At 53.1% G+C, this 115,343-nt stretch carries 94 protein-coding genes, 1 CRISPR repeat array and 1 riboswitch (1 of these 96 running past the window's edge); of the genes, 61 read left to right on the top strand and 33 right to left on the bottom strand.

Annotated features, from left to right (window positions below; genetic code table 11):
* Positions 1–1,896 carry the 5' portion of a methionine--tRNA ligase gene (gene metG, locus FE839_RS06160; RefSeq protein WP_138359962.1) on the bottom strand. The gene continues 138 nt to the left of window position 1, outside the view, so 1,896 of the gene's 2,034 nt are visible here — the first part of the coding sequence; it begins with the start codon at positions 1,894–1,896; its stop codon lies off the left edge, out of view.
* A gap of 152 nt (positions 1,897–2,048) precedes the next feature.
* On the opposite strand from metG, the gene apbC reads away from it, so the two are divergent.
* The gene (apbC, locus tag FE839_RS06155; protein WP_138359961.1) at positions 2,049–3,158 is read left to right on the top strand and encodes an iron-sulfur cluster carrier protein ApbC; all 1,110 of its coding nucleotides are present in this window, start codon (positions 2,049–2,051) and stop codon (positions 3,156–3,158) included.
* Between the two features lie 220 nt (positions 3,159–3,378).
* Here the strand turns inward: apbC and FE839_RS06150 are convergent, their stop codons facing one another.
* Positions 3,379–3,696: an RcnB family protein gene (locus FE839_RS06150; protein ID WP_138359960.1), complete on the bottom strand. Its 318-nt coding sequence runs from the start codon at positions 3,694–3,696 to the stop codon at positions 3,379–3,381.
* 170 nt (positions 3,697–3,866) lie between these two features.
* Here FE839_RS06150 and FE839_RS06145 point away from each other — a divergent pair, with 170 nt between their 5' ends.
* The gene (locus FE839_RS06145) at positions 3,867–4,781 is read left to right on the top strand and encodes a LysR family transcriptional regulator (RefSeq protein WP_138359959.1); all 915 of its coding nucleotides are present in this window, start codon (positions 3,867–3,869) and stop codon (positions 4,779–4,781) included.
* Between the two features lie 63 nt (positions 4,782–4,844).
* Here the strand turns inward: FE839_RS06145 and FE839_RS06140 are convergent, their stop codons facing one another.
* Together FE839_RS06140 and FE839_RS06135 are read right to left on the bottom strand one after the other, a co-directional pair.
* Positions 4,845–6,188 (bottom strand): NCS2 family permease, encoded by a 1,344-nt coding sequence (locus tag FE839_RS06140; RefSeq protein ID WP_138359958.1) that lies wholly within the window; start codon positions 6,186–6,188, stop codon positions 4,845–4,847.
* A 2-nt stretch (positions 6,189–6,190) separates the two neighbouring features.
* On the bottom strand, positions 6,191–8,002 hold the full coding sequence (locus FE839_RS06135) for an adenine deaminase (RefSeq protein WP_138359957.1): 1,812 nt from the start codon (positions 8,000–8,002) through the stop codon (positions 6,191–6,193).
* Positions 8,003–8,132: 130 nt separating this feature from the next.
* Between FE839_RS06135 and FE839_RS06130 the strand changes: the two genes are divergently transcribed.
* Complete coding sequence (locus FE839_RS06130) at positions 8,133–9,056, top strand: LysR family transcriptional regulator (protein ID WP_138359956.1); 924 nt, start codon at positions 8,133–8,135, stop codon at positions 9,054–9,056.
* A 188-nt stretch (positions 9,057–9,244) separates the two neighbouring features.
* Positions 9,245–9,884: direct repeats of the CRISPR family, unit length 29 nt; unit sequence ATGTTCCCCGCGCAAGCGGGGATAAACCG.
* Between the two features lie 249 nt (positions 9,885–10,133).
* Here FE839_RS06130 and FE839_RS06125 read toward each other — a convergent pair.
* Positions 10,134–10,556 (bottom strand): universal stress protein, encoded by a 423-nt coding sequence (locus FE839_RS06125; RefSeq protein ID WP_138359955.1) that lies wholly within the window; start codon positions 10,554–10,556, stop codon positions 10,134–10,136.
* A 173-nt stretch (positions 10,557–10,729) separates the two neighbouring features.
* Positions 10,730–10,826: riboswitch (TPP riboswitch) on the top strand.
* 34 nt (positions 10,827–10,860) lie between these two features.
* Between FE839_RS06125 and thiM the strand changes: the two genes are divergently transcribed.
* The 3 genes from thiM to fbaB all read left to right on the top strand — a co-directional run bounded on the left by thiM (position 10,861) and on the right by fbaB (position 13,776).
* The gene (gene thiM, locus FE839_RS06120; RefSeq protein ID WP_138359954.1) at positions 10,861–11,634 is read left to right on the top strand and encodes a hydroxyethylthiazole kinase; all 774 of its coding nucleotides are present in this window, start codon (positions 10,861–10,863) and stop codon (positions 11,632–11,634) included.
* Positions 11,631–12,431: a bifunctional hydroxymethylpyrimidine kinase/phosphomethylpyrimidine kinase gene (gene thiD / locus FE839_RS06115; protein WP_138359953.1), complete on the top strand. Its 801-nt coding sequence runs from the start codon at positions 11,631–11,633 to the stop codon at positions 12,429–12,431. The genes thiM and thiD overlap by 4 nt, the downstream gene beginning before the upstream one ends.
* 292 nt (positions 12,432–12,723) lie before the next feature.
* Complete coding sequence (gene fbaB / locus FE839_RS06110; protein WP_138359952.1) at positions 12,724–13,776, top strand: class I fructose-bisphosphate aldolase; 1,053 nt, start codon at positions 12,724–12,726, stop codon at positions 13,774–13,776.
* A 129-nt stretch (positions 13,777–13,905) separates the two neighbouring features.
* On the opposite strand, the gene FE839_RS06105 is transcribed toward fbaB, so the two are convergent.
* Positions 13,906–14,847, bottom strand: a complete 942-nt coding sequence (locus FE839_RS06105; RefSeq protein WP_138359951.1) for a sugar-binding transcriptional regulator — start codon at positions 14,845–14,847, stop codon at positions 13,906–13,908.
* 206 nt (positions 14,848–15,053) lie between these two features.
* Between FE839_RS06105 and dalD the strand changes: the two genes are divergently transcribed.
* The 7 genes from dalD (at position 15,054) to FE839_RS06070 (ending at position 23,390) form a co-directional block, all read left to right on the top strand.
* Positions 15,054–16,421: a D-arabinitol 4-dehydrogenase gene (dalD, locus tag FE839_RS06100; RefSeq protein WP_138359950.1), complete on the top strand. Its 1,368-nt coding sequence runs from the start codon at positions 15,054–15,056 to the stop codon at positions 16,419–16,421.
* A 9-nt stretch (positions 16,422–16,430) separates the two neighbouring features.
* The gene (gene xylB, locus FE839_RS06095) at positions 16,431–17,900 is read left to right on the top strand and encodes a xylulokinase (RefSeq protein WP_138359949.1); all 1,470 of its coding nucleotides are present in this window, start codon (positions 16,431–16,433) and stop codon (positions 17,898–17,900) included.
* Positions 17,901–18,083: 183 nt separating this feature from the next.
* Positions 18,084–19,361 (top strand): D-arabinitol transporter, encoded by a 1,278-nt coding sequence (gene dalT / locus FE839_RS06090; RefSeq protein WP_138359948.1) that lies wholly within the window; start codon positions 18,084–18,086, stop codon positions 19,359–19,361.
* 56 nt (positions 19,362–19,417) lie between these two features.
* Entirely contained in the window at positions 19,418–20,080 is a 663-nt protein-coding gene (locus tag FE839_RS06085; RefSeq protein WP_138360045.1) for an HAD family hydrolase, read from the top strand.
* Positions 20,081–20,377: 297 nt separating this feature from the next.
* Entirely contained in the window at positions 20,378–21,532 is a 1,155-nt protein-coding gene (locus FE839_RS06080) for a mandelate racemase family protein (protein ID WP_138359947.1), read from the top strand.
* Between the two features lie 609 nt (positions 21,533–22,141).
* Positions 22,142–22,906 (top strand): winged helix-turn-helix domain-containing protein, encoded by a 765-nt coding sequence (locus FE839_RS06075; protein WP_138359946.1) that lies wholly within the window; start codon positions 22,142–22,144, stop codon positions 22,904–22,906.
* Positions 22,907–23,063: 157 nt separating this feature from the next.
* A complete protein-coding gene (locus tag FE839_RS06070; RefSeq protein WP_241675612.1) occupies positions 23,064–23,390 on the top strand; it encodes a hypothetical protein in 327 nt (108 codons plus the stop codon).
* 155 nt (positions 23,391–23,545) lie between these two features.
* Here FE839_RS06070 and yegS read toward each other — a convergent pair whose 3' ends face one another.
* From yegS to FE839_RS06030, 8 genes are all read right to left on the bottom strand, one after another.
* Entirely contained in the window at positions 23,546–24,439 is an 894-nt protein-coding gene (yegS, locus tag FE839_RS06065; RefSeq protein WP_138359944.1) for a lipid kinase YegS, read from the bottom strand.
* A gap of 234 nt (positions 24,440–24,673) precedes the next feature.
* On the bottom strand, positions 24,674–26,044 hold the full coding sequence (trhP, locus tag FE839_RS06060) for a prephenate-dependent tRNA uridine(34) hydroxylase TrhP (protein WP_138359943.1): 1,371 nt from the start codon (positions 26,042–26,044) through the stop codon (positions 24,674–24,676).
* 274 nt (positions 26,045–26,318) lie between these two features.
* A complete protein-coding gene (baeR, locus tag FE839_RS06055; protein WP_138359942.1) occupies positions 26,319–27,041 on the bottom strand; it encodes an envelope stress response regulator BaeR in 723 nt (240 codons plus the stop codon).
* Positions 27,038–28,549 (bottom strand): envelope stress sensor histidine kinase BaeS, encoded by a 1,512-nt coding sequence (baeS, locus tag FE839_RS06050; RefSeq protein ID WP_138359941.1) that lies wholly within the window; start codon positions 28,547–28,549, stop codon positions 27,038–27,040. Before baeS ends, baeR begins: the two co-directional genes overlap by 4 nt.
* Positions 28,546–29,961, bottom strand: coding sequence for an MFS transporter (gene mdtD / locus FE839_RS06045; RefSeq protein WP_138359940.1), 1,416 nt, complete (start codon positions 29,959–29,961; stop codon positions 28,546–28,548). The genes baeS and mdtD overlap by 4 nt, the downstream gene beginning before the upstream one ends.
* Position 29,962: 1 nt before the next feature.
* Positions 29,963–33,040 (bottom strand): multidrug efflux RND transporter permease subunit MdtC, encoded by a 3,078-nt coding sequence (gene mdtC / locus FE839_RS06040; RefSeq protein WP_138359939.1) that lies wholly within the window; start codon positions 33,038–33,040, stop codon positions 29,963–29,965.
* Positions 33,041–36,163, bottom strand: coding sequence for an MdtB/MuxB family multidrug efflux RND transporter permease subunit (locus FE839_RS06035; protein ID WP_138359938.1), 3,123 nt, complete (start codon positions 36,161–36,163; stop codon positions 33,041–33,043).
* Positions 36,163–37,413 (bottom strand): MdtA/MuxA family multidrug efflux RND transporter periplasmic adaptor subunit, encoded by a 1,251-nt coding sequence (locus tag FE839_RS06030; protein ID WP_138359937.1) that lies wholly within the window; start codon positions 37,411–37,413, stop codon positions 36,163–36,165. The genes FE839_RS06035 and FE839_RS06030 overlap by 1 nt, the downstream gene beginning before the upstream one ends.
* A 376-nt stretch (positions 37,414–37,789) precedes the next feature.
* Between FE839_RS06030 and FE839_RS06025 the strand changes: the two genes are divergently transcribed.
* The 5 genes from FE839_RS06025 (at position 37,790) to FE839_RS06005 (ending at position 42,943) form a co-directional block, all read left to right on the top strand.
* Positions 37,790–39,313 carry an EAL domain-containing protein gene (locus FE839_RS06025; RefSeq protein ID WP_138359936.1) on the top strand — a complete coding sequence of 508 codons (1,524 nt, stop codon included), beginning with the start codon at positions 37,790–37,792 and terminating at the stop codon, positions 39,311–39,313.
* Between the two features lie 586 nt (positions 39,314–39,899).
* A complete protein-coding gene (locus tag FE839_RS06020; protein WP_138359935.1) occupies positions 39,900–40,661 on the top strand; it encodes a dimethylarginine dimethylaminohydrolase family protein in 762 nt (253 codons plus the stop codon).
* Positions 40,662–40,690: 29 nt separating this feature from the next.
* The gene (locus FE839_RS06015) at positions 40,691–41,464 is read left to right on the top strand and encodes an ABC transporter substrate-binding protein (RefSeq protein ID WP_138359934.1); all 774 of its coding nucleotides are present in this window, start codon (positions 40,691–40,693) and stop codon (positions 41,462–41,464) included.
* Positions 41,465–41,528: 64 nt separating this feature from the next.
* Positions 41,529–42,221 (top strand): ABC transporter permease, encoded by a 693-nt coding sequence (locus FE839_RS06010; RefSeq protein ID WP_138359933.1) that lies wholly within the window; start codon positions 41,529–41,531, stop codon positions 42,219–42,221.
* Positions 42,218–42,943 carry an ABC transporter permease gene (locus FE839_RS06005; protein WP_138359932.1) on the top strand — a complete coding sequence of 242 codons (726 nt, stop codon included), beginning with the start codon at positions 42,218–42,220 and terminating at the stop codon, positions 42,941–42,943. Before FE839_RS06010 ends, FE839_RS06005 begins: the two co-directional genes overlap by 4 nt.
* Here FE839_RS06005 and FE839_RS06000 read toward each other — a convergent pair whose 3' ends face one another.
* Positions 42,944–43,399 carry an Lrp/AsnC family transcriptional regulator gene (locus FE839_RS06000; RefSeq protein WP_138359931.1) on the bottom strand — a complete coding sequence of 152 codons (456 nt, stop codon included), beginning with the start codon at positions 43,397–43,399 and terminating at the stop codon, positions 42,944–42,946. It lies immediately after the preceding gene.
* 14 nt (positions 43,400–43,413) lie between these two features.
* Between FE839_RS06000 and FE839_RS05995 the strand changes: the two genes are divergently transcribed.
* The 9 genes from FE839_RS05995 (at position 43,414) to FE839_RS05955 (ending at position 52,424) form a co-directional block, all read left to right on the top strand.
* Positions 43,414–44,532, top strand: coding sequence for a succinylglutamate desuccinylase/aspartoacylase family protein (locus FE839_RS05995; RefSeq protein WP_138359930.1), 1,119 nt, complete (start codon positions 43,414–43,416; stop codon positions 44,530–44,532).
* Positions 44,533–44,893: 361 nt separating this feature from the next.
* Entirely contained in the window at positions 44,894–47,011 is a 2,118-nt protein-coding gene (locus tag FE839_RS05990; protein WP_138359929.1) for a BglG family transcription antiterminator, read from the top strand.
* Positions 47,008–47,265, top strand: a complete 258-nt coding sequence (locus tag FE839_RS05985) for an HPr family phosphocarrier protein (protein ID WP_138359928.1) — start codon at positions 47,008–47,010, stop codon at positions 47,263–47,265. Before FE839_RS05990 ends, FE839_RS05985 begins: the two co-directional genes overlap by 4 nt.
* Before the next feature lie 39 nt (positions 47,266–47,304).
* On the top strand, positions 47,305–47,751 hold the full coding sequence (locus tag FE839_RS05980) for a PTS sugar transporter subunit IIA (protein WP_138359927.1): 447 nt from the start codon (positions 47,305–47,307) through the stop codon (positions 47,749–47,751).
* Between the two features lie 13 nt (positions 47,752–47,764).
* Positions 47,765–48,076 carry a PTS fructose transporter subunit IIB gene (locus tag FE839_RS05975; protein WP_138360044.1) on the top strand — a complete coding sequence of 104 codons (312 nt, stop codon included), beginning with the start codon at positions 47,765–47,767 and terminating at the stop codon, positions 48,074–48,076.
* A gap of 26 nt (positions 48,077–48,102) precedes the next feature.
* Positions 48,103–49,176, top strand: coding sequence for a PTS fructose transporter subunit IIC (locus FE839_RS05970; RefSeq protein WP_138359926.1), 1,074 nt, complete (start codon positions 48,103–48,105; stop codon positions 49,174–49,176).
* 42 nt (positions 49,177–49,218) lie between these two features.
* Positions 49,219–50,937: a phosphoenolpyruvate--protein phosphotransferase gene (gene ptsP, locus FE839_RS05965; RefSeq protein ID WP_138359925.1), complete on the top strand. Its 1,719-nt coding sequence runs from the start codon at positions 49,219–49,221 to the stop codon at positions 50,935–50,937.
* A 114-nt stretch (positions 50,938–51,051) separates the two neighbouring features.
* Positions 51,052–51,903, top strand: coding sequence for a class II fructose-bisphosphate aldolase (locus FE839_RS05960; protein ID WP_206665968.1), 852 nt, complete (start codon positions 51,052–51,054; stop codon positions 51,901–51,903).
* Positions 51,904–52,004: 101 nt separating this feature from the next.
* On the top strand, positions 52,005–52,424 hold the full coding sequence (locus tag FE839_RS05955) for a cupin domain-containing protein (protein WP_138359923.1): 420 nt from the start codon (positions 52,005–52,007) through the stop codon (positions 52,422–52,424).
* Positions 52,425–52,428: 4 nt separating this feature from the next.
* On the opposite strand, the gene FE839_RS05950 is transcribed toward FE839_RS05955, so the two are convergent.
* From FE839_RS05950 to FE839_RS05940, 3 genes are all read right to left on the bottom strand, one after another.
* The gene (locus FE839_RS05950; protein ID WP_138359922.1) at positions 52,429–53,637 is read right to left on the bottom strand and encodes a pyridoxal phosphate-dependent aminotransferase; all 1,209 of its coding nucleotides are present in this window, start codon (positions 53,635–53,637) and stop codon (positions 52,429–52,431) included.
* 61 nt (positions 53,638–53,698) lie between these two features.
* On the bottom strand, positions 53,699–54,622 hold the full coding sequence (locus FE839_RS05945) for a dihydrodipicolinate synthase family protein (RefSeq protein WP_138359921.1): 924 nt from the start codon (positions 54,620–54,622) through the stop codon (positions 53,699–53,701).
* A gap of 131 nt (positions 54,623–54,753) precedes the next feature.
* A complete protein-coding gene (locus FE839_RS05940) occupies positions 54,754–55,530 on the bottom strand; it encodes a LamB/YcsF family protein (protein ID WP_138359920.1) in 777 nt (258 codons plus the stop codon).
* A gap of 110 nt (positions 55,531–55,640) precedes the next feature.
* Here FE839_RS05940 and FE839_RS05935 point away from each other — a divergent pair, with 110 nt between their 5' ends.
* The 9 genes from FE839_RS05935 to FE839_RS05895 all read left to right on the top strand — a co-directional run bounded on the left by FE839_RS05935 (position 55,641) and on the right by FE839_RS05895 (position 65,159).
* Positions 55,641–56,690 (top strand): ABC transporter substrate-binding protein, encoded by a 1,050-nt coding sequence (locus tag FE839_RS05935; RefSeq protein ID WP_138359919.1) that lies wholly within the window; start codon positions 55,641–55,643, stop codon positions 56,688–56,690.
* A gap of 83 nt (positions 56,691–56,773) precedes the next feature.
* Positions 56,774–58,483, top strand: a complete 1,710-nt coding sequence (locus FE839_RS05930) for an ABC transporter permease subunit (RefSeq protein WP_138359918.1) — start codon at positions 56,774–56,776, stop codon at positions 58,481–58,483.
* Positions 58,464–59,465: an ABC transporter ATP-binding protein gene (locus FE839_RS05925; RefSeq protein ID WP_138359917.1), complete on the top strand. Its 1,002-nt coding sequence runs from the start codon at positions 58,464–58,466 to the stop codon at positions 59,463–59,465. The genes FE839_RS05930 and FE839_RS05925 overlap by 20 nt, the downstream gene beginning before the upstream one ends.
* A complete protein-coding gene (gene pxpB, locus FE839_RS05920) occupies positions 59,462–60,178 on the top strand; it encodes a 5-oxoprolinase subunit PxpB (protein ID WP_138359916.1) in 717 nt (238 codons plus the stop codon). The genes FE839_RS05925 and pxpB overlap by 4 nt, the downstream gene beginning before the upstream one ends.
* Positions 60,178–61,137 (top strand): 5-oxoprolinase subunit C family protein, encoded by a 960-nt coding sequence (locus tag FE839_RS05915; protein ID WP_241675614.1) that lies wholly within the window; start codon positions 60,178–60,180, stop codon positions 61,135–61,137. The genes pxpB and FE839_RS05915 overlap by 1 nt, the downstream gene beginning before the upstream one ends.
* Complete coding sequence (locus FE839_RS05910; RefSeq protein WP_138359914.1) at positions 61,134–61,811, top strand: GntR family transcriptional regulator; 678 nt, start codon at positions 61,134–61,136, stop codon at positions 61,809–61,811. The genes FE839_RS05915 and FE839_RS05910 overlap by 4 nt, the downstream gene beginning before the upstream one ends.
* A 16-nt stretch (positions 61,812–61,827) precedes the next feature.
* Entirely contained in the window at positions 61,828–62,766 is a 939-nt protein-coding gene (locus FE839_RS05905; protein WP_138359913.1) for a dihydrodipicolinate synthase family protein, read from the top strand.
* Positions 62,766–63,551 (top strand): SDR family oxidoreductase, encoded by a 786-nt coding sequence (locus tag FE839_RS05900; RefSeq protein ID WP_138359912.1) that lies wholly within the window; start codon positions 62,766–62,768, stop codon positions 63,549–63,551. Before FE839_RS05905 ends, FE839_RS05900 begins: the two co-directional genes overlap by 1 nt.
* Before the next feature lie 162 nt (positions 63,552–63,713).
* Positions 63,714–65,159, top strand: coding sequence for an N-acyl-D-amino-acid deacylase family protein (locus tag FE839_RS05895; protein WP_206665967.1), 1,446 nt, complete (start codon positions 63,714–63,716; stop codon positions 65,157–65,159).
* Positions 65,160–65,222: 63 nt separating this feature from the next.
* On the opposite strand, the gene FE839_RS05890 is transcribed toward FE839_RS05895, so the two are convergent.
* Both FE839_RS05890 and FE839_RS05885 read right to left on the bottom strand, forming a co-directional pair.
* On the bottom strand, positions 65,223–66,125 hold the full coding sequence (locus FE839_RS05890) for a proline iminopeptidase-family hydrolase (RefSeq protein WP_138359911.1): 903 nt from the start codon (positions 66,123–66,125) through the stop codon (positions 65,223–65,225).
* 84 nt (positions 66,126–66,209) lie between these two features.
* Positions 66,210–66,962 carry a helix-turn-helix transcriptional regulator gene (locus tag FE839_RS05885; protein ID WP_138359910.1) on the bottom strand — a complete coding sequence of 251 codons (753 nt, stop codon included), beginning with the start codon at positions 66,960–66,962 and terminating at the stop codon, positions 66,210–66,212.
* 204 nt (positions 66,963–67,166) lie between these two features.
* On the opposite strand from FE839_RS05885, the gene FE839_RS05880 reads away from it, so the two are divergent.
* The 7 genes from FE839_RS05880 to FE839_RS05850 all read left to right on the top strand — a co-directional run bounded on the left by FE839_RS05880 (position 67,167) and on the right by FE839_RS05850 (position 74,854).
* A complete protein-coding gene (locus FE839_RS05880; RefSeq protein WP_138359909.1) occupies positions 67,167–68,066 on the top strand; it encodes a proline iminopeptidase-family hydrolase in 900 nt (299 codons plus the stop codon).
* The gene (locus FE839_RS05875; protein ID WP_138359908.1) at positions 68,066–69,004 is read left to right on the top strand and encodes an ABC transporter permease; all 939 of its coding nucleotides are present in this window, start codon (positions 68,066–68,068) and stop codon (positions 69,002–69,004) included. Before FE839_RS05880 ends, FE839_RS05875 begins: the two co-directional genes overlap by 1 nt.
* On the top strand, positions 69,001–69,846 hold the full coding sequence (locus FE839_RS05870; RefSeq protein ID WP_138359907.1) for an ABC transporter permease: 846 nt from the start codon (positions 69,001–69,003) through the stop codon (positions 69,844–69,846). The genes FE839_RS05875 and FE839_RS05870 overlap by 4 nt, the downstream gene beginning before the upstream one ends.
* Positions 69,843–70,823: an ABC transporter ATP-binding protein gene (locus FE839_RS05865; RefSeq protein ID WP_138359906.1), complete on the top strand. Its 981-nt coding sequence runs from the start codon at positions 69,843–69,845 to the stop codon at positions 70,821–70,823. Before FE839_RS05870 ends, FE839_RS05865 begins: the two co-directional genes overlap by 4 nt.
* Entirely contained in the window at positions 70,823–71,854 is a 1,032-nt protein-coding gene (locus FE839_RS05860; protein ID WP_171034830.1) for an ABC transporter ATP-binding protein, read from the top strand. Before FE839_RS05865 ends, FE839_RS05860 begins: the two co-directional genes overlap by 1 nt.
* A complete protein-coding gene (locus tag FE839_RS05855) occupies positions 71,835–73,349 on the top strand; it encodes an ABC transporter substrate-binding protein (protein ID WP_138359905.1) in 1,515 nt (504 codons plus the stop codon). The genes FE839_RS05860 and FE839_RS05855 overlap by 20 nt, the downstream gene beginning before the upstream one ends.
* A gap of 230 nt (positions 73,350–73,579) precedes the next feature.
* On the top strand, positions 73,580–74,854 hold the full coding sequence (locus FE839_RS05850; protein WP_138359904.1) for a dicarboxylate/amino acid:cation symporter: 1,275 nt from the start codon (positions 73,580–73,582) through the stop codon (positions 74,852–74,854).
* Positions 74,855–75,189: 335 nt separating this feature from the next.
* On the opposite strand, the gene FE839_RS05845 is transcribed toward FE839_RS05850, so the two are convergent.
* The 7 genes from FE839_RS05845 to FE839_RS05815 all read right to left on the bottom strand — a co-directional run bounded on the left by FE839_RS05845 (position 75,190) and on the right by FE839_RS05815 (position 82,100).
* A complete protein-coding gene (locus FE839_RS05845) occupies positions 75,190–75,807 on the bottom strand; it encodes a helix-turn-helix transcriptional regulator (protein ID WP_138359903.1) in 618 nt (205 codons plus the stop codon).
* Positions 75,808–75,913: 106 nt separating this feature from the next.
* Positions 75,914–76,054: a small membrane protein gene (locus FE839_RS05840; RefSeq protein WP_138359902.1), complete on the bottom strand. Its 141-nt coding sequence runs from the start codon at positions 76,052–76,054 to the stop codon at positions 75,914–75,916.
* A 366-nt stretch (positions 76,055–76,420) separates the two neighbouring features.
* Positions 76,421–77,119 (bottom strand): response regulator transcription factor, encoded by a 699-nt coding sequence (locus FE839_RS05835; protein WP_138359901.1) that lies wholly within the window; start codon positions 77,117–77,119, stop codon positions 76,421–76,423.
* The gene (locus tag FE839_RS05830) at positions 77,116–79,050 is read right to left on the bottom strand and encodes a sensor histidine kinase (protein WP_138360041.1); all 1,935 of its coding nucleotides are present in this window, start codon (positions 79,048–79,050) and stop codon (positions 77,116–77,118) included. Before FE839_RS05830 ends, FE839_RS05835 begins: the two co-directional genes overlap by 4 nt.
* Positions 79,051–79,715: 665 nt before the next feature.
* On the bottom strand, positions 79,716–80,672 hold the full coding sequence (locus tag FE839_RS05825) for a glutathione S-transferase family protein (protein ID WP_138359900.1): 957 nt from the start codon (positions 80,670–80,672) through the stop codon (positions 79,716–79,718).
* A 10-nt stretch (positions 80,673–80,682) separates the two neighbouring features.
* Positions 80,683–81,090: a DoxX family protein gene (locus FE839_RS05820; RefSeq protein ID WP_138359899.1), complete on the bottom strand. Its 408-nt coding sequence runs from the start codon at positions 81,088–81,090 to the stop codon at positions 80,683–80,685.
* A gap of 104 nt (positions 81,091–81,194) precedes the next feature.
* Positions 81,195–82,100, bottom strand: a complete 906-nt coding sequence (locus FE839_RS05815) for a LysR family transcriptional regulator (protein ID WP_138359898.1) — start codon at positions 82,098–82,100, stop codon at positions 81,195–81,197.
* 248 nt (positions 82,101–82,348) lie between these two features.
* Between FE839_RS05815 and FE839_RS05810 the strand changes: the two genes are divergently transcribed.
* Positions 82,349–83,632 carry a citrate synthase gene (locus tag FE839_RS05810; RefSeq protein ID WP_138359897.1) on the top strand — a complete coding sequence of 428 codons (1,284 nt, stop codon included), beginning with the start codon at positions 82,349–82,351 and terminating at the stop codon, positions 83,630–83,632.
* 2,039 nt (positions 83,633–85,671) lie between these two features.
* Here FE839_RS05810 and yegD read toward each other — a convergent pair.
* Complete coding sequence (gene yegD / locus FE839_RS05805; RefSeq protein ID WP_138359896.1) at positions 85,672–87,027, bottom strand: molecular chaperone; 1,356 nt, start codon at positions 87,025–87,027, stop codon at positions 85,672–85,674.
* Positions 87,028–87,163: 136 nt separating this feature from the next.
* Between yegD and alkA the strand changes: the two genes are divergently transcribed.
* The 4 genes from alkA to asmA all read left to right on the top strand — a co-directional run bounded on the left by alkA (position 87,164) and on the right by asmA (position 91,535).
* On the top strand, positions 87,164–88,012 hold the full coding sequence (gene alkA / locus FE839_RS05800) for a DNA-3-methyladenine glycosylase 2 (protein WP_138360040.1): 849 nt from the start codon (positions 87,164–87,166) through the stop codon (positions 88,010–88,012).
* Between the two features lie 331 nt (positions 88,013–88,343).
* Positions 88,344–88,985 carry a uridine kinase gene (gene udk, locus FE839_RS05795; protein WP_138359895.1) on the top strand — a complete coding sequence of 214 codons (642 nt, stop codon included), beginning with the start codon at positions 88,344–88,346 and terminating at the stop codon, positions 88,983–88,985.
* Between the two features lie 90 nt (positions 88,986–89,075).
* Complete coding sequence (gene dcd / locus FE839_RS05790; protein ID WP_138359894.1) at positions 89,076–89,657, top strand: dCTP deaminase; 582 nt, start codon at positions 89,076–89,078, stop codon at positions 89,655–89,657.
* Positions 89,658–89,684: 27 nt separating this feature from the next.
* Entirely contained in the window at positions 89,685–91,535 is a 1,851-nt protein-coding gene (gene asmA, locus FE839_RS05785; protein ID WP_138359893.1) for an outer membrane assembly protein AsmA, read from the top strand.
* A 218-nt stretch (positions 91,536–91,753) separates the two neighbouring features.
* Here the strand turns inward: asmA and FE839_RS05780 are convergent, their stop codons facing one another.
* From FE839_RS05780 to FE839_RS05765, 4 genes are all read right to left on the bottom strand, one after another.
* Positions 91,754–92,407 (bottom strand): RES family NAD+ phosphorylase, encoded by a 654-nt coding sequence (locus FE839_RS05780; protein ID WP_138359892.1) that lies wholly within the window; start codon positions 92,405–92,407, stop codon positions 91,754–91,756.
* Complete coding sequence (locus tag FE839_RS05775; protein WP_138359891.1) at positions 92,400–93,110, bottom strand: DUF2384 domain-containing protein; 711 nt, start codon at positions 93,108–93,110, stop codon at positions 92,400–92,402. The genes FE839_RS05780 and FE839_RS05775 overlap by 8 nt, the downstream gene beginning before the upstream one ends.
* A 430-nt stretch (positions 93,111–93,540) precedes the next feature.
* A complete protein-coding gene (locus tag FE839_RS05770) occupies positions 93,541–95,127 on the bottom strand; it encodes a TerC family protein (RefSeq protein WP_138359890.1) in 1,587 nt (528 codons plus the stop codon).
* A 2-nt stretch (positions 95,128–95,129) separates the two neighbouring features.
* On the bottom strand, positions 95,130–95,309 hold the full coding sequence (locus FE839_RS05765) for a hypothetical protein (protein ID WP_138359889.1): 180 nt from the start codon (positions 95,307–95,309) through the stop codon (positions 95,130–95,132).
* A gap of 2,309 nt (positions 95,310–97,618) precedes the next feature.
* On the opposite strand from FE839_RS05765, the gene galF reads away from it, so the two are divergent.
* The 13 genes from galF (at position 97,619) to FE839_RS05700 (ending at position 114,008) form a co-directional block, all read left to right on the top strand.
* Entirely contained in the window at positions 97,619–98,515 is an 897-nt protein-coding gene (gene galF, locus FE839_RS05760) for a UTP--glucose-1-phosphate uridylyltransferase GalF (protein WP_171034829.1), read from the top strand.
* A gap of 606 nt (positions 98,516–99,121) precedes the next feature.
* The gene (locus FE839_RS05755; protein WP_138359887.1) at positions 99,122–99,751 is read left to right on the top strand and encodes a phosphatase PAP2 family protein; all 630 of its coding nucleotides are present in this window, start codon (positions 99,122–99,124) and stop codon (positions 99,749–99,751) included.
* Between the two features lie 1,004 nt (positions 99,752–100,755).
* Positions 100,756–102,189 carry a capsule assembly Wzi family protein gene (locus FE839_RS05750; RefSeq protein WP_138359886.1) on the top strand — a complete coding sequence of 478 codons (1,434 nt, stop codon included), beginning with the start codon at positions 100,756–100,758 and terminating at the stop codon, positions 102,187–102,189.
* 74 nt (positions 102,190–102,263) lie between these two features.
* Positions 102,264–103,403: a polysaccharide export protein gene (locus FE839_RS05745; protein ID WP_138359885.1), complete on the top strand. Its 1,140-nt coding sequence runs from the start codon at positions 102,264–102,266 to the stop codon at positions 103,401–103,403.
* Complete coding sequence (locus tag FE839_RS05740) at positions 103,403–103,837, top strand: arsenate reductase/protein-tyrosine-phosphatase family protein (protein ID WP_277753106.1); 435 nt, start codon at positions 103,403–103,405, stop codon at positions 103,835–103,837. The genes FE839_RS05745 and FE839_RS05740 overlap by 1 nt, the downstream gene beginning before the upstream one ends.
* A 17-nt stretch (positions 103,838–103,854) precedes the next feature.
* Positions 103,855–106,026 (top strand): polysaccharide biosynthesis tyrosine autokinase, encoded by a 2,172-nt coding sequence (locus FE839_RS05735; protein ID WP_138359883.1) that lies wholly within the window; start codon positions 103,855–103,857, stop codon positions 106,024–106,026.
* Positions 106,027–106,097: 71 nt separating this feature from the next.
* A complete protein-coding gene (locus tag FE839_RS05730) occupies positions 106,098–107,213 on the top strand; it encodes a glycosyltransferase (RefSeq protein ID WP_138359882.1) in 1,116 nt (371 codons plus the stop codon).
* 14 nt (positions 107,214–107,227) lie between these two features.
* Positions 107,228–108,400 carry a glycosyltransferase gene (locus FE839_RS05725; protein ID WP_138359881.1) on the top strand — a complete coding sequence of 391 codons (1,173 nt, stop codon included), beginning with the start codon at positions 107,228–107,230 and terminating at the stop codon, positions 108,398–108,400.
* A gap of 16 nt (positions 108,401–108,416) precedes the next feature.
* Positions 108,417–109,679 carry a hypothetical protein gene (locus tag FE839_RS05720; RefSeq protein WP_138359880.1) on the top strand — a complete coding sequence of 421 codons (1,263 nt, stop codon included), beginning with the start codon at positions 108,417–108,419 and terminating at the stop codon, positions 109,677–109,679.
* Positions 109,669–110,841, top strand: a complete 1,173-nt coding sequence (locus FE839_RS05715; RefSeq protein ID WP_138359879.1) for a glycosyltransferase family 4 protein — start codon at positions 109,669–109,671, stop codon at positions 110,839–110,841. Before FE839_RS05720 ends, FE839_RS05715 begins: the two co-directional genes overlap by 11 nt.
* Positions 110,842–110,844: 3 nt before the next feature.
* On the top strand, positions 110,845–112,359 hold the full coding sequence (murJ, locus tag FE839_RS05710; RefSeq protein WP_138360039.1) for a murein biosynthesis integral membrane protein MurJ: 1,515 nt from the start codon (positions 110,845–110,847) through the stop codon (positions 112,357–112,359).
* 66 nt (positions 112,360–112,425) lie between these two features.
* Positions 112,426–112,977: an acyltransferase gene (locus tag FE839_RS05705; RefSeq protein ID WP_171034828.1), complete on the top strand. Its 552-nt coding sequence runs from the start codon at positions 112,426–112,428 to the stop codon at positions 112,975–112,977.
* The gene (locus tag FE839_RS05700; protein WP_138359877.1) at positions 112,974–114,008 is read left to right on the top strand and encodes a cellulase family glycosylhydrolase; all 1,035 of its coding nucleotides are present in this window, start codon (positions 112,974–112,976) and stop codon (positions 114,006–114,008) included. The genes FE839_RS05705 and FE839_RS05700 overlap by 4 nt, the downstream gene beginning before the upstream one ends.
* A gap of 218 nt (positions 114,009–114,226) precedes the next feature.
* Here the strand turns inward: FE839_RS05700 and FE839_RS05695 are convergent, their stop codons facing one another.
* Positions 114,227–115,258, bottom strand: a complete 1,032-nt coding sequence (locus FE839_RS05695; RefSeq protein WP_138359876.1) for an IS630 family transposase — start codon at positions 115,256–115,258, stop codon at positions 114,227–114,229.
* Positions 115,259–115,343 lie beyond the last annotated feature (85 nt).

The following is a 115,343-nucleotide window of genomic DNA, read 5'->3' as shown; positions in this document are numbered from 1 at the left end:
CACCGTCAGACGGCCAATCAGAACCTGCGGGTCCGGGTAGGCGGAGCGGATACCGGAGAAGACGTTACGCTTCTCGCCGCCGAGATCCAGCGTCAGGCGCAGCAGCTTGTCGGAACCGTCTACAAACTCAGCGTTTTCAATCAGCGCGATACGCATATCCACTTTGGCGAAATCGTCAAAACTGATGGTTTCCTGAATCGGATCTTCCGCCAGCGGGCCGCTTACCGGCGCTGACAGCGCTTTCACTTCCTCTTTCGACGCGTCAACCAGCGCCTCAACCTGCTTCATCTCAATGCGGTTATACAGCGCCTTGAAAGTATTGATCTTATGGCCGAGCAGCGGCTGCTGGATAGCATCCCAGCTTAGTTCGCTATTGAGGAACGCTTCGGCGCGCGCCGCCAGCTGCGGGAGAACCGGCTTCAGCCAGGTCATCAGCACGCGGAACATGTTCAGGCCCATGGTGCAGATGGCCTGCAGGTCGGCATCGCGGCCTTCCTGTTTGGCGACAACCCACGGGGCCTGCTCATCAACGTAGCGGTTCGCGACGTCGGCCAGCGCCATGATCTCGCGGATGGCTTTACCGAACTCACGGCTCTCCCAGGCTTCGCCAATGGTGGCCGCCGCGTCGGTGAAGGTCTTGTACAACGCCGGATCGGCCAGCTCAGCGGACAGCACGCCGTCGAAACGTTTATTGATAAAACCGGCGTTACGCGATGCCAGGTTAACCACTTTATTGACGATGTCGGCGTTCACACGCTGGACGAAATCTTCCAGATTCAGGTCGATGTCATCAATACGCGAGGAGAGCTTGGCGGTGTAGTAGTAGCGCAGGCTATCGGCGTCAAAATGGTTTAGCCAGGTACTGGCCTTAATAAAGGTACCGCGTGACTTGGACATCTTCGCGCCGTTGACCGTCACGTAGCCGTGCACGAACAGGTTGGTCGGCTTGCGGAAATTGCTGCCTTCCAGCATGGCTGGCCAGAACAGGCTGTGGAAGTAGACGATATCTTTGCCGATAAAGTGATACAGCTCGGTGCTGGAGTCTTTTTTCCAGTATTCATCGAAGCGGGTGGTATCGCCGCGCTTATCGCACAGGTTCTTGAAGGAACCCATATAGCCAATCGGCGCGTCCAGCCAGACGTAGAAATATTTGCCCGGCGCGTTGGGGATTTCGAAGCCGAAGTACGGCGCGTCGCGGGAGATATCCCACTGCTGCAGGCCGGATTCGAACCACTCCTGCATTTTATTCGCCACCTGCTCCTGCAGCGCGCCGCTGCGGGTCCACGCCTGCAGCATGTCGCTGAATGATGGCAGATCGAAGAAGAAGTGCTCGGAGTCGCGCATCACCGGCGTGGCGCCGGAAACCACCGATTTCGGCTCGATAAGCTCGGTCGGGCTGTAGGTCGCGCCGCACACCTCGCAGTTGTCGCCGTACTGATCCGGAGATTTACATTTCGGGCAGGTGCCTTTGACGAAACGGTCCGGCAGGAACATGCCTTTTTCCGGATCGTAGAGCTGAGAGATGGTGCGATTCTTGATGAAACCATTCTCTTTCAGGCGCGTGTAGATAAGCTCCGACAGCTCGCGGTTTTCCTCGCTGTGCGTGGAGTGATAGTTATCGTAGCTGATGTCGAAGCCAGCAAAGTCGGTCTGATGCTCCTGACTCATTTCGCCAATCATCTGCTCCGGCGTGATGCCGAGCTGTTGCGCTTTCAGCATGATCGGCGTGCCGTGAGCGTCGTCGGCGCAGATGAAGTTGACTTCGTGGCCGCGCATTCGCTGGTAACGGACCCAGACATCAGCCTGGATGTGCTCCAGCATGTGGCCGAGGTGGATTGAGCCGTTTGCGTACGGCAGCGCGCACGTTACCAGAATTTTCTTCGCGACTTGAGTCATAGTGGGGATTACATCTTCTATTGTAAAAAGGGGGTTTGATGTTACCGCAAAGGCAATAATTTGGTAAGCCCAAAGCTTATTGTGGGGGAATTATTCCCTTTGGGGTAAACTTAAGCGGCAAGATTCAACTCACAATAACAAAAGGAGTCGGGATGAGTTCGCAAATCCTGGGCAAATCCCCCGAACGTCTACGCGCGATGGTCGCCGGGACCCTGGCCAATTTCCAGCACCCAACCCTGAAACATAACCTCACCACCTTGAAGGCGCTGCATCACGTCGCCTGGCTGGATGAAACCGTACATATCGAAATTCAGATGCCGTTTGTCTGGCATAGCGCATTTGAAACGTTAAAAGAGCAGTGCAGCGCGGAGCTACTGCGTATTACCGGGGCGAAAGCCATCGACTGGAAGCTGACGCACAGTATCGCGACCCTTCAGCGGGTGAAAAACCAGCCCGGTATCAACGGTGTGAAAAATATCATCGCCATCAGTTCGGGCAAAGGCGGGGTGGGCAAATCGTCCACGGCGGTCAACCTGGCGCTGGCGCTGGCGGCGGAAGGGGCGAAAGTCGGACTGCTGGATGCCGATATTTACGGCCCCTCGATCCCGACCATGCTTGGCGCGGAAGACCAGCGTCCGACCTCGCCGGACGGCACCCATATGGCGCCGATTATGAAATTTGGTCTCGCCACCAACTCCATCGGTTATCTGGTGACCGACGACAACGCCATGGTGTGGCGCGGCCCGATGGCCAGTAAAGCACTGATGCAGATGTTGCAGGAAACATTATGGCCGGATCTTGATTATCTGGTGCTGGATATGCCGCCAGGCACCGGCGACATTCAGCTGACGCTGGCGCAGAACATTCCGGTAACCGGCGCGGTCGTGGTCACCACGCCGCAGGATATCGCGCTGATTGACGCCAAAAAAGGCATCGTGATGTTTGAAAAAGTCGACGTGCCGGTGCTGGGTATCGTGGAAAACATGAGCGTGCATATTTGCAGCAACTGCGGCCACCACGAACCTATCTTCGGTACCGGCGGCGCGCAAAAGCTGGCGGAAAAATACCACACTCAGCTGCTGGGCCAGTTGCCGCTGCATATCACTCTGCGTGAAGATCTCGACAAAGGCACGCCGACGGTGGTGGCGCGTCCGGAAAGCGAGTTTACCGAAATTTATCGCCAACTGGCAGACCGCGTCGCGGCGCAGTTGTACTGGCAAGGGGAAGTGATCCCCGGCGAGATCGCCTTCCGCGCGGTGTAATTCTCTTATCATGCTGAACCGTGCGGTGTTTTGCAGCGCACGGTTTTTTTATACGCATCGCAAGAAAGTTATGCCGATCGGCCAGGTCAGTACCGGGATGTTAATGTTATTGCAGGGCGCGGATAATAATGACGCTTATCGTTGCTATAGCGTGATGTTTTATCCGCTGAAAAAAGCCGCAGCACGCCAGCGGCAGAGATGGCGCGCTGGCGAGTGGATGTTAACGATGGTAGAAAATCTCGCCATCATAGATTTTGAGGATTTTTCCCCCGGTATCGGTAATCAGTACGTAGCTCCCGCCCATATAAGTCCAGTGAGTACCGGCATCAGGCGCCGGAAGATTGCGCAACTGCCACTGCTTTATATTATATTCTGGCGTGAGGTACAGCGGCGGTACGGTATCGCCGATGCGGAATTGTTTGAAGTCTGCGGTAACGCCATCCAGCGCATATTTCTGTATCGCGCTGTCGGTAGCAGCCCATGCTCCGCTGGTGCAGGCCAAGAGTACGCCCAGAAGCATCATTTTTGTTTTACGCATAATATCCTCATTATTATCCTGGACACAAAATCGCAGCCCCGTATCATTCCCGATGCATGAAGCAAATGGCAAGTGTTTGAGTGCTTAAAAGTGTAAGTAAACGGCGATGCACTGACGATTTTTGGGCGAATTACGCCTGTTTTGAGAATAATCCAGGTTTGGGGGTTCCTATGTTCAGGCTGGAAGATCTGGCATTGTTTGTCCGCGCAGCGGCATTGAACAGTTTCAGCGATGCGGCGCGGGAAGCGGGGCTGCAGCCCGCGCAGGTCAGCGCGGCGATCAAGCGTCTGGAAACGATGCTGAATATTCGTCTCTTTGCCCGTTCAACACGGAGTTTACGCCTGACGCCGGAAGGGGCGATCTGGCTACCCTACGCGACGCAAATGCTCGATACTTTGCATGCTGGTTTGCAAAAAATTCACCCTCAGGATGATGAGGTTCACGGCACGTTACAAATTGCCGTACCGTCGGATCTTGGGCGTAATCTGCTTCTGCGTGTGTTTCGTGCTTTTCGCCAGCGCCATCCTGCGCTGCATTTACGGATTCTGTTTTCTGACCATCTGACCGATGTGTTTAAAGATCCGGTAGATGTTGCGTTTCGCTACGGTGATAATGGCAGCGCCTCGTTTATTTCTTTGCCGGTTGCGCCGGAAAACCGCCGGGTGCTGGTGGCCTCACCGGGCTGGATTGCCGAACATGGCGAACCGCAGACGCTGGCGGATCTGGCGCGACACAATGCGCTGACTTACGTGCTGCGAGGCAGAGCGTTCGACCGCTGGCCGCTCAGTCTGGATGGTCAGGTACACCACGTTCAGGTTTCCGGCACTATTGTGAGTGATGATGCGGAGGTGATTCGTCGCCTGGCCATTGCCGGGGAGGGCATAGCGTTTAAATCTCAACTGGACGTCGGCGATGATATCCGTGAAGGGCGGCTGCAGGTTCTGCTGCCGCACTATCAGGGAGATCGGGTGCCGCTGAATATGATTTGTCCACACCGCAAGCAGCTCTCTGCCGCGGTGCGCTTGTTGTATCAGGAGGTGAAAGCATACTGTGAAGCCATCAATTCCCCGATAGCGCTGCGCTGACAGGGCGACGTGGTTCATGCCGCGCGCGTTCGGGCCAGGGCAACGCCTCGCTTGCGGGATAAGTTAATGTTTCACCAGCGTTGTAAAGTAGTACACCAGGGGAACAGAGAGGATCCACAGGCCAATCGGGATTTCCCGCCATTTTCCGGCAATGGTCTTAATCACCACGTAAAACAGCAGCCCACCGGCAATCCCGGTCCCGAAGCTATTGGCAATCAGGGTGATCATCACCATCATCAGCACCGGCAGCCCGTCGGTGAAATTCGCCAGATCCACTTTGCGCAGACCGCTGAACATATTCAAACCGATCAGAATCAGCGCAGGGGCGGTAGCCTCTTTTGGGATCATGAGCGCGACAGGTGTAAACAGCAGCATCAGCAGGAACATCACCGCCGCCGACAGCGCGGTTAATCCGGTTTTGCCGCCAGCTTCCGCGGCCGCCGAAGACTCAATCAGCGCGGTAGCCGCCGGAATACCGAGCCAGGGGCCAATGGCGGCGGCGATCGAGTCGACCATAAACGGGCGATTAATATGCGGCATATTGCCTTCTTCATCCAGCAACCCTGCTTCGCCGCCCACCGCCAGGGTGGTGCCCATCGTGGAAAAGAATTCCGAAGCGAAAAAGACGAACAGGAACGGCAGAAAGGCGATATTTAGCGCGCCGAACATGTCGATTTGCCCAAGCACCGGCGTCAGCGAGTGGGGCAGATCAATAAAGCTCTGCGGTAGTCTGGCCACGCCCATTGGAATACCGATGAGGGTGGCGAAGAGGATTGCCCACAAAATCGAACCGGGGATTTTTCTTGCCTGCAGGGCAATTGCCAGAAACAGTCCGCAAAGCGCCACCAGCGCTCCCGGAGAGAGAAAATCGCCAAGCATCAGGGCATGGGTTTTGGCGTTGGCCAGCACCAGCCCGGCGTTGCGAAACCCCAGCACGGCGACGAACAGCCCGATGGAGGCCGTCAGACCGAGCTTAATGGACTGCGGCACCGAACGGGTGACCACTTCGCGCAGGCCGAATTTGGTTAGCAGGAAAAACAGAATCCCCGACCAGCAGGCGATACCGAGACCGACCTGCCAGCCAATTCCCTCGCTGCCCGCGAGCGTCACGCCGACCAGTACCGAGCCGCCGATCCCCGGCCCGACGATAAACGGCAGGTTGGCGTAAAACGCCATCAGTAGCGTGCCGCCGATAAATACCAGAATCGTACCGGTGGTCGCCGCGCCTTTATCCATTCCGCCCACCGCCAGCAGACCGGGGATAACCACCAGCAGATAGGCGGCGGCGAGAAAACCGGTAATACCGGCGAGGCACTCGGTGCGCAGCGTGCTGCCGCGGGAATACAAAGCAAAACGGCGCTCCAGCCAGCTTGCTTGCGTAGAGGTATGAAGGGTATTGTCGGCCATGCTCAGGCTCCCTGAAGATTATTGTTGTGATGCGTGTGTTCCGGGATTTCCCGGCAGTCTATCAGCGGTTCGACTATCTGGCGGGTGCTGCCGTCGGTCAAACCTAAATCAGTCAAATGCGGACCGGCATTACAGGCGAGGCAGGTGCCTTCAATTGCCTTAAACACGCGGTACGGTGGTTGCCAGTCCGCAATCTCGGCGCTCAGATCGCGAAGCTGGCGGAACTGCCGGGCCAGTTCCGGAGCCGGTAAGTCGGAGAGCATTCCGGCAATCGGCATCGCCACGTGAGCGAGAATGTTGCCCCGCTGCGACAGCGCCATGCCGCCGCCGGATGCGATCAGTCGGTTTGCCGCCAGCGCCATATCGTCGGCATCGCGGCCCAGTACCACCAGGTTATGCGAGTCGTGTGAGTAGCTGGTGGCGATAGCGCCGCGCAGCTCCCCCCAGCCCTCTAACAGGGCGATTTGCGGCGTCGCCCGGTGGCGACCGTGGCGATGCTTAACCCAAATCAGGCTAAAGCCGTCCGGGAGTTGCACTTTGCCATCGCGAACCTGTACCTCAACTTCACCCCACTGGGTAAAACGCGCGCCGCGAATATGCCGCAGGCGGGCGACGCCGTGGCGAATATCGCCGACGCGGAGGACAAAATCGTCAGGGCTTAGCGGCGCAATCCGCAGCGTGTCGCGCGGCGGCGTTACGCCGCTCGCCGCCGGAACCGGCTGGAGCAGGGCGCCGTTTTGCGCAATCAGCTTACCGGCGACGTAGACTTGCCGCGCGTTAAGCTTTTCTAATGAATCGAAAGCGACCAGATCGGCGCGACGCCCGGCGGCAATTAGCCCCAGATCGTGACGCTGCAGACGGATCGCCGCGTTGAGGGTCGCGAAGCGCAAGACGTCGGTTACCGGCAGGCCCTGTTCAATCAGTAGATTGAGCAGGGCAATGATCCCACCTTTTTCCAGTAGCATATCCGGCGGGACATCATCGGTGCAGACGGTGATTTGCGAGGAGAGATGCGGCAGCGTTTTCAATGCTTTAACGATCTCCGGCAGCAGGTAAGGGTGCGAACCTCGAATTTCGATAGTCAGCCCGGCGCGCAGTTTTTCCAGTGCATCTTCCGCTGAGGTCAGTTCGTGATCGGACGTGACGCCGGCGGCAAGATAGGCCTGGAGATCCGCGCCGCTCAAACCGCGGGCGTGGCCTTCAATCAGCTTACCGCTGTCCAGACCGGCCTGAACGATCTCCTGCATCCGCTCGCTGCCGTGCAGTACGCCATGCATATCCATCACTTCCGCGACGCCGCGTACTTCCGGCCATGCCAGCATGGTTTGCATCTCCGCGCCAGCAAAATCGGCGCCAGACATCTCCAGCCCCGGCGTTGACGGCACGCTGGAGGGCGCGGCCACCATTACCTGCAAGGGGAGATGGCGACTGGCGGCGACGGCATAGCGCACACCGTCCACGCCCAGTACGTTGGCCAGTTCATGGGGATCCCAGAACACCGCCGTGGTGCCCTGGGCCAGGACGATTTCAGCATAACGTTCCGGCGGCAGGTGAGAGCTTTCAAGGTGGACATGAGTATCCATCAGCCCTGGCGACAAAAAACATCCCGCCAGGGAGCGATGTTCGCGGGCATCGGAACGGCTGCCGCGTGGATGTACGCTGGCGATGGTTTCACCGACGATGCCAACATCGGCCTCGCGGATTTCGCCGGTCGCCATATCGACAATCTGCGCGTCGGTCAATAAGAGATCGAACGGGGATTCTCCGCGAGCGGCCTGAACGGCGCGACGGCGGATTTCAGCACTGCTGGACATAACATCTCCGGCACAAGGATAATGCGGATACTCTAGGGGCAGTGCAAACGTTTGCCCAGATGAATAAATTTATCGCCCGATAACTTCGGGTTATTCTGCAGAATAATCGTTAGTGAAGACGAAGAATCCTATGACCGAACCCTGGCAGCGTCTGCCTGCGCTCTCCCTTAAGCAGATCCAGTATTTTGTGACCCTGGCTGAGCTACGCCATTTCACCGATACCGCTAATCGCCTGGCGATCAGCCAACCGGCGCTAAGCAGCGCGCTGCGGCAAATTGAGACGGTACTGGGCGGGAAGCTGGTCAATCGCACGGCTTCTGCGGTTACTTTGACCGATCTGGGGGCGGCGATTTTGCCGCATGCCCGGCGGGTATTGAGCGTGGCGCAACTGGCGTTTCAGGATATGCGGCAGATTGTCGAAGCGGGTGGCGACGGTACGGTACGTATTGGCCTGGTGCCCTCGGTTAGCTCGCTGCTGTTTCCGTTGTTGCCTCAGACGCTGGCGCAGGCTTTTCCGCGCCTTAGGGTGGAGTTTCACGATCAGACTAACGATGCTCTGTTTTGCGAGCTTTTGTCGGGGAAGATAGATTTTGCCGTAGGCGCCATTGATCGTTCGTTGCCGCCTGAACTGCAGGTTTATCCTTTGCGTGAAGATCCGTTCGTTGCGGTACTGCATCGTGACGATCCGCTGGCCGGGCAGCCGCATTTACCGTGGAAGCTGCTGGCGGGGCGCGATATTGCGGTATTCTCAAAAGGTAATATTCAGCGTCTGGTCGGGGCGCTGGTGGAGAGCCATCGGCTGACGTTAAATACCCGTTATCAGGTGGACTATATTGAAACGCTATATGGTCTGGTGCGCTCCCGGCTGGCGGTGGCGATTTTGCCTGAGCTCTATACCACCCACCTTCAGGACCCTGCGTTGAAGATTGCTCAGCTTCAGCAGCCAGCGCTGACGCGGACCGTGGCGCTTATGCGCGGGCCACAGCCCCTGCCGCCGTTAATTGAAGCGTGTTTTTGTTTACTGCAGAGTTCGCTGCGGGAAGTGGATTTGTAGAGGCATTCTGTAGAGGTATAGCTATCGCCGCTTGTTTTGGTGAAATACGAGAGAGGCAATGGAATACAGTATCGTGTCTTTTAAAATCAAAGCGTTATAGCTCTTTAATAAAATCATGTTGTTGCAAAAATGTCGGTAGAATGTTTTGTGTCGATAAATTTATTATAAAACAATAAGATATATTTAGTATGTTCCCCGCGCAAGCGGGGATAAACCGGCAACGCCGAGCCGTTGACCACGCCGGATGGTATGTTCCCCGCGCAAGCGGGGATAAACCAGGTAAGCTCATCACTAAGATGAGGAGAATACCATGTTCCCCGCGCAAGCGGGGATAAACCGGACCGGGCGTGAATAAACGCTATTTATATGGCATGTTCCCCGCGCAAGCGGGGATAAACCGCTTATCTGGCGCGGGATGCATGTTATCTGGAGATGTTCCCCGCGCAAGCGGGGATAAACCGCCCGCGCGGACGTTCTTGCGGAACAGCACACAATGTTCCCCGCGCAAGCGGGGATAAACCGGCCTATCTGAGCAATAAACATCGCGATATCAGCATGTTCCCCGCGCAAGCGGGGATAAACCGCGCGAGCACGGCAACACGACTCTGCACGACTGATGTTCCCCGCGCAAGCGGGGATAAACCGTATCGGCAATCTGGCAGAAACTATTGCCTTCAATGTTCCCCGCGCAAGCGGGGATAAACCGCGGAAATGGTCGCAGCTCTTGAGGCCTGGACAATGTTCCCCGCGCAAGCGGGGATAAACCGCAGGGAGTATAGTTTTATGCTCAGAAAAGTTCATGTTCCCCGCGCAAGCGGGGATAAACCGCGCAATGTGCTAACCGAGCTAATGAAGGCTCGTGGTCTGGCTACAGTCTTCCACACTGATCTGGATGCCCTGAACGCCGAACGGGTAAGGATTCAAACTGACGACCAGTAAGAGGCTGATGACAAACCTGTATCAAACATTGTGCTCGCATTTCTACCGGATGGCGGCAAAAGCCTGACCTGTCTCATTGGCAACAGCGCTGCGCCGGTATGGTGGCCCGGACAGGCTCAGCGCCTCCGGGAAAGGATGCTAAGGCAGATGCTTGATCAGCACGTCGGTGGCCAGGTGATTAATGTATTCCATAGAGTGCGAGGAGAGCACGCCCAGCAGCCGGTTATGATGCCCGGCGATAATCAAATCGATATTTCGCTGGCGCACGCACTCTTCAACATCGGCAAAACGACGAGTGGTGACCAACGAGAGCGTCTGCACAGGGATAGAGACCGTCGCCGCCAGTTCGCTCAGCAAGGCTTTAGCCTGAATGACCTCCTGAGAAACGTCATCGTCCAGCAGACTATCGGAGACATAATTCAGCGCCCGGTAGTCGGTACTGATATGAGCAATGGTAATACGCAGGGCGTTCTCTTCCGCCATTTTGGCGGCGTGCTGGAGCAACGGAACACCATCAAGGCTGTTGTTGATCAGCACCAGAGCATGGTGATAAACGGGCATAGCGACACCTCAAAGTAAGGTTGCACTTTTTATCATAGTGTATCCGTCGTGAGGGGAAAGCAAATCCAACAATGTGCTGTACCGCTAAATATTCTTACATTATTTCTCTTATCAGCAGTCGCTTGCGTTGTGTAGAGACATACCGTAACCTGCCTGCTGAGAACGTTTTATCTCTCAATGACTCGGGGTGCCCTTCCTTGTGAAGGCTGAGAAATACCCGTACCACCTGATCTGGATAATGCCAGCGTAGGGAAGTCAGAGACCGCAGGGTCGTCGCTTCTTCATCGCCTGGCGGGAGCAAACGATGCCTGACCTGCTAAACCCCGCGCAAATTGCCCGTCTGCGGCACCTTTTACGCAGCCATTCCCCCCTTATTCACTGCATGACGAATGACGTGGTGCAGACATTTACCGCCAACGTGCTTTTAGCGACAGGCGCTTCGCCCGCGATGGTTATCGACCCGGACGAAGCCAGCCAGTTTTCTGCGATTGCCGATGCGCTGCTGATTAATGTCGGCACCCTGACGGTAGAACGCGCCGCGGCGATGCGCGCGGCGGCGCACAGTGCGCGGCAGGCGGGAAAACCGTGGGTGCTGGATCCAGTAGCGGTTGGCGCACTAACGCTGCGCACTGAATTTTGTCGGCAACTGCTGGCGCTACAGCCTGCCGCGATACGCGGCAATGCTTCGGAAGTGTTGGCCCTTGCCGGAATGAGCGGCGGCGGGCGCGGCGTCGATACCACCGATAGCGCCGCTGCTGCGCTGCCCGCCGCCGAAGCGTTGGCTCGCCAGTTAAATACCGTGGTCGCGGTAACCGGCGAGGTTGATTACATCACCGATGGCCAGCGCACGCTGATGGTCTCCGGAGGCGATCCGCTGATGACCCGGGTGGTCGGTACCGGCTGCGCGCTGTCGGCAGTGGTTGCCGCCAGCACAGCGATGCCCGGCGACCGTCTGGAGAACGTCGCCGCGGCCTGCGGCCTGATGAAACTCGCCGGTGGAAAAGCGGCGCAGCAGGGTGGGCCTGGCAGCTTCACTCCCGCTTTTCTTGATGCGCTGTACGCGGAGGGCGGCCAATGAAACGAATCAATGCCTTAACGATCGCCGGCACCGACCCAAGCGGCGGCGCGGGGATCCAGGCGGATCTCAAAACCTTCTCAGCGTTGGGCGCTTATGGCTGCTCGGTCATTACCGCGCTGGTGGCGCAAAATACCCGCGGCGTGCAGTCGGTGTACCGCATTGAACCCGATTTTGTCGCCGCGCAGTTGGATTCGGTGTTTAGCGATGTACGAATCGACACCACCAAAATCGGTATGCTGGCGGAAGCCGATATTGTGGAAGCGGTGGCGGAGCGGCTGGCGCGTTATCAGATTAAAAATGTGGTGCTGGATACGGTGATGCTGGCGAAAAGCGGCGATCCGCTGCTCTCCGACAGCGCGGTGCAAACGCTGCGCCAGCGCCTGCTGCCGCAGGTGGCGCTGATCACCCCGAATCTGCCGGAAGCGGCGGCGCTGCTGGATGCGCCGCACGCGCGCAGTGAACAGGAGATGCTGGAGCAAGGGAGAGCCCTACTGGCATCAGGCTGCGGCGCGGTATTAATGAAGGGCGGCCATCTGGATGACGCCGAGAGCCCGGACTGGCTGTTTACCCGCGAAGGGGAGCAACGCTTTACCGCGCCAAGAGTACAGACCAAAAATACTCACGGCACGGGCTGTACATTATCGGCGGCGCTGGCGGCGCTACATCCTCGTTATGACTCCTGGCAACAGACCGTAACGGAAGCGAAAAGCTGGCTCTCTGCGGCGCTGGCGCAGGCGGATTCATTGGAAGTGGGGCACGGGATTGGCCCGGTCCACCATTTCCACGCCTGGTGGTAAACGCCATGACAACGTGCCAGTGGGTAAGGCTGAAAAATTGCGCGCCCGGCTGGAAAATCTGCTGAGTTGGTACCAGGCTTACTCTGCCCATACCCGGCAGACTTCAGGCTGCATATGCGTTGGTTGTGTGACTCGGTTCATTCATCTTTCGCCCGCTTTTGGCTGGTCAGGTGCGTTTCTGACGACGCTGTCGTTCACTGGCCGCCGTCCTGCAACGTGAATGCTCCAGGGTCTAAACAATTGGGCGGGGAAAATGCTTGCCGGTTTCGACCGGCACTTACGGGAGATAGCTATGACTGATATTACGCAGTTGCTTGGCAAAGATGCCGACACACTCTTACAGCACCGTTGTATGACTATTCCAGCCGACCAGCTCTATTTACCGGGCGCGGACTACGTTGACCGGGTGATGATTGATAATAATCGCCCGCCGGCGGTGCTGCGTAATATGCAAACGCTGTATAACACCGGGCGTCTGGCGGGAAGCGGATATCTGTCCATCCTGCCGGTGGACCAGGGCGTAGAACACTCTGCTGGCGCCTCCTTTGCCGCCAACCCGCTGTACTTTGATCCGAAAAATATCGTTGAACTGGCGATTGAAGCCGGGTGTAACTGCGTGGCTTCCACCTATGGCGTGCTGGCCTCGGTGTCCCGCCGCTATGCGCACCGTATCCCTTTCCTGGTCAAACTGAACCATAACGAAACGCTAAGCTATCCGACGGAGTATGACCAGACGCTGTACGCCAGCGTCGAGCAGGCGTTCAATATGGGGGCCGTGGCGGTAGGGGCGACGATTTATTTCGGTTCTGAACAGTCTCGTCGCCAGATTGAGGAGATTTCCGCGGCCTTTGAACGGGCGCATGAACTTGGGCTGGTCACCGTACTCTGGGCTTATCTGCGTAACCCGGCGTTTAAGAAAGATGGCGTCGACTATCACGTTTCCGCTGACTTAACCGGTCAGGCTAACCATCTGGCGGCGACGATCGGCGCGGATATTGTGAAGCAGAAAATGGCGGAAAATAACGGCGGCTATAAAGCGGTGAATTTCGGCTATACCGATGACCGGGTTTACAGCAAATTAACCACCGACAACCCGATTGACCTGGTGCGTTATCAACTGGCGAACTGCTATATGGGCCGTGCCGGGCTGATTAACTCCGGCGGTGCGGCGGGTGGCGAGACTGACCTCTCCGATGCGGTGCGTACGGCGGTAATCAATAAGCGCGCGGGCGGGATGGGACTGATTCTGGGCCGCAAAGCGTTTAAAAAATCGATGGCCGACGGCGTGAAATTGATTAATGCCGTGCAGGATGTCTATCTCGATAGCAAAGTCACCATTGCTTAACGCGGCGTAGCCCTGACAGATATCGGCGTCCTCTTGCGGCGCGGTGTTGACTGACGCTATGGGGGCGCCGGGAGCTATGGCTGGGGCCGCTGCCTGTGAGCGGCCGCTGTTCCTTTCCGGTTGTTGGCGTCAGCGCGTCAGCAGCCAGCGGGCGGTGTGTTCATCGGTTACCAGACCGTTGATCCAGTCGCCTTTCAGCGCTGCCAGAATAGCCAGACGCTTATACTCCCCGCACGCCACCGCGATACGCGGGCACTGGTTCTGGCGAATATCGTAGCTGGTGATCATTCTGTTGATTTCGCTGTCAACCACGCTGCCTTCGGCATCAATAAAGCGCCCCATGATCTCGCCGATTCCGCCGTGCGCCGTTAGCTCATCCATCTGCGCCTGATTGATAAAGCCGTCTTTAAATATCGGGCTTTGGCTACCCAATGGCCCAATCCCCACAAAGATGACGTCCGCCTGCCGTGCGACGGCAGAAACGCTGCGGAAAAGCCGGCTGGTACACCACATATCATGCTCTTCCTGGGTTTGTGCGTAGCGTGGCGCGGGCCACTGATAGTACTTCGCCTTAATTTTACTGGTCAGCAGTAGCGGGACGTCATCGTAGTAGTTGCACTGACCGTCGGCATCCATGGCGCTGATTAGCGCCACGCAGCGGGTATTCAGGCTATCGAAATCGATGCGTTGCAGCGCTTTCTTCAGGGTCAGGCCAGAACCAAGGCCGATGATTTTCTCTTTGTCGTCCTGCAGATAGCGCGCCATCAGTTGATAGCAGCCAAACGACACGCTATCCAGGGTACTTTCTTCACTAAAGGCGGGGACGATATTGCACTCGATAAGCTGGTATTTTTCCTGCAACAACTGCGCATAATCGAGGCAGTTCGCCACGGGATGATGCAAGCTAATCGATACGATCCCTTCTTCTTTTGCAGCGGCGATCAGCCGCTGTACTACCGGTCGCGAGGTGCCAAGCTGGCTGGCGATCTCGCTCTGATTCTGCCCGGCGATGTAGTACATCCATGCGGCGCGGACCTTTTGATCCAGCCGGATATCATCTTCTTTACTCATGGTTTCCTGCCCCTAAGTGTCTGGCCACGGCAATAAATTCTCCTGGCAATAACCGCATTCTCGCCGTGGCTGGCATAACTGGCAAGCTTTTGCTCAATTTTGATCATTTGAAATTTTATTGGTCAATTGCTCTTTTGTGATCTATAGCTCTTAAATAGGTCAAATGATCAATTACAGTGACGCCATCAACTCAAGGAGAGCAGAACATGAACAATCAATTCACATGGCTTCACATTGGTCTGGGTTCTTTTCACCGCGCTCATCAGGCGTGGTATCTGCACCGGCTGATTGCTTCCGGAGATAAACGCTGGCATATCGCGGCGGGAAATATTCGCAACGACGCCGAGCAGGTTGTTCAGGCACTGACTGCGCAGGATGGACGCTACGTGCTGGAGACCGTCAGCCCGGAAGGGGAACGCGAATATGAAGAAATCACTTCCATTCAAAAACTGCTGCCGTGGCAGGCCGGACTGCAGCCGCTGATTAACGAGGGGGCGAACCCGCAGACGAAAGTTATCGCCTTTACCGTGACGGAAGGGGGGTACTACCTGAATACCGGTCACAAACTGGAAACCAGCAACGCTGATTTAATGGCTGATTTGCAAGGGGGTTGCCAGACGATTTACGGCACCATCGCGCGGATTCTGGAAAAACGCATGGCGGACAACGCCGGGCCGCTCACCCTGCTGAACTGCGATAACGTGCGTCACAACGGTGAACGTTTCCACGACGGTATGGTTGAGTTCCTGCAGTTAACCGGCAAACAGGCGGTGATTGACTGGATGGCTGCCAACACCACCTGCCCGAATACCATGGTGGATCGCATTACTCCGCGCCCGGCGGCTGACCTGCCCGCACGCATCAAAGCGCAAACCGGGATTGATGACAAGGCGCCGGTGATGGGCGAAACCTTTATTCAGTGGGTGGTGGAAAACAACTTCCGCGCTGAGCGCCCGAATCTGGACGCGGTTGGCGTGGAAATGGTGGCGTCGGTGATCCCTTATGAAGAGGCGAAAATCCGTATTCTTAACGCGTCACACAGCTGTATCGCCTGGGCGGGAACGTTAATCGGCCAGCAATATATTCATGAAAGCACCTTAACTGATTTTATCTATGCCATAGCTGACCGCTACGTCACGGAAGATGTCATTCCGTGCCTCGGTGATAACGGCATCGATCTGCCAGCCTATCGCGATGTAGTGCTCAAGCGCTTTACCAACCCGTATATTCAGGATACCAACCAGCGCGTTGCCGCCGATGGTTTCTCGAAAATTCCGGCGATGATCACGCCAACCTTACAGGAGTGCTACCGCCGGGGCGTTCGCCCGGAAGCGACCGCCATGCTGCCCGCGCTGTTCTTTGTCTTTATGGAACAGTGGCATAAGGGAACGCTGCCGTATCAGTACCAGGATGGGATCCTCGACGAACAGGCGGTGCATGAAATGTTTGAAGCTCACGATCCGGTCGCGCTCTATGCCCGCGATAAAGCGCTGTTTGGCGAACTGGCCGGCAATAGCGATTTCCTGACGCTGATGCGCGAGAAGATCGCTTCCGTTTATATGCTGATTAACTAAGAGGTGGCTATGTATCTCGGTATCGATCTGGGCACATCGGAAGTCAAAGCGCTGGTCATTGATGAAAACAATGAGGTGATCGCCAGCCATAGCGCGCCATTGAGTATTCAACGGCCCCATCCGCACTGGTCAGAACAGTCGCCGCAAGCCTGGTGGGAGGCGACAGAGTACCTGATCACCACACTGCGGGAGAAATGCGCTCAGCACTGGCCGGCGATTAAGGCTATTGGCCTTTCCGGGCAGATGCACGGCGCGGTGCTGCTGGATGCCGATGGCGAGGTGATTCGCCCGGCAATTCTGTGGAACGACACCCGCTGCGCGCAGGAGTGTGCGGAACTGGAAGAGATAGCGCCGGAACTGCACCAGGTCGCGGGAAACCTGGCGATGCCGGGCTTTACCGCCCCGAAACTGCTGTGGGTACGTCGCCATGAGCCGCAAAATTTTAAACGTACTGCCACGGTTCTGCTGCCAAAAGATTATCTGCGCTACCGGATGACGGGGAAAAAAGTGTCCGATATGTCGGATGCTGCCGGCACGTTGTGGCTGGATGTGGCAAAACGCGACTGGTCTGATTCTCTGCTGAATAAATGCGGCCTGTCGCGTCGCCATATGCCGACGCTGGTGGAAGGTTGCGAGGTTTCCGCCACGCTTGATCCGCAGGTTGCCGGGCGCTGGGGGCTGAACGCTTCGGTCGTGGTGGCAGGAGGCGGCGGCGATAACGCGGTCAGCGCCATTGGCGTCGGGGCGGTCTCACCGGGGGATGCGTTTATTTCGCTTGGCACATCCGGGGTGCTGTTTGTGGTGACCGACGCTTACCGCCCGGCCCCGCAGTCGGCGGTTCATGCGTTTTGTCACGTGCTGCCGAATCTGTGGCATCAGATGAGCGTGATGCTCAGCGCCGCAAGCTGTCTGCAATGGTTCTGTCGCCTGACCAGTACGACAGAAATCGCGTTGCTGGAGGAGATTGCCGAGCTTAGCGAGGAACAGAAAGCCAGTGCGCCGTTCTTCTTACCTTATCTCTCCGGCGAACGCACGCCGCATAACGATCCCGAAGCGCGCGGCATGTTCTGGGGAATGAGCCACTCCAGCCAGCGCGCCCAGCTTGGCTACGCGGTGCTGGAGGGCGTGAGTTTCGGCATCAACGACGGTCTGCGGGTGCTGAAAGAGAGCGGTACGCAGATCGATCGCTGTTCGCTGGTTGGCGGTGGCGCCCGCAGTCCGTTCTGGGCGCAATTGCTGGCCGATATCCTCAATATACCGGTGGTGACCCACAAAGGCGGGGAGACCGGCGGCGCATTGGGCGCGGCGCGGCTGGCTTGTCTGGCAGCAGGCAAACCGCTCGCCAGCGTTTGCGAAAAACCGGAAGTCTGGCAGACCTGGTACGCAGACCCGGTTCGCCATCAAACCCTGATGCAGCGCTACGCACAGTTCAATGCGTTGTATGTCAACGACCTGAACTTTCGTCAGCATGCATTTTAATCACCTACCCTAAATAATCCGAATTGCAGCAAGGCGGCGCAGTGAATCGCCAGGCGCTGACATAAGTCAGTGACTGGCGTGAGCAAGGAAGGCAACGCAACTGCGGTTTGAATTATGGCGGGCAGAACAGCCCTCCGGTGAATTCACCGGAGCGGTTTCCTGTATCCTGAAAACGAGGTCATTATGTCCGTAAATAATAAACAATGGCTCGGTTTACCCCTGAATCTGTTCTGGGGATATGTCGCCATTGCCGTGTTTATGACCGGCGACGGTTTCGAACTGGCATTTCTGTCGCACTATATCAAAGAGCTCGGCTTCACCCCGGCAGAGGCTTCATTTGCGTTTACACTGTACGGACTGGCCGCCGCGCTGTCGGCGTGGATTTCCGGCGTTGTGGCGGAAATCATTACCCCGCTTAAGACCATGATGATTGGCTTCGTAATGTGGTGCGTGTTCCATGTGCTGTTTCTGGTGTTCGGGCTCGGCCATGCGAATTATGCGTTGATCCTGGTCTTCTACGGCATCCGCGGCTTCGCGTATCCGCTGTTCCTCTACTCGTTTATCGTGGCCATTATCCATAATGTGAAAAGTGATAATGCCAGTTCGGCGATCGGCTGGTTCTGGGCGGTTTACTCCATCGGCATCGGCGTGTTCGGCAGCTATATTCCGAGCTTTACCATTCCGCATATCGGCGAGTTAGGGACGTTGTGGCTGGCGCTGGCCTTCTGCGTGACTGGCGGCGTCATCGCATTGGCCTCTCTGCGCCATATCCAGACGCCGCGCCATATGCAGAATCTGACCACCCGTGAGAAGTTTTCCGAGCTGGGACGGGCGGCGACGCTGCTCTATACCAACCGTAATATTCTGCTGTCGAGCATGGTGAGGATTATTAACACTCTGTCGCTGTTCGGCTTTGCGGTCATCATGCCGATGATGTTTGTCGATGAACTGGGCTTTACCACGTCTGAATGGCTACAGGTATGGGCGGTCTTCTTCTTTACCACCATTTTTTCTAACGTCCTGTGGGGGATTTTGGGCGAGAAACTGGGCTGGATGAAAGTGGTGCGCTGGTTTGGCTGCATCGGTATGGCGCTCTCCAGCCTGGCGTTTTACTTCATTCCTCAGCATTTTGGTCATAGTTTTGCGATGGCCCTGATTCCCGCCATCGCGCTGGGGATCTTTGTCGCCGCGTTTGTTCCGCTGGCCGCCGTTTTCCCGGCGCTGGAGCCGCAGCACAAAGGGGCGGCGATTTCGGTTTACAACTTGTCTGCGGGGATGTCGAACTTTCTCGCGCCGGCTATTGCGGTGATATTGCTACCGTTCTTCAGCACCATCGGGGTGGTGATCGCCTATACCGTACTGTATGTGGTGGCCTTTTTCCTCTGCGCATTTATTCGCGTTGAGCAGCCGGGGTTTTGCCACAAGGAAACGTCCGCCAGTGAGCAGGTTGAATTCTCTTAATGGTGTCATGTTGTGCGGCTGGCAGGGTATTTATGCCAGCCTTATTGAGGTAGATGATGAGTATTAAAGCGGTTATTTTTGACATGGATGGCGTAATCATTGATTCCGAATATTTATGGCGACAGGCGCAAATCGAAACCCTTGCGAAGTGGGGGGCGACGGTGAGCGTCGATGAATGTGAAACCCTGACCAAAGGAAAACGCCTTGACGATATTGCCCGCATCTGGTGCCAGCACTGCCAGCTTGATGTTGCGCCAGAACGGATTGAAGAGGCTATACTGCTGCGTATCACCAATCTGATTGCCGCCGAAGGTGAACCGATGAACGGCGTGCGCGAGGCGTTACGCTATTTTCGCCAGCAGGGGTATCAAATTGCGCTCGCCACCTCATCGTCCCGGCAGGTTATCTCCGCAGTGCTGAATAAACTCGCTCTTTGGCGCTATTTTGACGTGGTTTCCAGCGCGGATGATGAAGTTCGCGGTAAGCCGCATCCGGCGGTCTATCTGACGACGCTGCGCAAGCTAAATCTCAGCGCCAGCCAGTGCCTGGTGATTGAAGATAGTTTTAACGGATTTTGCGCGGCGCGGGCGGCAGGTATTCCAACGATTATTATTGCCGGGGATTGCCTGGATGGCCGTTTTCAGGCCGCTGCCGGCCGCTATCAGGCTTTGCCTGAACTGCTGGATGCTCTCTCCGCTGAACCGGAAGCGGTCGGATAAATTCGTCATTTGTGGGTGCAGGAGATTTCGGGGTGTACACGGTCTGTTAATCCTTTTTCTGCGCCCACGCTCCTCTCGTTCATCTTGCCGATCGTCCTCGCGTTTCGCTCCCCTTTTGTGAAAACAATCACGTCCTGTTGTGCTAATGCCCAAATTTAATCTCCTGCTTAGCGGTAATTGTCCGAGGAACTGTTGCATAATTGTGCTTAGATTATAAATGAAACATGTTTTTAATAATTAAAAACCGCCTTGCTGATTTTTTCTGTGAATCGGATTAGGCTGTGATAAGGACTGAGCATGAAAATTGAATCTGTAAATGTCACCATTTTCCAGTATCCCACTCGTCGGGTTTCCGACAGTGCCGGGCACTCCCATCCGGGGGCTGAAGGGATGGCGAAAATGGCGATGCTGACCATCACCGCCGATGACGGCGCCCAGGGCTATTCGTTCGCGCCGCCGGAAGTGGTACGCCCGTATGTGGTGAATACTTTTTTCCGTAAAGTGCTGGTGGGGCAGGACCCGTTTAATCGCGAGCGCATCTGGCAGGATCTTAACCACTGGCAGCGCGGCAGCGCTCATCAACTGACCGAGCGCGCGCTGTCGTTTGTCGAGCAGGCGCTGTGGGATCTGATTGGCCGCAAGCTTAACCTGCCGGTTTACAAACTGCTCGGCGGCTACCGTGACACGGTTCCGGCCTACGGCAGCACGATGTGCGGGGATGATTTACCGGGTGGTCTGTCGACCCCGGAAGAGTATGCGGCCTTCGCTGAAAAGCTGGTCGCCCGCGGTTATAAGGCCATCAAGCTGCACACCTGGATGCCGCCGATCGCCTTTGCGCCGGATCCGAAAATGGATATCAAAGCCTGCGCGGCGGTGCGTGAAGCGGTGGGACCGGATATCGCGTTGATGATTGACGGCTATCACTGGTACAGCCGCGCTGACGCGTTGTGGATTGGTAAGGCGCTGGAAAAGCTGAATTTCGCGTGGTTTGAAGAGCCGATGGCAGAGGATTCGATGTCTTCCTACGCCTGGCTGGCGGAAAACCTGTCGATTCCTGTCGTCGGGCCGGAGAGCTTCGGCGGTAAGCACCATATGCGCGCCGAATGGGTGAAAGCCGGGGCCTGCGACATTCTGCGCGCGGGGGCCAACGGCGTCGGCGGGATCGCGCCGACCATGAAGGTGGCGGCGCTGGCGGAGTCGTTCGGCATGGACTGTGAAGTCCACGGCAATGGGGCGGCAAGCCTGGCGGTGGTCGGCGCGATCCGCAACTGCCGCTGGTACGAGCGTGGCCTGCTGCATCCGTTCCTTGATTACGATGAGCCCGCCGCGTACCTCAACAGCATTGTCGACCCGATGGATGACCAGGGATTGGTGCATTTGTCACAGCGTCCGGGCCTCGGCGAAGACATTAATTTTAGCTATATCGAAGCCAATACCGTTAGCCACGACTGATTAAATATCACCTGCTCGCTAATCCTTGCGCAATTTACAGTCAGCCAGGCGAGCCATGCCCCGGTAAATCACCGTTCTGATACGCTTTACCGGGCTATTTACTCGTGGGGGAGAACTGGCAGAGACCACGCAGACGCTGGTCACTGCCAGCCGGCAATATACGCGAGAAATGGCGCGAGAGGTGGCCACGTACTCGTTCATGTGGCGCATTGTCTGTTGCGAAATGCGCCATTTTTAGATAAAGAATTCCTATAAAGTGTATTTATAGTTATATGTATCGTATAATAGTGTAAAAGTGGTGTTTAGGTCTAAAACGAGAGTATATTCTTATTATATTGTTATTTGTGGAATCATAATTCATTTTTATTGGTTTTTCTGGAATGGATATCCAGTTTTTTCCTCGGTTCTGACATGTTTTGTGTTGTAAATGCACTTAAACTTTGCTTGTAATAGCGAAAACCTGCATAAGGCATCTCCAGTTCCTCACCGTAATAGAGTAAAATCGCTTACGAATAATCCTAAAGCGTTTCTGCGTATTAAGAATTATCTCATTTGCACTCTGGCATTATGCCGCCTTCATCCAAACGATTACTATTCTCAGGGAACAGGATGGAAAAAACATATACGATTAATGGAAGAATTGCTTTTATTCCTCAGAGAAGCACTCTAATACTTATTCCAGATAATTCGAAGCGTGTTTTATTGAATATCCCGGCCTGCCGTTGTTTATTGTTGCTAATTCAACAAGATGGCGAAATAGTCGCGCGTGACGCTTTTTTTCAGGAAGTGTGGATAAAGCATGGCTTGCAGGTAACCAACAACTGTTTTTACCAGAATATTTCTTTACTCCGTCGTGCTTTTAAGCAACTGGGCGTCGGGCAAGAGATAATTGTGACGGTACCCAGAGTCGGCGTCAGGCTGGATGCGCAGCTGGCGGTTATTGAATCCCCGTCGGACACACAGGAAACGGTACCGCTTATCCCGGTGGCTACTGCGGAGGTTGCGACGGCAAGTCCCCCGGAAAAAAAGCGGTTGAGGCCGCAATTCCCTCTCATATGGGCGGTTGCGGCGTTGCTAAGTTGCCTGATAATGGGGTTTATTGCCTGGCAAACCGAATTCGATTCTTATCTGCAACGGTATTTACCGGTTAATGTGAAAACGTCACAACAATGTTATTTTTTTGCCAATAATGATGTTGTCGATCATTATCCACATGAGAAATTTAGCGATCTTAACCATTTTGAATGTAAAACCTATCCGTGGATTTATTTAACCCTGTATCCGGGGCAGGCCCGCGTTTCGGTGATAAGCTGCCGTCAGCCATTTAGTCTATGGCGTGATAATCAATGCCTCACCAGTTATTATATTAAGTAGGTACAGAATGCGCTTGCATAGCATTAAATGGTTAATGGCTATCATTTTTATCAGTTTGTTAACCGCTTTAGTAATAAAATCCTGGCAATATTGGCAGCAAAATCATTTCCAGTGCAGCGGGGAAATGCGATTATTTAACACAGATTTCCAGGGGGATGTGTCAGTACGTTACATATTTGATAGTAACCGCGGGCTGGTGATTGTGCGAGGGGAAATTACGCCCCTGGAGGGACGTCCATTTACTATCAATCAGAGCGTCTGGTTTAGCTTTACCCGTGACGGTGAGCACTATTTCATGCGTTCGGAAAATATCTCCGCGGGCACAGGCAAGGCGGAAGAGGAGGTGCAGGGGCAGATAAAACGTATCCTGCCGCCTTTTTTCCTCAAGCCGCAGGTACCGTTTTACCTTAATATCCAACGGATAAATGAACGAACCCGATTGTTTTACACCAGCCGGGCGCCAGTACTGTTTTGCGAGACCTGAAGCCGGTTATGTCCCGTCGCCGGTCGGGGTGACGTCGTCGCGTTCATAACCCGTCATCAAGTCAGAGGGCGCAGGGCATATTGTGCCTGTCCGGCTGCACGGCTCGCGCCTTGATGTGCAGCCCACGGCACTGACGCACTTTTGTGGGAGACGGCCTAACGTAAGAGTGCGCAATCTGGCGGCAGCCTGCAGCGCAGTGCGGCCGGTAAGAGTTCCATACGGAAGTGTTTTCCCGTTAGCGGCTCGCCATCAAGGTTAAACGTCATTTCGTGCGGGGCGGTTATCTCAAACCATGAGGAGACGCCGTCAATCAGATTCGGGGAGTTATCCGGGTTGGCAAGGGTGTTGAATAGCGCGGGAATCAGCTCTTCACCGGTAAAAATACGCAGATGCAGCAGACCATCGTTGATTAACGCCTCCGGACATAACGGCTGACCCCCTCCGGCCTGGCGACCGTTGCCGATACCGATGACCAGCGCATCGCCCTGCCAGTGAAAATTTTCGCCGCGGATTTCACAGCGATCCGGCTTCAGGGTATCCATTCGCATCAGACCGTGAATCAAATACGAGACACCGCCAAGCGCGGCCTTTAATTTTTCCGGGGTTTCAGTGGTAATTCGCGTGCCGAAACCGCCGGTGGCCATATTGATAAAACCGGTCTTGCCATTAACTCGCGCAATATCAATCGCCACATCGCGGCCAACGATAGCCAGTTTTAACGCGCTGGCGAGATCCTGCGGGATACCGACGCTGGTGGCGAAGTCATTCGCCGTGCCCAGCGGCAAAATCCCCAGCGCCATTTCGCTGCCGCGCGCGACCAGCGCGGTGGCAACCTCGTTGATCGTACCGTCGCCACCGCCGGCAATTACCGTTTCGACCTTCAGCGTCAGGGCTTCATCGACAAACCGCGCCGCATCGCCTTTTTCCCAGGTGACGCGGACGTGGATATCGACACCTTCATCGCGTAACAGTGCGACCGCTTCGCGTAGCTGCGGTTCATTGGCGCCTTTGCCGTTCAGAATCAGTAAGCTGGCTGGAAACGTAGACATTATCGGGGGAACCTTTATTGCACAGAGATGCATAAAGTGTACCGCATGAACAACGTGAAGACCTGAATGATGATAAAAAATAAGCCCGCGTAAGGGAGATTACGCAGGCTAAGGAGGTGGTTCCTGGTACAGCTAGCATTTATGGGTTATGTTTTTCAGCGAAATGGATAATATCTTTTTTGACGGAAAGGGTATGTGATCCGTTTCTAATATCCTCACATTGAGAAAAATAACCTAAATTAACGAGTTACTGTGCGGGTTTCTGGTTGTCTGACCAGAAAAATTGCGCATCAGTAACGCGTACTGTAGCGTCATATCCTGCGGAACAGGCAGCCATACGGTGTGGCCATCGCCCGGCGCGACCGGCGTCATTTCGCCTTTACCGTTTTCCATATGTTCGAGGGTAAAGTTGACGTTGCCTTGCGGCGTCATCAGTTCAAGACTGTCGCCGAGGGAGAATTTGTTCCTCACCGCAACCGCCGCCAGGTCCCCACGGCGCTCGCCGGTGAATTCGCCGACAAACTGCTGGCGCCCGGAAACGGAGTAGCCGTACTCGTAATTCTGGTAATCGTCATGGGTATGGCGGCGCAGAAAACCTTCGGTGTAGCCGCGATGAGCCAGGCCTTCCAGCGTTTCCAGCAGGCTGGTATCGAAAGGTTTGCCTGCGGCTGCGTCGTCAATGGCTTTGCGGTAGACCTGAGCGGTACGCGCGCAGTAGTAGTAGGATTTGGTACGACCTTCGATTTTCAGCGAATGGACGCCCATTTGAGTCAGGCGCTCAACGTGCGCAACGGCGCGCAGATCTTTTGAGTTCATGATGTAGGTGCCGTGTTCGTCTTCAAACGCGGTCATGTATTCGCCCGGACGTTTGGCTTCTTCAATCATAAATACCTGGTCGGTCGGCGCGCCGATACCCAGCGTCGGCTCGACGTTCTGTACCGGAATCGGCTCGTATTTATGCACGATGTTGCCGACGTCGTCTTCTTTGCCTTCCTGAACGTTATATTCCCAGCGGCAGGCGTTAGTGCAGGTCCCCTGATTCGGGTCACGCTTATTGATGTAGCCGGAGAGCAGGCAGCGACCGGAATAGGCCATGCACAGCGCGCCGTGAACGAAAATTTCAATTTCCATATCCGGCACCTGGCTGCGAATTTCGGCGATTTCATCCAGCGACAGTTCACGCGACAGAATGACCCGGCTCAACCCCATTTGCTGCCAGAACTTGACCGTCGCCCAGTTAACGGCATTGGCCTGCACCGAAAGATGAATCGGCATCGCCGGGAAATTTTCCCGTACCAGCATGATTAACCCCGGATCGGACATAATCAGCGCATCCGGCCCCATTTCCACCACCGGCTTCAGGTCACGAATAAAGGTTTTCAGCTTGGCGTTATGCGGCGCGATGTTGACTACCACATAGAATTTTTTACCCAACGCGTGGGCTTCATTGATACCGAGCTGAAGATTTTCATGGTTGAATTCGTTATTGCGCACGCGCAGGGAGTAACGCGGCTGGCCCGCGTAGACGGCATCGGCGCCGTAAGCGAAAGCGTAACGCATATTTTTCAGCGTTCCCGCCGGGGAAAGGAGTTCCGGTTTAAACATGATTTTCTCGTTCTGATGACAGGTCAGATCCGCCGCACCAGGTACGGCGAGTTGGGGAGTGTCCCCACATTAAGGGCGGGCATTGTAGCGCTGCGGGAAGGGGGAGTAAATATCAGGGGCTATCTTTAGCGGATAGCGAACCGGGGCGCGACACAATAGGGGAATTAAAGTCTGCCGCCGGGGATGCGGCCGCGGGTTATCCGTTTCTCAGACGGCGGTGACCCCGTATCCCCGGTAAGCGCCACCGGGGAGATAACCAGAAGCGGCAATGTGATTACGCCAGCCGACAGGCATCGGCTTCCCAACGGTATCCGACCCCATAGACGGCGCGGATAAACGACTGATCGGCATCCAGCGACTCCAGCTTGCGCCGCAGGTTCTTGATATGGCTGTCGATAGTCCGGTCGGTCACGACCCGGTAATCATCGTACAGATGGTTGAGCAGTTGCTCGCGGGAAAAGACCTTCCCCGGCTCCTGAGAGAGGGTCTTCAACAGGCGGAACTCCGCAGGCGTCAGATCCAGCAACTTGCCGCGCCAGGAGGCCTGAAAGCGGCCTTCGTCGACAATCAGCGGGCTTTTCGCATCCAGTTCCTGCAGGTCGCGCCGCGGTTTACAGCGGCGAAGAATGGTCTTTACGCGGGCCACAACTTCACGCGGGCTGTAGGGCTTACAGATATAGTCGTCAGCACCGATCTCTAACCCCAGCAGACGGTCGATCTCTTCAATTTTGGCCGTCACCATCACCACCGGCACTTCAGAGAAGCGGCGGATTTCCCGGCACAGGGTGAGCCCGTCGGTGCCGGGCAGCATCAGATCCAGCAGGATCATATGCGGCGGCGTCTGGCGGACGTACGGTAAAACCTGATCGCCGTGATTAATGAGCGTCGGCGCATAGCCTGCCGCCTGTAGATAATCGATCAGCAGTTGACCCAGCTTGGGCTCATCTTCCACGATAAGAATGCGTGGCGTGTTTTCATCAACAGGTAATTCAGTCATACGTCCCTCGATAAATGACGTTCCAGAGGTAACTCTACTTTAATGCTAACTCCGCCTAAAGGCGAATGGCCGGCACGTAAAGTGCCGCCGTGGGCCGTCACAATGTTAAGGCAAATCGCCAGCCCTAAACCAGAGCCGCCGCTGGCACGATTGCGCGATCCTTCGGTACGGTAGAAGCGCTCCACCAGCCGCTCCAGCTGTTCATCGGTAACGCCCGGAGCGCTATCGGCAAAGTCGATAACCAGCGTGTGTCCGCTTTGACTGACGTCGATCTGCAGGCGACCGCCGCGATCGGTATAGCGCAGGCTGTTTTCCAGCAGGTTATTGAATAACTGCATCAGGCGATCCCGATCGCCAAAAACCGTCGCGCTTTCCGGCAGCGACACGCCGATCGACAGTCCGCGGCTGGCGAAGCGTTCGCGGAATGCTCCGGCGGCGATTTCCAGCAGGTTGATGATATCCACTGAGGTTTTCTGATAGGCCAGCGCCCCTTCGTCAGACATCGAAAGCTGATGTAAATCATCGACCAGTTTGGTGAGCGTCGCGACCTCCGCCTGCAGGGAGGTGATGGAGTCCGGCGTGAATTTTCGTACGCCATCCTGGATAGCCTCCAGCTCGCCGCGCAGTACCGCCAGCGGAGTACGAAGCTCATGGGATATATCGGCCATCAGATCCCGGCGCATCCGCTGATTGCGCTCAAGAGTGCTGGCCAACTGGTTAAAGTCTTTTGCCAGCCGCCCCAGCTCATCGCTGCTGGTGGCCGCTACGCGCGTAGAGAAATCCCCGGCGGCCAGACGGTGGGTACCTTCAACCAGCCTTTTTACCGGGGCGAGCAGGCCGCGTGCCAGCGGGAAGGTGGCGAGCGCCGTAAGCAGGGTGGCGAGGGCGACAATCAGCCAACTGGTGCGTTTCTGCTGGCGGTCGAAGTTGATGTCGGTGTTACGCGTCAGGCGCTCAACCGGCGAGGCGATCACTGCGCCAACCTGCACGCCGTTGACCATAATGTTGCGTCGGCTACCCTCCTCCGGGACCGGTTCGCGCGGCCCTACCAGTACACGCCCTTTTTGATCGACCACCCAAAACATGGTGCGCCAGATATGCGGAGGAAGTTCCGGGGGCCCACGGCCATCAGGCGGCGGGCCTGGAACGATATCCGGCGGCATATTTTGTGGGCCGGAGTTCGGTACTGGCCCGTCCATCGGGTCTGGCGGCATACCGCGCCCCGGCAGAGGACGATCGTCGTTGTCGCGATCGAAGGTTTTCAGTAGCTGAAAAATAAAGCGATCGTTATTACGCAGGAATTTCCAGTTACCGTGCTGAGCATACTGTTCGCTCAGGGCATCCCCCAGCATGGTCAGACGCTGTTCATTTCCGCGCTTAATATAGTCGATAAAACCGCGTTCAAAGCTGATACGCACCGCCCAGTGCATGCTGATTAACAGCACGATACAGGTTGCGAGGATCGCAATAAACAGCTTGCCGGTAATACCGGGACGCCAGAACCTCAAGATTCACTCCTTTTACGACGACGAATCACGCTATTGACGGTGGTATCGTTCGGTACGTGGGAAAAAATCAGCGCGGGCAGCGCGATACACACCGCCATGCTTAGGTAGGTATAAAGAAAGACCTGATGTGTGGTAGCCACATCGGCGCTGATATGCTGGTGGCCGTAGAGGCCCAGCAGCATCCCGGCGATGGTGACGCCGATACTCATCGACAGCTGCATCACCATCGACAGCATGCTGTTACCGCTGCTGGCCAGATCGGAGGGCAGGTCCTTCAGGGTCAGGGTATTCATTGATGAGAAGCGGCTGGAGTTAATCATCCCTTGCAGGAACAGCACCAGAGGCAACAGCCAGTACCAGCCCGCAAGCGCGACGCTCATAAACAGCAGGCTCACCAGCGCCAGACCCAGCGTCGAAGCCACCAGCACCCGACGATAGCCAAAGCGATTGACCACCTGCACCACGATGCGTTTCATACTCATACTGCCAAGCACCATCGGGATCATCATCAGACCGGCATGGAACGGCGTAAAGCCGAGGCCAATCTGCAAAAATACCGGGGTCATAAACGGCAGCATACCGCTGCCGATACGCCCGGCGAAGCTGCCGCCGAGTCCGAGGGCGAAAGTGCGATTACCAAACAGCTTCAGGCTGAATAGCGCGTTGAGATTGCCGCGGGCGTGCCACAGATAGAGCAGAATCGCCGCAATGCCGAGCGTCACCAGAACGGCCAGCCATAGTGGGGAGATACCGAGCCCTTTTTGACCGTCGAGCGCCAGGGTCAGGGTCGCCATTCCCATCGCCAGCAGAATAAAGCCAAAAATATCAAAGCGCTGAGTTTGCATGGTGTAGTTGGGCATCAGGAAGAGCGTGGCGATGGCGCCGACAATGCCGACCGGAATGTTAATCAGGAAGATCCAGTGCCAGGAAGCGTACTCCACCAGAATGCCGCCGAGCGCCGGGCCGAGCAGAGGGCCGATCTGCCCGGGCAAGGTTACGAAGGTCATCGCCGCCATATACTGCTCGCGCGGGACGATTTTCAACACCGTCAGACGGCCAACGGGGACCATCATTGCACCGCCGACGCCCTGCAACACGCGGGACAGTATCAGTTGATCGAGCGTGGCGGCCTGAGCGCAGAACAGCGAACCGATGGTAAACAGGATGATGGCGCTGAAAAAGGTATTACGCACGCCAACCCGGTCCGCCAGCCAGCCGCTGGCGGGCAGCATCACCGCCACCGTCAGGACATAGGAAACAATAACCATATGCATATGCAGTGGACTCTCCCCAAGGCTCTTCGCCATTGAGGGGAGGGCGGTATTAACGATAGTAGTATCCAGAGACTGCATAAAGAAGCCGAATGCCACTATCCATAATTGCCAGCGTACGTTGGGCGGTAAATCGATCATTTTATTCACTTACCGGTTGCGGACGTTTGCGTGCAAAACGCCGCTGTAGACGGTCGAAGAACAGATAGACCACCGGCGTGGTGTACAGGGTCAATAGCTGGCTCATCACCAGACCGCCGACAATAGTAATCCCGAGCGGTTGGCGTAGTTCGGCACCATCGCCGCCTGATAATACCAGCGGCAGAGCGCCAAACAACGCCGCCAGGGTCGTCATCATAATTGGCCGAAAGCGCAGCAGACAGGCCTGGAAGATAGCCTCTTCTGGCGGCAGGTCGCCGTTACGCTGCGCTTCGAGCGCAAAATCGACCATCATAATGGCATTTTTCTTCACAATGCCAATTAATAGCATGATACCGATTAGCGCGATGAGGCTGAATGGCGCATTGAAAAGCTCCAGCGCCAGCAGCGCGCCGACGCCGGCGGAAGGAATGGTCGAGAGAATGGTCAACGGATGAACGTAGCTCTCATAGAGGATCCCCAGCACGATGTAGACCGTGGCGATGGCGGCGAGGATCAGGATCACCTGCGAGTTCATCGTTTGCTGGAATATCTGCGCGGTACCGGCGAACGATCCGCGCACGCTGGATGGCACGCCAAGCTGGGTCATCGCCAGGTTAATGGCGTCGCTGGCTTCTGACAGCGATTTACCGGTCGGCAGGTTAAAGGAGATGGTCGACGCCGCCGACAGACCCTGATGATTCACCGATAGCGGGGCGTTGGCCGGTTGCCATCTGGCGAACGCAGAGAGCGGGATCGGTTGACCTTCGCTGTTGATGACGAACATTTTATCCAGCGCGCTGACATCCTGGGTGTAAATCGGGTCGACTTCCATCACCACCTTGTACTGGTTCAACGGCTGGTAGATGGTCGAGATCTGCCGTTGGCCAAAGGCGTTATTTAGCAGGTTATTGGCATCCTGCACGCTGATGCCCAGCCGCGACATGGTATCGCGGTCATAGAGCAGCGCCATCTCCGCACCGTTATTTTGGCTGTCCGAGTTCACATCGGCCAGCTCCGGCAGCGCCGCCAGCGCTTTACGGATTTTGGGCTCCCACTCCCGCAGCGCCGCAAGGTCATCCGACAGCAGGGTGTACTGGTAGCTGGCGTTAGCCTGACGCCCGCCGACGCGAATATCCTGTACCGCCATCAGGAACAGGTTAGCGCCAGGCTCCCTGGCCAGTTTTTTACGCAGTCGGTCGATAATCTGCTGCGCCGTTTCATGGCGTTTATCGCGGGGCTTAAGGGTGATAAACATCATCCCGCTGTTCACCCGCGAACCGCCGGTAAAACCGGTAACGTTATCGACGGCCGGATCTTCACGAATAATCTTCATAAAGTCCTGCAGCTTGCCGCGCATCGCCTGGAACGAAATGCTTTGATCGGCCTGAATACCGCCCATCAGCACCCCGGTATCCTGCTCCGGGAAGAACGTTTTTGGAATAGAGATATAGAGCCAGACGCTTAGCGCGATGGTAGCCAGCAGCACCAGGCCAGTCAGACGATGATGTTGCAGAACCCACTTCAGCGATTTACCGTATTCGCCCTGTATCGCCACCAGCAGGCGGCCAAAGCCACGCTTACGCGTCGGCTCATTGGGTTTGTGGCTCTTCAGCAGCCAGCCGCACATCATCGGCGTCAGGGTCAGCGACATCGCCAGCGAAATCCCGATCGCCACCGACAGGGTGACGGCAAATTCGCGCAGCAACCTCCCCGGCAGACCGCCCATTAGCAGCAGCGGCAGGAACACGGCGACCAGCGACAGGCTCATCGACAGCACGGTAAAACCGACTTCCCGGCTCCCCTGTAGCGCCGCCTGTAGCGGTTTCATGCCCGCTTCAAGATGACGGGAGATGTTTTCCAGCACGACGATGGCGTCATCGACCACGAAACCGGTGGCGATGGTCAGCGCCATCAGCGACAGGTTATTGAGGCTGAAGCCGCACAGGTACATCGCTGCAAAGGTGCCGATCAGCGATACCGGAACGGCCACCGCCGGGATCAGCGTCGCCCGTCCCGAACGCAGGAACAGGAATACCACGAGGATCACCAGCGCCACCGAGATCACCAGGGTTTGTTCGACTTCTTCCAGCGAAGCGCGGATGGTCGGCGAGCGGTCCTGGGCGATTTGCAGGTCGATAGATGCCGGGATCGTCCGCTGTAGTTCGGGCAGACGGGCGCGAATACTGTCCACGGTTGCAATAATGTTGGCTTCAGGCAGCTTGCGGATCATCAGCAAAATCGCCGGTTTGGCGTTGGTCATCCCGGCGTTGCGCACGTCCTGCACCGAATCGGTGACGTTGGCTACGTCGCCCAGCCGCACCGGCGAGCCATTGCTGTAATGCACGATCAGCGGCCGATATTCGGCGGCGGTTTTTAGTTCGTCATTGGTTTCCACCTGCCAGCGCTGGGTACCGTCTTCCAGCGCGCCCTGCGGTTTACGCACGTTGGCGCTGCTGATGGCGGTACGTACCGCATCCAGCGACACACCCTGGTTAAACAGCGCCTGCGGGTTAAGGTCAACGCGCACTGCCGGCAGCGAACTGCCGCCGACGTCAACGTCGCCGACGCCTGCAATCTGGGAAATGGTTTGCGCCAGCTGGGTGGAGGCGAAATCATATAGCTCACCCTGGGAGTAAGTATCCGAGGTGAGGGTGAGGATCATGATCGGCGCGTCGGATGGGTTGGCCTTGCGCCAGGTTGGACGGCCCGGCATGCCGCTCGGCAGCAGGCTTTGCGCGGCGTTAATCGCCGCCTGTACGTCGCGCGAGGCACCGTTGATATCGCGGTCAAAGTTGAACTGCAGAATGATCCGCGTACTGCCGAGCGAACTGGTGGAGGTCATCTCATTGACTCCGGCAATCCGCCCCAGCGAACGCTCCAGCGGCGTCGCCACCGAAGAGGCCATGGTTTCCGGCGACGCGCCGGGCAGCGATGCGCTGATCATAATTACCGGGAAATCCACCTGCGGCAGCGGCGCGACCGGCAGCAGACGGAAACCGAGCACTCCGCACAGGGTGATGGCGAGCGAAATCAGAATCGTCGCTACCGGGCGATAAATGAAGAGAGCGAAAAACTTCACTTACGCCTCCTCCTCACGCCGCGGGAAACGGCTCTTCATATACAGCGACAGGCGGTCGAACAGCAGATAGATAACCGGCGTGGTGAACAGGGTCAGCACCTGGCTAAGCATCAGACCACCAACCATACCGATCCCCAGCGGACGACGCAGCTCCGCGCCAACGCCAGTGCTGAGCATCAGCGGCAGCGCGCCGAGCAGGGCGGCAAGCGTGGTCATCAGGATCGGGCGAAAACGCAGAAGGCAGGCCTGATAGATAGCCTCGTGCGGCGGCATGCCCTGTTCGCGTTCGGCGGCCAGGGCAAAGTCGATCATCATGATGGCGTTTTTCTTGACGATGCCGATAAGCAGGATGATGCCGATAATGGCGATAACGTCCAGCTCGCTCCCGGCCAGCCACAGCGCCAGCAGCGCGCCGACGCCGGCCGTCGGCAGGGTGGAGAGAATGGTGATCGGGTGAATAAAGCTCTCATACAGCACGCCGAGCACGATATACATCGCCACCACTGCGGCAATCACCAGCCAGACGGTGCTGCTGAGCGCCGTCTGAAAGGCGAGGCTGCTGCCCTGGAACTGGGTGCGAATATCGCTCGGGAAGTCCAGCGCCTGTTCCGCGCCAAGAATCGCCTCTACCGCATCGCCCAGCGAATAGTTATCCGGCACGTTAAACGAGATTGTGGTTACCGGGAACTGATCGAGGTGGTTAATCGACAGCGGAGTAAAACGCTGTTCGACGCTGGCGATGGATTTCAGCGGCACAATCCCGCCATCGCTGCTGGTCAGGCGGATATTATCCAGAGCCGCCAGTCCCGGCGTGGCGCGGGTATCATGCTCCAGTACCACGCGATACTGGTTCGCCTGGGTATATATAGTGGAGATCAGGCGCTGGCCGAAAGCGTTGTACAGGGCGTTATCAACATCGGCCATGCTGATACCGAGACGGCTGGCGCTATCGCGATCAACGTTGATATACGCCGCCAGGCCCTTATCCTGCCAGTCGCTGCTGACGTCGGAAATCTGCGGCAATGCCTGCAGGCGGCTCATCAACTGCGGGACCCAGTTGCTGAGCGCATCGAGCGAGTTGGCCTGCAGGGTGAACTGGTACTGGGTGCGGCTGACGGTGGTATCAATGGTCAGATCCTGGACCGGCTGGAGATAGAGTTCGACGCCGGGAAGGCCGTCCACCGCGTTTTGCAGACGGGCAATCACCGTTTGCACGCGATCGTCACGTTCATCCAGCGGCTTGAGGTTGATTTGCAGGCGAGCGCTGTTCAGCGCCGGGTTGGTACCGTCCACCCCGACATATGACGTCAGGCTCTCTACCGCCGGATCCTTAAGAAGGATTGCCGAGACCTGCTGTTGACGCTCGGCCATGTTGGCAAATGACGCCGACTGCGGCGCCTGCAGCGTACCCTGAATAATGCCGTTGTCCTGAATCGGGAAGAAGCCTTTTGGAATAAAGACCCACAGCATAATAGACAACATCAGGGTGCCGAGCGTCACGCTCAGGGTCAGCCAGGGATGATTCAGCACCCGACCCAGCCAGCGGCCATAAACGGCGATAACCTGCTCAAAAAAGCGTTCGCTGGCGCGGGAAAAGCGGTTTTGCTTGCGCAGCGAGTCATGGCTCAGCATGCGGGCGCACATCATTGGCGTCAGGGTCAGCGACACCACTGCCGAAATCAGGATCGCCACCGCCAGGGTAATGGCGAACTCGCGGAACAGGCGGCCAACGATATCGCCCATAAACAGCAGCGGGATCAGCACCGCGATCAGGGAGAAGGTGAGGGAGATAATGGTAAAACCGATCTCCCCGGCCCCTTTCAGCGCGGCGGCCAGCGGTTTTTCGCCTTTCTCGATATAGCGCGAAATGTTTTCGATAACCACGATGGCGTCATCGACGACAAACCCGGTGGCGATGGTCAGGGCCATCAGCGTCAGGTTGTTTATTGAGAAATCGAGGAACACCATCACCGCGAAGGTGCCGACCAGCGAGAGCGGCACGGCGATGCCGGGAATAATGGTCGCCGGAACGTTGCGCAGGAACAGATAGATAATCATGACCACCAGGGCGATAGCCAGCATCAGCTCAAACTGCGTGTCGCTGACCGAAGCGCGAATATTGGTGGTGCGGTCGGAAAGCACCTGCACTTTAACGGATTTAGGCAGGCTTTCGGTCAGTTGCGGCAGCATCTGACGGATGCTGTCGGCGGTGGAGATAATATTTGCCCCCGGCTGGCGCTGGACGTTCATGACGATCGCCCGCTGATTGTTAGCCCATGCGCCGAGCCAGCTGTTTTCCGCGCCCTGTTCGACGGTGGCGACGTCGCCGAGGCGAATCGGCGCGCCGTTCTGATACGCGATAATCAGGCGACGGTAATCTTCCGCCGTCTGCATCTGATCGTTGGCGGAAAGCGTCACCGCGCGGGACGGGCCGTCAAGGCTCCCCTTCGCCGAATTGACGTTGGCGCTGGTAATTGCGGTACGGATTGTTTCACTGGTCAGGCCGAGGGCGGCAATGGCCTGGGCGTTAAGTTTTACGCGTACCGCCGGGCGCTGACCGCCCGCGAGAGTCACCAGACCGACGCCGGATACCTGAGAGATTTTCTGCGCCACGCGGGTTTCCACCATATCCTCGACCTGGGTCATTGGAATAGCGGAGGAGGTGACCGAAAGCGTCATAATCGGCGGGTCGGCGGGGTTAACTTTGCTGTAGACAGGCGGGTCGGGGAGGTCTGACGGCAGCAGGTTAGTGGCGGCGTTGATCGCCGCCTGCACTTCCTGCTCGGCGACATCCAGCGGCAGCGTCAACTGGAACTGAAGCGTGACCACGGAAGCGCCGCCGGAACTCTGGGACGACATTTGCTTAAGACCGGACATCTGGCCAAACTGGCGTTCAAGCGGGGCGGTGATCGACGAGGTGACCACGTCCGGGCTGGCGCCAGGGTAGAGCGTTACCACCTGAATTGTCGGGTAATCCACTTCCGGCAGCGCCGAAACCGGTAAAAAACGGTAGCCGATAATCCCGGCCAGCATAATGGCCACCATTAACAGCGTTGTCGCTACCGGGCGTAGGATAAACAGACGGGAAGGGCCACCCGTACTGCTCGGCGGTAACACTTGCATCAGGAGCGCGCTCCTTTTTTACCGTGTTCGCCGCGGGGGGCTTCCGCCGGTTCGGCGGCGCCGGTGGCCTTGAGGGCGTCCACCACTTCAACCTTCGCGCCTTCCGTCAGACGGTCAATACCGTCCGTCACGACGCGATCTCCGGCAGAAAGACCGGCGTTAATGACCACCTTCAGGCTGTCCTGGATACCTGGCGTCACGTTGTGTTTGCTGACTTGATTTTCGTCGTTCAGCACCCAGACGAAATGCCCTTCATTGCCCATTTGCAGCGCAGCGGCTGGGATCACCACTGCGTTTTGTTCGGTATCAACCAGCATGCGGGCGTTCACGAATTGATTGGGAAACAGGGCGTCATCCTGGTTATTAAAGCGCGCTTTAAGTTTGATGGTGCCGGTGGTGGCGTCAATCTGGTTATCAAGACTTAGCAGATAACCTTCGCTAATTTTCTGTTTGTTGGTGCGATCCCAGGCTTCGACGACCAGTTTTTTGCCCGCTTTTTGCGCCTGAACGACCGTGGCAATTTGGTTTTCCGGCAGCGTAAAGACCAGGTCGATAGGGTGGGTTTGCGTCAGAACCACAATCCCGGTGCTGTCACTACTGGAAATCTGGTTGCCGATATCAACCTGCTTTAGCCCGACCCGGCCATCAATCGGCGCGGTGATGCGGCTCCAGTTCAACTGCAGCTGGGCGCTGGCGACGGTCGCTTCATCGGCCTTGATAGTCGCCTGAGTTTCAGCCACCAGCGATTGCTGGGTATCAAGCTCCTGACGTGAAACCAGATTGGTTTTGACCAGCTGTTGATAGCGAGCCAGATCGCGGCGGGCGTTAGCCAGGGTGGCCTGATCTTTTGCCAGCTCAGCCTGCGCCTGGGCGAGGTTAACCTTAAACTGGCTGGGGTCGATTTCCGCCAGCAGATCGCCGGCCTTCACCTGCTGACCTTCGGTAAAATGGATAGCCAGAAGCTGGCCGTCGACGCGGCTGCGCACGGTGACGGTATTCGCCGCCGTCACCGTACCGAGGCCGGAAAGATAGCGAGGTACCGATTCGCGGGTAGCCGTTGCCGCCTGCACCGGCGCCAGGGTCGCGCCAAAACGACCATGGCGTCCGCCGCCTTGCCGCGGATTCTGATCGGCAGTCGCCGAAGACGGCGTTTTTGCCGCTTCGCGATCCTGCCAAAACCAGTACGCGCCACCTGCGGCAATTGCGACCACCAGTACGGCTATCCAACGGTTTTTATTGCTATCTTTCATTATGTTGCTATCTCATCCTGAAATGTTTCACGGAATGATACTAGTTTAGTCAGCGAACGCAGCTTAAAAATGGAGGAATTATGAAAAGACTGTTGGATATATCTGGATAATGTGCTTTTTTATGAGCAAGTTAGGTGAATATTCCTAAAACCATTCAAGAGGCATCGCGACGACAAGCGAGCGCAGGGCAAAACGGTTAACCATTTTGCCCTGCAACTCGAATGATTTCGGCGATACGAGTGGTTATCGAGACACAGGCCTGGTATAACAGCTTTAATTTAACGCCATTTATTATCAATCTGACGTATCTGAACAGTTTTTGGTTTAAATATTTAACAAGACGTTATCGGTACCCATTAAGGGTTGCGGAGAGACGATGAAATTTATCAATAAAAAGAAATGGTTGCTGGTGGGTGGCGGTGTTACAGTGTTCCTTAGTGTTTTCCTGACAAATTCCATTATGCTGAACCATCAGCGCGGTCGTTTATCTGACCAGGGCCATGATTTACTTAGCCGCGCCGAAAATGTGACCACGCAAATAGTCTCTGCCATCAATCATGTTCAGTCATCGCGGATTGATAGCTGCGATAAGCAGGCTATCGCGGCCTTGCGAGAGGTCATCTGGCGGTACGTAAAAGTCAACGATTTAGGTATTGTCGAGCATGGAAAGCTTGCCTGCACCGCAAATTGGGGGATGCTCGATAAGCCGTTACCGCTGCCTGATAATAAATACGTCGTGTCGAACGGTTATAGTATCTACAAAGGGATAAAAAATTATCTTCCGTATGGCGTCGTTATGGATATGAGCCAATATAATAATATTATCTCCTTTACCTCTCCGTTCGCCTTTCGTCCGTTTTTACGACGGAATATGGATCTTGATTTTTCATTGGTCAGTTTAAATGGGCGTCACGTTTTCCTGGCCGAGAATAAAATAAAAGGTAATTCAGCATCCTTAGTGAAAATCAGGTTGTGCAGCAGTCAATATGATTTTTGCGCCAATGTGGCTGAGAAAAAACAAGGTTTTTTCTCTCTTTCTCTGGCTTTAATGGCGTTAATCATGATCGCCGCTTTTATCATTGGCATGGCGTTTGTCTACTCCGTTCTCAGCTATCTTAGCGAACGACGATCGCTGGAAGCTCACCTGAAAAAAGCCATCGCCAATAAGAAAATTTACATGGAATATCAGCCGTTAGTCTGTGCAAAAAATGAAAGCATTGTCGGCGTAGAAGCGCTGGTACGCTGGCATGATAAGATCTTCGGACAGGTATCGCCCGAACTGTTTATTTCGATGGCGGAGCAGATGAATGTTTATAACGAGATCTCTAAGCTGGTTATCGAAACATCGATCAAAGAGTTAAAAACAATTCTACAGGCAAATAAAAATTTTACGCTGGCCATTAATATTGGCAAATACGAAATAACAGATCCTCACTTCCTCGATAACCTTTTATTGCTTTTACAAAATAACAACGTCCGTCCTCAGCAGATTAAGATTGAAATCACTGAACGAAGCAACGAGTACTATAAAAACATTACTGCTTTCTCACTGGCGGCGATGAAGCGTGGTTTAAGGATCGCCCTTGATGATTTCGGTACCGGCTCATCAAACTTATTATGGTTAACCGAAGTCTTTTATGATGAGATCAAACTGGATAAATTTTTCGTGAGCGGGCTTAAGAATGAGTATAAACGAAATATCCTGATGTCGGTTCTTAATGTTGTCTATAAACTGAATAAAAAAATTGTTTTTGAAGGTGTGGAAAGCAAAATGGATTTTGAATTTGTTAAATCCTTCGATGAAAATGCCTTGATTCAGGGATGGTATTTTTACAAGGCGATGCCGATTAAAAAACTTACCGGGCTGGTACTGCCGGATAACAGCCCCATCCGCGAATAACGCGTCCGGTAAAGCGAATAGCGGTTGGTTTTATTGCTGGCCGGAGGCCTTTAGTTAAAAGGTGGTTTTGGCTAAAGCCAGATGGTGTCTATTCCCTTGCTGTCCTGATGCCGTTCACAGGCCGCCAGACCAGACCAGGCGAAAACAAAAACGAGACTGATGATAAACCTGCATCAGACATTGTACTGTTTTCTTGTCGGGTGGCGACTCTCGCCTTACCCGACCTATACGACCTTCAGCATTCGGCGACGTAGGCCCGCGCAAGCGAATGCGCCGCCGGGCAATTCTCAAAGAGCGCACTTTGTCAGCAATCTGAAACAAAAACACCCCTTTTCGGCAAAACTTCCCTGAAAAACATTCACGCTGATAAACAACGGAATAAAACCCCGATAACCCGCTTAGCTGACCAGCCTTATCCAGATAAGGCGCACTTCCCTTACAACGGAATGCGTCGTCCCCACGGGCGTATACAGCGCAAATTGAGGGTAACGGCGGACGATTCAGCCAGACTGGCGGCTACATCTGTTTAATAATCAATTAACCCGTTCCGGGAATGATACAAACCAATGCCATCAGAGGGTTATCAATGCATTTTACCCAAGCTATCGCTCGTTTACCGGCCGCTACCTGCGGCGCCGGGCAAACAACCGCCCGGTTAGGCGCACCGGATGTTGCCAATACCACCCGTCAGTTTCTTGCCTATATAGAAACCTTGTTACGGCTTGGCCTCAAGGTCACCGTACTGCCTGCCGCAGAGGATTATCCGGACGCGCACTTTGTTGAAGATACCGCCGTAGTGATGCCGGAACTGGCGGTGATTACCCATCCGGGCGCGCCGAGTCGTCGGGGGGAAGTGGATACCATCGCTCCGCTTCTGGCGGGTTTTCGCCCGCTGGTGCAGATGAGCGAGCAGGGACATATGGACGGCGGCGACGTGCTGCTGGTGGATAAACAGTTTTTTATCGGCCTGACGGCGCGCACTGACGAGCAGGGGATCCGCGAGTTTGCCGCTGCCGTTGAGCCGCACGGCTATCGCGTGACGGCGATTGAGGTCAGCGCCGGCCTGCATCTGAAATCAATCGTCAACTATGTTGGCCGCAATACGCTGTTGCTGACGGAAGGCTATGTTAATCACCCGGCGTTTAGCGGTTTTAACCGCACCGTTATCCCGGAGGAAGAGTCCTACGCCGGAAATACGCTGTGGATCAACGATACCTTAATTACGCCGCAGGGGTACCCCTATACCCTGAGTGAAATCAGTAAGCTGGGCATGCCGATCGTGCAACTTGATACCAGCGAATTTAAGAAGATGGATGGCGGGCTGACCTGCCTCTCACTGCGTTTTTAATCATCGCGCCAACTCCGGGGAATCCGAAAATGAAAATACGCCTTGCCGCTTTACTGGCTTGTATGGCGCTTAGCGCGCCGTTGGCCGCTCAGCAGTTTGACACCATCAGCTTTGGCGTTGATGGCGGCTACCCGCCCTTCGATGTTCTGGCGCCCAGCGGGGAAATTACCGGCTTTGATATTGATATCGCCAACGCGCTTTGCACGCAGCTGAAAGCGAAATGCGTTTTTGTGAAGCAGCCGTTTGAAAGTATGATCGCCGCCCTCAACGCGCATAAATACGATGCCATTATTGCTTCGCTCAATATTACCGATGAGCGCAAAAAAGAAGTGGACTTTACCGACCGCTACTATCGCAGCGCGGCGCAACTGGTGGCGCGTAAGGGTAGCCCGCTACTGCCGGATGTCGCCAGCCTGAAAGGCAAGACCGTTGGCGTGCAGACGGGCTCCACTCATGAAGCGTTTGCTAAGGCAAACTGGGCCAGTCATGGCGTGAAGATTGTCAGTTACGCCAACCAGGACAATGTCTATCTCGACCTGCTCTCCGGGCGTATCGACGCCTCTTTGCAGGATAATATCCAGGCGGCGACCGGCTTTATTGATACTCCCCGTGGGCAGAAATTTGCTTTTGCCGGCCCGGTTATCCAGGATGGCGGCATCTCTTCCGACGTTGGGATCGCGGTCAATAAAGACAATCCGGCGCTGCGCGATGCGTTGAATGGCGCCATTAAGGCAATCCGTGCCGACGGTACCTACGATGCCATCCAGAAAAAATACTTTAGCTTTGATATCTATGGCAAATAAGTCGTAAAGGCGAGGGCGCAGCCATTGACTGGCGCCCGTTTACGACACCCGTGGAAGGCTGAACATGGTCGCAGACTATTTACCATTGCTGTTACGCGGCGCGGCGCTTTCGCTGTGCGTGATGTTCTCTTCATTACTGGTGGCTCTGCTGCTGGGGCTGATTAACGCGCTGATTAAACTTTTTGGCCCGCCGTGGCTGCGCGTGTTTTCTACTGGCTATACCACGCTGGTGCGCGGTATCCCTGAACTGGTGATTATGCTGCTGCTGTTTTTTGGCGGCGAAATGCTGGTGAACCAGCTGCTGGGGCTGGTCGGTCTGGGGCCCGTTCGTTTCAATACCTTTATTTCCGGCGTGCTGGCGATTGGCTTTGTGTTCGGGGCTTACTACACCGAGACGTTTCGCGGCGCGTTTCTTACCGTTGATAGCGGGCAAACCGAAGCGGCGCAGGCATACGGTATGCGTCCGTGGACGGTATTCCGCCGGGTGATGTTGCCGCAGATGCTGAGCTTTGCTATTCCAGGGATCAACAATAACTGGCTGGGACTGATGAAAGCGTCGGCGCTGGTCTCAATCCTCGGTCTGGAGGATATGGTATGGCTGGCCGAACAGGCCGGTCGCGCCACGCAAAAACCGTTTTTGTTCTACTTCCTGGTGTCGCTGATTTATATGGTTATCACCGCGCTTTCCAGCTGGCTGTTTAGCCGTCTGGCGAAGCGTTATGCCCTGCGTTCTTCGACGGCGGGGGCGGCGCTATGAATCTGCAAACCTTTATCGCTGCGATTCCCGGCTATTTATGGAGCGACGGCAACGGCGCCGCGAGCGGTCTGGCGGTGACCGCGGAGCTGTTTTTGCTCGCCATCGTTCCCGGCATGGCGCTGGCGATATTGATGGCGGTAGGGCAGGTTTACGGCCCGCGCGTGCTGTCGGTACCCATCCGCGCATTTACCTGGTTTTTCCGCAGCACGCCGCTTTATCTGCAGTTGATGCTGATTTATTACGGGCTGTCGCAGTTCGATATCGTGCAGACCGGCTGGCAGAACGACCAGCCATTCTGGCTGCTGTTTCGCGATGCCACCTTCTGCGCCACCCTGGCGCTGGTGCTGAATACTTCGGCCTACGTCGCGGAACTGCTGGCGGGGATGATGCTGACCTTTCCGCGCCAGGAGTGGATCACCGGAGAGGCCTATGGTATGGGAAAATGGCAAATCGTCCGCCGTCTTGTCCTGCCCGCCACCCTCAGACGGGGGATCCCGGCGCTGAATAATGAAATGGTCTTTTTACTGCACGCCACGTCGCTGGCCAGCACCGTGACTTTGCTGGATATTACCGGCGTGGCGCGCGCTTTCTACGCCATGACCTATTCGCCGTTTATTCCGTTTCTGATGGCCGCCGCGCTGTATCTGCTCTGCACCTTTATGCTGATTTTCGCCTTTTCACGCGCCGAGCGACGCTGGCTGGCCTTTATTCGTCGCGGCTGATCAGGTGCGCTTAATGGACTGCAGCTCCGTCAGGGTGACGATTTTATCGACGTGGAATTTTTTACTGGTTAGCCATCTATCCGCCAGTTGGCAGTAGTGCGCCATGCTGTGACAGCCGATGCGCAGCAGAAAGTCGAAGCTGCCGCTGACCAGCCAGCAGTCCAGCACTTCGGGCGTCTGGCGCATTTCCTGTTCAAACATCGGCTGCGAGCGGCCATGGTCGGCCAGCGCGATTTGCGCCTGTACGATAAAAGCATGCTCCGGCTCGGGCAGTTCAATGATGGCGCTGTAGCCGCGAATAATGCCATCGCGCTCAAGGCTACGCACGCGTTCCAGACAGGGACGAGCGGTGAGATTTACCTGCTCCGAGAGCTTCTGATAAGAAATGCGGCCATCCCGGCGCAGAATTTCAAGGATCTTATGATCGATACGGTCAAGCCGGGCTTTCTTTATCACAACCAGGACGTCCAATGAGAATTAAACACTATACATTACCTGAGCATGTCCTTAGTGGGCAGCGGCAATTAAGCCATTTTCATTTCGGCGAGCCCGGAACAGGAGAAAAAGTCTATCTGCAGGCAGGGCTGCACGCCGATGAAATTCCGGGCATGCTGGTTCTGCATTATCTTAAAAGATTATTGAACCAGGCGGAACGGCGCGGTGAGCTGCGCGGCGAAATCATTCTGGTGCCGGTGGCGAACCCGCCGGGACTGGCTCAGGTGCTGCTCAATAGCGGCATTGGCCGCTTCGACCTCGGAAGCGGGCGCAATTTTAACCGCGACTTCCCCGATCTGGCGGCACTGGCGTGCCAGCACTTAAACGTGGAATCGCCGGTGTCGCGAGCCGGGTATCTGCAACGGGTGCGCGCCGCAATGCAGAGCGCGTTAGCGGCCGCTCCCGTCGGCAATGAAGTTCAGGCCCTGCGTCATCATTTGTTGAGCCTCGCCTGCGATGCCGACCTTGTGTTGGATCTGCACTGCGACGATCGGGCGATTTTACATCTGTATGCCGATCCTGCCTGGCAGAGCGAAGCCGGTGTGCTGGCGGCGTTTCTGGGGATCGGCGCCGTGCTGCTGTCGCAGGAGAGCGGCGGCAACTCGTTTGATGAGGCCTGCGGCTTGCCGTGGCATCGTCTGGCCGCCCGCTATCCATCGTGGCGACAGCAGCGGCCCGGCTGCATGGCGGTCACCGTCGAGCTGCGTGGTCAGCAGGATGTTAATCACGCCACCGCCTGCGATGATGCTGAACGGCTGTACCGCTACCTGCAATACCGTGGCGTGCTGGCGGGCGTTAAGCCTGCGGTTCCAGCGCAGGAAACGCTGATGCTGCCGTTTTCCGCCGGGGAGATTGTTACCGCTCCGGCAACCGGCATTTTAGTCCAGTTGAAACAGCCCGGCGAATGGGTTAACCGCGACGATGTGGTCGCCGAAATCATCGATCCGCTCACCGATATGGTCAAAGCGGTACGTCCAAAATCTGGCGGCCTGATCTATGCCAGCCGCCGGGCGCCGTTTGTGACCCTGGGGGCGGAAGTCATGAAAATTGCCGGGGAGCAGCCGTTCAGCGGCGGAGGCGGGCTGGCGATGTAAGCGGCAGCATTATCTGGCCTAATTGGCGGTTGTTGATTACCATGAATTAACCGCCATTAGCGTATTCCCTCCTGATACCATATTGGTATCTGCCTTATTGATTCCTGAACAATGTTTTTCCCTCAATCAAAAAGAGACTGACAGTGAAATGTGATGGCTCATGCTAAAATCTTCATTCTCAGTGAATAAAGTGTGATGTATTTCGCAGTAATTGTGTTTGTGTGCCAACATTGATAAATGTGATCTTGATCCACCGAATATGGAAAAAAAAGAATAATGACCAAAGGATTGTGTCATTAATTGACTTTGCTTAAAAAATTGTCACTGCTACTATCGATGATAGTAAGAATGAAGCGGGTTGATGCTGGATCATAATATTGTTGCAATAATTATTTCTGATGGGGTAATTGCCGTGATGTTATTTACTGTGAGACAACGTAAAATTTTTGAACTACTTTGGATGATCAGAGATTATGTCACAGTAAAAGATATTGCTGATGAGGTGTCTTACTCAGAAAAAACAGTGAGGAGCGATCTTGATGTTATCAGAAATGAGGTTGTTAATCATAATATAGGTCGACTGGTAGCTAAAACTAATAAAGGTTTTTTCCTCGAAATGGAAAAAACAGCCTACGAAAAAATAGCCACGACGTTTGTTGAAAATAAAATTGATGAACGTATAAAAAACCGCATGTGTCGTATGCTAATGATGCTGTTGGTACAGCCTGAGGTGTCGGCTCAAGAGTTGGCTGATTGCGTTTATTTAGATAAAGGAGCGATAAAAAAATACCTACTCGAAGTTGAGTCCTGGCTGTTGCCTTTCGGTATTGAACTATTCAAATCTAGTGCAGTCTACAGCTTATCCTGCACTGAAGTCATTCGACGTAAATTATTCTGGTACTTATTTATTGAACTGAAACTCTGTCAGAAAAAAGAGTCTGCAAAGCATCTTTATTCATCCGCGCATATTCCCAATAAAAAATATTTTGATGATGCTGATTATTTCACTCTCAAGATTATGTTTGCCAAAGAAATGCACTATTTTGAATTGATTATGAAAGCGATTGAGGAATTAGAGAAAAAATATAATATCTCTTATACCTATGATTCTTGCGTATGGCTGATATTTTCCTTAGTGCTTGTTATACATCGTCGGAAGATGGTTGGTGATCGCTTGGTTGCGGCTGCATCAGAAGCTATGGAAACCTGCCCGGAGCGGGAAATGGCGCATTATCTCTGTCTACAATTACATGCGTCAACTGGGCTTATTTTTTCAGATGATGACGTACAATATACAACTCTTGTTTTACTAACCAGTGAGTTAAACGATGTTAACGATGAGAGCATCAGGGGCCAGCTTTGCGCTTCACCACTGCATTTGGGGGAAACTATTCAGGAATTTATTTTATCATTGAGTCATGTAGTCAGTCATGGGTTGCTGAGGGATAAACAATTATTATGGCGTTTGATTTTACTCATTCGCCCGATGATCTATCGCAATCTCTTCGGTATGAATCGAGCTGAAACCGGTGCTTCTCAATCATTGATTCGGCAGGTCAAATTTTCTTATCTTGATTTATATCTTGAAGTGGAACTTTGTAGTTTACTATATGAACAGCGTTATTCTCTGACGTTGAACGAACAAGAAATTAGTCTGATTACCCTATGTATTAAAAATGCACAAAGCTTAGCGCTTAAGAAAATTAGAGTTGCGATTGTCTGTAATTATGGTATTGGCATCTCCCAGTTTGTTGCACAAAAAATACAGCGGGCAATCACTCAGGTTGAAATAGTGGGCATTTTTTCGCTGAGAGAGCTGGATCAGCTGGATAATAATTACTGTGACCTGGTTGTGAGTACAGTGCCGCTACAGCGTAGTAAAGAGACTGTTATTCAGGTTAATGATGTACTGCTGCCTTACGATCTCTCTCTGATTAAAGAAACCGTCAAGAAGATGCAAAAGAATAAGATGTTGCAAACGCTACAGAAAAAAACGGATGGTAGGATAAAAAGCTATCATCAGTATATATTTCCTGAGATGATATTCGTTATTTCAAAAGTTAAAAATAGTAATGCTGTACTGGAATTTATTTGCCACCAGGCGACGACTTCTGGCTGCTGTGATGAAAAATATCTATCCTCAGTATTAGAGCGAGAAAAGGCCTCCTCGACAGAAATTGCCTCTGGCGTTGTTCTGACGCACGGAGATCCCAGTCTGGTGAAGGCAAATTTTATATCACTAGCTATACTCCGCGAACCTATCGATTGGGGAGGAGAGCAGAATGTCGATGTCGTCTTTATGGTCGGTTTTAAAAGAGCGCCAGATGGTAAAATTGATGGCAACATTGCTGGGTTTTACACCATGTTGGCGGGCATGGTGGAAAACGATGAGATAATGAAATATCTACGCGACTGTATCTCTGAGCAAGAGTTATATAGATTTTTAATAGATGAGAGCAAGTATGAGGATGTGATATGAAAATGTGCGAATTTATTATTAAAAGTGATGAGGGGTTGCACGCCAGACCTGCTGCAGACTTTGTTGATAAATCTATTTCTTATCTGAGTAAAATTACCTTTGAAAAAGATGGTGAGATTTTTAATGCCAAAAGTTTTACCTCTGTGTTGAGTATGGGGGCATGCAAAAATGACAAAATTATTATTAAGATAGAGGGGGAAGATGAAGAGCAGGCGATCGATGAACTTACTTCGTTTTTTTATACACTAGATTAGTACACTGACACTACGCAGATACCAGGATGAATAAGTTTTATGATACTCTCAGATGTTATCAATAAAAATGCCCTGCAAATTAATATGCCAGCGACGGATAAACGGCAGGCGCTCGAATTATTAATTGATCTGTTATATAAGGATGGCGCTGTTAACGATCCTGCTGCTTTTATTCAGGATGTTTACCAGCGTGAAAATGAGGGTAAGACGGGAATTGGTGGCTTTATTGCAATTCCTCACGGCAAATCGGATTTTGTTAACAATACCTGCATTGCTATTGGTTTATTAAAAAAACCAATTGAATGGGAATCATTAGATGGCAATAGAGTGAAGGTTATTATTCTTTTTGCCGTAAACAAAAAAGATAAAAATGATTATTTCGTCAAAATGATGTCACAAGTGGCTCGCATGTTAGGAAAAGAGGAAACTTGCGAGAAATTACTCTCAGCAGAGTCGACGGATGAGCTCGTCTCTGCCTTTGAATAACCTGGAGTGTATGATGAATATTGTTGGAATTACCGCCTGTACTGCCGGAATTGCTCATACCTATATTGCCAAAGAAAAACTGATCCAGGCCGCCTTGAGCCTGGGGCATAGCATTAAAGTTGAAACTCAGGGATCTATTGGGGTAGACGATAAGCTCAGCCCGGAAGACATCGCTAATGCGGATATTGTTATTTTTGCAACTGATATTGGTATCGGCGGTTTAGAACGTTTTAAAGATAAAAACGTGGTCGAAGTCCCTATTTCTACCGTAGTCAAGTCACCTAAGTCTTTGATTCAAAAAATACAAGAAAAAATGCAAAAATAGTTAACCCTAAATATGAGGGCGATAGTATGTCTTACAGTATCGGTTTCAAGAAGCATATGTTGACCGGCGTTTCCTACATGATTCCTGTCGTTGTCGCCGCGGGTCTTTGCATGGCGATTGCAAAAATATTTGGCGGTGCATTTGTTGCCAATGCGACGCAAACGTTGCCCTGGTTTATCAATCAGCTTGGCGTTGTTGCAATGGGGTTGGTTGTCCCGGTTCTTACTGCTGGCATTGCCTATTCCATTGCCGATCGTCCGGGTATTACCCCCGGACTGATTCTGGGGTTTGTGGCCATTGAAATTAAAGCCGGGTTCCTTGGAGGCATGTTGGCTGGATTCCTGGTGGGCTACGTTATACTGGCTATCCGTCGTTACTTAAAGCTCCCTTCCAGTATGCAGGGGCTGATGCCGGTGCTATTTATCCCCTTGCTTTCAACCCTGATTATTGGCCTGGCTTTCTATCTATTTCTGGGACGTCCGGTTGCCATCGCCCAGGCAGCGGTCATTGACTGGATGGGGGGACTTATGGGTGGGTCGAGGATGGTACTCGGGGGTATTATTGGCGCGATGATGGGTTTTGACCTTGGCGGGCCGGTAAATAAATCCGCGTCTCTTTTTTCGAACGCCATGCTGGCTCAGGGGATTTATGGCCCGGAAGCGGCAAAAATTGTTGCAGGCATGGTTCCCCCCATTGGTGTCGCGATTTCCGTGTTTATTTCCCGGCGTAAACGCTATTCGCAGGGAGAAATTGAAGCAGCGAAGGCCGCGTTTCCTCTCGGATTATGCTTTATCACTGAAGGAGTCCTGCCGTTTGCCGCTGCCGATCCGCTGCGGGTCATCCCTGCCTGTATGGTCGGTTCCGCCACAGCCGCCTCGCTAACGATGCTGTGGAACGTTACCAGTACTGTTCCTCACGGCGGGATCTTTGTTATTCCCATCATGGGACACCCATGGGGATTTGTCGCCGCGTTAATCATCGGCAGCCTGATTACTGCCGCAGTATTAACCATCCTCAAACCAGTATTAAAAGCATCCGATCAGCAAGATGGCACTGAAGAGGAGCCTGAAGTTGACGATTTTGAGATTAGCATTAAATAGTGAATCGCTTACTCAAGATTATTCGAATAGTTGAGGTCTGATATGTATATTTTGAACGGCATTGCGGCGTCACCAGGAGTTGCTTTTTGTCAGATTCAGGTGGTGCGTAATAATCACAGGCATGCTGAATATCATGGCGCCAGAGAGCCCTCATGTGAGTGGGAACGTTTTTTAACTGCATTACAGAACTGTATTGTAAGCATGGCTAAATTTCATCAGCAAGCATTACAGCAGTACACCGATGAAATGGCTAAGGTTTATAAATCTTATCTGCTAATGTTGCAGGATGAAGATTATATTCAAAATATCCGTGAGAATATTTTCTCTACACTATGCGCTGAGCAGGCGGTTATCAAAGAAACGGAGAGGCTGGTTGGGTGTTTATTAAAGGCGAAGTCGGCTTATTTGAATCAGCGCGTTGAGGACGTTCGTGCGATAGAAAAAATGCTGCTAGACTGCCTGGCGAATAAAACCATCGTTGAGCTATCCGATTGCCTGCAAAAAATGATTATCGTTGCGGATGAACTGACGCCAGCAGATACCATCGTCTATAATCCTGACCAGCTGCAGGGGTTTATCACTTGTCGTGGTGGGGTGACTTCTCACTCGGTGATTCTGGCTAAAGAGTTGGGGATCCCGGCCATTGTTGGTGTCTCGGTGGATCTCGACAGCTTGATAGACGGTCAGTCAGCGATCGTTGATGGCGACAGTGGGATTATCTACCTTGATCCTGATGAGCAATGTATCGCGCGGTACCAACAGCTAATTACACAATTAGCACAGCGTAAAGAAGCAATAAGACGTTTTGTTATAGATGCTGCGCTTACGCCTGAGAGGATCACCGTATGCGCCAATATTACGGCGCTCAACGAAGTTCAGAAAGCCCTCGAACAATATGCTGATGGTATTGGCCTGGTCAGGACCGAGTTTTTGTATATGAACCGGGATCGGTTTCCCGATGAGGAGGAGCAGTTTCATTTTTATCAATCACTGGCTTTGCTTATGGCAGAAAAGGAGATTGTTATCCGTACCCTGGATATCGGCGGGGATAAGCAAGTGGATTACATTGGCATTCCTGCGGAGGAGAACCCATTTCTTGGCTATCGAGCCGTTCGCTACTGTCTTGATAATAAAGATATTTTCAGACAGCAGCTGCGGGCGATTATCCGCGCCTCGGCGTTTGGCCGGATTAAAATATTAATTCCGATGATTGCCACGCTGGAAGAACTCTGGGAAACAAAGGCGCTGATAGCTGATATTAAGCAGTCATTAAGTGCGCAGCAGATTGCGTATGACGGGAATATTCCCGTCGGTATTATGGTTGAAACACCTGCCGCCGCCATGCTTGCTGATATTTTTGCCAGCTACTGTGACTTTTTCAGTATCGGGAGTAACGATCTCACGCAGTATATTACCGCCAGCGATCGAAATAATAATAAAGTCCAATACTTATATCAGCCGCATCATCCGGCAGTGTTACGTGCGATTAAGCAGGTTATCGATGCCGCAAAAAAAAATCTTATTCCCGTTCACGTTTGTGGTGAAATAGCTTCGAATGAAAAGATGCTACCTTTCCTGATTGCTGCCGGTGTTGATGAACTTAGCGTTACGCCATTAAGCGTGCCGCAAGTTAAATATACGGTAGCGAAAATGGCGACGGTTAAATGTGAGTCATGGCTGAAATCAGTCTTATCAACTTATGAAATGGAGAAGATAGATTTATTGCTCACCGGAATGGCAAAAGAAATAGACGCACTATAAATTTATCCATTAGTTAAAGAGTTCATCTATTATTCCGGATATTTAAAAATCTGGAAAGGATGAGTGCTGTATAAAATCACTTTCTATGCAGAGGTATAAAATATGTATGTCACAATGAAAACTATTTTAGATGATGCTAACCAACATTACTATGGTGTTATTTCCGCCAGTGTTATTAATCTTGAGTTAGTCCGTGGGGCGATTCGGGCGGCACAAGAAGAGAATGCACCTATCATTATTAATATAGGGCAAGGGCAAATGAGTAAGCACGGTGATGGTGAAATTATCTCTAAGATTGTGCGGACTCTGGCGGCGCGTGCAACCGTACCGGTAGCGCTGAATCTCGATCACGGCAAAGACTATGAGCGTATTACTCACGCTTTTCGCCACCAGTTTTCATCCATCATGATCGATGCGTCCGAATACCCGCTGGAAGAGAATATTCGGCGTACCAAAGATGTAGTGACTTTATGCCACTCACAAAATGTGACCGTCGAAGGAGAGATCGGTTTTATTGGTCAGGCCGCCAACGCGGATGATGAAAAATTTGATCTATATACTCGTGTTGAAGACGCTGTCCATTTTTTTGAGGCTACAGGCGTTGATGCGCTGGCGATAGCCGTGGGGACCGCGCATGGTAAATACCCTACCAATCGTGCACCTAAAATTGATTTTGACCGTATCAGCCAAATTAAACAGGCTACTCAGAAACCGCTAGTGCTTCACGGGGGGTCTGACTCCGGGGAAGAAAATATTCGTCAGGCCGTTATTTGCGGTATTAATAAAATTAACGTTTGCACCGACACGTTTGTCAACTGCAAAGAGGGATTGAGAACGATGCTGCAAGAGACGCCAGATATTGATTTCATGTCTATGATGATAAATATGGAAAATAAGGCCAAAGAAACGCTGCAAGACTATATTCGTATTTCTGGATCCAGCGGTAAAGCGAAGAACTTTAGATAATTTATCACGATTTTAATCACTAGATTTTATCGCGAACGATTTAACTAGCGCGCAGGTACCAGGGGATTCGTACGCCCGCGCGCGGCTCTGAGGAAAAAGTAATGCAATGCTCGGTAAAAATTGGACAATATGACGGTACTGGCCTGCAGTGTATGGTTGAAAGCGCTGACTGGTTTGTCGGAATAAAAAACTGGAAGCCCGAAAATGATATCCAGCATATCGATACGCTTGAACGCCATTTATTGACAGACGAAGTTTTTATTCTGTTAGATGGGAAATGTACGCTATTGGTTATTGATGAGAATGATACCGCGAAATTTCATTTTCAATATATTCCAATGGAACCTTATAAGGTGTACAGCATCCCAAAAGGTACCTGGCACAATACGATTACCTGGCCAGGCGTCAAACTGGCATTAATCGAAAACCGCAACACCAGCGCGGAGAACAGCGAGTTTATGCTATTAAGCAACTCGCTGCGTGAGCAGATTACCTCTGCGCTGGCGTCAACTGTCGACTAAAGCATCAGCGCAGTTCCCCGCAGGCGCGGGCGATGCTCTGACAGGCTAATTCCAACTGGGCATCATCCAGCGCGTAGGCCAGCCGCAGATATCCTGGCATCCCAAATGCGGTTCCCGGGAGGGTGGCGACATGGGCTGCGGTTAACAGGTAATCGGCAACCGCGACGTCATCATGGAGCCGATCGCCCGCCGGGGTCGATTGACCGATCAGGCCGGAGCAATTCGCGAAGACATAAAATGCGGCCTGCGGCGTCGCCGCGCTGACTCCGTTGACCTCATCAATCAGCGCCATTACCCGATTGCGGCGTTGAGTGAGGATAGCCAGCCACTGGGGCAGGAAATCGGCGGGTTGGTTGAGGGCGGCGACCCCCGCCGCCTGCGCCAGCGAACATGGGTTGGAGGTGCTCTGCGACTGCAAAATGGTCATCGCGGAAATTAACCACGCGGGCCCGGCCGCGTAGCCCAGGCGCCAGCCGGTCATGGAAAAGCCCTTTGAGAGCCCATTCACCGTCAGAATGCGATCGCGTAGTCCGGGCGCAATCTGCGCCAGCGTGCAGAATGGTGCGCCGTCGTAGCGCAGCGCCTCATAGATATCATCTGCCAGAATCAGCACCTGCGGTGCGGCCAGCAGCACCTCCGCCAGCGCCAGCAATTCCGCGCGGCTGTACAGCGCTCCCGTGGGATTGGAGGGCGAGTTGAGGATCAGCCAGCGGGTATGCGGGGTAATGGCGGCGGCCAGAGATTGCGGCGTGAGTTTCCAGCCGTCTTGCTCGCTGGTCGGAACGATGACGGGTTCGCCATCCGCCAGCGCGACCATATCGGGATAGGAGACCCAGTACGGCGCGGGGATAATGGCCTGCAAACCACTGCTTAGCGTCGCCTGCAGCGCATTGAAAATCAGCTGCTTAGCCCCCGTTCCGGCAATGATCTCCTGGGGGGTAAAGCGCAGGTCGTTGTCGCGGGCGAATTTATCCATGATGGCGGCTTTCAGGGCGACGGTACCGCCGACGGCGGTGTATTTTGTTTCACCCTGGTGGATAGCGTTGATACCGGCCTGGCCGATCGCCGCCGGTGTGGCAAAATCCAGTTCACCGAGGCCAAGGCTAATAATGTCGATCCCCTGCTGCTGGAGAGCGCGTACCCGATCGGCAATGGCCGCTGTCGGCGATGGGCGAACTCGCCGCATGCGCGGCGCGAGAAATGGTGCTGACATAGTGTTCTCTTTGGTTAAACGCCGCGTTAAATCGGGCGGCGTATTCATCTTTTCAGGAATCTCAGGCCGTTAGCGTGACGCCGCTGCGCGTGTCGGCGGCAAGGCGCAGAAGCTCCGCCCGGGTTTCGGCAATCACTTCCGGGCTGACATCGATCAGCGGCGAACGCACATGTCCGCCGTTGAAGCCGCGCAGATTCATGGCGGCTTTCACCAGTTGCGGCTGGCCGTGGCGACGGGCCAGGGCGCGGAAGCCGTACCATAAGCGGTGTAATTCTCTGGCGGTGGCGGCATCGCCTTGCTCCAGCGCCCGGAAGCTGGCTAACACCAGCTCCGGCAGGGCGCCGCTGTTGGTGGTACTGATCCCGTCGAAGCCGCACATCATGGGGCCTAAAAACGCCAGATCGGAGGCACAGAACAGACGCACACGGCCGGATAAGCGGTTGGCGATTTGATCGATGACGGTCGGATTGAGATCGCCCTGTTTGATACCCACCACCTGCGGGATATCCGCCAGTTGCTCCAGAAGAGCAGGGGATAAGGTGATGCCGATGCCCGGCGCGTTGTAGACCAGAATCCCGGTTCTGGATAACGGCGCCATTTGCTGGAAAAAGCTTACGATTTGCGCATCGGTGACTTCGGAAACAAAAGGCGGCGTGACCATCGGCAGGCCGCCGAGGTCGCCTGCCAGCGTGGTCAGTTCGCGAACCACCCGGGCGTCGGAACCCGCGCTGCACAGCATAACCGGAACGCGATCGCCCACGACTTGCATAACGTGGCGGAAAATCGCGGCGCGCTCCTCAACGCTGAGCGTCGGGAATTCGCCATAGGTTCCGCCGATCAGGATACCGTCGTAGCCGAGGCCGATGACGCGCTCAATATTGGCGGCCAGCCCCGCGAAATCAATATCGCCTTGCGCGGTAAACGGTGTCACGGTGATATTGAAAATTCCGCGCAGTCTTTCACGGCATTCAATCCTGTCTTTCATCTCTCTCTCCTTTACAGGTCATGCCCCTGCGGCATGACGATGGTGTGGTGGTCAGTAACCGGCGTTTGCCTGTCGATGGTGCAATTGCGCACTGTTATTGCGCGTCATTTGTTCATTTATGTCGCAGCGACTTATAGGTGACTCAACTGGCTGAGTGGCCGAATAACGACGCCAGCGGCGGTCAGGCGTTCACGTAAGGTACGGGCGATAGCGACGCCCTGCGGGTTATCACCGTGAACGCAGATGGTGTGTACGGGCATCGGGATCCTGGCGCCGCTGATGGTACGAATCGCTTGTTCTTCAATCATTTGCAGCGCACGGCTGGCGGCACGCTCGGGATCGTGAATGATGGCATCCGGAAGGTGCCGAGGGAGGGTAAGTCCGTTCTCACCGTAGCTGCGGTCCGCGAACACTTCGCAGGCGACGCGCAGTCCGGCCTTGCGCGCCGCCCGTTCTGTCGCATTGTGTGGGGTGGTGACCAGCATCAACTGACGGTCGACGGCCAGAATTGCGCTGACAATGGCTGCCGATAATGCGTCGTCGGTGAATGCCTGGGTGGCCATTGCGCCGTGCAGCTTGACGTGCGTCATCGCATGGCCGCAGGCCCGCGCCACCGCCTGCATGGCCCCTAGCTGATACACCACCATTTTGCCGACATCCGCCGGGCTATCGCCGGTAATGGTGCGCCGGCCAAAGCCCCACAGGTCAAGAAAGCCCGGATGCGCGCCGACATCCAGCCCGCGCGCTTTGGCGTGGGTGACGGTGCGGTGCATCACTACCGCATCGCCAGCGTGAAAACCGCAGGCGACGTTGGCTGAAGTCACCAGATCCAGCATGGCTTCATCGTCGCCCACGCTGAATTGACCAAAACTTTCACCCAGATCTGAATTCAGGTCCACTTCTTGCATAATTACTCCTCGAAACACTTGGTATACCAAATGCATGCAATGAGAATGCCAAAGGGTAAAAACCAAAATTACGCCGCTGAACGAATGTTTAACCAGGAGAGAGTGAGCAGATGAAACCATTGATAAAAGCAGGCTGTCTGACATTAGGCCTGTTGACCATGAGCTATAGCCTGTCCGCCAGTGCGGATGAGCTCTACTTTGCCAGCTGGGGCGGAGCCTACCAGGACGCTATTCGCGAAGCCTGGTTAAAGCCCTTTAATAAAGAAACCGGTATTGATGTCGTCGAAGATACCGACCCGCAGGTCAGTAAACTGAAAGCCATGCAGGATACCAATACCGTCTCATGGGACGTGGTGACGGAAAATAGCTCGCGCCTGGCCCGCGGCATCAAACTGGGCGTATTTGAAAAAATCACCCCAGAAATGGTCAATCAGCAGCATGTTATCCCCGGCGCGCGCAACGATTACGGCGTGCCGTCTGAAATTTTCTCCACCCTGATTGGTTTCTCCAGTAAAGCCTTCCCGGATGGTAAACCGCAGCCGAAAACCTTCGCCGATTTTTGGGACGTGAAGAAATTCCCCGGTAAACGCACCTTACAGGATGAACCGGCCACGGTTATCGAAGCGGCGCTAATCGCCGACGGCGTCAAGCCGGAAGACGTCTATAAAACGCTGAGTACCCCGGAAGGGGTCGATCGGGCGATGAATCAGATTAAGAAAATCAAACCCTACGTAGCGAAATGGTGGAAGAGCGGCGCTGAACCGGTGCAGGCGCTCGCCAGCGGCGAAGTGGTGATGGCGCTGGGCTGGAATGGTCGCTTCCAGTCGGGCATCGACTCCGGCGTACCGATCAAAATGTCCTGGGACGATTCCATCGCTCAGGTTGGCTATTTCGCGCTGGTTAAAGGGGCGCACAACCGTGAGGCCGCGCTGAAACTGCTCAACTACATTATTGCGCCGAAGCATCAGGCGGAATTCAGCAAGTACATCGCCTATGGCCCGACCACTAAAGAAGCGATGCAGTATATCGACAAAGCGCGCCAGGAACGTTTGCCGTCCACGCCGGAACGGCTGCAGCACACCCTGTTTATGGATGCGGGATGGTGGGACAAAAATGGTCCGGCGATCATTGAGCGCTACAACCAGGTGCGTGCGCAGTAACGGCGTGCGAAGCATATGTTGATTTAGTGAATGACTGGGCGGACGGGACTGCAGGTCGGGTCCCGTCCAGAACGGAGTGAGTTATGGTGGCAACGATATTGACTGATAACCTTACCCCATCCCGGCGGATCCGTTGGCCCGGGCTGGCTCTCGTGGCGACGCTACCGTTGCTGCTTTTTTTACTGCTGTTTTTTGTCTGGCCGATTGCCGGGCTGCTAAAGCAAGGGTTTCTGGTGCAGGGGCACTTCAGCCTCGAAAACTATCTCCACCTGTGGGATACCCCGATTTATCGCATCGTTCTGGAAAATACTTTTGTTATCGCGGTGGCGGTTACCATTGGCTGCATTGTGATGAGCTACCCGCTGGCCTGGCTGATGGCTTCGGTGCGCCCGGCGATGGCGAAGCTGCTGTTTTTTGCCGTGCTGCTGCCGTTCTGGTCCAGCGCGCTGGTGCGGACCTCGGCGTGGATCGCGCTGCTGCAGCAAAACGGCCCCCTTAACCATCTATTGATGACCCTGCAGATTACTTCGCAGCCGGTGGCCTTCCTGTATAACTTTACCGGCGTGCTGATCGGCATGGTGCACGTGCTGATGCCCTTCGTGGTGCTGCCGCTCTATGCATCATTCCGCTCGCTGGATAGTTCGCTGCTGCAGGCGGCGCAGAGTTTAGGCGCGGATTCGCTCAGCGTCTTCACCCGTATTATTTTGCCGCTGACGCGTCCTGGCGTTGTTGCCGGCGCGGTTATCGTCTTTATGAACGCGGTCGGTTACTACATTACGCCATCGCTGATGGGCGGACCGGCGCAGCGGATGGTCGCGGAGCTTATTTCACACAATATTACCGATGAACTGAACTGGGGGATCGCCGCCGCGCTGGCCTGCGTATTGCTGATCACCACCTTGCTCGCGCTGTGGTTGTTTAATCGCCTGTTTGGCCTCGATAAGCTGATGGGCGGCTCCAGCGGCAAGGGCAGCCAGTCGGTGGTGGTGACGCAACGCAGCGGCGGCGGGCGTATCAGCGCAGGCGCGGGCGTGCTGGTGGCGCTGTTTCTTATCCTGCCGATTGTTATCGTTATTCCGATGAGTTTCGGTACCGCCAGCTTCCCGACTTTTCCGCCGGCGGAATATGGCGTGCGCTGGTACGTCAACTTTTTCACCGACCCTAAATGGATGCTGGCGCTGGGCGAGAGCGTGCGGATTGGGCTGATTGTCACCATTCTGTCGATGGTGCTGGGCGCGACCGCCGCGATGGGGATCCATAAGCTACGCTCGCCGCGCAAAAGCTGGCTGGAGACGCTGTTTATCGTTCCCATGTCGGTGCCGGCCATCATTACCGCGGTCTCGCTGTATTATCTGTGCGGGCCTTTAGGGTTGATCAACAACTCGGTGGCGCTGATCCTCGGCCATACCGTTCTGGCCACGCCCTATACCTTCATTACGCTACGCGCCGCGCTCAAAGGATTCGATCCCAGCCTGGAGCTGGCGGCCTACAGTCTTGGGGCCAGGCCGTGGCAGATGTTCCGCCGGGTCATGCTGCCGATCCTGCTCCCCGGTATGATCGGCGGCGCGGTGTTTGCCTTCGTGACCTCATTTGATGATGTGGTGATGTCGCTATTTTTGACCACTATCCGTAATCGAACCCTGCCGAAACTGATGTATGAAGGGCTGGCGTTCGATTTTGATCCGACGGTGATTTCGGCCTCCTGCGTACTGATCGCGGCGACGGCGGGGATCCTGATAATTCAGAGCCTGGTAAAACGTAATGGAGGCAAACATGCGTCAAATGCAGGGTAAAGATGTCACTCTCAACGCCATTCGCAAAACCTACGCTGCGACGGTGGCGCTGCCGCATATCGACCTGCAGGTCGCGCGCGGTGAATTCTGTACGCTGCTGGGCGCTTCCGGTTCCGGTAAAACCACGTTGCTAAAAGTGATTGCCGGATTTGAACGCCCCGATGGCGGCAACGTACTGATCGCCGGTAAGGATGTGACCCGCGCGCCGATTGCCGATCGCAATATTGGTATGGTGTTCCAGAACTATGCGCTCTTTCCGCATATGTCGGTCTTTGAGAACGTCGCTTTTCCGCTGCGCATGCGTCGTCTGGCGAAAGTCGATATTGAGCGCCGGGTCGGCGAGGCGCTGGCGCTGGTCAGCCTGGAAGAGTACCGCAAACGCCTGCCTGGAGAGCTCTCTGGCGGTCAGCAGCAGCGCGCCGCGCTGGCGCGCGCGCTGGTATTTAATCCGGACATCCTGCTGATGGATGAACCGCTTGGGGCGCTGGATAAAAATCTGCGCCAGTCGATTCAGATCCAGATTAAACAGCTGCATCAGGAGCTGGGGCTGACGGTGGTGTTTGTCACCCACGATCAGGAAGAAGCGATGAATCTCTCCGATCGGATCATCATAATGGATAAAGGCGAAATCGTCGGCGATGGCTCTCCGCAGAGCCTTTATCGCCAGCCGGATAGTCGCTTTGTCGCCGGTTTTCTCGGCGAATGCAATTTTATCCCCGGCGAGCGCAGCGGGACGCTGGGCATTCGGCCCGAGCATATGCTGGTTGGGCGCGCCAGCGAGAGGGCGAGCTGGCGCTATCAGGGCAATATCGTGATGGCGACCTTCTGCGGCCTGCACTGGAAGTTATTAATTGAGTATCAGGAGCAGATGTTGGTGGCCTATGCGCCGGTGGACCTCCCGGCCGAGGAGCGTACCGCAGGTCAGACCATCAGTTTTGGCTTTCAGCCGGAACAGGCGATGACTTTCAGGGAGTCTGCGTGAACGGCTATCCACGTTTTATTGCGGTGGGCGAACAGGCGCTGCTAGTTGAATTCGGCGACAGCATCGACGCGCGGCTTAATGCCCGGGTGCTGGCGCTGGCGGCGGCGCTAAACGGGGTGAACGGGGTGAGCGAAATCATTCCCACCTATCGCTCTCTGACGATAACCTTTGATCCGTTAACGGTGACCTGTAGCGAACTATGCGAACGGGTTGCGCTGTCTATCGAACGTCCCCCGGCGAGCCGCTCATTGCGCCGTCGCTGGCGGGTGCCGGTGTGCTATGGCGGTGAATATGGCGAAGATCTGCCCGCCCTGGCGCAGGCGCACGGTTTGAGTCCGCAGCAGGTGATTGAGTTACACAGCACGGCGCGCTATCGGGTTTATATGGTCGGATTTATGCCGGGGTTCGCCTATCTCGGCGGGCTGCCTGCAACGCTGCATACCCCGCGGCGGGCGTCGCCGCGCGCGATGACCCCAGCGTCCAGCATCAATATTGGCGGCCAGCAGACGGCAATCAGCTCGGTGGCGGGCCCCAGCGGCTGGCATCTTATTGGCCGCACGCCGTGGCGTTCATTTGATCCGCAGCGGCAAAGGCCATTTTTGTTTCAGGCCGGGGATGAAATCGTCTTTGCGCCTGTTAGCCCGGCGGAGTTCATCCGCCTGAGCGACGAGTGCCGCGCGGCGGATTGGTCCCCTGAACCGGAGGTGGCGTGATGCGTTGGCTGGAAGTCATCTCTCCGGGATTATTAACCACCGTGCAGGATGAAGGGCGTCGCGGTTTCGCGCATTCGGGCGTACCGGCCTCGGGGCCGATGGACATGATCGCTTTTCGCTTAGCCAATGCCGTTGTCGGCAACGGGCCGGATTGCGCGGCGCTGGAATTAACCGCGCTCGGCGGGCGATATCGGGTGATGGGGGGCGAGTGCATCCTCTGTCTCGGCGGCGCGGTTGAGGCGCAGGTGGATGGCCGGGCGCTGGAACCCTGGGTCAGCCACCGACTGGCGGAGGGCAGCGAACTGGTTATCGGACGAATAGCGCGCGGGCTACGCGCCTACCTGGCGCTGGCTGGCGGCGTGAATGTGCCGCTGGTGTTAGGCAGTCGCGCTACGCTGACCCGCGCGGCGCTGGGTGGTCTGGAAGGGCGGGCGCTGGCAAAAGGCGACCGTTTGCCGCTGGCGGAACAGGCCGATATCGGGCGTCGCCGCTGCGCGCACGCGCATCTGACATCGTTGTACAGCAGCGGCCCGCTCGCGGTGGTGATGGGACCGCAGCAGGAGGCATTCACCGCCGCTTCGTTGCTCACCTTTTTACATGGACGCTATCGGGTTAGCGCCCATGCGGACCGGATGGGCTACCGAATGGCGGGCCCGGCACTGGCCCATTTGCACGGGGCTGATATGGTTTCCGATGCGGTAGTGCCGGGAAGTATTCAGGTGCCCGGTAATGGTCAGCCGATTATTGCGCTGCACGATCGTCAGACTACCGGCGGATACCCGAAAATCGCCACCTTAATTGGCGCGGATCTGCCGCGAGTCGGGCAACTGCGGCCGGGGCAGAGTGTGGCGTTTCGTGCGGTCACCGTACAGGAAGGCGTCGCGCGCTGGCGGCGTTTGCAAACGGGTATCGCCGCCTGTTTACAACATATTCAATCAACGGAAGTGAGCTGGCTATGAGTGAAACACAGAGTGATGTAGACAATATTTTCCTCAATCCTGGCAGCGAAGATCTGACAGAAGCGACCTATCGGCAGCTACTGGAAATGATCCAGCTGGGACGGATCCCGACCAATGTACCACTGCAGGAGCGGACGCTGGCGGCGGCGCTGGGGGTATCGCGTACGCCGTTGCGTGAAGCCTTCAGCCGTCTGGTCGGCGGCGGCTTCGCAACCCGGGTCGGACGCGGACAGCTTATCGTGAAAGAGCCCACGCTCCGCGAGTATCTGGAGATCCTGCAACTGCGAATTCTCCTTGAAGGGGAAGCGGCGTTTGCCGCCGCGACGCGTATGCCGACGGCGCAGGCGCAAGCGGTAATTAGCGCGCTGAGCGACCACCGCCAGGCGCGAGACTTTTCCGCCTCTGAGAACCATCGTATCGATAACCTGGTTCACCAGACGATAGCCGCCCACTGCGGTAACGCCATGCTTGAACGCATGATTTTTGATTTACGCATTAAGGCGCGCACTTTTGACCAGAACGGTACCGTCGCTCGCTTCGAGCCCGGCTGCCAGGAGCATATTGCGCTAATGGAACGTATTCACGACGGTGACGCGCAGGGGGCCAGAGACGCGATGGTCTTTCATCTGACCCAGGCGCGGGCCGGCATTGTGGCTCGATTTACTGCAATCTGAGTAGGAAACCAGGGTAATGAACAAACTGAATGAACAGGCGAATGGCGTCTACATTATTTCCGCCACGCCATTTACCGACAGCGGAGAACTGGATTTAGCCAGCGCGGACAGCCTGACCGACTTCTACCTCGAAAAGGGCGTCAGCGGTATCACTATTCTCGGCATGATGGGGGAGGCGCATAAGCTCACCGAAGAAGAAGCGCTGATCTTTATGCAGCGGGTGCTGGCGCGGGTGAACGGGCGCGTGCCGGTCGTGGTCGGCGTCAGCCATGCTTCCCATCGCCACGTTGAACGTCTGGCGAAAACGGCGATGGATAAAGGGGCGGCAGGGGTCATGCTGGCGCCGGGCCCTAATTTGGTCACCGATCCGCAGGTGGAAAATTACTTTCTTAGCGTCGCGCATCTGCTTGGCGGCGAGGTGCCTGTTTGTCTGCAGGACTTCCCGCAATCGACCAAAGTTCACACTTCAGTCCCGGTGATGCTGCGCCTGATTGAAGCGCTGCCGCAAATCGTGATGCTTAAGCATGAAGACCTGCCGGGGATGCGCAAACTCAGCCAGCTCCGCAGCCAGAGCGAGACGCTGGGACTGCGTCGTGTCAGCGTGCTGGTGGGTAACGGCGGCCTCTTTTTGCCGCAGGAGCTGGCGCGCGGGGCCGATGGCGCGATGACCGGCTTTGCCTGGCCGGAAATGCTGGTACAAGTATGTCAGGCCTATGCCGCGGGCGATCCGGCGCGGGGCGAGGATATTTTCGACTGCTACCTGCCGCTGCTGCGTCATGAGTTTCAGTATGGCATTGGCCTGGGACTGCGCAAAGAGGCGCTGCGTCGGCGCGGGGCGATAAAAAGCGCTGCGGTTCGCCAGCCGGGGCCGGTTCTTGACAGTATCGACCAGCAGGAACTGAGCGGACTGATGGCTCGCCTGGAACGTAAACTCGCCGAAAAAGGACTGAACTGATGGATTTTATGATTGCGGGAAAAACGGCGCTGGTTTGCGGCGCGGGAAGCGGCTTAGGGCGCGCTATCGCTCAGTCTCTGGCCGCCGAAGGCGTCAAGGTCGCGGTGACCGGACGCAATGAAGAGAAGCTGGCCGAGACGGTAGCGTTGATTACTCAGGCCGGAGGCGAAGCCCAGGCCTGGCGGCTGGATCTGGCGGACCCGCAAACCTTTGATGCGGTCCTCGGCGAGATCCGTCAGCGCTTCGGCGCGATCGCCATTCTGGTGAATAACTCCGGCGGTCCGGCGCCTTCTACCGCCGCTGGCGTTGACCCGGACATCTGGCAACGGCAGTTCAGCGCGATGGTCAGCTCGCTTATTCAGTTGACCGATAAGGTGCTGCCCGACATGCGTGCGGAGGGCTGGGGACGCATTATTACCAGCACCTCTTCCGGGGTGGTCGCGCCGATTGCTAATCTGGGCGTGTCGAATACCCTGCGTATGGCGCTGATGGGCTGGTCGAAAACGTTGGCCGCGGAAGTCGCCGCCAGCGGCATCACGGTGAACGTGCTGGTGCCGGGACGCATTGCCACGGAGCGCGTGGGTCAGCTTGACGCCGCTCGCGCCGGGCGGGAAGGGGTGAGCGTCGAGACGGTGCGCAGTAAAAGCCAGCAGACGATCCCGGTCGGGCGCTACGGTCGCCCGGAGGAGTATGGCGCGGCGGCGGCGTTCCTTGCCAGCCAGCAGGCGTCGTTCATCACCGGTAGCGTGTTGCGGGTTGATGGCGGGATGCTCCCCTCTCTTTAGAGCCTGGCCCATTAGGGCTATTTTGCTTGTCATTTTGAACCCGGGCAGTGCTCAGAATCCTCACGTACTACGTGTAGGCTCCGGTTCTTCCGCGCTGGCCGTGTTCAAACTGTCTGCGCCAATAACGTCTACCTGGATAGGCTCTTAGTATGGAGAATGGCGATGAATAAGGTGATGCACGGTGCGACCCTGGTGTTGCGGGACGTGTTGCTCTTTGATGGCGGCGGCGAGCCGCCGGTGTCTGCGGATGTGGCGATTGCCGGTGAATATATTACCGCCATCGGCGCGCCCGGCTCGCTTACCGGCAAGCATATCATTGAGGCGCAAGGGCTGGCGCTGGCTCCGGGGTTTATTGATGTCCATACCCATGATGACCGGGCGCTGCTCATGCCGGGAATGATGAGCGCCAAATTATCGCAGGGCGTCACTACGGTGATTACCGGCAACTGCGGTCTGAGCCTGGCGCCGGCGCAGATGGCGAGCGTTCCCGCGCCGTTGGATTTGATAGCCACTCCCGAGTGGCTGCGCTTTCCCCGTTTCGCCGACTATCTGGCGGCATTAACCAACGACGGGATTGCCGTCAACGCCGCCTGCATGGTGGGACATACCACGCTGCGCGCCAGCGTGATGGGCGATTCGCTGACGCGTAGCGCCAGTGAAGATGAGTGCGCCCGAATGCGCGAACGGCTTGAGGAGTCTCTTGCCGCTGGCGCTTTTGGCTTCTCTACCGGCACCTTTTATCCTCCCGCGCGGGAGGCGACTATCGATGAGATTGTCGCGGTGGCCGAGCCGCTGGCGCGCTACGGGGCGTTGTACGCGACGCATATGCGTAACGAAGCGGAAGCGGTGCTGGACTCGCTGGAAGAAACCTATGAGATTGGCCGTCGGTTAGGGGTGCGGGTGTTGATATCCCACCATAAATTAGCCGGGGTGAAAAACCATGGCCGTTCGCGGGAAACGCTGGCCAGTATTCAGGCTGCCCGCGCGCGCCAGCCGGTGTCGCTGGATTGCTACCCCTATAACGCCTCATCAACCACCTTAAACCCGGCCTTTATCGCCAGAGCGGCAAAAGTGCTGGTGAGCTGGTCGACGCCGCATCCGCAGCATGCCGGACGGCTGCTGGCCGATATCGCCGCCGACTGGGGCGTCAGCGATGAAGAGGCGGCGCGGCGGCTGATGCCCGCCGGAGCGATCTATTTCATGATGGATGAGGACGATGTCCAGCGTATTCTGTCGTTCCCGCCGACGATGATCGGCTCTGACGGCATGCCGCACGATGAGCATCCGCATCCGCGTTTATGGAGTACCTTTCCCCGGGTGCTGGGGCATTACAGCCGCGAGCTGGGGCTGTTCCCTCTGCACACGGCGGTGAATAAGATGAGCGGCTTGCCCGCCGCGGAGCTGGGCATCGCCCGTCGCGGGCGGATCGCCGCCGGATATTATGCCGACCTGGTGCTGTTTAACCCGCGGACGGTGCAGGATAGCGCCACTTTTGCGCAGCCGTGTCTCCGGGCTGAAGGGATCGAAAAGGTCTGGGTAAATGGCCAGTTGGCCTGGGCCGACGGCGAAATCCGCCATCAGACGGCGGGGCAGGTAATTCGCCGGTAAATATGCGCGCCGTTCACCGGTACCGTTCAGCCTTAACGGCTGGCTTCCGGCGAACGGCGGGGATTATGCCGCCGGGATCGCGCCGTGCAAAAAGTCGTTCACCGTCTTCATGCACAGGTCGCGTTCTTCCACGTGCGGCATATGGCTTGAGGCGTCGAAAATTGTCCACCGCGCGTCGGGAATATGGTCCATAAAGGGCTGCACCACCTCCGGCGTTGCTTCATCGTAACGCCCGGAAATCAGCAGTACCGGCACCGTAATCCGCGCGAGGCGGTCGATAATGGTCCACGCTTTCATGCTGCCGATCACGTGGAATTCGGTGGGGCCGTTCATCGCGTGATAGACCGTCGGGTCGGCATCCATGGCATCAAAGGTGCGCCGGACTTCCGGCGGCCAGGGGTCAAGCCGACAGACATGGCGTTGGTAAAACACCTGGCTTGCCGCCTTATATTCCGCGCTGTCCAGCGTGCCCGCCGCCTCATGGGCCAGTAGCGTTTGCTGGACTTCGACAGGCAACTGCGCGCGGAGCTTTGCCGCGCCCTGTAACCACAGCGCCATCGAGGCCGGAGAGTTGGCGATAACCAGCGCTTTTAAGCCTTCAGGCTGCCTTACCGCGTGCTCTGCGCCGAGCATGCCTCCCCATGACTGGCCGAGCAGCGCGTAATTATCGGCAATATTGAGATGCAGCAGCAGGTTATCCAGTTCGTCGAGAAACAGCGCCGGTTGCCAGAAGTCGGCGGGCTGCTGCGGAAGATGGGTTGAGCGCCCGTTGCCTAACTGATCGTAGTGGATCACCGCGCGCCCGCTGAGGGCGATATCGCGGAACGCATCGACATAATCATGCGTACACCCCGGCCCGCCGTGGGCAATGACCAGCGGCGTCAGCCCGCTATTGAGATCGCCGCAAATACGAAACCAGGTTTGATAGCGCCGAAACGGGGCGTAGCCTTCGCTGATGGTATACATGAATCATCTTTACCCTGCTAAGTGGACTGGCTTTCAGGGTAAAGGGTGGCGACCGGCGCTGAACACTAGCAAAAATGCTAGATCTTAGCTGTCGAGCAGGCGGTAGTGCAGGGCGCGGACCACCGCCTGCACGCGGTTGCTGGCGCCCAGCTTTTTCGCGGCGGTATTCAGGTGCAGCGTCACCGTCGCCACCGAACGATGCAGCTTGCGGGCTATCTCTTTGGCGGTCAGCCCTTCGGCGGACCACGCCAGGCATTCGCGCTCGCGGTTGCTCAACTTCACGTGGCGGCAGGTGAGCATGGTGCTGTCGAACAGCGGAAAGGCCGACTCCTGGAACTGGTGGGCGAGCAGCATCAGTTGCGCCAGGGTTGCGCTGATTTCCCGCTCCTGACGCTGGCCGGTGTGGATACCGGTGAGGGTGACGAAGCCGCCATTAGGCAGATGCAGGGGAACCGTTGCGCCGCAGGGCATATTGTGTTCGCGCATATAGTCGGTGACGGCGGTCACCTGATTGCCCAGTCTGCCGCGCAGCATGCTGCTGTCCGGCCGCTGATAGGACCAGACAAAGGGCGCGCAGCTCTCCAGCGCGCAGTGCTGCACCGGGTCAACCTGATAATATCCGTGTTCGCACCACAGCTGGCGCATATCCTCCGGCACATTAAATGTTTTCAGCAGCGACGGCGTAATCAGCTCTCCCTCCAGCGAGCGCGGGACCGGCGTGTAGTCGTAAATGACCGCGTCAAATCCCAGCGTCCTGGTTTGCTGAAAAAGTCCGCCGAATGCCTCATCCAGACTGCTCGCCCGGGCGCTGCCGGGGCGTTCAAACTCCAGTCGCATATAACCCCCTTCACGTTAAAACGAGACCTGCGACGGGCACGATTTGTGCAGATCCGCCGGTAGCTCACTCTGAGGTATGCAATTCCGGTGCCGCCCTGGCGCGGCGCAAAACTAGTATTTTTGCTAACTGTTCAGTTCCCGGCGTTGCCGTTAGCGTTAAAGCACCCCCTACAGACGGGTACCATCGACGATGAGGAACACAGCATGTGGAGCGAAATAGCGGCCGACTGGCGCCATAACATTACGGTGGACGGTTATAACGTCGTGGCCTATCAATTTGGCGACGGCGAGGAGACCGTTCTCTGCCTCAACGGCGGGCCGGGATTGCCTTGCGATTATCTGCGCGAGGCCCACTCCTGCCTGAAACAGCACGGCTACCGGGTGATCGCTTTTGACCAGTTGGGTACCGGAAAATCCGACCGACCCGATGACGCCAGCCTATGGACTATGGCGCGCTACGTGCGTGAAGTGGAAACCGTCCGCCAGGCGCTGGGGACTGGCCCGGTGCACCTGCTTGGTCATTCGTGGGGCGGGTGGCTGGCGATTGAAGTGGCATTGCACCATCCAGGCGCAATTCGCTCGCTGATTCTGGAAAACACCGTCGCCGATATGCCGCATCTGGTGCAGGAGCTGAATCGCCTGCGTGGGGCGCTGGGGGCGGAGACCGTCGCCATGATGCAGCGCTATGAGGCGCTGGGGTGGTTGGATCATCCAGCCTATCAGGCGGCGATTACCCTGCTGAATTATCGCCACGTTTGTCGTCTCGACGTCTGGCCCGACCCGGTTAAGCGCTCGCTGGAGGACTGGAATATGGGGCCCTATATCACCATGCAGGGGCCGAACGAATTCCTCTATACCGGGAATTTAAAAGCGTGGGACCGCAGCGCCGAGCTGGCCTCAATCCGCGTACCGTGCCTGATCATCAGCGGACAGCATGATGAGCTGACCCCCGCCTGCGCCCTGAAAATGAAGCAGGGGCTGGCAAATGCCGAAATCGCGATTTTTGCCAACAGCAGCCATATGCCGTTTTACGAAGAGCCGCAGGCTTACTATCCGGTGTTGCTCGACTTTCTGGCGCGCCAGCGCGACGCGGGAGGTTGTTGATGCATCGTTACCGCTTTCTGCTGTTTCGTCCGCTACAGCTGCTGCCGGTGCTGTTCGGCATTAGCCTGATTACCTTCATGATGGTGCGCGCGATCCCCGGCGATCCGGCGCGCATTCTGCTGGGCGTTCGTAGCACCCCGGCGGCGCTGGCCCGCATCCGCGCGCAGTTTGGCCTGGATGAGCCGCTATGGGTGCAATACGGTTATTTTCTGCGCAACCTGCTGCAGGGCGAACTGGGGAAGTCAATTGTTTACCGGGTCGATACCCTGAAGCTGATCGCTTCGCGTCTTGAGCCGACGCTATGGCTGGTGCTGGGCAGCGTTCTGCTGGCGATCGTGTTGACGGTGCCGCTGGCGGCGATTGCCGCACGCCAGCGCGGGCGTCTCGCCGATCGGCTGATTCGTCTTTTTACCACCGCCGGACTCGGGTTCCCGGCGTTCTGGCTTGGCATCATGTTGATTCTGCTGTTCAGCATTGTGCTCGGCTGGTTTCCGGTCTCCGGCTACGGTAGCGATTTTTTAGATCGGTTGCATCATATGGCGCTACCGTGCCTGACCGTCGCGCTGGCGCTCTCCGCGGTGTTGATTCGTAACCTGCGCGCCAGCCTGCTGACGGAAATGAGTAGCGATTATGTAGTGGCGGCGCGGGCTCGCGGGCAGCGGGAAAGACGTATTTTCTGGCGGCACGTGCTGCCGAATTCGCTGGTGCCGACCATCAATCTGCTGGCGGTGAATATTGGCTGGTTAATCGGCAGTACGGTGGTTATCGAGAGCGTGTTTGCCATCCCCGGTCTGGGGCAACTGCTGGTGAAGGCGATTTTTAGCCGCGACTACATGGTGGTGCAGGGCGTGGTGATGGTCTTTGCTCTTGCCACCGTGGCGGTCAGCCTGCTGGCGGATCTGCTGACCGTAGCGCTCGACCCGAGGATAAAACTATGAAGGCGATAGCGACCTTATCCCGTTTGCGTCACCGGGCCATTCCGCGCCAGCAGGCGTTATACGCCGGGCTGGCGATTGTCGGCTTATGGCTTCTGGTCGCCTGTCTGGCGCCGTGGATAGCGCCGTTCGATCCGATTACTCAGGATGCTTCTTCTGCTCTGCTGCCGCCGGGCGGCGCGCATCCGTTCGGCACCGATAACTTTGGCCGCGATGTTTTTTCCCGCGTGCTGTGGGGGGCGCGGATAGATCTGCAAATCTGCCTGTTGGGGGTGCTGTTTCCTTTTATGCTCGGCACCACCCTCGGGGCGCTCTCCGGCTATCTCGGCGGCGTCGCTGATGCGCTGGTGATGCGCATCATCGATATCGTCCTGGCCTTTCCGTTTCTGGTGCTGATGCTGGCGATCATCGCCATTCTCGGGCCGGGACTGGGCAGCTTTTATATCGCCATGGCGATGGTCGGCTGGGTCTCCTACGCCCGACTGGTGCGCGCTCAGGTACTGACGCTTAAACAGCGCGATTTTATTCTGGCGGCCCGCAGTCTGGGCTACGGCCATCTGCGTATTTTGTTCCGTCATCTGCTGCCGAACGCCCTGACCGGGGCGATCGTTTTTTCGATGTCCGACTGTGTGCTGGTTCTGCTGAACGGGGCGTCGGTGAGCTATCTGGGGCTCGGCGTACAGCCGCCGACCGCTGAATGGGGCGTCATGGTTGCCGAAGGGCAGAGCTTTATCACCACCGCGTGGTGGATAACCACCTTTCCGGGGCTCGCTATCGTGCTGCTGGCGATGGGATTTAGCCTGCTGGCCGATGGGCTGGGCGATAAGTTAGGAGAACGCGTATGAGCCTGCTGCAGGTGAATCGCCTGACGGTCACGCGCGGTGAGGATATCGCGCTGGTGGATAACGTCTCGTTAAGTCTTGACGCCGGGGAGATGCTCGGCCTGGTCGGCGAGAGCGGCTCGGGAAAAACCGTGACCTGCCGGGCGCTGATGCGCCTGCTGCCGGGGGCCGGATTGCGGATCACCGGCGGCGAGGTGCTGCTGGGCGGGCGGGATATTTTGGCCCTGAGCGAAGGACAAATGTCTGCGGTGCGCGGGCGGGAAATCGGTATGATTTTCCAGAATCCGACCAGCCACCTGAATCCGGTGATGACCATTGGCGAACAGATTGCTGAAAGCCGCCGCCTCCATTTTGGCGCCAGCCGTCGCCAGGCGCGGGAGGACGCGCTGGCGCTGCTGCGCCAGGTGGGGATCCCCGATCCGCAAAATCGGCTCAATAACTATCCGCATGAATTTTCCGGCGGTATGCGCCAGCGGGCGATGATTGCCGTCGCCCTCGCGCCGGAGCCCGCGCTGCTGATCGCCGACGAACCGACGACCGCGCTGGATGTGACCGTGCAGATGCAGATTTTGCGCCTGCTCAGCGACCTGCGCGCCGAACTGGGGCTGGCGGTCATTATGATCACTCACGACCTTGGCGTGGTGGCGCAAACCTGCGATCGGATTGCGGTGATGTATGGCGGCCGACTGTGTGAAGTGGGCGATAAGCGCGAAGTGCTGGCCGGGCCGCTGCACCCTTATACCCGCGGGCTTATCGACTGCCAGCCGGCCAGCGAAGGCGGGCCGGGAAGGTTGACGACCATCGACGGCCAGCCGCCGTCCGCCGACCACTTGCCTCCCGGCTGTCGCTTTCATCCGCGGTGTCGTCGTGCGGACGAGGCCTGCCAGCACCAGCCTTTACTGCGTTACCGGCAGGAGAGTCAGAGCCACGCGGCCGCCTGTCATCACATATTGCCAGCGCTTACCCGGCGGGAGGAATAATGGCTCATGCTAACTGGCCGCTGCTAGAGGCCGATAATATTTCCGTCACCTTTCCGGTTTCCGGCGGACTTTGGCAACCGAAACGGGTCGTACATGCGGTCAATCAGGTCTCGTTGCAAATCTATCCCGGCGAGACGCTCGGTCTGGTCGGCGAATCCGGTAGCGGAAAAAGTACCCTGGGACGGGCGCTGTTACAGCTTGAGCGGGTCGCCGGCGGAGAGGTGCGCTTCGAGGGGCAACGCATCACCCACGGCCTGACCAGCGATATCGCCCGCTTGCGGCAGCAAAGCGCGATGATTTTCCAGGACCCCTTTGCGTCGCTGAATCCGCGTCAGACCGTGGGGGAAAGTATTGCCGAGGTGTTGCGCGTACATCGGAAGGTGGCGCGGGGCGAGGTTGACCGGCGGGTGGCGGAGCTGCTCACCCAGGTGGGCCTGCGTCCGCAGCAGGCCAGCGCGAAACCGGCTCAGCTTAGCGGCGGTCAGTGTCAGCGCGCCGGTATTGCCAGAGCGCTGGCCATGGAACCCCGCCTGATTGTGGCGGATGAATGCGTCGCAGCGCTGGATGTTTCCATTCAGGGACAGATTGTCAATTTATTAATGACGCTGCGCGAGACGATGGGGCTGGCGATTCTGTTTATCGCTCACGATCTGGCGATTGTTCGTCGGCTCTGCGATCGCGTTGCGGTCATGTACCTCGGACGGATCGTGGAAGAGGGGCCTGCGGAAGCGCTCTTCACCCGGCCGTTGCATCCCTATACCGCCGCGTTGGTCTCGGCGATCCCGGAAATCGACCCGGACAAACCGTTGCCGAAGAATATGCTGGGAGGCGAACCGCCCAGCCCCGTCGCGGTGCCGCAAGGCTGTGCATTTCATCCGCGCTGTCCTTATGCGCAGGTGCAGTGCCGCACCGACGCTCCACCAACCCGGCAGATTGCCGACCGCACTTATGCCTGCGTACTTAACCACACAGGCGATGAGACCGTTTTTCCTTTGACTGGGGGATCTTTTGATGAAGCACAGGCATGTTAAGTTACTGGCGGCCAGCGTTTTTCTGGCACTAAGCGTGGTAAGCGAAATGGCGCAGGCGGCGGGGGTATTGAGCATAGGCCGTCGCGAGGACAGCACCACTTTCGATCCCATAAAATCGGCGCAAAACGCCGATAACTGGGTCTTTTCCAACGTCTTCGACCCGCTGGTGCGAGTCGATAAAACGGGGACGAAACTGGAGCCGGGCGTGGCCGAGAGCTGGACGGTTTCCCCGGATGGTAAGGTGTATACCTTTAAAATCCGCGATACCAAATTTTCCGACGGGACGCCGGTTACCGCCAGCGATGCGGCCTTCAGCCTGATGCGTATCCGTGATGATGAGGGGTCGCTGTGGCGCGATTCGTATAGCATTATCGCCAAAGCGGAGGCGCCGGATCCCCACACGCTGGTGGTGACGCTGAAATCCCCTTCTGCGCCATTTTTGTCGCAACTGGCGTTGCCCAATGCTTCGGTGATTTCACAAAAAGCGATGGAGGCGGAAGGTGAAGAGGCATTTGCTGAAAAACCGGTGGGGTCCGGCGCGTTTAGCGTTAAGGAGTGGCAGCGCGGTGAAAAAATCGTGCTGGTGAAGAATCCTTACTTCTGGCAGGCGAAAAATGTCAGCCTGGATGGCGTGGAGTGGTTAACGATCCCGGATGATAATACCCGTATGCTGAAAGTGCAGGCGGGCGAACTGGATGCCGCGCTGAACGTGCCTTTCTCGCGCATTGCGTCATTACAGAAGGACGCGAATCTGAAGGTTGAACTCAATCCTTCCACGCGCGAAGATCATCTGCTGATTAACCATTCTCACGGCGCGCTGGGTAAAGTGGCGGTACGTCAGGCGCTGGACTTTGCGATTGATAAAGACGCGATCGTCAAGACCGTGACGTTTGGCTATGGCCAGGTGGCGAACTCCTATATTCCGGCCGGGGCGCTTTACCACTACGCGGACAATCTGCGGCGGCCATACGATCCGCAAAAGGCAAAGCAGATGTTAAAAGCGGCGGGGGCCGAGAACCTGAAGCTGAATTATGTGGTGAACGCCGGGGATGAAGTGGACGAGCAAATCGCCATTTTATTGCAACAGCAGCTGGCGAAAGCCGGGGTGACGGTCAATTTACAAAAGGTCGATCCGAGTCAGAGCTGGGATATGCTGGTTGCCGGGGATTACGATATTTCAGTGATGTACTGGACTAACGATATTCTCGACCCTGACCAGAAAACCACCTTTGTACTTGGCCACGACGCCAATATGAACTATATGACCCGCTATCATAACGAGAAGGTGAAAGCGCTGGTGGCTGCCGCGCGCGTCGAAATGGATAGCAAAAAGCGCGAACAGATGTATATCGATCTGCAAAAAATGGCCAAGGCCGATGTCAACTGGATCGATCTGTATTACAGCCCGTACCGCAACGTCAGCCGTAAAAATATTGACGGTTTTTACCAGAATCCGCTGGGCCGATTCTTCCTTGAGGATACCGTCAAAAACTGATGCCTCTTGCGCCGGTCGGCTTCAGTCGCCGGCGCTTTTTTGATCGTCCCTGATACCCGCCCGGATTGATGTACATCAACGTGCAGATTAACTTTTCCTGTAAAAACTAAAAAACAGTTGTGACCGGTCCGGCATTTATTCAATCTATGCGGTGAATATTTAATGTGCGCCAATACATAGAATATATGTGCATTAAATCAACAGGTTAAATAAATCAGGGGTTAATTTTTGTGGCAAGTGCAAACAAACTCACGCTGTTCATCGTCATTTTCATGTTGTTGGGTATCCTCTCCGGCGCGGCCATCCACGCATACGCAGCGCCAGCCGCCATCACCGCATGGTCAGAAAACATTACGTTGCTCACCGACGTGTTCCTGCGCCTGATTAAGATGGTGATTGCGCCGTTAGTCTTCAGTACATTGACGGTCGGGATTATGCGTCTTGGCGAAACGGCGACCATCGGGCGGGTCGGCGGTAAAGCGATGGTGTGGTTTATCACTTCGTCAATTCTGTCCATTCTGGTCGGGCTGGTCATTGTCACCCTGGAGCATCCTGGCGCCGGTTTGAACCTGGCGATCCCTCAGGCGTCTGTGGATACCGGGCTGGCGGTGAGCGGGATGAGCTTAAAAGGTTTTCTGACCCATACCATCCCGACCAGCATTACAGAGGCGATGGCCAACAACGAAATTCTGCAAATCGTGGTGTTCTCAATGTTCTTCGGCATTGCCGGGGCGTCGCTGGGAGAAAAATTCAATGCGCCGCTGGTGGCGGCGCTTAACGTGGTTTCCCATATTATGCTGAAGGTGACCGGATACGTGATGTATGTGGCACCGTTGGCGATTTTCGCGGCCATTTCTTCGGTTATCGCCGCTCAGGGGCTGGGGATACTGCTTAACTACGCTTCATTTATCGGCGGTTACTACGTGGCGATCCTGCTGACCAGCATGGTGCTGCTGGCAGTGGGCTATATGGTGTTGAAAAAAGAGGTGTTTCGCCTGCTGAATATGCTGAAAGACCCGGTACTGGTGGCGTTTACCACCAGCAGTTCCGAAGCGGCCTATCCGAAGACGCTGGAGCGCCTGGTGAGCTTCGGCTGCTCGCGCAACATCGCATCGTTTGTGCTGCCCATCGGTTACTCCTTTAACCTCGTCGGCTCGATGGTCTACTGCTCTTTCGCCGCGATGTTTATCGCGCAGGCCTATAACGTTCAGCTTAGCTTCGGCGAAATTAGCGTGATGATGCTGACGCTGATGCTGGCGTCGAAAGGGATTGCCGGGGTACCCCGTTCCGCGCTGGTGGTGCTGGCCGCGACAATTCCGAGCTTCAATATTCCGGTGGCGGGTATTTTGCTGCTGATGGGCATTGACCATTTCCTCGATATGGGGCGTTCGGCGATTAACGTGCTGGGTAACGGTATCGCCACGGCAATGCTGTCAAAAAATGAAGGCTTACTGGAGGATACGATCCCGGAGAGCGAAGCCGGACCTCAGCAGGTCGAAGCCTGATAAACATGCGCCCTCTGCGAGGGGGGCGTTCATGCCGGGGATAAAGCGGGTTTGAAAAAAGAGGCCCCTGACAGGCACGCGAGGGGCAATGTGACGAAGTGAATAATCCTCGATAAAGAGGTTTTTTTTATTGTATTTCTACCAGACTGCACGTTGCAGAATGTATTAGCGGCGGTATCGTCATACCAGAAAACCCGGTCATGTTACATGCAGTCAGTAACGACTGAATAGATGTTTTTCATCCCCTTGATATATTTCGGAATCCCTTGTCAAATAACCTGTCAGATTCCTAATTTCGCCCCGCATTCCGTTATTGACGATTGACTCTGGGGCGATTACCAGCGCTCTTTCAATAAATTAATAAATTGAAAAAAGTCATAATTATTATTAAGGCGATATTTTTCCATGATTTTACTTTTGTGCCAGACGATAGTTTTGGGCGTCACGTTGTGAAGTGCGGATATTTTACCGATGTCGAAGCCATGAATAATACCGCTGGCAACGGCGACCTGCGATCTTGATAGCATTTTATGCGGGCAGTTGCTGCATATTAGCTCAGAAGTGGCTGTTGGCGTTGGCGGCAGGTTTTCACTCTTTTTCAGTTCCCCGGCAATAATGTCAAACATTTTATTAATAGGCACGGATTTGATTGAGACAAAGGTAACGCCCTTCAGACAATTAACAATGCGTTCCTTTTCCGGCAGCGGGTCATAGCTGTGTAATATAATCACCGAACTGCCCGTTTTGCGGTTTTTTATGCTGGTATTACACAGATAAATCTCGCCGGGGAGAACTTCAGCGATAATCATATCTTTATCTGAAAAATCATTATGCTTATAAGAAAAAGTGACGTGCAGATGACGATTATGGCGGATCAGTTCGTTGATCATTGAAACCAGCGATTCTCTGAGGAAGGTATTTTTGGTATTGATTGCGATGTTAATTTTTTTCATGGCGTTACTTTCCTGATGAATCAACATAACGCCACTCCGTGGCCATACCTCCGGCGTATGCGGTGATTATTGCTATGCAAGTTTTTTATTATTATATTGCCTGGCCTTATTTTCTACGCATTGAGTTCTTGGCTGAAAACGGCAGCTTTTGTTTTTTCCTGTCTCTGAGATAAGAAACAAGACTGTAGACAGAAATGCACAGGCAAAATACGCACAGCAGTAAAGCTAACCATGTTTGCATGGTCATGGTTGGGATCCTTTAATAAATTTATTTGATAGTAAAGCGTACACCGCAGGCACGAGAATATTTTTATATTCATCTACAGGTTGTGCGGGCGGCGCATGGCCCAAAGCGTACGGCAAACTCTTCGCGCGTGGTCATTGCTGAATTCTGCAACAACCTGTTTTCTTTACAGAAAACGTTGCCGGTATGTTCACGACGCCTAATCAATGTAGGAAAAATCCTAGTGGTCCGTCAGTCTCATTCCTCTCATTTCTCTCAAAAAACGAAAAAAGTTACCAAAAAATGCGGAACTCATCCGGTGAGGGGGAAAAGCGAGACAGCAAGAGTCGCCGTCAGCCGGCAACATAACGGCTGCCGGACGGGGAGAGATCAGGAGATGAACGCCAGGCCTTTGCCAAAAATAGCGCGAATCGGCAGCGTGATGCCGTGAAGACGGGCTTTATGCCGCAGGCGGCTGATCACCACGTCAATTCGGTGCAGCTCCGGCTCGCCTTCATCGGTAAACAAACAATCGTGTAGCTCAACTTTGCTGCACACTTCATTGCGGTTACGCATTAAGATTTCCAGCAACCGGTATTCCTGCTGGGTCAGCGGCAGGCTGAGCCCCGATGGCGCAATCAACTGATCGGTGTGCAATTTCCACGGGGAGGCGGTTGCCGGCTTTGCGGCGACCGGTAGATCAACCTGTGCTGGCGGTTTTTGCTGCTGAAGCCGGGCGCCAAGCGCATGAATGTTATCCGCGAGGGCGGAGAAATTGACCGGCTTAATCAGATAGAGATCGGCGCCAGCATTAAACGCCTGCAGTTTGTCCTGCTCATGCCCTCTGGCGGTGATAACAATCAGCCCGTACTGACCTATTTCATGCAGATAGTCCAGTACGCTAAATCCGTCTTCTCCCGGCAGGCTGATGTCGATGAGCACGATATCGACAGGGTTGCGGTGCAGCTGTCGCCAGAACACTTCGGCGCTGCGTACGCCCCAGACGTCCAGTCCGCGATGGCGTAAAAAGGCCAGCAGTTCGTCGAGTAAATCAGCGCTATCTTCGATGATAGCCACGCGTAACGTCATGATTTGTCCTCCTGCTGTATAGCCGCTGGCAGCGTGAGCGCAAACTGGCATCCGGCAGAGGTATTTTTTGCCAGCGAGAGAGCACCGCCGTGGGCGTGGATGATTTGTCGGGCGACGTACAATCCCAGTCCGGTGCCGGATGCGTTGTTCGCATGCGGTTCGCCGCGTCGATAGCGTTCGAAAATATACGCGACCTGCTCAGGCGGAATACCGGGGCCGTGGTCGCTAATACGGATTTCAATCCATTTTTCCTGCTGAAAAATTTCGACGCTAATCTCCCCGGAAATCGAATATTTGACCGCGTTGTCGAGCAGGTTGGCGATGGCAATACACAACAGCCCGCTATCGATAAACAGCACCGGAGAAGGCGACTCAGGGCCGACGGTTTGCCCTTCAAGGACAACATTTAAATAGTGATCCAGCGACAAATCCACCACTGTCGCAGCCATAAAGATGACCTGCAGCAGGGGGGTATCCTGCTTATCGGGGCTCAGAGCGTAGGAGGAGAGGCGGGCATCGGCCAGGCAATTATCGGTTAGCTGCACCAGACGGTTTGTGGCCCGTTGCATGCGATCGAGGCGCGAACTCTGGGTGAATGTGGCAGCGGACAGGCGCAGGTTTTCCAGCGCTGCCTGAATAACCGCCAGCGGCGTTCTGAACTCATGCGCCACGATGCCCATAAACTGGCGCTGGTGGAAGCTGGCCTCGCGCTCAATCTGCAGTTCACGCGCCAACTGTTTCTTGCGCATCAGAGCGCGATTTTCCGCTTGTACCCGCAGTACGGCGATAATCAATACGATGAAAATATGGACTAGCAATGCGTACTGCCAGGCGGAATAAACCATGTTGTGAAAGGGAATAATACCGTTGATAGAGAGGAGAACCAGCCCGGTACACCCTACGTATAGCGGCGGCAGTATCCCGAGTAACAGCGTTTTCCGATCAACCGCTTTGCGTCGCCACAGGGTCCAGGACGTTATCAGCAGAAGGGGAGCGGCGATAAAGAACACACCCGCTTTAATTTGCATCGCCAGACCGTAAAATCCCAGTGGAATACTGATTTGCAGAACAATATTCAAACCTATCGCCGCCAGCAGTAGTCGATGCAGGCGCGGCATATTCTTCTTCAGATCAAAGAATTCGCTATGCAGCCACAGGGTGGTGGCATAGCTCATCAGCGATATGCTGCTGATCATGTAATCCTGTACTGGCAGAACGGCGTCGCCAAATAGCCATGCCGGGTAGCCGTGCAGGGCCGCGACCAGCGGATAGTTGAGGGAGACCAGACAGATCCCCCAAAATAAACGGCGGCGCAGTACAATGGCGAGACACAGGGCGATAGCGCTGGCAATCGCCGCGAGGCCGAAGTAGAAGCTCCAGAAGGCGGTAGAGAGCGTGGCCGTATGCACAAACTCTTGTGGTGAGAAGAGGGTCGCCAGCAAAAGAAGGGTACTGGTGCTCCGGAGACGGAAGACCATCTCGTACCCCTCCGCCGTTGGCGGCGGCGGTAAAATCAGCACGCTTTTACGATAGTCGATGTCATTATCCCTGGTGGCGCTGCGATCGCCATACTCTTTTTGTATCCACGGGCCATCACTGCCATAGGGGCGATAGAACACGGTCATATGATCAACATATGACGGGCCAAGCTGTAGCCAGCGCTGTTCGCCGGAAAAATAGTCCGCAGGCAATAACGTCCGGAGCCAGAGGGTCTTTGACGAATAGCCAAACGACGGGATCTGCGCCACGGGTTTCAGCGCGCCTTTGGGTAAGGCGAGGAAGGCGTCCAGCGTCATCGTATTGCTGGCGTCGGTATACCAATAGACCGGAATATCGATCCCCAACTGGCGGACTTCCGCGTGAGCTGGCGTCCCGATGTGCAGGGCAAAAAGGACGCCACACCATGCCCAAAAAGGCAGCCTGCGGTGCATGCGGCCGGGCCCGGCGTTATGGATAGCAAAAACAGCGTACAAACGATTCAATCACGCCCCCCTTGCGGCATGGTTCAATAATATCAACAGGATATTAACGGCCAGACGACCGCAGCCCGAAATCCGGGAAATAAGTGTGTATATCCGTCATACGTCAAGTTGCTTATGCGTTGGTTACGCCCGCTCACCCTTGCTTGTCATTTTGAACCCGGGCAGTGCTCAGAATCCTCACGTACTACGTGTACGCTCCGGTTCTTTCGCGCTGGCCGTGTTCAAACTGGCTGCGCCAATAACACCTGGTGGGATAGGCTCTAAGCAACGCGAATTATTTAGGGTATAGGATGAAACGACGCCGCATTCTGCTGGTGTCGACAATATTATTCCAGCGTTATCTGTAGGCCAAAAAACTGGCCGGATCAGTAGTAGGAAAATTCTTAATTAACGTTAACGTATTCGGAATGGGGGATAAAATGCAAGGCAGAAGTTCAGTCAGAAGATAAAAATTTTTGCTGTTATCCCCGCAACGCGTTTTGTGGGAGAACTGGCGGCAAAGCGTGATGCGGCTGAGATTACTACGCCCGGTTAAAAAACGCGGTTGTTACGTTCGGGCGCGGTGATAACGGCGGCGCGATTAAACACGCCGACGTTATGGTAAGCGTCTGCGGCTAAAATCCGTAGCGGCTGAGGTCAGGGCCGACGGGGACGATACCGTTCGGATTCAGCGCCTTAATAGAGTAGTAGCCCTTTTTGATATGGTCGATATTGACCGTTTCGCGGATGCCGGGAATGGTCAGAATCTGGCGCAGATAGCGGTCGAGATTGCCATATTCCACTAACTTACGCAGATTGCATTTGAACAGGCCGTGGTAGGCGGCATCAAAGCGGATAAGGGTGACAAAAAGGCGAATATCCGCCTCGGTCAACGTCTCTCCGCAGAGAAACTGACGGGTTGCCAGATGCGCTTCAAGCTTGTCGAGCATGGCAAAAACGTCCGTGACCGCCTGCTGATAGCTGACCTGCGTGGTGGCAAACCCCGCCCGGTAGACGCCGTTGTTAAGCTGCGGATAAATCTCCGCATTGAGCTGGTCGATCTCTTCCCGCAGCGCGGCGGGGTAAAGGTCGATATCGTTGCGGGCCAGTTGGCCAAAACCGGTGTTAAACATGCGCACGATATCGGCAGACTCGTTGTTGACGATCGTCGCGGTTTTTTTATCCCACAGTACGGGCACCGTGGCGCGTCCGGTGAATCGCGGATCGGCCCGGGTATAAAGCTGATGCAGCCACTCGGCGTGGTTGAGCGTATCGCGGTCTGAACCCGGATAATCGCCAAAGTGCCAGCCTTCATCCATTAACCAGGGCTCAACGACCGATACGCTAATCACCGCTTCCAGCCCTTTAAGCTTACGGGCGATCAGCGTACGGGAAGCCCACGGGCAGATCAGCGCCACGTACAGATGATAACGATCCGGCTCGGCGATAAACCCGCCGTCGCCGGTGACGCCGGGAGAACCGTCCGGCGTCACCCAGTGGCGAAAGCTGGAGGTCTGGCGCACGAAGCCGCCCTGTTTATCGGTTGCCTGTACCGGGTGCCACTCCGCCGCCCATTTCCCGTCGATCAGCATACGGCCTCCGTTACAGTTTTACTGGCGTTGGTTTCAATGCGTATTTCCCGTCACCGGTCAGCGCCAGAACGATCAGGCCGACAATCCAGAATGCCGGAAATTCCCAGCCACCGTTAGGATTGGTGAAGAAGAACCCGGCGGGACCGTGCACGGTAAAGATGGCGCCCAGCAGGATAGGGATCAATATGACCGCCACGATGCGGGTATACACGCCGAGGATCAGGGCGATCGCGCCAAGGAGTTCAACGGTCATGGTGATATAGGCCAGCCAGCCCGGCAGTCCGAGGGAGGCGAAGAATTTAGCCGTGCCAGCAGGCGTGAAGACAAAGAATTTCAGGCCAAAATGCGCGAGAAACAGAATACCTAAAGCAAGACGCATAACCAGAGCGGCATATGGGGCAGTACGTTGGTCAATCATGATGTAAATCCTCTCCTGTGAGTGTATGCGAAGACTGTACTCGATTTCGTTTGTCTGATTATCCGTGCAAAAGGCGCATGTTTATTTCCATTACGGAAATAATGTCAACAGCGGGCGCGTTCTTCATCATTGGCAAAGACTTCGGCCAGAAAATCGATCATCACCCGGGATTTGTGCGCCAGGTAGCGTGCGGGAGGGAAAACGGCATACAGCGCCAGCGGCGGCGCTTCGTAAGCCGTCAGTAGCGGAATCACGCTACCTTCGTCAATGGCCTGGCGGGCGATAAAATAGGGGAGCCGGGCGATGCCGAGACCGGCGCGGGCGGCGGCCAGACAAACTTCAGCATTGGAAAATTTTAATTTACCGGAGACCGGCTGGGCGTGTAGCTGCTGCCCATCGAGGAACGGCCAGTGCCAGGGATCGCGAAAATTGGTATCGACAATCAGATCGTGTTGGTTTAGGGCGTCCCAGCGCGGCGGTTCACCTCGGCGAGAGAGATATTCCGGCGCCGCGACCACCACGTTGCGGATGGGACACAGGCGGCGGGCAAGCAGCGCGCTGTCGCTCAGATTGCCAATACGTATCGCAAGGTCAAAACCTTCGTCCACCACGCTGACCAGCCGATCGGAGAAGCTGACGTCGAGCTCGATATCCGGATAACGGTGGGCGAAAGTAACCAGATGCGGGGCCAGTTGCGTGGTGCCAAAGGTCACCGGAGCGGAGATCCGCAGCCGCCCGGAGGGGGCGTTGGCGATATTCCGCACCGCGTCGTTGAGTTCATCATAGTCAGTCAGCAACTGGCGGATGCGCTCATAGTAGGCCAGTCCGACATCAGTCGGCGTCAGTGAGCGGGTGCTGCGCCTTAACAGATTGACGCCCAGGCTGCGTTCGAGGCTGGAAATAAGTTTCGAGGCCTGGCCGTGACTGGTACCGCAGCGCTGGGCGGCGAGAGTAAAACTGCCGGTTTCCATTACCGCAACGAACATTCGATCGCAATCCAGCCGTTCCATAAGATTTTCCTGAGGTGTATTGTCAGTGGTGGCACTATAGCAAAGGAGAAGGCGCTGGACACGTCATCGCCTGAGCGGAGGGCCCGGTTGCAGAGGCCTCAGCAGGCTTGAGGCGACGAAAACGGGCGTTTCTTTGCGCGGATTTTATTTATATCAAAGAATCCCCGGGCGACTCTGTTATGTTGGCAATTCTGCCTGGAAAATGTCCAGGTTAATTATTCATGTGTTGTGGAAGGGGACCTTACAGGATGACGACAAAATCGCTAACGCTGTCTTTGGATGAACAACAGTCAATTCCTTTGAGTACGGTCTCGGGAACGCTGGGCCATGTCGGCATGGATATCCGTCCGCTTGCGCCGCTCGGGATATGTAGTTTTGACCCCGGCTTTACGAATACCGCGGGCTGCGCGTCGGCGATTTCCTATATTGATACCGAAAAGAGCATTCTGCTGCACCGGGGCTATCCGGTTGATCAACTGGCCCGCCAGTGCGATTTTCTTGAGGTCGCCTGGATTTTGCTGCAAGGGGATGCGCCAGACGAAGCCAGCTATCAGCAATTTAAAGAAAATATTACTCGCCACAGCCTGGTGCATGAGCAGATTGCGCGTATGTGCAGCAGTTTTCGTCGCGATTCCCATCCTATGGCCTTAATGTGCGCCCTGGTGGGGACGCTGGCGGCGTTTTATCACGATGTGCTGGATGTGGAAAACCCGGCGCACCGCGCGCTGGCCGCTACCCGTTTGCTGTCGAAAATGCCGACGCTGGCGGCGATGAGCTATAAGTTTTCCATTGAGCAACCGGCGCAGTATCCGCGTAACGATCTCTCCTACGCGGGGAACTTCCTGCATATGCTGTTTGCCATTCCGGCTGAGGATTATCAGCTCAATCCGGTGATTGAGCAGGCGATGAATCAGATTCTGGTGCTGCATGCCGACCACGGGCAGTGCGCCTCAACCACCACGGTGCGGGCGGCGGGCTCGTCCGGCGCGAATCTGTTCGCCTGTATCGCCGCAGGGCTGGCTTCCCTGTGGGGGCCAACTCACGGCGGGGCGAACGAAGCCAGTATGCGCATGCTGGAGGAGATTAACACCGTTGATCAAATCCCCGCGTTCCTCAGTAAAGCGAAACGCGATCCGCAGGCGTTTCGCCGTCTGGGATTCGGTAATTCCCGCTATCGCAACCTCGACCCGAGAGCCGCTATTCTGCGGGAGACCTGCCATCGGGTGCTGAATGAGCTGGGGATGTCTGATATGCCGCTGCAGGTGGCGATGGCCCTTGAAGAGGTGGCGCTGACCGATCCGTACTTTGTCGAGAATGGCCTGTCGCCCAGCGTTGATTTCTATACTGCGGTGATCCTGAAGGCGATGGGGCTGCCTTCGTCAATGTTTGTGGTGGTTACCGCCGTCGGCAGAACGCTCGGCTGGGTGGCGCACTGGAATGAGATGCATGAGACGCCGCTGAATATTTATCGTCCGCGGCAGATTTATACCGGTGAGAAAATGCGGGATTACGTTTCGCGCCGCAAAGGGTGATGTTGCACGTATTCTAATCCACAGGTGTGGAGACAGACGCGGCCTGGCGGTGTATGGAAAGACGCAGTGCTGGCCCGCTGCCCCCTCACATTCTGGTTCAGAGGGCTGTTCCGTTCACTGTGAATACGGAGATAGTGAGTAGGCCGGGTAAGGCGTAGCCGCCACCCGGCAAAAATGCGGGCACAATAATTTCATACAGATTCGGCATCACGCTTAAACCTGCTTCACATTCTGGTTCCGTGGGCTGTTCCGTTCACTGTGAATACGCAGATAGTTTTTCTGACCCTTGCGAGTGAACGGGCAGGGGGACGTTTCGCCCGTCCCCCTGCACCCCCGGCATGGCGCTGGAAACCTGCCGCTGCGCGGTCCGCTCCACTCCGGCTTCATCTGGCGGACCGGCTGAGACGCGGCATCCTTGCCGCGACTCAGCCTCTTGCCGCCGTCCTGGCGGCCAGTCCTGGATGTGCGCCTGCGTTCCCGCCAGGTTTCCCTGATGCGCCCAACCCCCCGGCGGTGAGCCCGCAGTAAACCTGCAACTGCCTGACCGCTGAAGGTGATAAAAACTTGGGAAAACACCTGCCACATCTGAAAGACTGACAGTGAGTAGGCCGGGTAAGGCGTAGCCGCCACCCGGCAAAAATGCGGGCATGATAGCTAAATGGGCTTGTTATCCCCCGGTGGCGCTGCGCTTACCGGGGCTACAGGTCCTCAGCCGCCTGAAGGCGGGGAGCCCGGTATTTATGGGTTTCCAGGTCAGGTAAGGCGCCAGCCGCCACCTGACAGGAATGCGGGGATGGCAGCGAAAACCGGCCTGTTATCTCCCTGGTGGTGCTGTGCAAGCGCCTCACATTCCGGTCCCGTGGGCTGTTCCGTTCACTGTGAATACGGAGATAGTTTTTCTGACCCTTGCGAGTGAACGGGCAGGGGGACGTTTCGCCCGTCCCCCTGCACCCCCGGCATTGCGCTGGAAACCTGCAACTGTCTGACCGCTGAAGGTGATAAAACACTGTTTTTTTAAGCAGCGACTAATACCCTGCTGAAAGCACAGAACCTACAGCGATGCCCTGGTGCCCGCTGAAACCGGCGAACCGGAGACCCGAAGACAAGGGCTGGACGCCAGGGATGGCGGCCAGAGGCGAATCGAGGCATGACGCCGAGTTGAGCCGACCGCAGGCTGAGGGTCGGGAGGTGAGCGCAGTGCGCAGCACCGGTTTCTTTGCGGGACCGCGGGGATTGTACAAGGGGGAGACGGTTTTCTCCCCCTTTACCCGTTCACGGGCGACGGTAGTTCATTTTCTGCGGGATTACGGTGAACGGAACCTTTGTCCACAGGAATGGAGACTAATCAGGTTTAACCGTGTATGGAAAGCGCAATGCTGCCTTCTCATATTCCGGTTCAGAGGGCTGTTCCGTTCACTGTCAGTACGCGGTCACTCTTCTGTTCGTTGCGTGTGAACGGGCAGGGGGACGTTTCGCCCGTCCCCCTGCACCCCCGGCATGGCGCTGGAAACCTGCCGCTGCGCGGTCCGCTCCACTCCGGCTTCATCTGGCGGACCGGGCGCGACTCGACGTCCTGTCTCGACACGCCCTCTGGCCGCCGTCCTGGCGGCCAGTCCTGGATGCGCGCCTGCGTTCCCGCCAGGTTTCCCTGATGCGCCCAACCCCCCTGCGGTGAGCCCGCAGTAAACCTGCAACTGCCTGACCGCTGAGGGTGATAAAAACTTGGGAAATATCTGCCACATCTGAAAGACTGACATTAAGTAGGCCGGGTAAGGCGTAGCCGCCACCCGGCAAAAATACGGGCATAATAGCAAAAACTCGCCCGTTATTCCCCGGTGGCGCTGCGCTTACCGGGGCTACGGGTTCTCAGCCGCCTGAAGGAGGGGGCCTGGTATTCATCAATTTCCAGGTCAGGTAAGGCGTTAACCGCCACCTGACAGGAATTCGGGCATGGTAGCTAAAATTTGCCTGCCATCCCCCGATGGCGCGGCACTACCCGACCCGCGCCCCTCGCTGCATTACCTGAAAAAGACCTGACGTCACTCACCAAACACCACCTGCGCCCAGCGGGCCAGCCCGGCGGTTACCGAACCAAAATCATCGCCACCGGCAACGGGAATTCCCGGCAGGTGGGCCGCCAGCGCCTGTTTAATCAGCGGAGAACGGGCGCTGCCGCCGGTCAGGTAAATGACATCCGGTTTGTCATTGCCGTTATCCAGCGCCAGCTGAACCTGCTCCATAATACGGGCCAACGGCTGACTCAGGGCGGCTTCCAGCCCCTGCTGACTAATGGCTGTCGCCAGATCTTCGCTGATAAAGGGGAGGCCAGTCGTAACGCTCGGCTGTGCGGAAAGGGCGATTTTGCTCTCTTCCGCGCTACGCACCAGACGATAGCTCAGACGCTGGCGCCAGACCTTCAGCAGCAGCGCGACCTTCTCGCTATCGCGGGCGCTGCGCAGCAAATCGTTCAGCAGGCGGCCATTGGCGGCGCTGTAAAAATCAGTCTGTGCGGGAACGTCGTTAATCGCCACCGCGTTCCACCACGGCAGAATTGGCAGCGCGATACCTTTTTCGCTGTCGCCGCCCATCCCCAGCAGCGGCATCAGGCATTTAAACGCCAGCGCGATATCCAGGTCGTTACCGCCGACGCGGCAGCCGCTGTGACCAAGCAGGCTTTGCTGGCGATCGGCCTTTTGCCGCCACGGCGGCCCCATCAGCAGCAACGAGCAGTCGGTGGTGCCGCCGCCGATATCGACAACCAGAACGCGTTTTTCCTCCGTGAGGGTCGCTTCGAAATCCAGCCCGGCGGCCACCGGTTCAAACTGGAACACCACGTCGCGAAATCCGGCGCGCTTTGCCGCACGCTCCAGGATCCCCTGAGCCTGCGCATTGGCCACATCGCCGCCGAGCCCCTGGAAATTTATCGGTCGCCCGATAACCGCCTGGTCGATAGTTTCCGTCAGCTGCGTTTGTGCCTGCAGCTTAATATGCAGCATCATGGCGCAGACTAAATCTTCGAACAACGCCACCTGCTGAGGCTTGAGCCCGCTGGCGCCGAGGAACGATTTTGGCGACTTGATAAAGTAGACCTCTTCCGGGTCATCAATGTACTGATGCAGAGAGGCGAGGCCAAACTGCACGCTATGACTGAGTACGTCGATATCTTCATCGCGGTTGTAACTGATGGCGCGCCGCAGCAGCGCCTGGTTCTCATCACCGTGGGTCGGGACGTTATGATGGCGATAAAGCCATTCGCTGACCGCTTCGCGCGTGGGGGCTGAAAGCATTGATGGCAGCAAGGCACTGCCATTCTCCAGCGTCAGCAGTTGCGGCGTATTTTCGCGCATTACCGCTACTGAACAGTTGGCGGTACCGTAGTCAAAACCAATAAACATAGCCTGCAAAATCCCCATGCCGGTGAAGAAGGGGGGCGACTTTAGCGGATTGGCGCGACAGCGACAACTGGAATTTAAAAGCAAGGCACCTCTGGCGCGAAACCGCTATCATTGACGTGCAGAAAAAGGAGCAATGATGACGCTGTTACCCTGGCACTCTCCCTATGACTGGCGGTGGATGTTTCGTTTTCTTGGCGCCCGTGCGGTGCAGGGCGTTGAAACCTTTACCGACGGGCGCTACATCCGCAGCTTCGCCCTGAAGGGGCATGCGGGGCTGATTACCGTCGTCCCGGATGACGCCGCGCAGGGGATGCGGGTGACGCTTTCCGCGGGATTACAGCCGGTAAAGGACCAATGCCTGGCGCGGATTGGGCGCTTGTTTGATTTATCCTGCGAGCCGCAGCAGATTGTCACGACGCTGGGTCCGCTTGCGCAGAACGGGCCGGGGTTGCGCCTGCCTGGCTCCCTCGATGCTTTTGAACAAGCAGTTCGCGCGGTGCTGGGGCAACTGGTCAGCGTGGCGATGGCGGCCAGACTGACCGGCAAAGTGGTGGCGCTTTGCGGCCAGCCGCTGCCCGATGCGCCCGGTTTTTTTCTGTTTCCGCAGCCGCAACAGCTGGCAGCGACCGATCCGCTGGCGTTGAAGGCGCTGGGGATGCCCCTACGGCGCGCGCAGGCGCTGATTCATCTGGCGCAGGCAGCCATCAGCGGCGACCTGCCGCTGGTCGCGCCGGATAATATTGAGGCCGGAATAAAGCAGTTACAGACGCTACCTGGTATTGGCCGCTGGACGGCGAACTATTTCGCGCTACGCGGCTGGCAGGCGCGGGATATCTTTCTGGCCGATGATTATCTGATTAAACAGCGTTTCCCCGGCATGACGCCAACGCGGATTGCGCGCTATGCCAGCCGTTGGCAGCCGTGGCGTTCCTATGCATTGCTGCATATATGGTATAGCGAAGGCTGGCTGCCGGAGGCGGAATAGGACCGGGCTGCGTTGCCTGCCACACGGCGGTTTACAGGATGAAACCTATAGCACTGGTATCAACGCGCTGAAATCCCTATAATTGCGGCGTTTGGCGGTTAACCGCCACCCTTCATATACGCAAAATCATTCAAGATGCGCCCCAGGCGCGTTAGCGTTTTGAACCGCGCTGGCCCCGAAAATGTGAGGCGGCAAGCGGTGCAACGCGGCGGGGACGTGAGCCCCGGAACTGACGATCGTCAGGGAACTGAGCGAGCAGCGCCGCCGACAACAAGGCAGCTTGAACGGTCGAGTGTATACATTTCCAGGTTAATCAGGTCGCAAAAAAGTTATGACTGATACGTCTCATCAGTGCGTCATCATAGGCATCGCCGGCGCATCGGCTTCGGGCAAAAGCCTTATCGCCAGTACGCTTTATCGTGAATTACGTGAACAGGTCGGCGATGAACATATCGGCGTTATTCCGGAAGACAGTTATTATAAGGATCAAGGTCATCTGTCGATGGAAGAGCGGGTAAAAACCAACTACGATCACCCCAGTTCGATGGATCACAGCCTGCTGTTGCAGCATTTACAGATGCTGAAGAACGGCGAGCCGATTGAACTGCCGGTATATAGCTACGTTGAGCATACCCGAATGCCGGAAACCATCCATATTGAGCCGAAGAAAGTGATCATCCTTGAAGGGATCCTCCTGCTGACCGACGCCCGCCTGCGCAATGAACTCAGCTTCTCTATTTTTGTCGATACCCCGCTGGATATCTGCCTGATGCGCCGTATCAAGCGCGACGTGAACGAGCGCGGGCGTTCAATGGATTCGGTGATGGCGCAGTATCAGAAAACGGTGCGCCCGATGTTCCTGCAGTTTATCGACCCGTCCAAGCAGTATGCGGATATTATTGTGCCGCGCGGCGGTAAGAACCGCATCGCTATCGATATTCTGAAGGCCAAAATCAGTCAGTTCTTTGAATAACCCCAACGAATTGTGTAACGTGCAAAGAGAAGACAACCTGCCCTTATCCCCGGAAGGCGTAAGGGCGCAATGCCTTAAAGGAGAACGTTCATGCGTCTGTGCGACCGAGATATAGAAGCCTGGTTGGATGAAGGGCGGCTGGCGATTAATCCGCGCCCGCCGGTTGAGCGCATTAATGGCGCGACGGTCGATGTGCGTCTGGGGAATAAATTCCGCACCTTTCGCGGCCATACGGCGGGCTTTATTGACCTGAGCGGGCCGAAAACGGAAGTGAGCGCCGCGCTGGATCGCGTAATGAGCGAGGAGATCGTCCTGCAGGATGGCGACGCGTTTTTCCTCCATCCGGGCGAACTGGCGCTGGCGGTGACGTTTGAATCAGTGACGCTGCCGGCGGACCTGGTCGGCTGGCTCGATGGGCGCTCTTCGCTGGCGCGTCTTGGGTTAATGGTGCATGTGACCGCGCACCGTATCGATCCCGGCTGGTCCGGTTGTATCGTGCTGGAGTTCTATAATTCAGGTAAGCTGCCGCTGGCGCTGCGTCCGGGAATGCTTATCGGAGCGTTAAGTTTTGAACCTTTATCCGGCCCGGCGGCGCGTCCTTATAACCGTCGCGAAGACGCTAAATATCGCGACCAGCAGGGTGCGGTGGCGAGCCGGATCGACAAGGACTGATAATTTAAGTGGTTTGCTGAGGATGTCATGAGACGAATTCTGACCACGCTGATGATCTTGCTGACGGTGGTTGTCGCCGGTCTTACCGCGCTGGTATTACTGGTTAACCCCAATGATTTTCGCTCCTATATGGTTAAAGAGGTGGCGGATCGTAGCGGCTATCAGCTGGCGCTTGATGGCCCGCTGCGCTGGCACGTCTGGCCGCAGCTCAGTATTCTCTCAGGCCGTATGACGCTGACTGCGCCAGGTGCCGATGAGCCGATCGTCCGCGCCGATAATATGCGCCTTGACGTTGCGCTGTTGCCGCTGATTACCCATCAGCTGCAGGTAAAGCAGGTGCTGCTGAAAGGCGCGGTTATCCAGTTGACCTCGAAAACCGCAGCCGTGCGTAGTCAGAATGCGCCGGTGGTGCCGCATGATAATACGCTGCCGCAGGTGTCCGGGGATCGCGGCTGGTCGTATGATGTTCGACAATTGCAGATTGTCGATAGCGTGCTCTTCTTCCAGCATGAAGATGGCGAGCAGGTCACGGTGCGCGATATCCATCTGCAGATGGAACAGGATGAAAATCATCGCGCCGCGCTTGAATTTTCCGGGCGGATTAACCGCGATCAGCGGGATCTGGCGCTTTCTTTATCCGCACAGGTTCAGGGCGGCGATTATCCCCACTCTCTGAAAGCGGATATTTCACAGCTTAGCTGGCAACTGCGTGGGGCCGAACTGCCTGACGAAGGAATTAGCGGCCAGGGCAGCATGCAGGTTAGCTGGCTTGATGAGGCCAAAAAGCTTAGCTTCGATAAGCTAAATTTATCGGCTAACGGCAGCACGCTTGCCGGAAGCGCCAGCGTCGTGCTGGAGGATCTGCCCGACTGGACGCTGAATCTGCGGGCGGGCACGTTGAACCTTGACCGTCTCCTTATTCATGCCCCATCGGCCCGCGATAACGGCGTTAATCAGGAGGGGCAGAGTCTGAGCAGGCCGTTACGTCCGGTGATCGCGGATAGCGGCATGCAGAAGGATTATAACGCCCTGCGCGGTTTTAATGCCCGCATGAGTCTGACGGCTGACCAGGTGCAGTGGCGGGGCATGCATTTTACCCAGGTTAATAGCGATATCCGCAATCAGCAGGGGCTGCTGACCATTGCGCAGTTGCAGGGGAATCTGAATGGCGGACGGCTGTCGTTGCCCGGTTCTCTGGATGCCCGCGGCGGGACGTCGCAAGCGTCGTTTCAGCCGCAGCTGGACAACGTTGAGATTAGTTCGATTCTGCAAGCCTTTAACTATTCGTTAAACCTTACCGGCAAGCTGTCTATGAGCGGCGAGTTCTCCGGCGAAAAGATTGATGCCGACGATTTCCGTCGCAACTGGCGGGGACAGGCGCAAATTCAGCTGACGGATACGCGCGCGGAAGGGCTCAACTTCCAGCAACTGGTGCAGCAGGCCGTCGTGCGCAGCACTAATGTCCAGGCGCAGGAGAGCAACGGTGATAGCGCCACCCGGCTTGATTCCTTCAGCACGTCGCTGGGGCTGGCGAACGGTATTGCCACCTTAAGTCATATGCAGGGGCAATCCGCGCTGCTGGCGTTGACCGGTCAGGGAGAGCTTAACCTGCTGAAAGAAGCGTGCGATATGCGCTTCAACGTGCGGGTGCTGAGCGGCTGGAAAGGGGATAGCAGCCTGATTGACCGGCTCAAACAGACCGCAATCCCGCTGCGTATTTATGGTAGCTGGCAGGCGCTGAGCTACAATCTGCAGGTTGACCAGATTCTGCGTAAACAGCTGCAGGATGAAGCGAAAAAGCGGCTTAACGAGTGGGTTGAACGCAATAAAAACAGCCAGGACAGCAAGGATGTGAAGAAGCTGCTGGATAAGCTGTGATCAGGCCCGGTTATTTGTAGGCCGGGCAAGGCGCCAGCTGCCGCCCGGCAGCCAGTTGAGCACGGAAGCAACATCAGGCCCGGTGATTTGTAGGCCGGGCAAGGCGTTAGCCGCCGCCCGGCAACATACGGGCACGGTAGCAACATCAGGCTCGGTTATTTGTAGGCCGGGCAAGCGCAGTTTGTCGGCAATCTGATTCTTTGGTAGAGATGTCTTCTCTATACCAACGCCTTGGGGATCAGCACCAGAGCCATTTCTTCGGCCAGAGCTGTGAGTTCGTTATTAACGTCTGTTGATATTGAGGCCGGTTCGGAATCGACAGTCACGTCGAGATCGCGAATATCTACGCGATCTCCAAACAACATAATGGCTTTATCGCCATGCTGTTTAGAAGGCCACTGGATTCCGTGGGCCTCAGGATTATCATTATGGATTTTTTCGGCCCATTTACGCGTTTCCGGGTAATTATCCGCGGAGGACCCGAGTAAATCGCCCTGCGTGATGCCAACTCTCTTTATAAACCGGGGATTGAGGTCAACAAGTTGAATATCTTTTTTGGCGGAAATCTGGCTTCGGGCAAGGTTGTCGAGAGTGGACAGCTCCACAGGCGCGTCTTCGCAGGGAATGGGGAGATCGTGTAACACCGTTTCCATTAGGGCGACAGGCAGGGTTTCCCCACCATATAATGTAGAGATGTTGCTGCCTTCGCTTTTAATGATTGGGCTGAACCTGCCTTTCCCTTTTCCTGGATTAAACTCTGTCGCGCCAAACTGTGATGAATGGATTCGCTCAATGGTTTTTCCTTTTGGCCAGGTTGTCAGCCTGGTCGAAAGATTATCAGTTTCTCTGGGGGGGTTGATTTTTTTAACCATGAACAGGCCCTTCCTTAGCCCTTAATGCGGCTTCCAATACCTGCTCTGGTGCTGAGATCAGGAGATCTTTGGGTTTTTTATTACCCAACCAACTGTTAGGGGTGCCAAACCAAACGGCCAGCGACCAGGCTGTTTTTGTTTCCCCGAACAGCGCTATAATCTTTCTCATCTGTGGCAGGGGCTGCCCGCCAATATCCAGCGCATATGCTGGATACAGGTCCCTCCCTTCCGATGTTATGGCGAAAATCTTTCCTGTCCGTTTCCAGCGATTGGGTAACCCACTGGGGTTTTTCACACTGGCGCTGGCCCCTCCCCGGCGTGAAACTTCCTGAGCAGGGAGCCATTCGCTATCATCCAGGATGTTCTTTTTAAGTTTCTCCAGACGTTCTGTATTAGTTGTGCCTGCGTTCTTTTGTCTGCCTTTGGCCTTAGCCTGTGCCGAAGCCGTTTTGTTTTGTGCAGTCGTGGGAAGTTGGCTCAACCCTGTTACCGCATGGATAGCGGCTTCAAGTGCAATTTTAAAGGCGACGTCATTAATTGATGGGGGGTGTTTCAGTACATAGTACCGGTCTTCCTGTCCATCATGAAGATCCGGCACCGTAATAGTAACGTCGGCATGCCCGTCATGAGTCTTAACATACGAAATATTGCCTTTCGGGACTGCAATGATTTCAAAATCAGCGTCTTTGCCTCGTGTGATCATGATCTGATTCCTCGCCGTAGCTTAACCATATATCGTATATACCCTAAATAATTCGAGTTGCTTAAAGATGGTAAGGGAGTGAGTCCCCGGGAGCATAGATAGCAATGTGACTGGGGCGAATGAGCGAAACCAATACATAAGCAACCTGGAGTATGACGAGTATATATACAATATATTCGATATTCCGCTAGTACGCCATGTGCAGAAGGTTCTGTTACATCGGATTATCGATTTTTTGGCAAAGTGTGGTGGGTTTACACTACCCGCTTGCGCGGGCCTGCGGTAAATCGGCAGAACATTGAGATCGTCGCTTTTGTAGGCCGGGCAAGGCGTCAGCCGCCGCCCGGCGCAATCAGACTGGCACAATAGCTAAAACAGGTTTGCCACCCGCCGTCGCCCGCAAGATTCTTACGCTGCCTCTCCGGCGGCATTACACATCATAATCCAGTTCTGCTTCTTCCTGCACCGGCGGGACTATCTGGACTTTTTGCACCCGATGGCTTTCAACCTGCAACGTGCGCAGAACATATCCGTCAATTACCACCTCTTCACCCTCCTGCGGGACATGCTGCAGATACTCCATCAGCAGACCGGCAACCGTGTGGTACTCGCGTTTCTCATCCAGCGGCAGAGGAACGTACTGAACTAAATCCTCCAGCGGCATATGGCCATTGACCGTCCAACTGCCGTCGCTGTTGCTGTGAATATCATGGCGGGCATCAATCTCTTCCGCTTCATTAGGCATATTACCGGCGATGGTTTCCATCACGTCGCTGAGGGTCACAATTCCCTCAACGGAGCCAAATTCATCGACGACAAAGGCAAAGTGGGTTCTGGCGTTGCGGAACTGCTCCAGCGCCGGCAGCAGCGGCAGCGTTTCCGGGAATACCAGCGGCTGACGAATCAGAGCCTTGAGATTAAGCGGCTGGTTATGGAGCGACTGCTGCAGCAGGTCGATAATATGCACGACGCCGAGCATATCATCATCGTCATTACCGCCGGTGACCACCAGACGGGTATGCTGATTTTTATCCAGCAGGGCGCGGATCTCTTCTTCCGGGGCGCTGAGGTTAATGTGTTCAATATCATGACGCGAGGTCATGATGCTGCTGACCGTACGTTGATTGAGATTCAGTACCCGCTCAATCATCCGCCGTTCCTGAGGGTTAAACAGCGGGGTGTCGTCATGCTCCGCAACCAGCGAGGCGCTGTCGCTGTCCAGCTCATTATTGTCCTTACGTCCGCTTAACAGATTCATCACCGCTTCGGTAGTTCTTTGCCGCAGCGTCATATTGGCGGAAAGAAAGCGACGGCGGTTGAAAATCGCCAGTTGGTTAAAGGATTCAATCATCACCGAGAAGCCGATTGCCGCGTACAGGTATCCTTTTGGAATCGGGAAGCCAAAGCCTTCGGCTATCAGGCTAAAGCCAATCATTAACAGGAAACTCAGACAGAGAATAACGATCGTCGGGTGACTGTTCACAAAGCGGGTGAGGGCTTTGCTGGCCATCAGCATCAGGCTAATGGCAATGATCACCGCGGCCATCATCACCGCCAGATGGTCAACCATGCCGACGGCGGTAATCACCGAGTCGAGTGAGAAAATGGCGTCAAGCACCACGATTTGCGCGACCACGCCCCAGAATTTCGCCCCTCTGCGCTGGGTGGGGTTATCGCTGTCCTTCCCTTCCAGCCGCTCGTTAAGCTCAACCGTCGCTTTGAACAGCAGGAATAAACCGCCGAACAGCATGATCAGATCCCGGGCGCTAAAGCTCAAATCATGCCAGGTCAACAGCGGTTTGGTGAGCGTGACCAGCCAGGAGATAGATGCCAGCAGCAGCAGGCGCATCACCATTGCCAGTAGCAGGCCGGTTATCCGTGCCCGGTCGCGCTGCGCAGGGGGGAGTTTTTCCGCGAGAATGGCGATAAAGACCAGGTTATCAATACCGAGTACCAGTTCGATGACGACGAGCGTTATGAGACCTGCCCAGATTGAGGGGTCGGCAATCCATTCCATAATCAGTTAAAACCTTTACAACCTAAAAGTACCATCAATCGATCATGAATAAGCCAGGGATGAAATGCAATGTTTTCTGCCTTCTCCGGTGCATCAGGTGAGGAATCGCCATTGCGATAATTGTGCAGATTGATTGCTGAATGATGGGCATCTGGCTGATGCCGATCGGTTACACGCGCCATCGGTGTTGTCGTTTGTTTGATTGGTCAATGGCAATCGCTATTTTGGCGGTTATGGCAAAGATGGCGCATTTTTCGTTTTTACCCATTTGATTCAGTGGGTTGTTCCGTTCACCGCCAGTTTCAGGCCAGGTAAGGCGTCAGCTACTACCTGACAGGAATGCGGGCATGGTAGCGAAAACCGGCCTGTTATCTCCCTGGTGGTGCTGTGCAAGCGCCTCACATTCCGGTCCCGTAGACTGTTCCGTTCACTGTGAATACGGAGATAGTTTTTCTGACCCTTGCGAGTGAACGGGCAGGGGGACGTTTCGCCCGTCCCCCTGCACCCCCGGCATGGCGCTGAAAACCTGCCGCTGCGCGGTCCGCTCCACTCCGGCTTCATCTGGCGGACCGGGCGCGACTCGACGGCCTTGTCTCGACACGCCCTCTGGCCGCCGTCCTGGCGGCCAGTCCTGGATGCGCGCCTGCGTTCCCGCCAGGTTTCCCTGATGCGCCCAACCCCCCGGCGGTGAGCCCGCAGTAAACCGGCAACTGCCTGACCGCTGAAGATGATAAAAAACTGTTTCTTTAATCAGCGACGAATACTCTGCTGAAAGCACAAAACTCACCCATTCACGGGCGACGGTAGACCGTGAGTAGGCCGGGTAAGGCGTAGCCGCCACCCGGCAAAAATGCGGGCACAATAATTTCATGCAGATTCGGCATCACGCTCAAACCTGCTTCACATTCTGGTTCCGTGGGCTGTTCCGTTCACGGTGAATACGGAGATAGTTTTTCTGATCCTTGCGAGTGAACGGGCAGGGGGACGTTTCGCCCGTCCCCCTGCACCCCCGGCATGGCGCTGAAAACCTGCCGCTGCGCGGTCCGCTCCACTCCGGCTTCATCTGGCGGACCGGGCGGGACTCGACGTCCCTGTCTCGACCCGCCCTCTGGCCGCCGTCCTGGCGGCCAGTCCTGGATGCGCGCCTGCGTTCCCGCCAGGTTTCCCTGATGCGCCCAACCCCCCGGCGGTGAGCCCGCAGTAAACCGGCAACTGCCTGGCCGCTGAGGGTGATAAAAAACTGGGGAAAATACCTGCCTCACCTGAAAGACTGACAGTGAGTAGGCCGGGTAAGGCGTAGCCGCCACCCGGTAAAAATGCGGGCACAATAATTTCATACAGATTCGGCATCACGCTCAAACCTGCTTCACATTCCGGTTCAGCGGGCTGTTCCGTTCACTGTGAATACGCAGATAGTTTTTCTGACCCTTGCGTGTGAACGGGCAGGGGGACGTTTCGCCCGTCCCCCTGCACCCCCGGCATTGCGCTGGAAACCTGCCGCTGCGCGGTCCGCTCCACTCCGGCTTCATCTGGCGGACCGGCTGAGACGCGGCATCCTTGCCGCGACTCAGCCTCTTGCCGCCGTCCTGGCGGCCAGTCCTGGATGCGCGCCTGCGTTCCCGCCAGGTTTCCCTGATGCGCCCAACCCCCCGGCGGTGAGCCCGCAGGAAACCTGGAACTGTCTGGCCGCTGAAGATGATAAAAACCGGGGGAAATATCTGCCACATCTGAAAGACTGACAGTGAGTAGGCCGGGTAAGGTGTCAGCCGCCACCCGGCAAAAATGCGGGCATGATAGCTAAATGGGCTTGTTATCCCCCGGTGGCGCTACGCTTACCGGGGCTACGGGGCCTCAGCCGCTTGAAGGTGGGGAGCCCGATATTTATGGGATTCTCAAAATCATAATGTGGCAATATAAATGGCAAAAAAAACAGAGGTTAATTTTGTGTATCTAAAAAATAGACACAACAAGATAAAGTCACCAGGCGTGATGAATATCTGAGCGGATGACTATAGCCGGGTGTTCAGCGAGCGAAATTGAAGAACGCGTAGTGAGCGTAAAATGCATCAAGTCTGGCTTAATTTTGCGCATTTTATCATGAAATGATAAATATCAGTGATTATTCTGCCTGACCAGAGGTTAATGAGTGGTCTCTTATCCTGCACGGGTTCATATTGCAAGATAGCCATGTGTCAAAAGCGTAATGAGGGACAAAAGATATGTATTATCGTTATATCTTATACGTTAAAATTACACGGTAAAATTATAACCTGTTGTAATTATTGAGGAATGCGGTTGATTGAATGCACATAAGAATTTTCTCAAATCTGGCTACTGATCTGCGAGTTTTGTGCCTATTCTTAAGTACTAATCTGTAATTTCAGAATTTGACTGACAGTAGGGGAGTGATCAACCGTGTATCATCATAGATAAATGCCAGTGATACAATAATCTGACAGGAATTGATAGATTAATAACCATATGGGTGGGAATGATAATGGTGAGTTTGAAAGCAGTTATACCGGTTGCAGGGTTAGGGATGCATATGTTGCCTGCCACCAAGGCCATTCCAAAAGAGATGCTGCCAATTGTCGACAAACCGATGGTGCAGTACATCGTTGATGAAATTGTCGCTGCTGGTATTAAAGAAATTGTACTGGTGACCCATTCTTCCAAGAATGCCGTGGAAAACCATTTTGACACCTCTTATGAACTGGAAGCGCTGCTTGAGCAACGCGTAAAACGCCAGTTGCTGGCGGAAGTGCAGGCCATCTGCCCGCCGGGCGTCACCATAATGAACGTGCGCCAGGGGCAGCCGCTTGGTTTAGGCCATTCAATCCTTTGCGCCCGCCCGATCGTCGGCGACAATCCGTTTATCGTGGTATTGCCGGATGTCATCCTTGATGACGCCAGCGCCGATCCGCTGCGCTACAACCTCGCCGCAATGGTGGCGCGTTTTAACGAAACGGGCCGCAGCCAGGTGCTGGCAAAACGTATGGATGGCGACCTTTCCGAATACTCTGTGATTCAGACCAAAGATGCGCTGGAGTCCGAAGGCCAGGTTGCGCGCATTATTGAGTTTATTGAAAAACCTGATGAACCGCAGACCCTGAATTCCGATCTGATGGCGGTTGGCCGTTATGTGCTGTCCGCTGATATATGGCCGGAGCTGGAACGGACTCAACCGGGCGCCTGGGGCCGTATTCAGTTAACCGACGCCATCGCCGAACTGGCGAAAAAGCAGGCGGTCGATGCCATGTTGATGACCGGCGACAGCTATGACTGCGGTAAAAAAATGGGTTATATGCAGGCCTTTGTAAACTACGGACTGCGTAACCATAAAGAAGGGGCAAAATTCCGTGAGAGTATTAAAAAGCTATTAGCGTAATTTTGTACCCGGCGTTTTCAGGCGTATACGGATACCCTGAATAATTTGCGTTACAGGGAAAAAATGCGTCAGGCGTTTTTGCTCAGTTTTTGTGTTTGCTCAAAAAGCGAAGCCCTGAGACGGGCCGGGTTATTGTCCACGCTCAGGATACGGGCAGTATGACGGCTATATAAACATCAACGGTTGCCGCGGTTTGTTAATAAACCGCGGCGCGAATCCGTATATTTGCCTGAATGGCTGTGACAATTTTCCTTAATAAATTAGCAATGTAAAACAATGGGTTACATTCATTCTGTTATGTTGTATCGCCCTGGCAAGGCGGAAAACGTTCGGAGGTTTCTGGTAGTCAAAAAGAGCGCCTCATGATGGAATGGTCGGACTAGCTGAATTTAATCTTTGCTGATAACCACTTACCAGGATTTATCTTAAAAAATAAGTCCTGAATCGCATGCGGTAGCAAAATAAAACTTGACTGAGATCATGTATGCACATTAAACAACGGATAAGGTATGCACAATAATGTGAAGTTCATGGATGTGTATGCCCGGACTGACGTCGCAGTATAGACATTACGGACAGGAGAGATCGTCAAAGGATGAAAAGTAAATGAACTGGCAGCTTGTCACTTTTTTTGGCGATAGTACCGTGCTGTTACCCAGTGCGGCCGTGTTGTTTATCGTCCTTTTATTGCGCAGGGATTCAACGTCAGTGGCCTGGCAGTGGGCGCTGGTGTTTGGCATTACTGGCGCAATAGTTTGCGCATCAAAACTGGCCTTTATGGGGTGGGGAATAGGGAACCGCGAGCTGGATTTCACCGGTTTTAGCGGGCACACGGCATTATCCTCCGCTTTCTGGCCCATTCTTTTATGGCTGCTGTCTTCACGCGCTGTACCCGTTGTGCGTCTTTTTTCGGTTTTGTTTGGTTATGCCTTAGCCGGGTTGGTGGGTTACTCACGATTAATCATTCATGCCCATTCACCCTCGGAAGTGGTTGCCGGTTTACTGTTAGGCGCGGCAGGAAGCGCCTTGTTCCTGGGGCTGCAATTGCGTGCCAGTGGCGTACATACCGCGCCTCTGTCGTGGGGAAGCCTGGCAAGCGTGCTGATCATTCCTGTGTTGCTGTTGAACACCGGAGCAAAAGCGCCAACGCAGTCTTTATTAGCGGAGATTGCGGTTAAGATCGGCCCGCTGGACAAACCCTTTACCCGAGCCGATCTGCATAAGCGTTTTTACTGACAGAAACGGACAACGGTGTGGGGAGTACGCTTCTCCACACCGTATGAATGGAGCCCTTCTATGGCGGGGCGTGCGGCGGTATCGCATTTCATATTCATGAAATAGATTGATGATATGACATTGTGCGCAACAATTAGCATAATGATAATCAACCAGGATGTATCCTAAATAATGTGTCAGGCCAGATATCGAATTTATTAATGAAAACAACAGTTGGATATAATTGTTTTTACTATTAAATCTTGTAGTTGACTAATTATAATTAATTTGCAAGTAAATCAACACAATTAATGTGGAAAAAAGATAGTAAAATCATGCTGTTGCGATTTTTTAAGCGATGATGGTTAGAATGTGTTTATAGGTATTTGACGGCAAACAATATTGTTATGAGACCCTTTGCTTATGCCGGCTGCATGGGAGTAAATAATCAAAATTACACTCCCAATTGACGGCAGAATCTCGTAAACTTATTGCCGAAAAATTGATTACCTTGCTGTATTAATTGCCGATTCGCTGACGCGATCGGTTGAATTTAAACGGAATTAAATGAACGAAGAAGTACAGTGCATTGGTAGCTGTTAAGCCACGGGCGGTAGCGTACCTGCTGACTGGGCTTTGCCGTTTGTTGTTACACTCATCTCATGCGAACAAAATTCTTAAAGTCGTCCCCCACAGGTGATTATCCCCACAAGCTGTATATACTAACGCCTTTGTCAGCAGGCCCGCTGTTGACTGGCATAACGCATGCGGGAGAAATCTTTGTGCGCGCTCTGCTATGGAATGGCCTTTAATGATAATTTCGCTTACATTTATGTACGGCACGCTCGCTGCTATAAAGCGGAGCAGGCATGATCCCTGGATGGCGTCCATGTCTGAGTTTGCTGCCGCCATAACAAAATTTGTCGCATGAACTTAGCAGGGGTGGCGCAAGAGAGCGCTGCGTCTATCAGTGTTTCCCTTGTTGTATCGGCTTGCGGAAACGGGGCTTAAATGGATCTTGTTCAATGATAAAAATTACGCGAATCGCACTGGCTCTGGGACTGCTTGCGTCTACCAGCTCACTTGCCTGGGCCTCCGGCCTGGTATTGAATGACAACGAGCTGCGTAACGACCTGGCATGGCTCTCCGATCGTGGCGTTATTCACCTCAGCCTGTCCACCTGGCCGCTGAGCCAGGAAGAGATTAACCGGGCGCTAAAAAAAGCAAAACCGTCCTACTCTTCTGAACAGATTGTTCTGGCGCGAATCAACCAACGTCTCGATGCTTTAAAAGCGGATTTTCGCGTAAGCGGTTATACCTCAACCGATAAGCCGGGCACGCCGCAGGGATTTGGTCAGAACCAGCCTGCCGATAGCTCTTTGTCACTAGCCTTTAATAACAGTGGCGAATGGTGGGATGTTCACCTGCAGGGGAATGTTGAAGGCGACGAACGGATCAGCAACGGCTCACGTTTTAACGCTAACGGCGCTTATGGCGCGGTGAAGCTGTGGAACCAGTGGCTCTCCTTCGGCCAGATGCCGCAGTGGTGGGGGCCGGGTTATGAAGGCAGCCTGATTCGTGGGGATGCCGCTCGTCCGATGACCGGTTTTTTAATGCAGCGCGCCGAGCAGGCCGCGCCGGAAACCTGGTGGCTGCGCTGGATTGGTCCGTGGCAGTATCAGATTTCCGCCAGCCAGATGAATCAATATACCGCCGTGCCGCACACCAAGATTATCGGCGGGCGTCTGACCTTTGCGCCGTTCCAGTCATTAGAGCTGGGCGCATCGCGCATTATGCAGTGGGGTGGAGAGGGAAGACCGGAGTCATTAAGCAGTTTCTGGGATGGTTTCGCTGGTCATGATAATACCGGGACGGATAATGAACCGGGTAACCAGCTTGCAGGTTTTGATTTTAAATTTAAGTTAGAGCCAACCCTGGGATGGCCGGTCAGTTTCTACGGTCAGATGATCGGTGAAGACGAGGCTGGGTATTTGCCATCCGCGAATATGTTCCTTGGCGGCGTGGAAGGGCACCATAGCTGGGGCAAGGATGCGGTGAACTGGTATGTGGAAGCCCATGATACGCGTACCAATATGAGCCGGACCAACTATAGTTATACGCACCATATCTATAAAGATGGTTACTATCAGCAAGGTTATTCACTCGGGGATGCGATGGGCGGTGATGGTCAGCTCTTCGCCGGTAAAGTTGAACTGGTCACCGAAGAAAACCAGCGCTGGAGTGCGCGTCTGGCTTATGTAAAAGTGAATCCGAAAAATCAGTCGATTAATAAGGCCTTTCCGCAAGCAGATACCCTCAAAGGGATCCAGTTAGGCTGGAGCGGCGATGTGTATAAATCTGTGCGCCTGAATACGTCTCTCTGGTACACCGATGCAGATAACAGCGATAGCGATGATGTGGGTGCGAGCGCCGGGATTGAAATTCCCTTTAATTTATAGCCTTAACGCAACGGCGGGAAAACTTGCTGTCGTCAGGGGATTAAAAACTTTTGGTTTATTGATGATATGACATTATGACGAAAAAAATTGTTAGATTTTCTGCATTGGCATTAGCGATAGGGTTTTTATCCGGTTGTACGATTATGCCGGGCCAGGGGTTAAACAGCCTGCGAAAGAATGTGGTTGAGCTACCGGATAGCGATTATGACCTGGATAAACTGGTGAATGTTTACCCAATGACACCGGGGCTTGTGGAGCAACTGCGTCCTGAACCGGTGATTGCACGCTCTAATCCGCAGTTAGATAGCCTGCTAAAAAGCTATGAGTACCATATTGGTATTGGTGATGTGCTCATGGTCACCGTATGGGATCACCCGGAACTGACCACGCCAGCGGGTCAGTACCGCAGTGCCAGCGATACCGGCAACTGGGTGAACTCGGACGGGACGATTTTCTATCCGTATATTGGTAAGGTCCAGGTGGCGGGGAAAACGCTCAGTCAGGTTCGCCAGGAAATTGCCAGCCGCTTAACCACCTATATTGAAAGCCCGCAGGTGGATGTTAGCATTGCCGCGTTTCGTTCTCAGAAAGCCTATGTGACAGGCGAAGTTACTAAATCTGGTCAGCAAGCAATAACAAATATTCCGCTAACGGTCATGGATGCCATTAATGCTGCTGGTGGGTTAGCTGAGGATGCAGACTGGCGAAATGTGGTGCTTACGCATAACGGCAAAGATACCAAAATTTCACTGTATGCACTTATGCAGAAAGGCGATCTCACTCAGAACCATCTCCTGTACCCCGGCGATATTTTATTTGTACCGCGCAACGATGACCTGAAAGTCTTTGTGATGGGTGAAGTGGGTAAACAGAGCACACTTAAGATGGATCGCAGCGGAATGACCCTGGCAGAAGCTCTGGGCAATGCGGAAGGTATGTCGCAATCATTCGGCGATGCTACAGGAGTATTTGTTATCCGTCAGTTAAAAGGCGACAAGCAGGGTAAGATTGCCAATATCTACCAGCTTAATGCCCAGGATGCCTCGGCGATGGTTCTAGGGACTGAATTCCAGCTGCAGCCGTATGATATCGTTTATGTGACGACTGCACCGCTTGTGCGTTGGAATCGTGTAATATCGCAGTTAGTGCCGACTATCACTGGCGTACACGATATGACCGAAACCGTTCGCTATATTAATACATGGTCGAATTAATGTTTGATTCAATTTTAGTGGTCTGCACAGGTAATATCTGTCGTTCGCCGATTGGTGAACGTTTTTTACGTCGGGCATTGCCAGACAAGAAAATTGACTCCGCCGGTACTGGTGCTTTGGTTGGTCATAGCGCTGATGAGAGTGCAGTAAAGATCGCGGAAAAGCATGGGATCTCTCTAGCCGGGCATAAAGGACGGCAATTTACTTCGGCGTTGGCTCGACAGTATGATCTGATTCTGGTAATGGAAAAATCACATCTCGAACAAATCGGTCGGATCGCGCCCGAAGCCAGAGGGAAAACGATGCTGTTCGGCCAGTGGATAAATCAAAAAGAGATCCCCGATCCGTACCGAAAAAGTGATGAAGCCTTTGCTTCGGTATATCAGTTAATTGAAAAGGCTGGCTTACGCTGGGTCGAGAAGTTGGGCGCATAATTATCAGGAATCATTGCATGTCATCAGTGAAAAACAGAACCGTCGAGAAAGAGGCGGATGAAATTGATTTAGGTCGCCTAATCGGTGAGTTAATTGATCATCGGAAGCTGATTATCTCCGTTACTGCATTATTTACGCTTGTTGCGCTTCTATATGCGCTATTTGCGACTCCGATCTATCAAGCAGACGCGCTATTGCAGGTTGAGCAAAAACAGGGCAATGCAATTCTTAGTAGTCTTAGCCAAATGCTACCTGATAGTCAGCCGCAGTCAGCACCAGAGATTGCGTTGCTGCAGTCGCGTATGATCTTGGGGAAAACGGTTGATGATCTGAATTTACAAGCACGGATAGAACAGGATTATTTCCCTCTATTTGGTAAAGGCTGGGCTCGATTAACCGGGCAGAAACCGGGGCGGCTGACTGTCACTCGGCTCTATTTACCGTCTGATAGCAATCTGGATACTCCAGAGATGACACTGACAGTAAGGGATAAAAAGCATTACAGCGTAACTTTTAACGATCAGGAGTTGATGGGAGAAGTCGGGATATTACTGGATCGGAATGGTATTGCTCTAAAGGTTGATAATATTGAGGCAGAAGCAGGAACCGAATTTAATATATCTTATTTAAGTAAACTGGAGGCTATTTCTGACTTACAAAAGGTATTTTCTGTAGCCGATCAGGGAAAAGATACCGGGATTTTAAATCTGTCATTAACGGGGCCTGATCCGTTGTTACTGGAGAAAATACTTAATAGTATTAGTAATAATTATCTGGCCCAAAATGTAGCCCGTCAGGCAGCTCAAGATGCCAAAAGTTTGGAATTTCTTAACGAACAGTTACCAAAAGTACGCCATGATTTAGATATTGCAGAAGATAAACTCAATCAGTATCGACGTCAAAAAGATTCAGTCGATCTCTCTTTAGAGGCAAAATCGGTTCTTGAACAGATAGTGAATGTCGATAATCAGTTAAATGAACTGACGTTTCGCGAATCAGAAATTTCGCAACTATACACCAAAGAACATCCGACCTATAAGGCTCTACTGGAGAAACGTCAGACTTTGCAGGAAGAAAAGGCAAAGCTTAATCAACGTGTTTCAACCATGCCAAAAACACAGCAGGATATATTACAGTTAAGCCGGGATGTTGATTCCGGTCAAGCGGTTTATATGCAGCTTTTAAATCGCCAGCAGGAGCTTAATATAGCCAAATCGAGTGCGATAGGTAATGTGAGGATTATTGATAACGCTGTATCTCAACCAAAACCAGTAAAGCCGAAGAAGGTAATAGTTTTATTGGTCGGTATTATTTTGGGGGGGATGGTATCTTTAGGACTAGTTTTTCTACGTGTATTCTTACGTCGGGGAATTGAAAGCCCAGAACAGCTGGAAGAGATTGGTATTAACGTTTATGCCAGCATACCTGTATCAGAAACCTTTGCTAAAAAAAGTGAACAATCCCTCCGCTTAAGGAAAAAAACTGGAAGTGAATATCAAAGCTTTTTGGCTGCGGAAAATCCGGCAGATTTAGCGATTGAGGCTATCCGAGGTTTGCGTACTAGTCTGCATTTTGCCATGATGGAGGCTCGGAACAATGTACTGATGATTTCCGGTGCCAGTCCTAATGCGGGAAAAACGTTTGTCAGTTCTAACCTTGCAGCGGTAATAGCGCAATCAGGACAGAGAGTACTATTTATTGATACGGATATGCGTAAAGGATATACGCACAAACTATTTAAGTTGAATAACGATAATGGACTTTCAGAGATTCTATCTGGTAAAGTTGAGTTTAGTAAAGCTATAAAGGGTATTCCAGCATCTGGCTTTGATTATATTTCTCGTGGAGTGGTTCCTCCAAATCCTGCTGAGTTATTAATGCATCGTCGATTAGGGGAGTTGATAACTTGGGCTGGTGAGAATTACGATATAGTTATATTAGATACACCTCCAATTTTAGCTGTAACGGATGCTGCCATTATTGGGCATTACGTTGGTACGACGTTATTGATTGCCAGGTTTGAGCAAAATACAACCAAGGAAATTGAAGTTGGCATTAAACGTTTTGAACAAAGCGGAGTGATGGTTAAAGGTTGTATTCTTAATGGTGTTGTGAAAAAAACAAGTAGTTATTATGGCTATGGTTACAACCATTATGGATACACCTATAATGATGATAAAGATCTGTGATATATAATTAATTAGTGTCAGCACAGGCTATATAGTCGATGGCCTGTGCTAAAAACGCATAAGTGAATAATATGAAAAAGCTTGCAATTTTCCGAAATCAATTATTTAAAAATTCTGAAGCATTTATCTCAAATCAAGCTGATAAAATTACAGATTTTGAAGTGATTTATGTAGGTCGTCGAATAGTTGCGGAACAAAATAGGAAAAATTATTATGTTATTAATGATGATGGAATATACTCACAAAAAATAAATGAAATAATTAATGCAGTTACAACATTACCATGTGGTTATGATCGGCTAGAAAAATTAGATATAATGCATGCGCATTTTGCTATTGATGCTGTGTATGCATTACCAATTGCAGCAAGGCAAAGTATTCCGTTAGTTACAACCTTACATGGATTTGATGTTACGATTAAAACAAAAAAAATTATTACATCGTTATCACCATCATTGCTTAATTATAAACTTCATACAGCTCAACTTAAAAGAGAAGGTTCTCTTTTTTTGTGTGTTTCTGATTTTATTCGAGAGAAGGCATTGGCTGCAGGATTTCCAGATAAAAAGTTAATAACTCATTATATTGGAATAGAAGACAATACTGTCAATAATATAAATATAAAAAAAGAGCGTGTGTTTTTACATATCGCTAGATTAGTTGAGAAGAAAGGTACTCTTGATATTATTGATGCTGTAAAAAAAATAGAAAATAAGTTAAATGGATTCAAGATAAAAATTGTAGGTAATGGTCCGCTATATAATGATATAAAAAACAAAATTGACTTGTTAGGTCTCAATAGACATATTGAATTAGTTGGTGAGGTTAAGCACAAAGATATAATGAAAATAATACAATCCTCCTCAGTCTTGTTAGCTCCAAGTATTACTGCTAAAAATGGAGATTCAGAGGGATTACCTACAGTCATTTTAGAGGCTGCAGCTGCAGGGGTTTCGACAATAGGTACTCACCATGCTGGTATTCCAGAAGCAATATTAGATGGAAAAACAGGTTTTTTAGTAAATGAAAGAAATATTTCGGATTTAGCAGAAAGGATGCTTCATTTTATAAATCATGAGAGTGACATTGCCAAATATGGAAACGAAGCAAATATTTTTGTTAAAAATAAATTTAATCTGGAAAAACAAACACAACTACTTCAACAATACTATTCTAAATTAATCTAATGGTTGGATTTAAAATGATAAAGAAAAGCAAAGAGGTTGTAGTTTTATCTACTGCAGATTGGGATAATCCCTTTTGGACAAATAAACAGCATGTAGCATCGGATTTAGCAAAAAAGGGGTATAAGGTCTTTTATATAGACTCTCTTGGTTTACGAAAACCAAGTATTAATAAAAAAGACTTTAAAAGAATTATCAAGAGATGTATAAAAGGATTAAAAGCCCCAAGGAAGGTGAAAGATAATATTTATGTGTGGTCACCAATTTTAATACCATTCAACGATGTTAAAGTAATAAGATATTTTAATAAGTTTCTATTTAGCAGTATGCTAATGTTTTGGCTTAAACTTAATGGATTTAAGAATTCGGTTTTGTGGACATATAATCCATTAACCACAAGATTTATTAATATAAAAAAATTTTCTTATGTAGTATACCACTGTGTAGATGAAATAAAAGCTCAACCAGGAATGCCTGTTAGCGTTTTGGAAGCATCCGAAAAGGATTTAACTAAATCTGCTGATATTGTATTTGTTACATCTCCAACTTTGTTTGACTCAAGAAAAAAATGGAGTGATCACGTTTATTATTTTTCAAACGTTGCAGATTATGATCATTTTTCAAAGGCATTAAATGAACACACAGTAGTTCCTGAGGATATTGATTTGATACCACATCCACGACTGGGATTTATTGGTGCAATTAGTAGTTATAAAATTGATTTTAATTTGCTTCATGGCTTAGCTAAGAATAGACCAAATTGGCACATAGTTTTGATTGGTGATGTTGGTGAGGGAGATCCGGGAACAAACGTTTCAATTTTACAAGAATGTGATAATATCCATTTTTTAGGTGCAAAATCATATTCTTTATTGCCAAATTATTTGAAGGGATTTGATATTGCATTACTTCCAAATAATTTAAATGAATATACGGATAATATGTTCCCTATGAAATTCTTTGAGTATCTTGCTGCAGGACGAAGTGTAGTTAGTGTAGACCTTCTTTCTATAAAAGATTTTCGCAAATATGTTAAAGTTGGACGTAATATCGACGAATTTATTACGGCCATAGAAGAAATATTAGAGGGGAAGCAAGTACCTCTTAAAGAAATCCAAGAAATATCACAGCAATATACGTATGACACAAGAACTACAAAAATGATTAATATTATAAATGCGCAGCAATGATATTTAAAGGTTCAATATGGCATTTCAGCAAAGAAATATAAGTACTAATATTGCACGTTTTACTTTTATAGTTTATCTAACGTGGAGTATATTGTATGCACCATTGAAATGGATCTTTAATTTAGCAGGTGTTGGATTTTTATTCTATCTTCCGAAAATATTACTACTATTTGTAGTGTTTCTGTATTTGTTTTTGAGCGCAAAAACAAATAAACCAACATTATTTTTAATTTTTATGATAATTATATCCTCCATAGTTTCATATATAACAATGAGAAATATGGAGCAAATTCTTTTTTCTGTTTATATATTTATTCCATTTATATTCTCGATATATTTTGGTAATGAGTTACTTAATTCCGCATCAAAAAAATATTTTCTATTTCTATGGATAATGTGTTGTTTAGGGCTTCTTTTGAATATATTTATCACATTCCCATGGGCTGGGACATCTGTTGATATTGGTGGCAAGGAGGTATATGTTGCCAAAGAATGGGCAACATACGGTGTTAGTCGATATGCAGGATTTTCTGTTGCATCGTGGTCAGTTGCATCTCAGTTATTAGCGTTAGGAACATATTTATATTGTTTCACAGAGCGTAAATTTTATAAATTTTTATATTTTATAGTTACACTCTTATTCCTTCTGTTAACAACTGCTAAGGGGCCAATTTTTGCATTCTTAATTATGGGAGTTGTGACTGCTATTTCAAATGGAAAAAGATACTTAATAAAATATTTTTATCTACCCCCATTAATTATAGGCATTGGATTACCCTTGCTATCATATATTTATTGGGGAATGTTTGTATATTCGGGACATACTTCAGGATCTTGGCTATTTACTGCGGAGACAATCTTTGCACGAATGACTGTAACATGGCCATTAGCACTTGATTTTATTATTAATAAAGGTAGTTATTTATTTGGTATTGGGATGGGAGGTATAGGATCACCATTGGGATATTTTTATAATGGTTCTGATTACGATGTTAGCGAGTTTTCATTTGCAGATAGCTTTTATGTATACACATTTGCAGTTTTTGGTTTATTAGGAATAATCAGTGTAATTCTATTAGTAAATAGAGCAAAAAATATGGTATGGGGTAATGCTGATTCTATTTTCTCTAGTCTGTTGATTTTAGAGTTGTTATATTTTGGTATTGTTGATGCGCCGTACGAACGAGATTTTTTTATTTGCTTTATAGGTATTGCTCTTGCGAATTTATATAAAAGATCAAAACGAACAATGACAAAAAAGGAACGCTATGAAAGATAAGATTATAATTATTGCTCGTTCTCTTCCCATGCATAATTCTGGTGGCTTGGAGATAGTAACATGGGACATGTGCAAAGGTCTTTCAAGACGAGGTCTTGATATTGAAATATTGACAACCAAATTCCCACATGGGACGACTGTCGAAGACACTGGTAATATAAATATTATAGAGATTGAAGATACCAGACAAGGGAGATATAGTTATAATTGGTGGAGGAGAATTTCATCACATTTGGAAAATAAAAGAGGTGAAAATATTCATGCTGTAATTAGTGTTAGTGCGGCAGGATACTCTGTGTTAAAACATAAAAATATTTTCCCCGAAGCGAAATTTATCATGCAAGCCCATGGAACATCTCTTGATGAGCTTAAAACTAAGCTTAAAAGTTACTCTCCACTGCGAATGTTAAAAGGTATAAAAAATGCTGTTTGGCTAATAAAAGATATATATTATTACAGGAAGTTTGATTATATTGTAACAATAGGTGATGCTGTATTGCATAGTATTAGTAGTAGACCCTATAGTTATTTTATTGATCTTGAAAAAGTTATAAAAATAGAGAATGGAGTAGATGATGAGTTGTTTAATTTTAATCCGAATAAGAGAGATGAGTTAAGATCAAAACTTGGAATTAATGATGATACTTTTGTTATTGTGTCTGTATGTAGGTTACATGAGCAAAAAGGAATCGATAATAACCTACGGATGTTAAAAATTTTAAAAAAGAATAATCAAAATATCAAGCTTAAATATATTGTTGTTGGTGATGGACCAGCAAAAAATAATCTAAAGTCTCTTACATATGATTTGGATGTCAAAGATATTGTTTGCTTTGTAGGCGATCAAACTAGAGATAATATTGCTGATTATTTGAGCGTGGCTGATTTGTTCTTATTTTTAACTAAGCGAATTGAAGGTTTGCCATTAAATGTATTAGAGGCTCAATGCAGTGGGCTTCCTATTATTCTATCTGAACATTTAAGTTTTGCAGAAGGGAATAATATGTTTAAAGTTCGACATGATGACCATATTAAGGCTGCAAATGTAGCCTCAAAAATAATCTCTAATATTAATAATTCAACACGCTCTAGCTATATAAATGAAGTTAATAAACTATCTTATTCTACATCCTCTTATCTGGAATTAATAAATAGAGAATAAGTGATGAAAAAAAATATACTTCAACTTTTTTCTGGAAATGTGTTGTCAAAAGTATTAGGTCTTGCGCGAGAAATATGTCTTTCTAGATTTTTTGGTACAGGTGAAATTAATGCCTCATATCGAATTGCCCAAACTGGTACATTAGTACCAATTAATTTTTTGACAAGTGATTCACTTAACTCAGCATTTATACCTCTGTATAAAAAATATTTAAGTGAGGATAAAAATAGAGCTGACTCATTCAAATGGTTAATGTACCTTTTTTTTGTTATAATATCACTTCTTGTATCATTTTTTATAGTCTTTTATTCGGATTTTTGGATTACTATTCTTGCACCAGGAGTAAAACCAAGTACTGCTTTAATAGCCAAAAATCTCTTAAGTATCATGGCTATTTGTACTCCATTTTACCTTTGTTCGGCGATAGTAAATTATGTGTCAATGGCACATGATGATTTTGTTCCCATGTCGATGAGGGCTATATTTCAAAATTTAGGAATGTTATTTGGCGTTTTTCTTGCCTATTTCTTAAATAACTATGTTTACTTAGCTTGGGGATTTACTGGTAGTTATATAATATTCTGTGCTTGGGCATTTTGTCGAAAAAATAGACAGAACTTATTCTCTTTTCCTGAAGAAATTAATTTTAGTGATATCAAAATCGTTGCAAAAGAGTTCGCTTATTTAATGCGGCCATTAATTTTTTTACCGTTTATATTGCAGGGTAATATTGCTTTGGAAAGAGCTTTATCATCGCTAATTAGTATTGATGCTATTTCTGGACTCGATTATGCAAGGTTTATTACAGATACAGTCAATTTCTTTATTGCCATCCCTGTTGCATTTGCTGGTTTGTCAAATTGGTCTGCCTCGAATATTAAAGATACAAAAATAAACTTAAAAAATATTTATCGAATTTTGTTAGTGTTCGGCGGGGGAATCTCGTTATATATATATTTTTTTTCGAATGAAATCGTGACCCTATTATTTAAGCATGGTGCTTTTGATGATAAATCTGTATTTATTACAACCAACTATCTCAAAGGTATGTGTATTGGCCTTTGGGCACAAGTTATTGGCTATATATTCTTGAAAGCTCTTAACGCTCATTTATTAAACAAAAAAGTATTAATTGTGATTTCAGTATCTGTGTTGACTAATATCCTATGGAATTTGCTTGTATTTCGACATTTGGGGGCGTTTGGTATTGGTATTGGTGCATCACTTAATGGATTTGTCGTTTTTATATTAAGTGCATGTTATATAGGTATATTAAAGGATATTATAAAACCTACAATTATATATTTGACTGGGATTGTTATATATGTAATAGTTTATTATATTATGGGAGGGTATTTCGATGTTGAAAGCCAAGTTGACATACTATTTAAGTTATTGATTAACGGTATATGTATGTTTGTTTTTTTATTTTTTTGGATCATCTTCTTTAAAGAGTACAGGGATGTATTATTAAATGTTTTATCCGGTGTTATTGCGAAAATAAATCGTAAATCGTAAATCGTAAATCGTAAATCGTAAATAGTGAATGGCATTTAGGTTTATATAATATTTATGAGGTGCTACTTGAAATTAGTAAAATATTTGATTTCTTTTTTAAAATGTTGCTTTTTACAAGTTCGCTACAGAGGAAGGTTGAAAATTAATCCATTTAAAGTTTATATTTCACCTTTTGCAAATATAAAAATTGTAGGAAATGGTTATATAGAATTTAAAAGTGAACGAGATAGGGTTTATATTTCTAGAAATTCTTCATTTATTAGTTCCAATGGTTCAATTATAATCGGGAATGGTGTTTTTTTTAATAAAAATGTTAATATAGTTTCGCATTCTAGTATTGTCATTGGTGATAATTGTCTATTTGGTCATAATGTGTGCTGTTTTGATTCAGATCATAATTTTTCTGATCGAAGTAAAGATATTAGGTATCAGGGATATTCAGTAAAACCAATTCTTATAAAAAAAAATGTATGGGTTGGCGCTGGAACTATAATTACTAAAGGAAGTACTATCAATGAGCATGTTGTAATTGGCGGTAATTCTGTAGTCAATAAAAATCTTGAAGCATTCGCAGTTTATGCTGGAAATCCTTGCAAAATTCTTAAGAGGATACTATGAAAAATATTAAGCATCTTTTTAATGTATTGTTATTCTGTATGGTTTTGTCTCCAGCCTTAACTTTTGCTCAGGACTTTTTTGTAGGGGTAAATGCACACCTGTATGCAAAAAAAGAGTCGGATATTTCTTCCTCAATAAATAAAATCAAAGCAATCGGTTTTAGTTCTGTTCGTATAGATGTGCCTTGGAAAGTCGTTGAAAAAAAACGTGGCGTATATGAAATCCCATCAAACTGGGATTTTATGGTCGATTATGCATTAAAAAATGGACTGAGTGTATTATTGATTTTAGATTATGGTAATAAACTCTATGATAATGGTGATAAGCCAACAAGCAATAATGCTGTTGCGGGTTTTAGAAATTATGTTGATTTTGTAACCAAACATTTTGAAGGACGGGTGCAATACTATCAAATTTGGAATGAATGGAATAGCCGTGATGGTGATACAAAGCCTGGGAGTGTTGCTGACTATAAAAAATTGGTCAAAGCTGTCTATCCAATTATAAAAAAGAATGATAATCATTCTCTTGTTATTACTAGCTCATTTTCACCAGCAGCGTTTAATAAAGCAATCGGCATTGAAAACAAAGGTGATTATTTAAAAGATTATTTATCTAAAGATATGTCTATTTATACTGATGCATTGTCTATTCACCCCTATACGACATATCGCAAACCTCCATTCGATAGGTTTGATTTCTATACTAAACAAATAGACTACGCTATGAATTTAGTTCAAGGAAATAAATACTTTAAGGATAAGCCTGTTTTTATTACAGAAATTGGTTGGACTACAGCAAAATCTCGTTATGGAGTTTCTTATGATGAACAAGCTATCAATATCAAAAAAGCTATCTGTGAAGCTAAAGCACGAGGTTATGCAGGAGTATATATTTATGATTTTAAGGATGATGGGACAAACCAAGCTGATCCAGAACAGGGGTTTGGAGTCTTGAATAATAATATGACAATGAAGAAGTCTGCTGAGGTAATTGAAAAATATGATTGCTCTAAGAGTCATTCACATTGATTATTTATGTCTCTTTTCGTTAAATAAACTTAGCTTATTTAAAATAGAAAGTTATGACATGCTACATGTCCAATAAATCCATGATCATTAACTCCATATTCTTGAATGTTTAAGGTGTTCAACATCGAAAGTTCATGCTACCTGACATGTAAATCTTTGTTATTGACCGATACTTTTTTCACATTTATGACCATACTAAATAACTGATCCTAATACCGCTACACTTTAGCCAGCCCATGCTTTCCACCGGGGAATGGGCTGACGGTATCCATAAAGTGACGAACCTTTTTCAACAGTTGCCACATTGAACGGTACTGGTGATTTCGGGTTATTGTTTCATGAAGCGCCTGCCACAACCGTTCAACATGATTGACCCACGGCGAGTAAACTGGCTGATAAATCACTCTGAACTTTGGGTTTGCTTTCAGCCAGCGCAACGTTTCACGGCTTTTGTGGATGATGTAGTTATCGACAATGAGCGTTATCGTTTTTGCCCGCCGGTATGTCGCCTTCAGATGTTTTAACATACTGATAAATAATGATGAACCTTTGCTGTTTCCACCCACGTAGCTGACTTTGCCCGTACCACTGTGCAGCGCACCGGCAAGATAGTACTTTTCATTCTGCCCTGGCGTGACAACGCGTTTTTGCTGCCCGTGTAACTGCCAGTCAGCGCCGATTTTGGGATTGAGGTGGATATCCACTTCATCTTCGTAAAACACCGGGTGTTCTGTGCTACAGCTGGCTAACGCCACATTAATCGCTGCCATTTTTTCTTCCTTATTCGGGTCCCGGATACGCAGTGTTGGCGCTGCTCTGCGCCATACCAGTCCGGCAGCAGGTAACCATCGCCGGATGGTTGAAGCATGTAGCGGACAACCGGTGACATCACGGATTTTTATCGCCAGCAGTTCGGTACTCCAGCGGGAACGCTGATAACCAAAATCGCCGGGAGAATGCTTAACGAGCTCACGCAGCAATGCACAAATATGCTCGAACGGCCAGCGTCGGGAGCGTCCTGCGGGTAAGGATTTCAGGCCTTCAATACCTGAGTGCGTAAACCAGTTAATCCAGCGACCAACGGATGAACGGGCACAACAGAGTGTTCTGGCAACATCGCTGACCCGTTCACCCCGATGAAGCATCAGCATAGCCGTTAGCCTGCGGGCATGATTTTTATCGCGAGTTTTATGGATAGCTTTCTGCATCAGGCGTCGTTCGCCACGGGGTATTGGTGCTATGATCGGCATCGCTCAGTCCGGTTGGTGATTTGGGATATTCAGCGATTGATCAGATCGCATAAACCGGACTGAGTTCCCCCTGAGTGATCTACTA

The sequence above is a fragment of the Klebsiella indica genome (genome assembly GCF_005860775.1).
GTDB lineage: Bacteria > Pseudomonadota > Gammaproteobacteria > Enterobacterales > Enterobacteriaceae > Klebsiella > Klebsiella indica.
This window is presented reverse-complemented; position numbering and strand designations above follow the sequence as displayed.

What these genes read in the sequence shown, in the direction of transcription:
- apbC (WP_138359961.1), top strand. Translation starts at nt 2,049, where the DNA reads ATGAGTTCGCAAATCCTGGGCAAATCCCCCGAACGTCTACGCGCGATG.
- FE839_RS06150 (WP_138359960.1), bottom strand. Translation starts at nt 3,696, where the DNA reads ATGCGTAAAACAAAAATGATGCTTCTGGGCGTACTCTTGGCCTGCACC.
- FE839_RS06145 (WP_138359959.1), top strand. Translation starts at nt 3,867, where the DNA reads ATGTTCAGGCTGGAAGATCTGGCATTGTTTGTCCGCGCAGCGGCATTG.
- FE839_RS06140 (WP_138359958.1), bottom strand. Translation starts at nt 6,188, where the DNA reads ATGGCCGACAATACCCTTCATACCTCTACGCAAGCAAGCTGGCTGGAG.
- FE839_RS06135 (WP_138359957.1), bottom strand. Translation starts at nt 8,002, where the DNA reads ATGTCCAGCAGTGCTGAAATCCGCCGTCGCGCCGTTCAGGCCGCTCGC.
- FE839_RS06130 (WP_138359956.1), top strand. Translation starts at nt 8,133, where the DNA reads ATGACCGAACCCTGGCAGCGTCTGCCTGCGCTCTCCCTTAAGCAGATC.
- FE839_RS06125 (WP_138359955.1), bottom strand. Translation starts at nt 10,556, where the DNA reads ATGCCCGTTTATCACCATGCTCTGGTGCTGATCAACAACAGCCTTGAT.
- thiM (WP_138359954.1), top strand. Translation starts at nt 10,861, where the DNA reads ATGCCTGACCTGCTAAACCCCGCGCAAATTGCCCGTCTGCGGCACCTT.
- thiD (WP_138359953.1), top strand. Translation starts at nt 11,631, where the DNA reads ATGAAACGAATCAATGCCTTAACGATCGCCGGCACCGACCCAAGCGGC.
- fbaB (WP_138359952.1), top strand. Translation starts at nt 12,724, where the DNA reads ATGACTGATATTACGCAGTTGCTTGGCAAAGATGCCGACACACTCTTA.
- FE839_RS06105 (WP_138359951.1), bottom strand. Translation starts at nt 14,847, where the DNA reads ATGAGTAAAGAAGATGATATCCGGCTGGATCAAAAGGTCCGCGCCGCA.
- dalD (WP_138359950.1), top strand. Translation starts at nt 15,054, where the DNA reads ATGAACAATCAATTCACATGGCTTCACATTGGTCTGGGTTCTTTTCAC.
- xylB (WP_138359949.1), top strand. Translation starts at nt 16,431, where the DNA reads ATGTATCTCGGTATCGATCTGGGCACATCGGAAGTCAAAGCGCTGGTC.
- dalT (WP_138359948.1), top strand. Translation starts at nt 18,084, where the DNA reads ATGTCCGTAAATAATAAACAATGGCTCGGTTTACCCCTGAATCTGTTC.
- FE839_RS06085 (WP_138360045.1), top strand. Translation starts at nt 19,418, where the DNA reads ATGAGTATTAAAGCGGTTATTTTTGACATGGATGGCGTAATCATTGAT.
- FE839_RS06080 (WP_138359947.1), top strand. Translation starts at nt 20,378, where the DNA reads ATGAAAATTGAATCTGTAAATGTCACCATTTTCCAGTATCCCACTCGT.
- FE839_RS06075 (WP_138359946.1), top strand. Translation starts at nt 22,142, where the DNA reads ATGGAAAAAACATATACGATTAATGGAAGAATTGCTTTTATTCCTCAG.
- yegS (WP_138359944.1), bottom strand. Translation starts at nt 24,439, where the DNA reads ATGTCTACGTTTCCAGCCAGCTTACTGATTCTGAACGGCAAAGGCGCC.
- trhP (WP_138359943.1), bottom strand. Translation starts at nt 26,044, where the DNA reads ATGTTTAAACCGGAACTCCTTTCCCCGGCGGGAACGCTGAAAAATATG.
- baeR (WP_138359942.1), bottom strand. Translation starts at nt 27,041, where the DNA reads ATGACTGAATTACCTGTTGATGAAAACACGCCACGCATTCTTATCGTG.
- mdtD (WP_138359940.1), bottom strand. Translation starts at nt 29,961, where the DNA reads ATGATCGATTTACCGCCCAACGTACGCTGGCAATTATGGATAGTGGCA.
- FE839_RS06035 (WP_138359938.1), bottom strand. Translation starts at nt 36,163, where the DNA reads ATGCAAGTGTTACCGCCGAGCAGTACGGGTGGCCCTTCCCGTCTGTTT.
- FE839_RS06030 (WP_138359937.1), bottom strand. Translation starts at nt 37,413, where the DNA reads ATGAAAGATAGCAATAAAAACCGTTGGATAGCCGTACTGGTGGTCGCA.
- FE839_RS06025 (WP_138359936.1), top strand. Translation starts at nt 37,790, where the DNA reads ATGAAATTTATCAATAAAAAGAAATGGTTGCTGGTGGGTGGCGGTGTT.
- FE839_RS06020 (WP_138359935.1), top strand. Translation starts at nt 39,900, where the DNA reads ATGCATTTTACCCAAGCTATCGCTCGTTTACCGGCCGCTACCTGCGGC.
- FE839_RS06015 (WP_138359934.1), top strand. Translation starts at nt 40,691, where the DNA reads ATGAAAATACGCCTTGCCGCTTTACTGGCTTGTATGGCGCTTAGCGCG.
- FE839_RS06010 (WP_138359933.1), top strand. Translation starts at nt 41,529, where the DNA reads ATGGTCGCAGACTATTTACCATTGCTGTTACGCGGCGCGGCGCTTTCG.
- FE839_RS06005 (WP_138359932.1), top strand. Translation starts at nt 42,218, where the DNA reads ATGAATCTGCAAACCTTTATCGCTGCGATTCCCGGCTATTTATGGAGC.
- FE839_RS05995 (WP_138359930.1), top strand. Translation starts at nt 43,414, where the DNA reads ATGAGAATTAAACACTATACATTACCTGAGCATGTCCTTAGTGGGCAG.
- FE839_RS05990 (WP_138359929.1), top strand. Translation starts at nt 44,894, where the DNA reads ATGCTGGATCATAATATTGTTGCAATAATTATTTCTGATGGGGTAATT.
- FE839_RS05985 (WP_138359928.1), top strand. Translation starts at nt 47,008, where the DNA reads ATGAAAATGTGCGAATTTATTATTAAAAGTGATGAGGGGTTGCACGCC.
- FE839_RS05980 (WP_138359927.1), top strand. Translation starts at nt 47,305, where the DNA reads ATGATACTCTCAGATGTTATCAATAAAAATGCCCTGCAAATTAATATG.
- FE839_RS05975 (WP_138360044.1), top strand. Translation starts at nt 47,765, where the DNA reads ATGAATATTGTTGGAATTACCGCCTGTACTGCCGGAATTGCTCATACC.
- FE839_RS05970 (WP_138359926.1), top strand. Translation starts at nt 48,103, where the DNA reads ATGTCTTACAGTATCGGTTTCAAGAAGCATATGTTGACCGGCGTTTCC.
- ptsP (WP_138359925.1), top strand. Translation starts at nt 49,219, where the DNA reads ATGTATATTTTGAACGGCATTGCGGCGTCACCAGGAGTTGCTTTTTGT.
- FE839_RS05960 (WP_206665968.1), top strand. Translation starts at nt 51,052, where the DNA reads ATGAAAACTATTTTAGATGATGCTAACCAACATTACTATGGTGTTATT.
- FE839_RS05955 (WP_138359923.1), top strand. Translation starts at nt 52,005, where the DNA reads ATGCAATGCTCGGTAAAAATTGGACAATATGACGGTACTGGCCTGCAG.
- FE839_RS05950 (WP_138359922.1), bottom strand. Translation starts at nt 53,637, where the DNA reads ATGTCAGCACCATTTCTCGCGCCGCGCATGCGGCGAGTTCGCCCATCG.
- FE839_RS05945 (WP_138359921.1), bottom strand. Translation starts at nt 54,622, where the DNA reads ATGAAAGACAGGATTGAATGCCGTGAAAGACTGCGCGGAATTTTCAAT.
- FE839_RS05940 (WP_138359920.1), bottom strand. Translation starts at nt 55,530, where the DNA reads ATGCAAGAAGTGGACCTGAATTCAGATCTGGGTGAAAGTTTTGGTCAA.
- FE839_RS05935 (WP_138359919.1), top strand. Translation starts at nt 55,641, where the DNA reads ATGAAACCATTGATAAAAGCAGGCTGTCTGACATTAGGCCTGTTGACC.
- FE839_RS05930 (WP_138359918.1), top strand. Translation starts at nt 56,774, where the DNA reads ATGGTGGCAACGATATTGACTGATAACCTTACCCCATCCCGGCGGATC.
- FE839_RS05925 (WP_138359917.1), top strand. Translation starts at nt 58,464, where the DNA reads ATGCGTCAAATGCAGGGTAAAGATGTCACTCTCAACGCCATTCGCAAA.
- FE839_RS05915 (WP_241675614.1), top strand. Translation starts at nt 60,178, where the DNA reads ATGCGTTGGCTGGAAGTCATCTCTCCGGGATTATTAACCACCGTGCAG.
- FE839_RS05910 (WP_138359914.1), top strand. Translation starts at nt 61,134, where the DNA reads ATGAGTGAAACACAGAGTGATGTAGACAATATTTTCCTCAATCCTGGC.
- FE839_RS05905 (WP_138359913.1), top strand. Translation starts at nt 61,828, where the DNA reads ATGAACAAACTGAATGAACAGGCGAATGGCGTCTACATTATTTCCGCC.
- FE839_RS05900 (WP_138359912.1), top strand. Translation starts at nt 62,766, where the DNA reads ATGGATTTTATGATTGCGGGAAAAACGGCGCTGGTTTGCGGCGCGGGA.
- FE839_RS05895 (WP_206665967.1), top strand. Translation starts at nt 63,714, where the DNA reads ATGAATAAGGTGATGCACGGTGCGACCCTGGTGTTGCGGGACGTGTTG.
- FE839_RS05890 (WP_138359911.1), bottom strand. Translation starts at nt 66,125, where the DNA reads ATGTATACCATCAGCGAAGGCTACGCCCCGTTTCGGCGCTATCAAACC.
- FE839_RS05885 (WP_138359910.1), bottom strand. Translation starts at nt 66,962, where the DNA reads ATGCGACTGGAGTTTGAACGCCCCGGCAGCGCCCGGGCGAGCAGTCTG.
- FE839_RS05880 (WP_138359909.1), top strand. Translation starts at nt 67,167, where the DNA reads ATGTGGAGCGAAATAGCGGCCGACTGGCGCCATAACATTACGGTGGAC.
- FE839_RS05875 (WP_138359908.1), top strand. Translation starts at nt 68,066, where the DNA reads ATGCATCGTTACCGCTTTCTGCTGTTTCGTCCGCTACAGCTGCTGCCG.
- FE839_RS05870 (WP_138359907.1), top strand. Translation starts at nt 69,001, where the DNA reads ATGAAGGCGATAGCGACCTTATCCCGTTTGCGTCACCGGGCCATTCCG.
- FE839_RS05865 (WP_138359906.1), top strand. Translation starts at nt 69,843, where the DNA reads ATGAGCCTGCTGCAGGTGAATCGCCTGACGGTCACGCGCGGTGAGGAT.
- FE839_RS05860 (WP_171034830.1), top strand. Translation starts at nt 70,823, where the DNA reads ATGGCTCATGCTAACTGGCCGCTGCTAGAGGCCGATAATATTTCCGTC.
- FE839_RS05855 (WP_138359905.1), top strand. Translation starts at nt 71,835, where the DNA reads ATGAAGCACAGGCATGTTAAGTTACTGGCGGCCAGCGTTTTTCTGGCA.
- FE839_RS05845 (WP_138359903.1), bottom strand. Translation starts at nt 75,807, where the DNA reads ATGAAAAAAATTAACATCGCAATCAATACCAAAAATACCTTCCTCAGA.
- FE839_RS05840 (WP_138359902.1), bottom strand. Translation starts at nt 76,054, where the DNA reads ATGACCATGCAAACATGGTTAGCTTTACTGCTGTGCGTATTTTGCCTG.
- FE839_RS05835 (WP_138359901.1), bottom strand. Translation starts at nt 77,119, where the DNA reads ATGACGTTACGCGTGGCTATCATCGAAGATAGCGCTGATTTACTCGAC.
- FE839_RS05830 (WP_138360041.1), bottom strand. Translation starts at nt 79,050, where the DNA reads ATGCACCGCAGGCTGCCTTTTTGGGCATGGTGTGGCGTCCTTTTTGCC.
- FE839_RS05825 (WP_138359900.1), bottom strand. Translation starts at nt 80,672, where the DNA reads ATGCTGATCGACGGGAAATGGGCGGCGGAGTGGCACCCGGTACAGGCA.
- FE839_RS05820 (WP_138359899.1), bottom strand. Translation starts at nt 81,090, where the DNA reads ATGATTGACCAACGTACTGCCCCATATGCCGCTCTGGTTATGCGTCTT.
- FE839_RS05815 (WP_138359898.1), bottom strand. Translation starts at nt 82,100, where the DNA reads ATGGAACGGCTGGATTGCGATCGAATGTTCGTTGCGGTAATGGAAACC.
- FE839_RS05810 (WP_138359897.1), top strand. Translation starts at nt 82,349, where the DNA reads ATGACGACAAAATCGCTAACGCTGTCTTTGGATGAACAACAGTCAATT.
- yegD (WP_138359896.1), bottom strand. Translation starts at nt 87,027, where the DNA reads ATGTTTATTGGTTTTGACTACGGTACCGCCAACTGTTCAGTAGCGGTA.
- alkA (WP_138360040.1), top strand. Translation starts at nt 87,164, where the DNA reads ATGACGCTGTTACCCTGGCACTCTCCCTATGACTGGCGGTGGATGTTT.
- udk (WP_138359895.1), top strand. Translation starts at nt 88,344, where the DNA reads ATGACTGATACGTCTCATCAGTGCGTCATCATAGGCATCGCCGGCGCA.
- dcd (WP_138359894.1), top strand. Translation starts at nt 89,076, where the DNA reads ATGCGTCTGTGCGACCGAGATATAGAAGCCTGGTTGGATGAAGGGCGG.
- asmA (WP_138359893.1), top strand. Translation starts at nt 89,685, where the DNA reads ATGAGACGAATTCTGACCACGCTGATGATCTTGCTGACGGTGGTTGTC.
- FE839_RS05780 (WP_138359892.1), bottom strand. Translation starts at nt 92,407, where the DNA reads ATGGTTAAAAAAATCAACCCCCCCAGAGAAACTGATAATCTTTCGACC.
- FE839_RS05775 (WP_138359891.1), bottom strand. Translation starts at nt 93,110, where the DNA reads ATGATCACACGAGGCAAAGACGCTGATTTTGAAATCATTGCAGTCCCG.
- FE839_RS05770 (WP_138359890.1), bottom strand. Translation starts at nt 95,127, where the DNA reads ATGGAATGGATTGCCGACCCCTCAATCTGGGCAGGTCTCATAACGCTC.
- FE839_RS05765 (WP_138359889.1), bottom strand. Translation starts at nt 95,309, where the DNA reads ATGGCGCGTGTAACCGATCGGCATCAGCCAGATGCCCATCATTCAGCA.
- galF (WP_171034829.1), top strand. Translation starts at nt 97,619, where the DNA reads ATGATAATGGTGAGTTTGAAAGCAGTTATACCGGTTGCAGGGTTAGGG.
- FE839_RS05755 (WP_138359887.1), top strand. Translation starts at nt 99,122, where the DNA reads ATGAACTGGCAGCTTGTCACTTTTTTTGGCGATAGTACCGTGCTGTTA.
- FE839_RS05750 (WP_138359886.1), top strand. Translation starts at nt 100,756, where the DNA reads ATGATAAAAATTACGCGAATCGCACTGGCTCTGGGACTGCTTGCGTCT.
- FE839_RS05745 (WP_138359885.1), top strand. Translation starts at nt 102,264, where the DNA reads ATGACGAAAAAAATTGTTAGATTTTCTGCATTGGCATTAGCGATAGGG.
- FE839_RS05740 (WP_277753106.1), top strand. Translation starts at nt 103,403, where the DNA reads ATGTTTGATTCAATTTTAGTGGTCTGCACAGGTAATATCTGTCGTTCG.
- FE839_RS05735 (WP_138359883.1), top strand. Translation starts at nt 103,855, where the DNA reads ATGTCATCAGTGAAAAACAGAACCGTCGAGAAAGAGGCGGATGAAATT.
- FE839_RS05730 (WP_138359882.1), top strand. Translation starts at nt 106,098, where the DNA reads ATGAAAAAGCTTGCAATTTTCCGAAATCAATTATTTAAAAATTCTGAA.
- FE839_RS05725 (WP_138359881.1), top strand. Translation starts at nt 107,228, where the DNA reads ATGATAAAGAAAAGCAAAGAGGTTGTAGTTTTATCTACTGCAGATTGG.
- FE839_RS05720 (WP_138359880.1), top strand. Translation starts at nt 108,417, where the DNA reads ATGGCATTTCAGCAAAGAAATATAAGTACTAATATTGCACGTTTTACT.
- FE839_RS05715 (WP_138359879.1), top strand. Translation starts at nt 109,669, where the DNA reads ATGAAAGATAAGATTATAATTATTGCTCGTTCTCTTCCCATGCATAAT.
- murJ (WP_138360039.1), top strand. Translation starts at nt 110,845, where the DNA reads ATGAAAAAAAATATACTTCAACTTTTTTCTGGAAATGTGTTGTCAAAA.
- FE839_RS05700 (WP_138359877.1), top strand. Translation starts at nt 112,974, where the DNA reads ATGAAAAATATTAAGCATCTTTTTAATGTATTGTTATTCTGTATGGTT.
- FE839_RS05695 (WP_138359876.1), bottom strand. Translation starts at nt 115,258, where the DNA reads ATGCCGATCATAGCACCAATACCCCGTGGCGAACGACGCCTGATGCAG.